Origin of the sequence: Dyadobacter sp. BHUBP1, assembly GCF_050587785.1 — a bacterium.
GTDB lineage: Bacteria > Bacteroidota > Bacteroidia > Cytophagales > Spirosomataceae > Dyadobacter.
The window spans coordinates 863,883-979,225 of sequence record NZ_JBOBIH010000001.1 but is presented as its reverse complement, the minus strand read 5'-3'; the positions used below and the strand labels follow the sequence as shown (position 1 = coordinate 979,225).

The window sequence follows — 115,343 nt, the reverse complement described above, 5'->3', positions numbered from 1 at the left end:
GCTTTCCAGCCATCCTTATAAATAGAGCGTGAGCCGCGGATTTCGTAATACTGAACCGTGTGATGGCTTTTCGCACCGGCGTCGTTGAGACTGTATGCCAGGCTCGTACCTTCTATCGGATCTTGCTTGATGCCGTTCAGCACCGCAGGTGCTTTGATGTTCAGCAGTTCTAATGTGGTCGGTAAAATATCCGAAACATGGCCGTACTGGTTACGAATGCCGCCTTTCTCCTTAATGCCTTTGGGATAAAAAACGATGAGCGGGTTATGCGTGCCGCCTTCCGAATTGGCATCCTGCTTCCAGTGCCGGAACGGCACATTGGTCGCGGCGGCCCAGCCGAGCGGGTAGTTCACTTTTGAAAACTCGGTACCAATCAGGTCGATCTGCTCGATATTCTTTCTCAAACGTTCCTCCTCCGAGATACCGGTTCCAAAGTTGTTTACCGTTCCCACGAACGTCCCCTCCTTGCTGGCGCCATTGTCGCCTACCGATACGATTACGACGGTGTTTTCCAGCTCGCCGGTTTCGCGAATGTGGTTGATCACCCGGCCAATTTCATAGTCCGTGTATTCTAGAAAGCCCGCATAGGTTTCCATAAACCGTGCATAGAGCTTTTTCTCCTCAGCAGCCAGCGAGTTCCATTCTCTCACACCCGGGTTACGCGGCGGAAGTTTGGCTGTCTTTGGAACTACCCCTAGTTTGATCTGATTCGCCAGCACTTGCTCGCGGTACGCATCCCAGCCCGCATCGAACTTGCCTTTGTATTTATCCGACCACTTTTTAGCCACTTGATGCGGCGCATGCCCCGCGCCGGTCGCTACGTAGAGAAAAAACGGTTTATCAGGGTTCCCGGATTTCTGGCTGGCAAGGTAACTAATGGCGCGGTCGGCAATCAACTCGTTGAAATGCTTGCCATCCTGCCGGTCCGCTTCGCGGTGCGTGCCTTCCCACAGCTCGGGATGCCACTGGTCGATGCTGCCGCGCGATGGAAACCCATAAAATTGCTCAAAGCCGCGCCCGGTCGGCCAGCGGTTGAATGGCCCCGCCGGTGTTAGGTCCGCCAGCGGGGTAATGTGCCATTTGCCCAGTGCAAAAGTGTTGTACCCATTGTCTTTCAGGATTTCGGCAATGGTACCTTTCTCAAACGGAATGAGCGCATCGTAACCCGGTGTGCCGATGGCGGTTTCAGGGAAAAGCCCCATGTGCGCAGAATGCGGGTTGCGGCCTGTGAGCAGCGATGCACGCGTGGGTGCGCAAATGGCCGTTGTGTGGAAATTGGTAAACCGCAAACCATTGTTAGCCAGGCTGTCCAGCGTAGGTGTGTTGATCAGCCCGCCAAAAGTGCTGATGGCACCGTAACCAATGTCGTCCAGCAAAATCCAGACAACATTGGGCGAACCTTTTGCCGCCTTCTTTTGCGCCGGCCACGACTGCTGCGTTTCAGCTACTGTCTTGCCAATTTTGCCCTGGTAAGCAGGCGTCGGCGCATATTGTGCCTGTACACCACTCGCCGCCAGCACAGCCAGCGCACCGAGCGATAGCTTATTCCATGGACGATATATTTTCCCCATAACAAACTGTTTTTGAATACATTTAAAATCAATATCCAATTCCTATTTGATCGTATTCCAATCCACTATGCCTACTTTCCCGGCCCATTCGAGGTATTCTTTTTCCAACTCCTTCACTTTTTGCGGATAGCGGCTGGCGAGATCGTTCGTTTCGCTCCGGTCGGTTTTCAAATCATATAATTCCCATGGCTGGTTTATTTCCGCCACAAGTTTCCAGTCGCCCTTGCGCACCGCGCGGCTACCTTCGTGCTCCCAGAAAATGGTTTTCGGCTGCGTGGCCTGCGGCTTTTGAAATAGTGGGGTTAAAGAGCTCCCTGCGAGTGGGGTAAGCTTTTCCTTCCCCAATGTTTCAGGATACCGGACGCCCGCCAGTTCCAGCAGTGTGGGCATAATGTCGGTAATGTGGCTTACCTGCGTGCTCAATGCATTGCGCTTTATTTTACCCGGAAACCAGGCGATAAACGGCGACGCGATGCCGCCTTCGTGGGTATTCTTTTTGAATAGTTTGAACGGCGTGTTGCTCGCATTGCCCCATGGTGGGTCATAGCTGTCGATCGAATGCACCGAACCAGGCTCCCCATTTTTTGGGGTTACATAACTCCATTCCCGGACGGTATCACCGCTCCCACCATTGTCGGACAGGAAAATCACAAGCGTGTTCCGTTCCCGGCCAATGGCTTTTATTTTGTCAAGCACTTGCCCGATGCATTGGTCCATCCGGTCGATCATGGCGGCGTAAATGGCCATGCGGGTATCCCATTGATCTTTTTCGGCAGCGGATAATGCATTCCACTCTTGCGCTTTTTCATAGCGCGGCGATAGTTTCCATTCTTTTTGAATAATACCCAAAGAAACCAGCTTGTGGTAACGGGCTTCACGCAATGCATCCCAGCCCTGCAAGTACTTCCCCTTGTAGCGGGCAATGTCCTCCGGCAAAGCCTGGATGGGCCAGTGTGGTGCATTGTAGGCCAGGTATAAAAAGAATGGACTGCGCTGGTCCTTTACGCGGTCGATCGACTGGACCGCGAAATCGGTGATAGCTTGTGTGAGATAGCGTGAAGTATCATACCGCTGTATTTCGCGGCCGTTTAATTGAAAGGTAACCGTCCGCCCGTCATTATAAAGTGGCTCCGAGTTAAAATAACTGCTGCCATTGTTCTGGAGAGTAAACGACTGATCGAACCCGCGGTTCACCGCCCAGGCCGAGGGTACTAGCCCCACGTGCCATTTTCCGGAAACAATCGTGTTATAACCTGCTGTTTTGAGCAGTTGGGCAATGGTAGCGCTGTTTTTATTCAAATATCCCTGGTACGCAGGCGTGCCTTTGTCCTGCACCATGTCACCCACGCCCGCCTGATGCGGGTACAAACCCGTGAGCAGGGCCGCGCGCGAGGGGCAGCATCGACCACTATTGTAAAATTGTGTAATGCGCAGGCCTTCCTGTGCGAGCTTATCCAGGTTGGGGGTATTAATTTCGGAGCCAAAGCTTCCCAGGTCCGAAAACCCCATATCATCGGCCAATATCAGCACCATGTTGGGTTTTTCGGGCTGCTTCTGGGCCAACCCAGGCACCGGCACAATGGCCGCCAATGCCCAGGTCAGACGAATCCAAAGGGAAGTATTATGATTCATTCAATTCCAACAGATTACAAAATCGGTGTTACTCCCAAAGCGGGTTTTGCTTCAACAGGGCGTTGTTGTCGATCTCCGATTGCGGGATCGGATAGTAGACGTGCTTAGGTGCCGCATTGGTTTTGCCCACTTTCACCTGATTTGCCACAAATGTGCTGTTATAGTTCGCATCGCGCTGACGGATCAGGTCAAACCAGCGCTGGTATTCATAGGTCAATTCCAAACGGCGGTCGAGGTACACCGAGTCGCGGAACTGGTCTTTGGTGAGGCCCGGCGTCAGATCGGGTAGCCCTGCGCGTTTGCGGACTCTGTTCAGCGATTTATACGCTTTAACTGTCGGCCCGTTCGCCTCGTTTTCGGCCTCGGCGTGGATCAGCAGCAGTTCAGCATAGCGGATAATGGGTACGTTGGCGGCCGACTGGTTGGTAACCGCCGTCGAAGCAGGGTCCGCCCATTTGTTCCAGAATGGCGTCGAATCGTTCGGCACCGCTGCGTTCGCGATCGGCAGCGCATATTTACGGCCATTGGACGGACTGGTAAAACTTCTCACGAACGTCACGTCACGGCGCTTGTCGCCCGGTTTGAATAGTTTGTAAATACTGAAAAACTTGTCGTTCCCCTGCGTGTAGTACCGCACCATATGCGCGTAGTTGCCATTCAGGCCCGGCACACCCGAGAGGATCGAACGCGGCCATTCGTTATTACCCTGCGCCAATGAGTTGGATTTGAACTGCGCCGAGAAAATATGCTCTTTGTTGTTTTTGAATGCGGGCAGGAATACTTCGGCATAGTTGGCGACCAGATCATAACCGTAGTTTCCCGTTCCTCCGTCAGCAGCCGAGAGGGCTTCCTCAGCCTTGTTCACCGCACTCTGGTATTTCGCGCTTACTTTTAAAGGAAGTGATGCTTGGGTCAGGTACACTTTCGCCAAAAGGGCCTTGGCAGCCCCCGCCGTCGCGCGCCCTACGTTAGGCGACGCGTAAGTGGCCGGGAGCACCGCCGCGGCTTCGGTAAGATCTTTCTCGATCTGCGCGTAAATATCGGCCGAAGGTGATTTGGCAATGGCATAATCAGCCGCATTCACGTATTTCTGGTATTCGAGGATCAGCGGCACGTCGCCGTACAAGCGCACGAGGTTGAAATAATACAATGCGCGCAGGAACTTGGTCTCACCCAGCAGGCGCGTTTTCAATGCTTCATCAAACTGAATGGCCGGTACTTTTTCCAACACCACATTGGCCTTTTTGATCGCGGCATAATGCTGTTGCCACAACTCATAAATGCGCAGGTTGGTCGATGAATGCGCCAATACCGACAATGAACGTACATCGGGGTTGGTAGCGCCGGGCCCCGGATCTTCATCATCGCCGGCCATGTTCATACCCGTATTAAAGAGCGTATTATAAGGCGTCTGAATCGACGAACCGCCCGAATTCAGGAAGAAGTACACCGCATTCACGGCATTCACCGCATCAGCCTGCGTTTTGTAATATTGGTCTTCCGACAAAAATGCTTCGGGCTCTTCTTTCAGAAATTCCTCGCACGACAACGACGCGAATGCCGTAAAACCCCACAGAATATATTTAAATGCTTTCATTTCAATCAATTTTGGAATGGTGGTTATCAAAAAGTGAGGGACAGACCCACCTGGTAGGATTTGTTGTTAGGATACACGCCCTGGTCTACACCCTTGTTGATCAGCGACTGGCCGTTCAAGCTCACTTCGGGATCGAAACCGGTATATTTCGTCCAGGTTTTCGGATTCTGCGCGGACACATACACGCGCAGGTTTTCGATGCTCAGTTTCGAAAGCAGCTCTTTCGGGAACGTGTAGCCGAACGATAGGTTCTTCAAACGGTAGTAGGTCGCATCTTCGATAAAGCGGTCCGAAATGGTAATAGCTGGATCCTGGTAAGCCGCTTTTACGTCGGTATTGGTGTTGGTAGGTGTCCAGCGGTCGAGCAGTACGGTCGAGCCGTTAACATAACCCGTTCCCAGTTCGAGGTTCGCGCGGTTGGCATTGTACAGTTTGCCGCCGAGTGAGGCCTGGAAGAAGATCGTTAGGTCGAAGCCTTTGTAATTGAATGTGTTGGTGATACCCCCTGTCAATGCGGGTTGGTTCTTAATCACCACGCGGTCGCCCGCCTGCGTGATTACGCCGTCACCATTAATATCCTTATATTTCTGGCCGCCCGGGCTTTTGTTTTGCTGCGGAGTCAGTGGAGCGTCACCTTCCTGTATAATGCCATCGGTTTTGTACACAATGAACGAACCCAGCGGATAACCCACTTTCGCGATCGAAGGCGCTGAAATGACCGGAATAATCTGGTCTACACCGTCGCCGAGGCTCAGGATTTTGTTGGTATTTTTAGAAACAATGAAGATCGTGTTCCATTTGAAAGCGCCTTCCGTATTTCTGGAATTAATATACAACTCAACACCCTGGTTAGAAACCGCACCGATATTCTGGTATACCACCGAAGCCTGACCATTGTAGAAGTCCGACAGACCGGAAGTACCTGGCACTGTGCGGGTCAGGAGCAAATCCGTGGTCTTCTTGTAATAGTAATCCGCGATAATGTTGATGCGGTTTTTGAACAAACCAAGGTCGATACCAAAGTCTGTCTGGAACGTTTTCTCCCAGCCGAGGTTCGGGTTAGGCACGGTATTCGGGGCAAAACCGGAAACGGTTGTGTTCGAGAAGTTGTAGCGGAAGTAGGCCAGCTGCGAAAGCGACTGGTAAGAAGGGATGTTCTGGTTACCGGTTTGTCCGGCACTCAGACGCAGTTTCAGCAGGCTGATTTTTTTGAAACGCTGGAAGAATTTCTCTTCGTTCACATTCCAGCCGATCGCCGCCGAGGGGAAGTAGCCCCACTTGTTGCCGCTACCGAATTTGGAAGAACCATCCGCACGCAATGTCAGTGTAAACAGGTACCGTTCGTCGAAAATGTAATTGACACGACCGAGGTACGAGGCCAGCGACCACTTGTTCGCCAAAGAACGCGGTGCGACGCTGGTGATACCGGTTGCCAGGTTATTGTATTCAAATGCGTCTGTTGCAAAACCCGCAGCTTCGGCGATAGCGCCTTTACTTTCCGATACTTGCGCCGTGAAACCCGCTACCGCATTGATTTTGTTCTTTTCGTTGATCTCTTTGTCATAGCTGATCGTATTCTCATTCAGCCAGTTGCTGGTAAAAATCGACCCCACGACCGCGTCGCCGCTCAGTGCCTGGCCTTCTGCGGTTGTGCTCGGCAGATAACGGTTTTGCTTGTTCCCCACGATATCGGCTCCGACGAGCACTTTAGCCTTCAAACCATCTGCAATCGTATATTCAGCCGAAACGTTACCAAGGAAGCGGTTGGTAATGGTCTCGTTCAGCTGGTTATACAATGAGTTGATGGGGTTCTGCAACGCAGATTCGAATGGGCTGTTCACAACAAAAGTGCCGTTGTCCTGGTAAATGGGCAGCGAAGGAGGCGTTTGCAGCAGGTTACCGACGATGGCACTGGGTGCTACATTAGCCTTGATATTGCTTGCATTCAGGCTGGTGAAAATGCGGAGACGGTCGCTGTACTGGTGGTCCAGGTTAATGCGCGCCGAGAAACGGCGGAAATCAGTATTTTGCAGGATACCATTCTGTTTGAAATAGTTACCTGAAATCGCAAGCTTCGTTTTATCCGATCCTGAAAGAATGGAAAGGTTATGGCTCTGGATGGAAGCACTACGAAATGCGGCGTCCTGCCAGTCGGTGCCTGCGCCGGTTGTATCGAGAGAGTAACCTGTGATGGTTGGAATGGCAACGGTTTTACCGGAGTTTGAAGCTGCGTCCTTTCTGAGCTGCCACCATTGCGCAGCATTTAGCAAAGGAATCGTGCGAAGTACTTTCAGTGAGCCGTAGTATGCGTCGTAGTTCACGGAGGACTTATTCTTCGCACCGCTTTTGGTAGTAATAATAACTACCCCGTTCGCACCGCGCGAACCGTAAATAGCTGTCGCAGAAGCGTCCTTCAAAACATCTATATTCTCGATATCAGCGGTATTAATGGAAGAAAGCGGGTTGATTTTCGATCCGTCTGTAACACCGGCATCGGTAAGGCCGTAGTCGTTGTTGACAGGGAAACCATCGATTACGTACAATGGATCGCTACCGGCGGTAATGGAGTTGTTCCCGCGTATCTGCACGCTCACGCCCCCACCCGGCTGCCCGGATGTCTGCGTCACCACCGCTCCCGCGACCGAGCCTTGCAAAAGGCGCTCCACGGAGGCTACCGGCTGACTTTTAATTTCAATAGGAACCGACGCCACCGAGCCGGTGATATCCTTCCGTTTCTGCTCGCCATAACCCACTACAACGACCTCGTCGAGCAGGTTGGCGGTTTTCAGAACGACTTCTACGGCCTCGGTAGGCTGTTCATAAATTTCGATTTCCTGCTGCTGGAAGCCGGTAATGCTGATTTGCAATGTAAACGGAAACTCTTTAGCCGGCGGGATACTGAACTTCCCGTCAATGTCCGTCAAGGCATACTTGGCGGAACCTTTCTCGACCACCGTCGCACCGGGCAATCCCTGCCCCGACTCGTCTTTTACCACGCCCGTAATGGCGTCCTGCGCCGCGGCACGGTAAAAAGCTGTGAATACCAGGCCCGTCAGCAAGAACAGGCGGAATAGATGTTTGATCATTATTTGTGGTGAATAAAATGGATACTTGAGGCACAAGAGGGCTCACCTTCATGCATATACGCATGCACAAGCACGTCATGCCTGAGTGGCGCGGATATACGGGAAGTTCATGATCTGCATACGCCTCATATGCCGATCAGCGGGTTACCGAATATTCAGAAAATCTTCAGGGGGTCAACAACAGGAACAGCCCAGGGCTGTGAAACGGGGACAATTAGAAACCACCATCTTCCCCGGAGCCAGCCTTCCAGGCATATATAGCTCCGAAGACCGGACAAAAAGTACATCTTTCGCTTTCATAGGTACGATACGAATTTTGGACAAATGTTTTGCCGGATTGGTGGTTAATCGGGCAAAGTCATTTTATATAGTCTATAAATATGATAGACAAAGTAAACTTATTGAAAATTAAAACGCAAGGGTTTTGCAAGAGAAACTTTGAGGGAGCCCGTATTTAGCGTCAGATTATCCGATTCTTACAATTCAAACACCGCCCTGTGCAACTTTCACGCATAAGATCATGGTTGCACTACGTTTGTCGGAATGTAAACGTGGAAAACGGAGCCCACGCCTGGGGTCCCTTCGGCGGTGATGTAACCGTGGTGGTTCTGGGCTATTTTTTTGCAGATCGCGAGGCCGATGCCTGTTCCTTCGTACTCGTTTCTGCCATGCAGTCGCTGGAAAAGGTCGAATATCCGGTTTTCATAACGCTGATCGAACCCAATGCCATTATCGGTAACGCTGATCCGGCAGAAAGTCCCCTGCCCGTCCTCCACTATGTCGTGTCCTATCCTTACGACAGGCCTGCGGTCCGGGCTGCTGTATTTGATGCCATTGCCAATGAGGTTCTGCAAAAGCTGGTGAAACTGGACCGGAATTACAGGCAAAACCGGCATCCGCTGGACTTCTACTACCGCGTCTTTTTCTGTGATCAGTTCTTCCAGGTCACTCTTAACCTCTTCTACGATACTGTTCAGGTCGGTCTCGACGAATTTGAAATTAACCCCGCTGGTTCCGGAATAGCTCAGCAAGGCCTCGATCAGCTTTTGCATCCGCACCGATGCGGCAATAATGCGTGCAAAGTAATCTTTCGTGCTTTCCGAAAAATGCTGGGATTCTTTTTCCATGATCCTGCTGCTGAATGCGCGGATCTTTCGCAATGGCTCCTGCAAGTCGTGCGACGCCACGTAGCTGAACGACGCCAGTTCTTCGTTGTTCCGGCGGAGCTCCATATTCTTCTTATGCAGCGCATCGCTAAGTTCGCTATCCTTGGTCACGTCCTGCAATGCGCCGATCATTAAATGGTTCTCTCCCTCCCGGATGAAATTTCCGCTCAGCCGGAAATGCCTGATATCGCCGTTTTTGGCAATAATCCGGTAGGTATTTTGCACGACTACCTTCGTTTCATAAGCCCTGATACCGTCACGGATTGCCTGGTGACGGTCTTCGGGATGGAGAAATGACAGAAATTGTTCGAAAGACGGAATAAACTCCTGCGGCTGGTAACCTATGAGCCTGTATAAATTATCGGAACATTCGAGTTCGTTCGTAGTCACATTCCAGGCGTAGCTCCCAATGTTGGCATTCTCTTCCGAATGTTTGAAAATGGAGTTCTGTATCGCCAACTGGCGGTTCAGGTCTTTGAGTTTCAGGTCGGATTTCAGCTCTTCGGATATATTCCTCGTGGTTACGGTCACGCTGTCATTAAGTTTTTCAACTGAAGCTTCGTACCAGATAATATCGCCGTCCTTCCTCAAATCGATCTGATAATGATCCGGCTGCCCTGTTTCAAGACATTTCACCAGCTTTTCAAACACACCATTTCTGAAAATACCGGGATACACCTCCCGGCACGTTTTTCCCGCAATACGCCAATCCTCCGCGGTGCCTTGGGCAAATCTGCCCTCATTGGAATACACAATGCGAAAATCCATGATCCGGCCTTCCGGGTTGCGAACTGGCTCATAGGAGGCAATACTGTTGCCCGCTGTGTTCAGGATCGATTGCAAAAACTGCTCTGAGTGCTTCAGCTGACGGGTCCGTTCCTCGACCTGCGTTTCCATCAGCTCCGAAAACATGATCTGGTCATGAATATCCATACAGCCGCCGACATACCCGATAAAAGTACCGGTGGGAGTGTAACGCGGCACGCCTTTGTCCGAAATCCAACGATATTGGCCGTCATGCCTTCGCAGACGGTAATCCATACTGAACTCCTTGCGCGCATCGAAATGGGAAATGTAAATGGCGAGGCATCTTTCCAGGTCTTCAGGATGGACGCCCTCGGCCCACCCGTTTCCGAGCTCCTGCTCCATAGTCCGGCCTGTGAAATCGAGCCAGCCTTTGTTAAAGAAGTAGCAAAGCTTGTCCGGGCCGGAGAGCCAGATCAGTACCGGGGCCGTATCCGCAATCGCGCGAAAACGCCCTTCCATTTCCTGTATATATGCGAGTGTATCGCCCCCGCCGGTGTGACCCAGCCGGGCCTTCTCCAATTCCGCCTCGAGTTCTTCAATGCGTTTTCTCAACGCATCCGTTTCTGCGTTCATATACAGGTTTTCGCCATTTCAATGCCCACCAATTTACGCGGGCAACGGCAGAATATCAACATATCCGATCTTACCGCTTAAAAAGTTTTTGGCATAGACGGCTTTGAAAAAGAGTAGGCAAAATTCTTTTAAGAGTTTTGAGATTCGGAAATTGTTTTAATTTTATACGAATTAATTCTATACATCCAGTATGCAATCCAAGTTCTCCCCTGAATCGCTCGACATGGTCATTGCCGGTATCAATGCAGGGATATGGGATTGGGTTTTTGCGACGGACAAACAGGTTTGGTCTGATCGTTTTTTTGAATTACTCGGCTATCAGCCGGGCGAAGTACCAACTGGTTATAAGGAATTTACCGAAATACTTGTCCATCCAGACGACAAGCAGATCGTCGCCGACGCTATCCGCGAACAGTTTGAAAACAACGTTCCCTACCTGGTCCACGTAAGGCTTAAAACGAAACATAACGGCTACCGCTATTTCGAATGCCGCGGCACGGTACGGTTTGAAGACGGCAAGCCTGAAAGAATGGTCGGCTCGGTGAGTGATATTCATGACGACATTATGCAGCAGGAACAGCCGGGCAAACTGGACGGTGTTTTGCAGGACCTCACACAGCGAAAGATTGTGGAAGAAAAGCTGAGCGTGATATTTCAGTATTCTACCGACGCACATTTGCTGTTGGACGAAAACGGGATCATGGACTGTAACGAGGCGGCAGTAAAAATGCTGAGATGCAAGAACAAAAGCGAGTTGCTCTCTATCCACCCCGCCAGGTTTTCCCCAGAATTCCAGCCTGATGGCCGGCGTTCCTCGGAGAAATCCGTGGAAATGGACCGGCTGGCGTATGAAAACGGATATAATCGCTTCGAATGGATACACCGGCGAATGGACGGCGAAGAATTCCCGGTGGAAGTTACGCTTAATCCGGTGCTGATCAGCAACAAAAAGGTATTGCTGGTGGTGTGGCACGACATTACCCACCGCAAACAGGCCGAAGAGCTGATCCGCCGCAACGAGGCCATGCTCGCCGAATCGCAGCAACTCACGCACAGCGGCAGCTGGGAAGCCGATCTTATCACTGGTCAGAATTACTGGTCTGATGAAGCATTCCGCATTTTTGGCCTCGAACCAGGCAGTACCGGTCCGGAAACCGAGTTGTTTTCCAGTATGATCCACCCCGACGATATGCCATTGTACAAGTCGCATATCCGCGATGCGATCAACCATCTGGCGCCGGCGAGCTTCGACCTTCGCATTGTCCTGCCCGATGGCCGGGTGAAATTCATCCACGCCATCGGAAAACCGTTTACAGATGCAACCGGCAGGGTAACGAAGCTCTACGGCGCAATCATGGACATCGACGAACAGAAGAAGGCAGAACAGGAATTGATCAAAGCCAAGGAACAGGCGGAAATGGCCGCGATCGCCAAATCGCAGTTCCTTTCGACCATGAGCCACGAGATACGGACACCTATGAACGCAGTGATCGGATTCACGCATTTGCTGCTGCAACAGAACCCGAAACCGGAGCAGATGGAATATCTCAACATCCTCAAATTCTCGGCCGAAAACCTGCTGGTGCTGATCAACGACATTCTGGATTTCAGCAAGATAGAAGCCGGAAAGATCGAATTCGAGGAGGTGGATTTTAACGTCCTTTTATTGCTGGAAAATATCCGGTCGGGGATTCTTCAAAAGGCCAACGAAAAGGGCATCTTACTGAAACTGAAAGTGAGCAACGATGTCAATATTACGGTGGTAGGCGATCCTACGCGGCTGGGCCAGATCCTCACCAACCTCGTCAGCAATGCCGTAAAATTCACCGAAAGCGGCAAAGTAACCATTTCAGCGGCCATTGCGGAGCAACGGGACGACCGGGTAACCATCGACTTCCGGGTAGAAGATACCGGCATCGGCATACCGCCCGAAAAACTCGACAATATCTTCGACAGCTTCACCCAGGCCACTTCCGACACGACCCGCAAATACGGCGGCTCGGGCCTGGGCCTGACGATCACCAAACGGCTTCTGGAACTGCAAAACAGCCAGATCCACGTCGAAAGCGAGCCGGGCAGCGGGTCGGCATTCTATTTCAGCCTGTCGTTCCCGATCAGCGAGAAGCATGTTACCGGGCAATCCAATGGAGCGCCGGTCAACCATTTCAACCTAAACGGCATGAGGTTACTTATTGTCGAGGACAACAATATCAACGTCCTGCTGATGAAGAACTTTATGAGACAATGGGATGTGAAATATGATCTCGCCGAAAACGGTTTGATAGCCCTAGAAAAAGTACAGAACAACGACTACGACCTTGTGCTGATGGATCTCCAGATGCCTGAAATGGACGGCTATGAAGCCACACGCCATATCCGTCAGCTACCCGACGAAAAATACCAGCGCTTGCCTATCATCGCATTGACCGCCTCGGCTATGATGGATATTAAGGATATTGCTTTTACAGTGGGGATGAATGACTACATCAGCAAGCCATTCTCGCCGGCGGAACTATATGCGAAGATTGCCGCCTATCGGAAAAAATAGGAGGCCCTTCTCAGTGAATCCGGCCCCTCGAGGACCTTGTTCAAATGGTTGCCACTCATATTGATCTCCGTCCTTCGGTATTGAGAGGGTCGGAAGCGCTGGTATTGAGGGAAATTTTTCTTCTTATTTTCTTCTCCGAACAGCCAGGAATCACAGAATCGTAAAATCAGGCAAATCAGCAGGAGCACAACAGCCCAAACGGGTGATTTCACGCGCTGTGTCATAAACTGGGGTTTAAGTTTTGGCCGGACGTATATATCCTTTCGCCAAATTTTCGACATCCCCGCCGACACCCGGCAATTTATTTACCACCCGGCGGAAAGCGATGAGTAATCGATCTTTTTACGCATTCCCTACTTTACACCTATTCCTTTATCGAAACCGGTTTTTTGCCGCAGGCTATTTAATCGGACGCCGATCAATCATCGCGCGCAACGTTTTGCGGAAAACCCAGCGATATTCCCACCGGAATTAAGGAAATCACACAAAACATTTACACACATGAAACAATTAATCACTCATTTATCGGGCTATTTCAAAACCGCCGCTGCCCCGATGTCGCTGAGTTCGAAAGCATTTACCCGTAGCCCCAAAGTCACATTCGTCATACTGCTGTCGGTTAGCCTGCTGCTGTTGCTACAGTCCCAGTCCTCCCAAGCACAGGCGCCGCAGCAGTTCAGTTTTCAAGGAGTGGCGAGGGATGCGGCTGGGAAGATTGTAGCAAATAAGAGTATTCTCGTGGGATTCAATATCCACCAGGGAAGTGCTAATGGACAAAGTGTATTCAGTGAAACTCACAATACAAATACAAATGCCAACGGTATTTTCACACTGCAAATTGGTTCAATAACAAGCCTGAGTAACATCAATTGGGGTGCAAACTCCTACTTTTTGCAGACGACAATGTATTACGATGGGTTACCTGCTCAAGTCGATTTAGGCACTACCCAACTATTGAGCGTTCCTTATGCAATCAACGCATTGAACGCGAATAAATCGATAACGTCAGATACCGCAGTCGTTGCAAAAAAATGGATTGATAATGAGCCTATAGTACAAACCGGCTACAATGGTGCTGGGGCCACTTTACCGACTCTTCCAGTGGGCAATTTGTTAATCTGGTATCCCCAAAATGCGGCATTTAGGGTGGGAAAAAATGCTGGGAATAAATGGAATCAGGCCTCAATGGGAATTAATTCGTTTGCTACTGGTGAGGGGACCCTTGCATCAGGTGAAAATTCGGCAAGCTTTGGCCAAAATACGGAAGCGACCGGGGACAATGCTTTCGCCTTGGGAGCTGGTTCTAAGGCATCAGGAGCTTATTCATTCTCCTCAGGATTCAATGCTAATGCATCTGGCTCCAAGTCAGCTGCCATTGGCGAGAACGCGGTCGCATCTTCCACTAACGCATTTGCCGTCGGGCTAAACAGTCAAGCTATCAATGCTGGTGCCATAGCTATTGGATACAACTCAAAAGCAGCCGGCGCAAATGCGCTTGCATTTGGAGAGGGTTCTGAGGCTACCGGCCAGAACTCAATTTCATTTGGGAACTCAACCGCATCCGGTCTTCGCTCCTTTGCCGTTGGTGAAGGGGCATTGGCCAAAGCAGTTGGCGGAATTGCTATCGGTACTTACAATAATTCGGGAGATTTCCCAGGGGCTCAACCAGCTGCAACAGACCGAATATTTCAATTGGGACATGGCACTAGCGCCAACAGATCCAACGCAATCACCGTGCTAAGGAATGGTTACATCGGGATCGGAGACAATGCAACAAATCCATCATTCACTATGGATTTCGGAGGGCGACCGAGAATTAGAAATAGTGGCGGCTCGATGACCGCCGGATTGCATTTAGATGATTCACAAGGCAATGCAGACAATTTTGTCGGAATGCTTTCAGATACCCAAATCGGCTTTTACCTGAATAACGCTTGGAGATTTTGGGTGGATGATGTCCACGCTTATGTAAATGGATTCACGGTTAACACCTCCGATCGACGCTTGAAAAAAGATCTTGTACCACTTGAGACCAGTATTTCTAAATTGAAAACTCTGCAAGGCTATTTTTATAAATGGCTGGATCCTAAAAGAGATCAATCAATTCAAACCGGTTTAATGGCACAAGATGTTGAAATACAGTTCCCGGAACTCGTAGCAACAGAAAAGGACGGCTACAAAGCCGTCAACTACACCGGCTTCATCCCTCACCTGATCGAAGCCGTCAAAGAACTGGACAAAAAGACCGAGGAAATCGCCGCCCTGAAAAAAGAGCTGGCCTCTGTTCAGGAAATGAATAAAAAACTCAGCGCATTGGAAGCCAGCATCAAAGAGCTGTTGGCAGGCCAAACATCCATCTCAACCCAGACAAGCAAATGAAAGCATTATACACCATCACAGCCATCACCTTATGCGTATATCATACACAAGCACAGCAAATTTCACCCGGGGCACTTTACGCCGCCAGTGGCTCCGGATCGGCCAATGGCGTGAGCGTCAATTGGGTACTGGGCAGCCTCAACACATTTTCAGATTTATCCGTGCTTCCCGTGAGGCTGATCAGCTTCACAGGGCAAGTGAACGCTGCCGGCCTTGCCGAATTACATTGGAAAACTGCGGAAGAAACCAACAATCTCGGGTTCGAGATACAGAAATCGCTGGATGGTAAAAGCTGGGAGTTGCTGGGTTGGGTAGACGGAGCTATTAATTCCCGCACAGAGAAAAGTTATCAGTATGTCGATCAGGAGTTTGTGACAACCAGCTATTACCGGCTCAGGCAAGTGGATACCGACGATTCCTACACGTACAGCAGGATTATTCGCGTCATTCCGGAAAAAGAAAGCCTCGACAGGTTCTACGTTTATCCAAATCCGTCACGCGAGAGCAAAGTGCGGGTACAGGTGCCTGAGCGCACGCAAAGGCTGTTACTGTACGATCAACTAGGGAACAAACTAGGGCAATTCGAGGCCCCTGGCACAGAACATACTATCACATTACCGCATCCCGGATCATTCATGCTTCAAATCGATACCCCGGTGGGAAGCAAGACAACAAAGCTGATTTTTCACTGAGGGTTAACTGGGGTTTACACAGAGGCCGCCATATTGGTGGTCTCTGTTTCGTTTGACCATTTAAAATCCCACGGACACCTGCCACTAAATGCTTTTGTATTTAGCGCACACACTCGGCGATTTTCGGGACAGTTTACGATAATCGCTAATCTGACTTCATGTATGAAACGAAGAGTTCTCCCCCATTTTCTTTTTTGCCTGGCATTAACCTTCCAGACTGTGCTCGCCCAGGCACCCTATAAATTCACTTTCCAGGGAATAGCCATCAATAATATGGCTCAACCAGTTCAGAATGCTTCCATAACCGTCAAAATAAGTATCATAAAAAGTCAGGTTCTTGGCCCTGTTGTTGTCGAAGAAACGCAACCTGCTCAAACGGACTCAAACGGTATGTTCACCATAGTTGTCGGAGCAGGCGGTGGCGATCTCTCCCAGGTAGAATGGCCGTACGATATTTTCTTTCTCAAAGCGGAAGTTGATGATGAAAACAACGGCAAATTCCATTTCATTGGGATGACCCAGCTTCTAAGCGTTCCATATTCTCTTTACGCAAATGAATCCGGAAAGTGGCGGAATACGGAACCGGTTGTTCAAAGGAGAGATCTGAAAAATGGACAAAGTCTTCCTCCAATTGGTGCAGGAGCGAGAATGATATGGTATCCAGGCAAGGCCGCTTTCCGTGCGGGAGCAAATTTCGATAAATGGGAGGATCAGGGAATAGGCCGGTTTACCTTTGCCTCGGGATTCAACACAGAAGCTTCCGGAGATTTTTCCACGGCTTTGGGTGACCGCTCTTCCTCCACCGGCGAGTTTTCCATATCGGGGGGCTTCGTCAGCAACGCCAAAGGAAAATCAGCGATCGCATTGGGGTATTCAAACGAGGCCCACCAAGATCATTCAATCGCACTCGGACATACTTCGCAGGCGTTCAATCCATTTTCCATAGCCTTTGGCTCCAGCGCCACGGCCATGGGCGATTACGCCATTGCATTCGGACATCACACAATAGCCAAAGCAAATTTTGGCGTCGCCCTGGGGCTTTTTAATAATTCATTCGACCAACCTAACGGAAGTTTAACAGACAGGCTGTTTCAGATCGGTAATGGTCTGGACATCAATAATCGCTCCAATGCACTGACAATCCTGCGGAACGGAAACATAGGCGTTGGCGGAAAAGCTGTCAGTCCCCAGTTTATCCTTGATGTAGGATCACGCATGAGAATCCGGCACGACAACGCAACTTCGGGGCTTTACCTAGATAATTCTCAAAATAATCCGGAGGGCTTCATGGGAATGAAAACCGACAAACAGATCGGCTTCTACCTCAACGGTGCGTGGCGGTTTTGGATTGATGAAAACGGAAACGCTTCCACACCCTTTGGGGTGCTTCAAGTTTTCAGTTCCGATGAACGATTGAAACGGGATATTACTCCATTGAAAGGCAGCATCGATGCCGTCACCCGTTTACACGGTTATCATTATCATTGGATCGATCCCAAGCGAGGAACAGAACTGCAAACGGGTGTGATAGCCCAGGAAGTTGAAAAGTACTTCCCCGAACTCGTCCAACAAAACGAGAAAGGGTTTAAAACGGTGAATTACATCGGCCTGATTCCACATCTGATAGAATCAGTCCGGGAATTGAAAAATCAAACGGCGGAGATTGCCGAGCTAAGAAAGGAAATTAGTGAGCTCAAAGCACTGGCAGGTGGAAATACCAACAAAAACGCTGCGCTGCAAAATACAACCAAAACTAAGTAGAACTAGACTTCATTTTTTTGAGGGTTAAGGGTGATTCAAACAGAGACCGCCGGTTCGGCTGTCTCTGTTTTGTTTCCAGGCAAATTAACTTTTGGATGTTTCGCTTAACTGCCGCTCTAACGCCCGCCTGGTCAATGAACCGTAGGTGATTGCTGCCGTAATGCTGATCAACGACCACATCCCGTAGTCCTTTACAAACCCACCCGCATCCTTTAATCCTGCAAAATATGCCGCAATACCGCAAGCGGCACCGACAATCCCGGCTAGCAGAAAAGATAATATGCATTGCCACACCCAGCGCCCCGGCTTCGGTAGTAACGAGCCCACCAAACCGGCATTGATCATGCCGATCGTTGCGTACATAAAAATGATATCGAACGGAATGTACAAAGTATAGTAACCAAGCCAGAAAGCGGCAGGTACAAGCAATAGAAAATAGCCTAAACCCTTGAATGTACCGATAGAAAAACGGATTTGAAGCGCCCGGTTTTGCCCTATAACGAGTAGCACGATAAAAGTTACGAGCGAGACATTGTGCATAACAAGCTGTGGGCCAGTCAGGACCTTATCATGCGGTCCGGTAAAATAATGCGCCAGAAAGGGGTGTAGAACGGCCAAGCCTAATGCATTGGCAAAAATGTGGTTGCGGACCCAAATTTTCAAAAGCAGGGCAGTTTCCCGGAAAGGAAGTGCAGGAGCCTCCGCCGGAAGAATCATTTCATTTTTCATTGATATGGCTGAATAGTTTATGTGCAAACATCGCAGGAACTCCCTTGCGACAATACAAAGGTATTCCCCACGTAGCGGGCAAATACTTGACGATCGTCAAGAAAGCACGGAGCTCGCCAGCCGTTTTCGTATACGGCTCAAACTTTCGGCACTAACGCCCAGCATATTGGCCAGGTGTTTCAACGGTACACGTCTTGCAAAGTCAGGCTGATGTTCGAGCAAATGCAGGTAACGGTCTTCCGGGCGGTCCCAGGTGAGTCGCGAGGCGCGTTCAGCGGCCTCCTGTGCTGCCCGCTCGCTGATCACCCTCGAAAAGCGCTCGAAAGCGGGACATTCTGTCAACAGTAGCTCGCGATCCGTTTTGGAAAGCGTCAGAACGATAGAGTCTTCCATCGCTACTGAATTATTGATGGTAGGCGTACCACGGTAGAAACTGTCAAAATCGGTGAAGAATTGATTTTCAAAGTTGACATTGCAAGTTTTTTCCACGCCCTCGCGCCACGTGAAATGGCGAATAGCGCCCTTGCTTACAAAACCGATAAAGTCGTATTGCCTGCCTTCCCGGATAAGGAATTGCTTCCGTTTCAGTCTGATCGTTTTTAAATAGCGCGCCACGATAGTCAGCTCCTCAGCCGACATTCCCGCCACTTCCCGACAAAGATTTAGCAGAGACTCGGTCATAATAAATTTAAAATAAGATACTTATCACAAAAATACCTTAAACCGATTGCCCGAAAATGCCGTTCACGAACTCCGGCCTGTCACGAATGCAGCACTTCGGGCATATCCTTCCTGAAATCCTCCCCGTAAATCCGGTTATATTCACGGGCGAAGTTCTCAAAAGTGGTTTTTGCGAGCGAATGCTTGCCCAAATGGGCCAACGCCTTGCATTTGAGAATCATTGCTTCCTCATTCACAGGATCAAAATAGAACACGTAGTTGGCCAACTTCACGAGAAACTCGGGATCGTCGGCAATTTTGATCGACGACGCATAACGCAGGTAGGCATCGACGATCTCGTTCGAAATCTCGGATTTGAAGCTGTCCAGCCATTCATATTCCACATTCGAAAGGAAATTGCCCCGCTTGGTAATGCTGGCAAGCTCAATGATGCTTTGCTTCGTAAGCAGTTTACGGTTTCCGAGCAATGTGAGGTAATGCATATAATCAACCTCGATCTTCTCAAAGTCTATTTTGATCTTCCAGTAACCCGTCTCTTTCGATACCTGGCAATACTTCATCTTGTCGAGGATCGCTTTCAGTTTCGCGATATTCACGGAACGGTTGTTCCGCGCACTTTCCGATGGCTTATCGAACCAAAGCAGTTCCTTTAATTTCTCCGAACTGATTCCGTCCCAACGGATAGAGTAAAGTAGTATTACCAGAAATAGCTCCTTCACCAACGGGCTGAACTGCTTGGTGATCTCATTTCCGTCGTCATCATATAACTGTAAATTACCGAACAGTAGAATGCAGCTTTTGTAAGGCAGCGCCTTTTCGACAACCTCTTCTTCCGTCACCGGCTGCTCAGCCCCGGGTAATAGCTCCGGCACGGCCCCTACTACCGGCGCCTTTGTCGCTTTTTGCTTGCCCAGTTGCCCCGGCATATAACGATAGAGCCAATACGCCAGCAACGCAGCCAGGAAAATCGCGCCGATGATCCACACGCTGCGTCCTGATGAGTCTCCCGTCGAGGTTATTTGCGGGGCCACGGTTTCGAGTGGTGGGGCGTAAAGCGAGTAAATCGCTACCCTGGTATGCAAATTCGTGTCCCTGTAAAGCGTCACGGCAACGAAGCGGCCATTGGCCTTGTCGTAAAAAAGATCGGCAAAAGACTCGATATCAATAAACTTGTAAGGCACTTTCGAGCCTACCGGCGTGAACTCCGGACGAGTGAGTGACCCCTTGATCAGTTGCAGCTCGGAGCTGAATTGATGCTTCGGAAATATCAATGCATAGTAAGAGCTATCCTGCTCATTGATAATCATTGAGTTAACAAAGACAAAATCCTCCTTCGGTACTGTTAATTCATAGATCTTCCTGAATTTCCGTTGCGCACGGTCGAAATAGAGCAGGTCGTACCAATTCCGCGGGTTGAGCATTTGCTGCCCGGTGGAGCTGCCATATCCGCCTATCACATACGCGCCTCCTTGCGTGGCGCCCAGCGCGGCCAGGTACCGGGGCGTGAAAACAGAATCTTCCAGTGCAACTTGCTGCCAAGTTCCGGACGGCAGATGGTAACGCTGCACTTCCTTTTTATAGGCAAGATGCCCGTAACCTCCCAGCACATAGATCGAAGAATCGGCAGGCGAAAGGAATTTATTGGCGTGGAGGTAGTAAGTCTTGGCCTGGGCGGGAATATCATTCTTATCCCAGCTGCGTGTTGCCGTGTCAAAGGCTGTAACCTGCTTTTCGTTCAGAAAAATGTTATACAAACGGTTTCTCCCCGTATCAAGCAGTACCTGGTTATCCACATAAACAGGTTGCTTTCCACTCCGGTAAGGCATCGTTACCAACCGGTTGCCCGCCAGGCTGAACCGCACGAGCGAATCTTGCGCCACGACAAAGACGTTACTGCTTTTTTCATCGAATCCGACGCGCACGTAGCCTTTCAATGTAACGGTTTGCAGGAGCTTCCATTCGTAATGCAGCTTTTTGATCCAGATCGGGTGGGTGGCAGCTGCGGCTTTTTGCCGGATTTCCTCCGTGGCTTTCAGGCCATCCGTTTCGTTCAAAGGCCAGTGATAGACTGTCCGTCCGCCCTGGCGCAGTTCCACGTTCCGGACCTTCATCGGCGGTACGTCGGTGGTGCGGAATTCCTTGTACTGGTTAGCACCAAAAAGGATCTTATAACAACCCTTCGTTACATATTTTACGGGTTGAGAAAAGCTGTGGTTTCCGTACACGACGGTAATCTGTTGCTTCTGCTTTTGAAAACGCAGGATGATCCGATTCCATTTGGCGAAAAGATCATCTCCGCGGAAGTCGAACGAGGTGGGTGAAAATTGCTCCCCGATCACGAGTTTAAAATGGTTCTGATTGACGGAGCTATTGTCGTAAATCAGGTCGATATTTTGCTGATCATCCCCGATGACGCGGACAATGTAGCCGAAATAGGTCTTTTTATTCCTCAAAAAGGACAGCTCAAAAGCGAGCTCGAAGTCGTCGTCCAGGCAAATCGGTCCCTCCGGACTCAGGTCGAGTCCTGTGCGTTTGTCCTGCACTGCTTCAAAGCTCTCGAAACCAAGCCCGTACGACTGGCCCCTCACCTGAAAAGCGACGCCCAGCAATACAATTGACCAAAAATAAAAGAGAATAGACCTGAATTTCATAAGAGCGGGTTGGCGGGAAAACCGTGGGAAGTTTTCTCCTGGCAATGCATTTAAGGGTTCTGTTAATCGATTGTTAAGCTTTTCTTAAGTAACGCGCGTTTAATTCGTGTTCGCTTCCCAAAACTATACTTGCACGATATCAATTTAAAGTTAAACAATAACCAGGGTTTTTAATAACCCGCTAAATAGTGGTCTGTTTTTTCAGGAAAGCCCGGCACAACCAGCTATCTATACTTTTTAAAACCATAACCAACCAAAATATAAGCGCCGAAACCGTCATTAAATTTGATTAAGCATGATTCAACCCTTTAAAAAACTGACTAATTCCTCATTCATACTTGCTTTTTGTTTGCATTCTTTAACCAGTCCTGCACAAAAAAGTCCTGAAAAAGACAATCTGCAATATGTCGACCTGCGCATTGGAAACGTAGGCCAGCTTCTGGAACCGACCCGGCCCACCGTGCAGCTGCCCAACCAGATGATACGCATGTTCCCCATTCGCCAGGATTACCTCGACGACCAGATTTCGAGTTTTCCGGCCATCATCGTATCGCACCGGCTCGGTCAGGCATTTGCATTGCGGCCCGGCACTCGGCCTGTCTCCGCCGATTCATGGAAACACAAAATGGCCTACGATCACGACCTGGAAGTGCTCCGGCCTTATTATTACTCCACTTATCTGATTGACGACGAAGTAAAAGTAGAATTTGTCCCCGGCAAAAAGGCCGGCATTTACCGCTTTCAATTTCCTAAGAATAGTCAGAAAAACATCCTTTTCGACCAGTATAACAATGGGGAAAGTAGCTGGAAATTCACGGGCGGAAAAGAAATAATCGCCCGCGAAATTTACCATGACGACATCCCCATTTACCTCTACGGAACATTCAGCGAGGCGGGTAAAACAGGGTCGCTTGATGGTGAAAATGTTGTATCCGGGGACGAAGCAGAAGGAAAGAGCGTCAAAGCCTACATTACATTCCCCGAGCATGCTTCCACGATCGAATTTCGTTACGCGATTTCGTTCGTAAGCGCCGAACAGGCGAAGAAAAACTTTGAAACCGAGGTAAAAAACACCGGGTTTGAAAACCTAAAAAAAGCGGGTGAACAGATTTGGGCTAAAACAATCGGACAAATCCGTGTAGAAGGCGGTACCGAGGCGCAGAAACGGAGCTTCTATTCATCGCTTTACCGTACCTATGAGCGCATGGTGGACATTTCAGAAGACAATCAATATTACAGTGGTTATGATAAAAAGGTCCACACCAGCGAGCGGCCGTTTTATGTAGACGACTGGACCTGGGACACTTATCTCGCGCATCACCCGCTGCGTGTGATCCTGAACCCCGCACAGGAGGAGGATATGTTGCAATCATTTGTGCATATGTATGAGCAAAGCGGCTGGATGCCTACATTTCCGGTGCTTTTCGGCGATCATGCATGTATGAACGGCTTCCATTCCTCGGTAACCTTGCTGGACGGCTACCGCAAAGGCCTTAAAAACTTCGATATTGCCAAAGCGTACGAGGGCATGAAAAAGAATGCCGAGCTGGCGACCATGCTTCCCTGGCGAAACGGTCCCAAATGTGAGCTCGACGATATCTATCATTCCAAAGGCTTCTTCCCGGCACTTCCTCCGGGCGCAAAGGAGACCGTAAAATTGGTCGACGGCTTTGAAAAGCGCCAGGCCGTAGCGGTTACCCTGGGCGGCAGCTACGACGACTGGGCAGTGGGCCAACTGGCGAAAGACCTCGGTAAAAATGCCGATTCTCAGAAATTTAACGCCCGGGCAACCAACTACAAAAATCTTTGGAATGAAGAAAAACAAATGTTCATTCCCAAAGACAGCCAGGGCAAATGGATTGCCATCGACCCGAAATTCGACGGCGGAATGGGTGGCCGTGATTTTTATGACGAAAACAATGGCTGGACTTACAAATGGCAGGTGCAACACGATGTGAATGGTCTCATTTATTTAATGGGAGGCAAAAAGAAATTCGAAAGCAGTCTCGATCAACTGTACCGGGAAGGGCTCGGTCGTAGCAAATACGAGTTCTGGGGCAAATTTCCAGACGCAACGGGCCTGGTAGGACAATATTCGATGGGTAATGAGCCGAGCTTCCATATTCCCTACCTCTATAACTTTACCGACTCTCCCTGGAAAACGCAGAAACGCATTCGCTTCCTCCTCGACGTGTGGTTCAAAGACAACGTCTTCGGGATTCCGGGTGACGAAGACGGGGGCGGTATGACCGCATTTGTTGTATTCTCTTCGATGGGTTTCTACCCTATCACCCCTGGTTTACCGGTTTACACGATCGGCAGCCCTGTTTTCGAGAAAGTTTCAATCGATCTGCCGAACGGGAAGGAATTTAAAGTGATTGCCAAAAATTGCTCGGTGGTTAACAAATACATTCAAAGTGCTAAGATGAACGGTAAAGCGCTGAATGTGCCCACATTCACGCACGAGGAACTGGTGAACGGCGGAACGCTGGAACTGGAAATGGGGCCATTGCCGAATAAGGGGTGGGGAGTTGGGGAATGAGTGAATGAGTGAATGACTGAATGATTGAATGATTGAATGATTGAATGAGCGAATTTTGAATGACTAAATTTTGGGGATTAGGGACTATCGCGTTAACTGTGTAAACTTTCAATCTAAGTCCTGTCTTAATATTTGGAGTAGGTGTTTATCAGTTAATTGATCGCTCATTCAATCATTCAATCATTCAAAATTCTTCTGATACCCCGCCGGCGTCACGCCTGTCCACCGCTTGAACGCCCGGGAGAAGGCACTTAACTCGTTGTATCCTAACATGTAGGATATTTCTTTTACGTAGTACTCTCCACTTTCCAGGTAATGCAGTGCCAGCGATTTACGTACATCATCGGCCAGCTCCTGATAGGTAACTTGCTCGTCTTTCAGTTTTCGTTGCAGGCTGCGCGGGCTCACATTGAAATTGGCAGCCATTTCTTCCAGCGAAACAATGCCCAGATAGGCGTTTTTCAACAAATATTGCTGCACTTTCTCCTGCCACGAATCTTTGCCAGCCTTTCCGGATGCTGCTGTACCGACTTTCTGCAAAAGACTTTCCTGCAAAGCGTAATTGGCGGTAAGGATCGGCATATCCCAATATTTACGATCAAAAGAAATGGCATAGTCATCCTCTGAATGGGTCGGGACACAGCGCAGAACGCGTTCCAGCTCGGGGGCTGCGGCGTCGGTAAAAGGCATCGTGATATGTTCCGGGCGTATGCGCGCCAGGATGAGCCCGTCGAGTTCGTGCACGGCAAAAACGAGAAAAAAGCTGATCATTTGTTCGAATGCGAAGGGGGAAGCCGCGCGGCGGTTCTCATCCGGATGCAGGCGAAGCGTAAAGGTCTGCGTGTCAAGCTCAACAGTCATGCCAAACAAATTAGTGATCAGCGGCGTAAGGGCAACGACGTGCTTCACTCCTTGTCCAACCGTAGTACTGCTTTTGATAATCTCGCCTACGATCCCCAAAGCAGCCAGTTGCAGCGATTCGCCCAAATGAAGCCCAAACAGCGCGTCGTTGCTCAGGTGACACGCATTCAGCCACAGATCGTTGAACTGTTTCGGACCTATTTCCAAATCTCCGCCGTTCGTGAGCGCTTGGAGATCGATACCCGAAAGACGGCAGAGTTTTTCCAACGGGAGATCACGCTGGGCGGCATATGCCATGAAAGCGAGGACAAATTGTTTTTGCTGATCGTTCATAGGGTAAATTTAAACGCTCCACCCTGAACGTAAAAGCACTTGTCGTATAATGGTAAGCGATTGTCGCTCCCGGTCCCCTTAAAATAAAATAGCCCTCCGGCAGCACCGGAAGGATATTTATGATACTCAACGTTAATTAATGCACAAATTTACTGTGTATACAACAGTACCTTTATAGAGTTAAAACGTTGCAAATGTAGATACATTTCTACAACTCAAACCTTCAATAAATTTTTAGATTTGTGTGCTATCCACTAATGTCCGTATCCTTTGATCAACTGTTATGAAGATATTGATCGTCGAAGACCATCCTCTAATCCGGATGGGACTGAAACTTCTCATTTCCGAATCGGATCCAAAAGCCTCTGTCACTCAGTGCGATACATTCCCAGAAGGCCTTGCATTGCTGGATCAGGACCGGTTTGACCTACTGATCCTGGATATTGACATTCCAGGCGGAGAGAACATCAAAATGATGAACATGATCCGCGGCAAACAGCCGGACATCATCATTTTGATACACTCGGGATACGACGAGCAGGTGTACGCATTGCCCTACATTAAGGCGGGCGCCAACGGGTTTCTTTCTAAACAGGCCTCGCACGATGAATTCAAGGCGGCACTGAAAGCCGTGATGAGCAAAGGCAAATATGTGAGTTACCAAGTGCAACAAATCCTGCTCAATACGATCAAAGACAACAATTTCGGTAAAGTAATGAATCCTATTACCAGCCTTTCCCCTAACGAAATGCGCGTGATGCAGCTACTGACCGAAGGCAAATGGACCAAGGAGATAGCGGCGATCATGAATGTGAAAGAGAATACGGTAAGCACTTATAAACGTCGTATTTTCAATAAGTTGGACGTGGTAGATTCGATTGAGCTATCCAAAAAGGTTTCGCTGCTCAAACAGTTCTAGCCGTATGAAATTGCAGGGTAAAGCGCGTTTGCCCGCTTCGCTGCTGGGGTAAGGAAACTTATCTGCATAGCCGACAGGGTGCGGACTGTGCCTTCCGAACTACTTCGTAAAAAATATATTGAACAAATATAAATGCAGAAATTTTGTAAATAAGCGTAGTATAAAAACTACTACATAAGTAACCCAAATTAAATTAAACAATTATCTTATGCATTAAAGTTATTTCTATTACTTCATACAAGTAATTGATTTACAAACGATTGTGCGTAGATTTTCTTAAATAACCACAGAAAAAATTCTATCCTCCATTTGTTTCAACGCTACAAAGGCAAACGGATAAGCCACTTAAATTTACCGCATGGGAACGGTATTCGGATCCCGCTGGGAAACCTTTATGACCCGTTTCGTAAATGAAACACATACTGCTTATTGAAAACCATTCCATTGTAAGGCTTGCAACCCTTTTCATTATACGTGACGTGCTCCCGGCTGTCACTTTCTGGGAAACCGACAACTTTCCGGACGCCTTGCACATCGTTTCCACACAAAGACTTGATCTGATCCTTCTCGATATTAACATTCCCGACGGCGAGGGATTTCAAATGATCGCGAAGATCCGCCGGCTCCAACCCGAAATCGCCATCATGGTATTCTCAGCTATCGACGAGGAGCTGTATGCCATGCATTATCTCAAAGCCGGGGCAAATGGTTTTCTTTCTAAAAACGCCTCCACGGAGGAGATCCGAACGGCTATTGTGGCTATGCTTACGAATGGCCGGTACGTAAGCGAAATGGTGCAGCAGCTCCTCCTTCGCGGTAACGTCACGCCGGAAGTGCGGCAAAGCAATCCGCTTGCCGCACTTTCTCAACGTGAAATCGAAGTAATGGACCTGCTGCTGCAAGGTAAGTGGACGAAGGAAATCGCCACATTCCTGAATATCACCGGTAGTTCGGTAAGTACCTACAAGCTGAGAATCTTCGAGAAGCTGGGCGTCGACACGGTCATCGAACTTTATCAAAAGGTCAGCAGGCTGAGGGAGTAATCCTTCGACGGTTAGCCCATCAACTCCTCCCGTAATCTGCGCGCTACCACCTTATCTTCGCCGGGCTGCAACATCCAGGCTGTGATACGGATAAGGTTGGCCCCTTTGAGTGTATCCTCAGTGGCGGGGTCAATGGAATCCGAGCCCGCCTGATAGTAGTATAACGGTAATCCGGAGAAGCCTGCTTCTATGGATGGCGAGCCGAACCGAAGCTTATCGCGCAGCTCGCGGCCTGTCAGTTTTACGATGCTATCGTCCCAGCTGACCGTCAGCGTCGGCGTGATATTTCCGAGTTCGGGGATCGTCACTTTGGTGGTAATGCCGGGGAGATCCTTCACTGCATTTTCGATGCGCGCAATTTGTGCTTCCCAATCCTTCCATTCGCGGTCGTGATCGCCGGAGATGAATTTCTCGAGTGCCACGTACATGCCCAGTATTTCTTCCTTATTAACCTTGTGTCCCCGTGCGACTGTGAACCCGCGCGGAGGCGCGTTCAGGCGGGCGGCTGCGACGATGTCTTTGCGCCCCATTAATATCCCTGCGCTTTGCGGGCCACGCATGGCTTTGCCTCCGGAAATAAACACCATATCGAAACCCATGTCGTTGAACTTCCAGAGATTGGAAACCGGCGGCACATCAGCAGCAATATCAATCGAGGTAGGAATATTATGCTTTTTGCCTAATGCGATCCATTCCTCGTGTTTGATATGCCCGGCATGCGCTGTAATATTCAGGAAATGCAGCAATGCTGTTTTCTCATTGATAGCCTTTTCCACGTCCTCGATCGTCTCCACCTCAACCACGGTACAACCCGTGTTCAGAAAAGCATGGTTATATCGCTCGTTGTGGGATTTCTGGCAAATCACTTCCGACTTCATCCCGGTCCCTTCCAGGTGCGGCAGCTGTTCCACCTTACGTACATCCAGGCCCGTGAGCACGCCCGCGAGGCCGAGTGTCATAGCCGAAAAAGCGCCGCACGTCACCATCGCCGCTTCCGAGTGTACCAGTTTAGCGATCTTCTCCCCCACCTTGTCCTGCACTTCATCGATCATACAAAAATGCCGGGAGGTGTTTTCGATCGTTTCCACAACTTCATCATGCATAATGCATCCCGACATATAGGTAAGCGTTCCGGCCGCATTGATGAACGAGCGGATGCCGAGCTCGGCAATAACATCCCGCTTTTTCTTGCGGGACACATAATCAGCCCGCTCCCCGGAAACCGGAAGCGAGCCGATTAATGGCAATGTGGTAAGGCTTTGAATAACTTTTCTGCGTTTCATGGGTTCAGGTTTTGCTTGAAACGCAAGATACGAATGAGTGAGTGAATGAGTGGATTTTGAATGACCGAATGACTGAATGACTGAATTTTGAGGGACTATCGCATTAACAGTGTAAACTTTCAATCTAAGTCTTGTCTTAATATTTGGAGTAGGCGTTTATCCGTTAATTGGTTGATCGCTCATTCAATCATTCAATCATTCAGTCATTCAGTCATTCAATCATTCAATCATTCAGTCATTATCTTTCCCCTTCGGCACGATCCGGAAATTGTCAAACGCCATATCGCAATCGAGATCACCGCCGCCGTGGAAGAGCAGGCGCGTGTAGTAGCCTTTGGCGCTGACGGTGAGTTTTGAGCCTGCACTTTCATAACTTGCTGCGATCTCGTCGAATGGTATCACCACCGTTTGCCATTGTCCTTTGGTATCGTAAGGCGGCAACCAGGTATATTGGCTATCGTTGAAGCCACTCGCCAGCCCTGCGGTAATTTTCAATACGTTATTATTGTAAGGCTTAATGGTATTGACTTCAAATTTCAGGACATAATTGGCGGGTTTCAGGATCGCCGAGTCAGGGATGTTCTTGCTGATGGCGCCCATGGCATCGGGCGGGCCACCGGCCACCTCGGTCCATTGCCAGCCACCTATCGCCTTTTTGACCCGGATATAATTACCATTGATCGACGGCGGATCTCCCGCGCCCGGCTTCGAAACGACAAATGCCGGGTTCCACCAACCGGTAAACGGATCGCTGCTCAGGAAAATGTTGCGATTGTCACGGAACCAGAGGTCGGACTTCGTTTCACCGAATTTGGTTTTAATCGTCAGAGGTCCAGGCTCCGCGCCCTCCGGCACAGTGACCTGTATTTCCTGATCCTTCACATTAACAAGCATACCCTGTTTTCCTCCTGCAAATGTTACGGTAAGCGGTTGGTAAAAGAAGTCGCCGCGAATCGTGGCTATGCCCCCTGCCGGAACATACTCGCTCAACATCGCCGATATGAGCGGCTCGCTGATCTTCACTTCAAAGCTATGTTCTAAGATCTTACCATTGGAGAAGATGATCCGCATTTTGTTACTGATCTCGTTCGGAATCTGCGTCGGTATCGAAACCAGGATCGTCGTACTCGTGATGTACGTGGGCGTCAGGCTCGCGCGCTGGTCGTTGAACCAGATTTCCTTCGCATCCTGCAAGTTTTCTCCCACAATGGCGATCAGATCCCCCTGCCCGGCCCCGGTAAGCAGCGAATCGGCATCTTCCGGGTCGGTCACGCGGATGAAGTTGACCACAGGCTCACCGTTGTTTGGAAGATCGTCCTTCTGGCAAGAAATACTGAATGCAGTAATCAGCGCCAATGCGGCCATCAGCGCAAGGTTTCCTAGATTAAATAGTCTATTCATAAAAATGCCTGACAAAATCATTTACGTTGATAATCAACCGCCGGTTTTTGAAGATTGGGCGCCTGGCTAAGTTCCGCCGACGGGATTGGCAGCAGGAAATTGCCGCTGTTCGCATCTATTTTCCGCTCGGCCGTGGCCCAGGCCGTCTTCGTGAAAGTCCAGGACGTTGGGTCGGGAAAGCGGTCGGGTTTAGTAAAGAAAAATCCGCGGTCCTGTGCATTCAGGATCGCGTATGCCTTAGTTGGGTTGTAATAATGCAGACTGACCAGATCATACCATGCCATTCCTTCCATGGCAAACTCGACGATCCGCTCTTTAAAGATCTGATCAAATGTAAGCGCACCGGTAACCGGCGAAAGTCCGGCTCGGGTATGCACGTGATTGAAATATTGCAGTGCCTTAGAATCAGTGGTAGAAGTATTATTGCCCAAAACTGCCTCCGCATAGGTCAGGTACATTTCAGCCAGACGCATCATATAGGTATCGTGCCCGTAATTTTGCTGCGCAGCCTGCCCGCCCACATCCGCGGCCTTGCCGGTAATGTATTTTTTGATGGCGATAAAATTGACATCCGTTCCGGTGAACGGGAACACCAGTTTCTGACTTCCGCCCGGTATCGTTTGGGTAATCTCCGGATAGCTTGCTCCCGGCAGCATGAACGTCGCTTTCAGCCGCTGGTCCACAGTCCGGCCTTGTAGTACCGTTTCGGAAACCGTTTTAATGCCTTCATACTGCTGCATAACCCACCAGGTGGCACCTTTATCACCTCCCCAGCCATCTCCATTGGCAATATCAGGGCCATATGCGAGATAGGCCGGAGTGGAATTCTGCGTACCCCATGCACCAGGCGAGTACGCCCATTGCAGCGAAAACAGTGACTCCGCATTATTGTCATAGGGATACCGGAAAAGGCTCTCGTACTTCGGCAGCAGCGACGCCCCGCTGAGGGTTATCACGCGATCCGCATAATACTTTGCACTGTCCAGAAATACCTGGTTGCGCTGGCCCGACGCGCCCGCTTCCACACCCGCACGCGTGAGGTAAAAACGGGCCAGCATCCCTTCGGCCGACCATCTGGTAAGCCTTCCGACCCGCACGGGCTTTTCCGGCAAATCCTCGGCTACCTGCCGCATTTCGCTTGTAATGAATTTCCACACACTCTTGGGCGTATTGCGCTGCACAGTCGTGTCGGAAAGCAGCGTGAGGTTGTTCTCGATTACCGGTACGGCGCCCCAGTTCATTACCAGGAAACGATAGGCCAATGCCCGCATGAACCGCGCTTCGGCAATAGCGTGCTTTTTAACAACCGCGGATACCGACGCCCCCGCATATTTCTGAATGTTCTGAATAGCCAGATTCGATTGTCCTACAACGATGAAAAACGACCGCCACGCCGAGCCATTTTCCGGCGTATTTCCGGTGGTGTTGAAAAGCACATTTCCCCTATCGTTCCATGCCGAAAACGCCGTACCCGCCCGAAAGTCCCCGAGGTTATACGACGCCTTGTCATTGTAATCGAACCATACCTTGCTGTATAGCAATGCAGTACTCGCCAGCACCTGGTCGTCGGTTTGATAAAAGCCGGCATCCACAATGGCGTCCTTAGGCGGGCGTTCAAGGAAGTCTTCCGAACACGCCCCGAGCAATGCGAATGGAAATAGGACAATCAGCTTCTTGTAAATGCTTTTCATATATTTCATTTTTCGGCTGTTTTAGAAATCCAATCCTAAACTGAATGTGTAAACGGGCGTCAGCGGATAGCGACCGTAATCGAGACCGACCGCCTGGTTCGTTGCACTGGCATCCCTCGAAACATATGCGCCCACTTCGGGGTCAAAACCCGAATAGCGGGTGAGCGTGGCCACGTTCTGGGCGCCCACCGATATCCTCGCGCCCCGGATGATTTTCTGGCGTGACACCAGCGATACCGGCAGGTTATAGGTCAGGGAAATATTTTTCAGCCGGATAAACGACCCGTCTTCTACCCATTTATCGGTATGCCGGGCGAAGTTGCCGTTCGGGCCATTCGAGATCCGGGCCACGTCGGTGCCAGGGTTCGAGAGGGTAACTGTGCCGTCGTCGTTTTTCACCGGCTTGGCATAATCCATCGCATGCACAAGCAGGTTGCGACTCAGATCGATATTACTCGCGTTGGTATTCAGTTTGCCCAGAAAGTTGTACACGTCATTGCCGTAGGTGCTGGTCAGCAAAATGCTCAGGTCGAAACCTTTATAGGAAAATGAATTGGTAAAACCCGCAAACAGCTTGGGCCACGGGTTACCGATGACCGTTTGATCGTTCTCGTTGATAATACCGTCGCCATTCACATCCCTGAACTTCACATCCCCTACCCAGATATTGTTTTCATTGATAGGCAGCTTCACGCCGTTATTATCGACAGGTAACGGGCTCTTTTCGATTTCCTCCACAGATTGGAACAACCCTTCCTCGATATAGCCTCGGAACAGCCACGGCGCCTTGCCTACTTCAGAGCGCTGCGTCCAGTCAGCCAGCCACCACGACGTCCGATCCACAAACGCCGCATCCGAATAGAATGACTTGATCTTTGTCTTAAAGCCCGATATATTCAGATTGGATTCCCATTTAAACCCGCCGCGGTTGACATTGACCGTGTTGACCGTAAAACCCCAACCCTTATTCTGCAATGCACCGATATTGACGGTGGGCGATCCGACAGCGCCTACCCCATTGGTTCCCATGTACCACGGCAGCGGCTTTTCCATCAGCAGGTTGTCCGTATTTTTGATATAATAATCGAATTCAAACTGGATGCGGTTTTGAAACAGCCCGAGGTTGATCCCGAAGTTGTTTGTCTTGGTTTCTTCCCATTTCAGTCCGTCGTTGGCGTATTTAGTGGGTAGAAACCCGGTGGTAGTGGGCGTAGTCCCCGTGCCCATAGGCGAATAAATGCCGCCGCTGCCCTGGTTGCCGGTAATGCCTGTTTCGAAGCGCAATTTCAGCTCGCTGATGGCCGGCACATGAAAGAAAGGTTCCTGCGAAACGCGCCACGCTGCCGAAACCGACGGAAAGAAGCCCCATTTGTTATCGGCGCCAAAATTGGCCGAACCATCGCGCCGGATAGTACCCATAATAATGTACCGGTCTGCGAAATTGTAATTCAACCTGCCTAGATACGATTCCATCGCCCATTCACCCGATCCACCCGAATTGCTGGCCGTAAGCGCGTCGCCCGCCGCCAGGTCGAGAATATCGTTGGTAAGGAAGCCTGTACGCCCTCCCGCCAGGTTCTTCCAGGTCGATTCCTGCGCTTCGTGACTGAGCATCACATTTACGCTGTGCCTGCCAAACTGCCTGTTATATTCCAAAAGCTGGTTCCAGTTCCAGTAGGTATTCACACCCGAGCCGTTGGTGTAGGAAGCCGTCACATTCTGTGCCCAGCCGATTTTGTAAGTCGGGATGTAGTAGGATGAATTTGAAAAACCCAGGTTGGTATTGAACGAGGTCTTGAATTGCAGGCCTTTGGCGATCCGCACGCCGATGTTAAGCCCGCCCAGCAATTGCCTTCTGACCAGCTTGTTGGTCGTCAGGTTCGCAATAGCAATGGGATTCACTGGTGCGAAAATATTCGCTCCGTTGTTGTCGTCGCCCCCGCCCCAACTACCGTCGATATTCCTCACAGGCACCTGCGGCGTGAGCTGCAATGCATTCGAGATGATATTTTCCTGGCTTGTGGTGAGGTTGTCGTTGGTTTGGTTAAAACTGAGATTTGCGCCGATGCTCGCCCATTCGCGCGGTTTATTATCCAGGTTGAGCCGGAACGCGTAACGGTTAAACCCGGAGCCCAACGCGACGCCATCCTGTTTCAGGTATTCGCCGGATAAATAATAGGTAGTGCGGTCGTTACCACCGCTGAGACTCAGCTGGTGCTTGTGCATGGGTGCGTTTTTAAAAAGCTCCTTTTGCCAGTCGGTACCTTTTCCGAGCAGAGAAGGATCGAGGAACTCTTCCGGTGTTTCGCCACCTGCCAACTGGTGGTATTCGCCCACCATTTGGGCGTACTGCTGCAAGTCCATCACTTTCAAAGGCTTTGGGGGAGTTTGGAGGCTGAATTGATAGCCATATGCAATTTTTGTATCGCCCGCCTTGCCTCTTTTCGTTGTGATTAACAGGACCCCGTTTGTGGCGCGGGAGCCGTAAATCGCCGTGGCGGACGGCCCTTGCAGTACCTCCACCGATTCGATATCGGCCGGGTTCAGGCCGGCCAGGGGATTGGAGGAACTTTGCGCCCCGAACGACACCGATTGTCCCTGGATTTGCACGCCATCCACCACGTACAAAGGCTCATTACTTCCGCTGATGGAATTAATCCCGCGGATATTCACCGAAATACCGCCGCCCGGCTGCCCGGAGTTCTGCGTAATATACACCCCCGCTGCGCGTCCCTGGATCGCCTGCTCCAAGGTGGTGTTGGTGGTACGCGCAATGTCTTTGGAAGAAACGGATGTCTGGGCAGTCGTAAGATCGGCCCGCTTCATCTCCCCGTAGCCGACCACTACCACTTCATCCAATGCTTTGGTATCCACTTTCATCGCCACGTTCAGTTCCGACCGCGCGCCTACCGGGATTTCCTGCGACAGATATCCCACGAAAGAGAAAATGAGTGTGTTCTCCCCTTGCCCCAGTTCCAGCTCATATTGCCCTGCCGAATTGGTGGTGGTGCCTCGCGAAGTCCCTTTCACCACCACACTTACACCCGGCAGGCCCTCGCCCTTTTCGTCAGTCACTTTTCCTTTGATCGAAGCCAGTACTTCGCTTTTATTCTCTTTCGGTTCCGCTTCAGGCAACGTCATCGACGAGCTCTTTTCGGCCTTGAAAAGCATCACTTGCTTTCCCGCCACCTCGTAGCGAATGGAAAGCGGCCTGAACAACCTCACCAGCGCTTCCGCCAGCGGCTCATTCGACGCCTGGAACGTAACCCGCGTCGACGACCGAATCTCGGCCGGGTTGTAAATAAATTTCACCTCGGAGTTCCGTTCGATAGACAGGAGTACACTTTTGAGGCTCTTATCCTCCATCTTGAGCGTGATTCTTCTTTCCAGCAGATCCTGGCCAACTAAACGGTAATGACTAAACGTCGAATGAGAGAAAACGACAATTATGCATAACTGTAATAAGGATAGTTTCATGATATCCCACACAATAGTTTTGAAATGTAGATTTTCAGGCATATTCAGTTTCCATTTGATTCAGCATTGAAAACAAGGCAATATTTTCCTATCCCTTTCACACGAGCGGAAGGCATTTAATGGGTCCAGAAGTATTTCAATCGGCTTTGCAGCCCCCGCCATGTATGATTACCTGTCCATCCACCACCTCATACTTTGCGTGGATAATCCGGCATATCAGATCCAGCTGTTCATACATCGGTAATCCCGAAATGTTCGCCGTCAGCTGGCAGTCCGACAGCAATTCTTCATTGAAAAACAGCTCGATCCCGTACTCTTTTTCGAGGGTTTTGAAAACATTTTTAACCGGCGCCTCGTCAAATACCAGCGACGCTGCCGGTATTTCACGCACTCTTAGCGGCACGTCCACAATTACCTTCATCAACCGGGATTCCTGCTTGTCGAACAGTACCCGCTGATTAGGTTTCAGTACCACGCCTATAACCTTTTCCGGCGCGTCGGCAATGGGTTCATCCTGCTTCGAGTAGACCGACACCCTGCCTGTTATAACTGAAACCGAAGCATTCCGGTCCTTTTCAAACGACCTTACCGTGAAACTCGTCCCGAGTACGCGGGTTACCAGTTCATTTGTTTTCACCAGAAAAGGCCGTTCAGGATTATGACTGATCTGGAAAAATGCCTCTCCTTTTAAATATACTTCCCGTTTTTCCGGAGCGAATTTCTCCGGGAACGTCAACTCACTTTGCGGTTCCAGCGTTACCACGCTGCTATCTTCCAGCAGGATTGTAACGGGCTTCATGGTCCTGTTGAAACGTACAACATGCCCATCCGTATTTTCATGCACACTCGCCGCCGCGCGCAGGCTGGCCGGCTTGGTTTCCATAGAACGGTAACCGAGCCAGCTAAGCCCTGTCACGATGCATATTGAGGCTGCAATTCCCCAATACCGGTACAAAGCAGGCCTCATACGCGTTTCCGTGCGCTGTGTGTGCCCCCCTATGTGTGCGAGCAGGTCCGTCACGCGGCCGTCCAGCTCCTCCGCTCCCACGTACAACTCCTTTTCAGCCAAAACATACAACAATGCACGCGCCTCGTCCAGCTCTTCCCGGCGGTCCGGATTTTCTTTCATCCAGTTTTCCCAAAAAGCCGCCGCCGATGAATCCTGTTCCAGTATCCACGACCTGAAAGACGGATCCGTAACGAAGTCGGTAGCCGTGTAATATCGATAATTCATGATTGGGGAACGCTTCTGATAAAGAGATACAAATGGCTCCTCCCGGATACCATGAATTATAGATTTTTTTGAAATATTTTTATTCAAATATTTACAAACAACTCAAAATCAAGAAAATAATAAAACAAGAAGCGCACTGATCGCTGAGGGGCTGAACCGTTTGCGAAGCTGGCCATAGGCCATTTGGAGCAGATTGGAAACCGTTTGCGGAGTTATATTGAGCATTGCGGAAATCTCTTCGCGGCTGAGCTCCTGGTAATATTTGAGGTAGATCACCTCCCGCTGCCGCACAGGCAAGGCAGCGAGCATTTCCGAAACTACCTGCGCTTTCCGTGCCAGTGTTTCATCGCGGATCATCCACCATTCGGGAGAGAATTCAATGGAAAAGGCATACTCGTCGTGGAGCGGATCGTCGGCCAGGCGCATTGTCCGCCGGTTACGGGCTATTTTGCGACGAATTGATACAAGCAGATAAGCTTTGACGTATGTTGGTTCGGCCACCCTTTCTCGGCTATGCCAGAGGTCAATAAAGACTTCCTGAATACAGTCTTTTACGAAGGCTTCGTCCTTCACAAATTTGAAGCCATAATTAAGCAGGGCTTTAAAATGGAAATGCATCAACAGCCCCAAAGCCCGGTCATTGCCTTCCACCAGCTCTTGCCAGAGCCGGATATCCCTGGATTGAGAGGAATTTCCACTGCTAGTCATGCATTTATCGGACGTTTTCTTTGCCGGGGCTATACAGGCAGGCGCAAAGGACGGGCTGCGCAAGTGTGCTGCATAGCTGGGGCCCAAAGATATATTTATATCACTATAAACCTAATAAATATTATTTTACAGCGATCCCCAGAAAAGGAAAGATATAGTCGTAGAAATCCTGAGGAATAAAAGGCTTGATAAAATATCCTGAGAAGCCACTCGCCATTGCCCGCTCTTTCTCGTTTTCGAAAGCCGAAGCGGTCAGGGCGATTATAGGCACGACGGGATCGAGCTGACGAATGAGCGCGGTGCTTTCGAAGCCGTCCATGACGGGCATCCGGAGGTCCATCAGTACAAGATCGTAGTGAGTCTTGCTAAACATTTCATATGCTTCCTGCCCGTTCGACGCCGTATCATGGAGGATGTTCCTGCGTTTCAATAGCTGCGTAGCCAGTACCAGGTTGGTTTTATTGTCGTCAGCCACAAGTACCCGCACTTCCGGCATAGCTTCGGCAACCACTACCGGTAGCGGCTGGCTCACTACCACCGGTTGCTCTGAATAAGGCATTGACAATCGGAACGTAAACCTGGATCCCTTCCCCTCCTCACTTTCCAGATGTATTTCGCTGCCGAACAGGCGCATCAGCTCCCTGGAAATGGCCAAGCCCAGCCCCGTGCCACTCACGCTATCGGAATGCGTCCTGGTCCGCACCTGGGTGAAAATTTCAAAAATACCGGGCTGCTCCGACTTCGGGATACCGATGCCCGTGTCGGTCACGGCAAAATCGAGGGTCACAGCGTCTGGGGTACGGTCCACTTCTTTTACATCCAGTGTGACCGAGCCCTTTACGGTAAATTTGATCGCGTTATGCACCAGATTGGTAATCACCTGACTTAAACGAACGCGGTCCGCGACAAGCTGCACAGGTAATCCGGGGTCGACCGAGAACACCAGGGAAATTCCTTTCTCATTGGCTTTGGGATCGAAGGTCTTTTTGAGTATATCAAAAAAATCGAAAGGATTGAATGGCTGCGGGTCGAGCACCACGTGATTGGAGTTGATCTTGTTGAAATCCAGCACGTCGTTCACCACTGCCATCAGGTGGTCGGCCGAAAATTTCAGGGTTTTGAGCAGATCATTGGGCTTTTCGCCGCTCTCTTCCTGCATCATCAAATGCACCATGCCTACGATCCCGTTTAGCGGCGTACGGATTTCGTGGCTCATCATTGACAGGAAGTCCGTTTTAGCGCGGGTAGCCTGCTCGGCAATGGTTTTTTGCCGTTCCAGGGCATCGTTCTGCTGTTGCAAGGTATAGCGGAAATAGAACTCGCGCTTATCTCTATTGTAATTCAGCATGACTACAAAAGGAAATACGACGTGCGCCGCCATTACAAAAATGGCTCCCTGTTCTACAAAATCCGCCAAGGAGGTATTGCTCAGAAAATGGATCGACGCCGGATACAGTACCAGAGCCATTACGGAAATGACCACGCCATAACGCGGCGGCCAACGCAGCACCAACCCCGCAAATATGACCGAGAGCGTAAGGTTGATACAAGACTGAACGTATGAAAAATGCGGCCTCGACAGCAGGAATGCGTAAAAACAGACCAGTGTTGCAAACGTATAGAAGCTCATCTGCTTTCCTGAGATCACTTTTTTGTAATTCAGGAACATATATCCGAGAATAATCGAGTCGGACAGCAGGTGAGTCGGCAATATTGTGTAAAAAAACGGGTCGCCGGAAAAGTAGAAGGCCATTGCCGACAACGGGTTGCAAACCAGAAAGGTAATGCAAAACAGCCGGTTTGGAACCCGTGTCTTAATTTCCGACTCTTCCTGCCAAAGCTGCTCAAAAGATCCGGAGTGGTAGATATCTTTCAAATAGGAGCTTTTTTGAACGTTGAAATCCAAAATTACCCTTAAAAATGTAAATGACAGCACATTTCGGGACGCAAATCCCGGGTTTTATCAAGCCGCCCGGCAAATGCGGCTATTCCAGTATCACGTTATCAAAAAATCCCCTCAGTTTTTCAGAACCGATGATCCTGCGGCAGGTTTCGACGGTGAGCGGCTTTTGCTGATAATCGATCACCTGCCCGAACGTCAATGCCCGGGACTTCTCACTCTCTTCGGTTGCCGAGCTTACCATGACGACCAATACTTTGGACAAATACGGCTTATCATTGATCGCTCCCAAAAACTCCCAGCCATTCATCACCGGCATATTGATATCGAGCAACACCAGAAATGTCGTTTCCATCTCCTGGTTACCATCCAGATAATCCAGCGCCTCCCGTCCGTTGTAACAAAGCACGGTATCGCACAAAACCCCGCTTCTTTTGAGAAAGGTATCATGAAGAAACAACATGATCTTGTCGTCGTCTACCAAAAGGATTTTGAGCCCGTCATTCGTCATCGTACTGAACTTTATCTGCCTTGCTTACAATTCTGCGGACCACCTCGTCCAACTCATCCGCCGAGGATCTGATGAGCCCGAGCGCCATTTCAATCGGCATACCCGCTGTATCACCGGACTGAACAAGGTCCACCAGGCCCATCAGGCGCGTGAGCGGGGCACGCACCACATGCGACTGCGTCCAGGCGATCTCCCTCAGTTGCTCGTTCTGTTGACGGTACCGCTCGTTGCTGACCTCGAGGTCCCTCGCTTTCTTTACCGCATCGGTAATGTCCCGGGAGTTTGCAACCACGCCACCAACCGCCGGATCGTCGGTCATATTGGTTGCGATTGTCACGATCCACCGGTATTCCCCAAAAGCGTCCATAAAGCGGAAAGGCTCTGTTCGGATCTGCTTGTGTTCCCTGATTTTTAAAAACAGTGCCAGTACGGCCTCCCGGTCGTCGGGATGTATCCAGTCGAATGCATTTTTCCCTATAAAATCCTCCGGTGCAATACCCAGGATCGGATAACTGCTTTCGCTCACAAATTGGTAGTTGCCCTGCTCGTCCAGGATTGCAATGAGGTCTGCACCCTCCTGCACCAATGCTTTAAACCGGCGCTCGCTGGCCATCAGCTCCCGTTTTTTTTCCATGCGCTCGGTCACATCCGTGATCACGCACATGTGCAGGCCAGGTAAAATATTGGATTTGGAATTGAAACTGCCGGTTATCAGCGTGCCGTCCTTCCGTCGAATTGTCATCAAACCGTTGAGAATTTCACCATTGAGGAAGTTCTTCCATACCACATCGAAGCCTATTTCGTCGGGCAAATGCATAAAGTCCTTAATACAAACCCCTCGCAGCTCATCCGCTCCATATCCGAGCATGCGGCGGGTCGCATCATTAAGGTCTGTGCAGCAGCCATTGTCGTCGCAAAGTACGATCGCGTCAGTGGTATGGTCGAAAATCGCTTTAAACTTTTCCTCCGATATCCTGCGCTCCTGCTCCGAGGCGATCCAGGACGTAATGTCCGTTGCCAGGACCAGTTCGGCCTTTCTGCCTTTGATATAGACGATATTGCTTTGGATCAGAACGTCGATAAGCTCGCCATTCTTTTTGCGGTGCCTATAAACACCCGATGAAAACAACCGCTCGTGTTCCCGTACGATATTTACAGCGTCGAGCATCACAGGAATCTCCGTTTCCGGTCTCAGGGCAAGGATGGTCATGTCCAAAAACTCCTCCCTGCTAAACCCGTAATGCCGTACAGCCGCCTGATTGGCATCCAGTATCCCGTATGTCTCCACGTCATATACCCACATGGGTTGCGGGTTGAGCTCAAACAAATCGTGGTACATGATCTCAGAAGCCAGTGGCTCCCTGTTTTCAAACTCTTCCTGCTTCTCTATACTCATTCATTCCAACCCGCAAGGGAATCGCATTTCGTAGATTTAATATTACAAATTTATATTTCGCTGGCATAATAATTATCCTCCGGTTGCAAAACAACGAGGAAGTTTATGCGCGGATACATTTTTTTAATACTTACGACCCTTTTCGTCACCCTCACAGGCTGCGAAAACGACGACAAAACCGACCCTTCGGTAGTCGGCGAGCTCGATAAGCAGTTTATCCTGGAAGCAGCCGACGACGCCTTGTTCCAGGTCAATGCCGGACAGGTAGTTGCTTCACGTACGACGCAGGACAGCATTCAGAAATATGGCGAGGAAATGACGACCGACCACACCCAGGCTGGAAAGGAGTTGCAAACACTCGCCGCAGCCCGGAAAGTACAGCTTCCTACGACGCTTTCGGACGAACGCCAACAGCAGCTCGACAGTCTCTCCATGCAAACCGGCCTGGGCCTTGACACCCTGTATCTCAACCAGATGGTAGCAGTGCAGGGGCGCGTCATTCGTATGATGGAAATTGAAGGCACCTCCGGCAAAGATACCGAATTGAAGCAATGGGCCTCCAATCGCCTGCCTATTGTGAGGCAATTCGAAGAACGCGCCAAAGCCCTGAGGGATTCGCTGCGATGGCGGCCCGGCGGCCCGGCGACCCGGCGATCCGGCGATCCGGCGGTCTGAAGACTGTGACCGCTGACAACCGACGGCCGACCATAGACAATGGTCCGCTCCTGACTATCCATGACAATCAATGACCACTACTGACCACCATTGCTACAATCCGGCCGCCGCCGAGAGGCCCATTTTAAAACCAGAACCCAAGCTGCACAGCGATCCTCGGCTTCTCCTCATTCTTCTCTTTCGGAATGAATGCGCCCGCGGCGATGGTCAATGCGTCGACCGGCGAGAGCCAGATGCCACCTCCGTAATTGTAATGCCATTTATCGGACGATTCGCCTTCCAGCCATACACGGCCATAATCGAAGCCCCCGAAAATGCCGTACGTAAGCGGTAATGTCGGGTTATAGCTGCTACCAAGGCGAAGACGCAGGTCGGTGTCATGCCAGAAAGAGCTTTTTCCATAGAACCGTTCGGTGCGGTAGCCACGAAGTCCTAGTTTACCCCCGACATTCGGCATTTGGAAAAACTGAAATCCGCTGCCAAAGTTCACACCCGTACCTGCCTGTGTGGCAAGGATGAGGTTTTCTTTCTGGTCGAGCGCGGTATACCAGGCGAACTGGGCGCGCAGGCCTGTGAAATTCTTGTCGCTTTTCAGATCGGCCGTCCAGTTCAATGCGGCATTGAAACGGATACCCGTATGCGGCGAGAACAAGTTATCGACACTGCTGAAATTGAAGGTAAACTTGGCGCCGCTGTAATATTTGGTTTTGAAAATATCCTCCGGCAAGCCGTTCTCGCTGCTGGTAATATATCGCCCGCCGGTCGCCTGGATATCATTCACTTCGAATGACGGGCCTAAGGTAACAAAGCCATTATGTCCGCCGAAACGCTTTTTGAGAGCCGGATAAACGTAAAATGCGCTTTGGCGCACCCGGTAAAAATTGGCGTCGTCCACAGGCCGTTCAGTTTCGTTTCCTAACCCCGCGTAGTTGAATGCATAGCGGGGGCCGCGGTAGTAACTATCCAGGTAGAAATCAAATTTTTTGAATGCATTGATAAAATCGCCGGTGTAATTGACTTTGAAGCCCTGCGTTCTCACTGCAAAGCTTCCACCAATGCTCTGCACCGAAGCGTAGGGTTCTTTCTTGAACCCGTACTTGGTGATATTCACTGCGCCGCCGAGGAAGAACCCGTCGTCGGGGTTGGCACCGAGCAAGGGTAGCGGCAATGTGATATCATAGTTACTGTCGGCGCTCCGGCGGTCGTACACGTTGAAGCGGTACAAGCTGGTGCGTTTGTCCCTGGTATCAGGACCGGGAATAATGATATTGTTTTTCAAATCGTCGTAGACGAGGGTTTTCTTCCCGCCTCCGCTCACGCGTGCGCTATCCGCGAAAACGTCCTTACCCAACCCACCGATAAGCCGCAGCTTTATACCTCTGCGAACATCACCTTTTACGATAAATTCGTCGTCGTCGCCATTGCCATAGATATTGATAGCGTGCGTGACGGCATTTTCGAAAACGCGCTGATAATTCTCATGTTTGATGCGGCCTTCCTTACCCGTCTCATACACAGTTACACGCGTATGCGCATCATCCACCCGCTCGATCACGAAGCGCTCCTGCTCTTCCGTACCGATCACATTCACTTCCTTACTTACAAATTCGTAATGCGTCCGTGCAATCTCCATCAAATGCGCCCGGCGCGCTTTCAGGCCTTCGATCATCTTGGCCGATACCATCTCACGTGCTTTCGGCGGCCAGTCGTTGAAAGACGCCTCGATGGCCTCGTCGGTAAGGTTCTTCTGAATATATTTCACCTGTTCTTCCCATTGCTCCCAGCTCAGCTCGTTCAGAAACGTACGGTCGAAAAGGCGCGCGCTCCAGGTCGTCCACTTCATGCTCTGGATTTCCGGGCCGTAAGTCTGCAATTGCCTGAGGAATGGCAGCGTTTGACGGGCAATGTTGGTAAGAAAGCCATCGTAGCGCGAGAATGCCTGGTCGCGGTCGCGGGGAATGGGGCGGTAAACGATAGTACCGTCTTTCTGCTTGGTAGAAGCCCAGGCCCACTGGTCGTCGTGACGGTCCCAGTCGCCGACGACGAAATCAAGCAAGCGCGTGCGGATCGCCCATGACTCGTCGACTTTATTCTTGCTGTTTTCCAGCAATGCTTCCACGAGTTCGGGCGTGCTCACGATTTTGTCGGGGTTGCCGAAGAAGTCGGCGTTCTTCCATTTCTTTCCATCGGCACGTTCCTCCACGAGGTTCATGGTACCTCCGAAAACGCTGTTAAATGTCCCCAACCCGGGCTGGGCAGGCACATAATACATTCTCGGATTGGTATGATAAACATTGATCGCGCCCGCCAATGCCGGCATATTCAACGGCGCAAACGGGTTCGTGGACAAAAAGTTATCTTCCACAAGATATTGCGCTGCGATCATTTGGTTGAACGGAAATGGCAGAAACCGGCTCACATCCTTGGTAAGCCCGCGCATGGCATATTCCCGGCCGTCGCCGTCGCGCAGGCGCAGTGAGTTCGTCTGATTCCCCCCGCCCTGCTTAGTGGGAATCACGCCGCCTTTGTAGGTTGCCAGGTCGAGCACGGGAAAACGATATTGTTGCAGGTACAAGGGCCGGTAATGCTCTCCCAGCATTACCCTATGGATCTTGCCGATCGGTTTTACTTCGTTGCTGACTATGAATTTCGTCGTCGAGTCGGCATGCTGATTGTATTCGGTAAATGCGATGGTCGAATCCGGTATTTCAATCTGCTGTTTGTCCTTCACTTTGTGCTGGAAAACCAATTTTACCTCTTTGCCATCCGGCGTTACTTCCCAGAATTTTGCCCAGGTTTCGCCGCCTGCGTAGAAGCTCAGTGTTGAAAAACCGAGTTTAGAGGATGAAAACATAGAGCCTTTCCCGAGACTCACCGGACTTACCTTCGAGCCGCTTCCACTCACGACAAACTCTTGTCCATCATTTTCGATAAATTCCAATGCATGCTCATGCCCGCTCGCGAAAATGAATTTCCCATTCTTTTTCGCACCTGCCAGCACTGCCGTGCGAAGTTCCTTGTAATGCTTGTTGGCGACATCCTGCCGTGAGCCGATCGTCGCACGGAACAATGCACTAAGGCTGCCCAGTACCGGCAGCGGAATGTACAATTTCGGGTTCAATTCGGTCAGCGGGAAAATGTGCTGCTTGATGGTGAACCTTCCTCCATGCGGACCGTACGTGTAAGGCGGGTGGTGCATTGCGATCACGACGTGCTTGTTCCGGTATTTCCGCACCACGTTCTCCCACACAAAACGGAACTGTTCTCGGTTTCGGATCTCGCAGCCGTCGTTGATCTTCTGGTCGCGGTCCCAGTCCGTAAGCCACCATTGCGAATCGGCGACGATGATCACGACATTGTCGTTCAGCTCCACCACTTCGGGGCCCGAGCAGCCGTTCAAGGGCAGGAAATAGTCTTCATACTCCTCTTTGTCCTTCTTTCCGCGGGCCTCGTTAATATGTTTCTGAACATATTTCTCCTGCCGTTTCAAACCTTTTACCCCCCAGCCGCGCCAGTCGTGGTTACCGGGCAGAAAAATGGGGCGGCCTTTGAAGTTTTCGAGCGTTTCTAGCTGGGAATTGATGCGGAATTCAGCCACTTTACGCGTTGCCGAATCTTCCGAAGGCGGCATACCTGATTCGTAGATATTATCCCCGAGGAACAATATGGAGCTATTTTTCGATTCGGTGCCGAGTTTCGTTCTGAGGTATTCCAAAACCGGTGCACGGTTTTCGGGCGAATCGTTACCGGCGTCGCCTACCAGGTACATGGTATGTTTCAGCTCCAATGCAGGATCGGGCGAAGCCGACTGCCATTGCGCCCCTTCCTTCGAAAAACGGGTTTTGTAGCTCGCGCAGGACGATACGCCCGCCAGAACTGTCCCTAATGCAAGTAAACGGAGTAAATATCTATTCATAGGATATCAGCAAAGGCCCTACCGGCCCGATTTTCTGAATTTGAGCACATTTCCGCTGAAAAGGTCGTCGCCCTCATTGGAAATATAAAGATTGCCCGCATTATCGAATGCAATGCCTTCCGGCTGGATGAACATGTTGCTGTTCAGGTGATGGGCGTCCTTCACCCGCCATTGCCGGTCGGCCACCACCATCAGTTTATTCACCGCCGAAATAATGTACCATTCCTTGGTAATGGGGTTCCGGGCAATGCCCGACGGCCTGAAACCACGCGATACCTTGCCGGTAATCGCCTTAATTTCATCGACATTAATGGCAAACTTGCCCGACTCCGCTATTACCGAATCCGGACCGGTTTTCAGGATATACCCCGAAACGCTGTTCTTGGAGTCGTCGCCTGCGCAGTTTTTACAGATCACAAACAATTCGCCGGTACCTTCGTCGCCGTACATTCCTTCATATTCACCTTTGGGTAAAATACCTTTCACCTCCGACACCCCTTCCGGCTCCTCATAGACTGCCTCGGCCATCGGGAATGTGTAAATGGCACCATTGCTTTTCAGGATATAGGCGCGGTCGTTGATGATCGATACATCTTCATAATCACCCTTTTTACCAAATTTCGCATGTAATTGCTTCGGCACATCCCATGCAAGCCTGAACAGCTTGCCGTCCTCGTCCTGGATCGCGTAAATCGTATCACTTTGCCCCTTATCGAACGCAATACCCGACACCTCGAAAAGGCTTTCGGGCAAGTTGAACTTCTCGGGTTTGTTCAAATCATATTCCCGGAAAATTTCCGTCTCCTTTTGCGTTGAGTTGCAGCCGACTGTCAGCAAGCCCAGCAATGCAATAGTCGCCAACGCCGGTCCGTAGTTTTTCATCAGAATGTCTTTTTAAGATTCTCGACAGCACGTGTCAGGTACTGGTAAATTGCCTCCTGCGAGCGCACGCCGCCAGGAAGCGTCGTAACGGGCGCATTATGCAGTTTTTCATCGATCCACACGGCTTGTACAGTGTCGTCCCATTGCAGGGCGAGGATATCGATGAGCTGCTTTTTCAAATCTTCGTGGTAAATGGGGAAACAGACCTCTATCCTGCGGTAAATGTTACGGTTCATCCAGTCCGCGGAGCCCATGAATACCTCGGGTTGCCCATTGTTATGGAAAATGAAAACACGGCCATGTTCGAGGTAACGGTCAACAATGCGCTTGATGCGGATGTTTTCGCTCTGTCCCGGAACGCCCGGCACGAGCCTGCAAATGCTCCGCACGATCAGGTCCACAGTAATGCCCGCATTCGAAGCTTCGTAAAGTTTATTGATCAGGACTTCCTCTTCCAGGTTGTTCAGCTTGATGGTAATGCCCGCTGGCAGGCCGTTTTTAGCATTATCAATTTCTCTGTCTATCAGTTCGATGAACCGGTTTTGCAGATTGAACTGCGCCACGAGTAAATGCTCGAACCGCATGGCATCAATCTTCTCCGGTTTCTTCTTTTTACTTAAAAAACCAAACAGCAGCTCTGTTTCTTCCAGCATAGCAGGATGCGCCGTGAGCAGGATATGATCGGTGTAAAAACGAGCTGTACCTTCGTTAAGGTTACCCGTCGCGAGCAAGCCGAGGTGGGAATGCGTCTCGTGTTTCCGCTTCACCAATGCCAGTTTCGCATGCACTTTCAATGCATTGACGCTGTGGATGATCTTCACGCCCGCCGATTTCATCTTCTTCGCCCAGCGGATATTGTTCGCTTCATCGAACCGCGCTTTCAGCTCGACAAGTACCGTTACTTTCTTGCCGTTATGGGCTGCGGTAATGAGCGCGTGCGCAATTTTGGAATCATATGCAACACGGTACATGGTCGTGTAAATCTCCTGCACCGAGCGGTCGATAGCGGCTTCGTTAAAAAACCGGAGAATGGTGTCGTAGGTCTGGTAAGGCGCATGAACCATCAAATCACGGCGGGTCAATGCCTCGAACAAGGTTTCGGGTTCTTCAAACCCTTCCAGGTGCTGCGCTGCCGGCCAGGCCGGGTACGAAATCGCCGGAGAAGCAACAGGCAGCGCCGACAGGTCTTTCAGGTTATGATAGCGCCCGCCTTCCACAAGCGATGCTTTTTTCAGATCAAACACATTCACAATGTATTGCAAATGCCGCAACGACATACCTGGCTCGTACAGCAACCGCGTGGCCAGGCCAAAATCGCGTTTGCTCAATTGCTTCTCCACCTGCTCTGCCGTATCGTCGCCGTCTTCATCAAGCAAATCCAGCTCCGCATCGCGGGTGACTTTGATATTGAATGCTTTGATATCCAGCGCCTCCGGGAACAGGATCGGCAGATTGCACCGGATCAGGTCTTCGAGGAAGATAATGTATTCGCCGTCGGGCTGTTTAATTTTCACAAACCGGTCGAGCTGCGGCACCGGGATATTCACCAGCGCTATTTTTTCCTTATTGCCAGGCAGTTCCAGCACTACAACGATGTAAATCTGGTTGTTTTCTGGAAAAAAAGAAGTCTTATCGTTCAAATAAACGGGCTGCAAAAAACCCGCTATTTGTGTATAAAAATAGTGGCGTGCGAATGCGGCAATCTGTTCGGAAACGGGTTCTTTATATAAAAAATGAAACCCCAGCCGTGCCAGTGCCGGAATGACCGATTTCCCGAGAATGCGGCCGAATTCATCCTGCTGCCGGTTTACTGTCGCCTCGGCTTCCAGGAAGGCATTGTTAGCAGCATCCTGCATCGAATTCTTTTGCAGGTATGGCATCCGTACCCGGTAAAATTCATCGAGGTTGGACGAATAGATCGATAAAAACCGGATCCGTTCCATGAGCGGGACGGTTTCGTTCGCGGCCTCCATCAATACCCTTTCGTTGAAGGAAAGCCAGCTGATATCCCGATTGAAATAGCGGAACGCTTCCATAAGGCGACGGATCAGTGTTCGAAGAAAATGGAGGCGATCACAAATGCGACCACGGAAATGACTATACCAAACATGAATACGTTATAAGCCACCCGCAGCAAGCGATACTTTCGACCGAGTACAACTCCCTGGGAATAAACGTCCTTGGTTAAGCTTCCGTAAAGAAAATCCCGGTCGTTCATCATCGTCTGCATGCCTTTGGAATACTCATTGAACGACATCCGGTAGAAGTTTCCGAAAAACAGCAAGTTCACACTTTTCGCATCAATGTCCTCTTGCGTGAACGTGCCGCGCGGGATAGTCGGGCGTGTGGACAGGATCGAGAACACCATCGTAACCATACACACCGTGAGCAGCATCATCGTCGGGAGAATGAGGTATGCATTGTCTTCGAGCTTACGGACGAGCACGCTCAGAAGCACCGAAATGATGATCGACGTGGTGGTGATCATAATATGCGCCTTGTTATCAGCCATATCGCTCAGGCGCTGGTGGTTGTTGGAACTGATCCTGAACATGGTTTCGATGCCTTTGTCCGGCCGGTCATCCTTTTTCTTTTTGCCTTCGGCTATTTCAGGGATGAATGTCTCCTTATGATGCTTGATCACCGGAAGGTCCGCAACGGGCGATGTAGCCGGACTGGTTGCCGGTGGCTCGGTCGCTGGTGTCGCCGACGCGGCCCGCTGCTGCGATTCCTGTACAGCCGCCTCTTCCAATGCGTCTTCCAGCAGCTTTTGCTTCAACTTTTCGAGGTTCTTTTTCTTTTGTTTATCCAAAAGATCGCGACAGTAATCGGTCTGATATTCGTGGTTTTCGAGCAGTTTAATGGTGCTTTTGCGCCATTCGGCTTTGTCGATTTTCCTTCCGAGGCGCTGCTCGGCTTCTTTTCGCACAAGCTTATTCCAATCCCCGAACTCCGGTGTACCCAAATGGTAGAGATCGGCGTCGCAAACTATCTGTTGCAGAAAATTGGTCGGCTTTTGCGGCCATACCGTCGCCAGGATGCATCCCTCCACTTCGGCGATCACATCCTCCTCCACCTCTTCAGAGCGGAGAAACTCCGCCGCCATTGCAGCTCCTCGTTTCTCATGCCCGGCGGCCTCGCCGGTACTGTACCCCGTATCATGAAACCAGGCGGCCGTTACGACGATGAAAGTCTCCTTATCCTCCAACCGGTAATGGTTGGCGATCTTGACGGCATTGCCTACCACCGACTCCGTGTGAACGAGATTATGGTAGCTAAGCTGTGCCAGCGCCTTGGTACCGAAAAAGTGGTGGACGTGATGCTTAACCTTGTCGAGCCGATGGTTATAGTTCATAGAACGTTCAGTTATGATGCTTCGTTAATTCCAGTCCGATTCCAGGTTCACGCCCACGCGGAGCGCTTTAAGACCCGTAACACCCTGCAAGTCTTCGAGATCGAAGAATTCCAGGTCATCCAATAAAGTATTTTTTTCCTGCAAATACCGGATATAGCCTACATATTCTTCAGCCGATTTGCTGTTGAAATATACCAACGCGATCTTGCCCGGCTGGGTAAGCCGCTCGCCGGTTCCTTTCACATGCACCTTGTCGATCCGCTTCTTGATTACCTGGTACCGGATATTGTAGGCGCCTTCGACATCGAACCGCCGCTCGTCGTCCCGGAAGCTGATATCGATACTGCCCGAGTTGATGAAGATCAGCTGGGTAGTTTCGAGCGGCTTTTCCAATTGCGGGATCAGCGAATGCGTAATGCGGGCAATGGCAGCCATGGTCGTCAGTTGCCACAGACGGATATTTTTCAGGTAAAGTTCACTGAAACGCTTTTCCGGTTCAATGGACTGACCAATGTAAATGTCGTACTCGATTCCGTCCGTCCGGAATTTCTCGAAATAGCACGGGTAGGATTCCTGGATTTCGTTGCGGAACAGATCGAGATAGAGGTTGACGGACGAGTTGATTGCCTGCATCGACGCCTCCAGTTCACGGCGGTTGGCAAACGCGGCGCCGTGGTCCTCGTCGATCATCTCAAAATACTGGTCGATGCGGTTGCGCAGCACCAGCTCGCCGGGGTCCATGGCGCCGGAGCCGAACATTTTCAGACTTTCCTCTTTGAAATGCTGCAAGAACGGGTGCGCCTCGTTTTCGAGAAAATCCCGGATCTTCATTTCATCGTTGTCAGTGCTTTCGTCGGTGATTTCCGCAATCCATTTGCGGCATTTGAAAATCATCTCGTCGGCCAGCCCGAACCCGAGTTTTTGTTTAAGAACAGTAAAGGTTTCTATCAATACATTGAATTGAAGGCGGAGGTCTTCCCTGAGTGCTGCATTTCTTTCAAGCGTGGAGTTTCGGATGTCGATCGCGCCGTAGAGCGGGTACACGTTCCGGAACTGGATGCTTTCTATTTCTGCATTCTGCGGATTCAGGGCCTTGTCGCGGATGTAATGCCAGGCGGTTTCGCGGAAGCGCCATTGTACCGCGGGTTGCAGGGAGGTAAACTTGTCGCGGATCACGTTGTCGATCTGCACATTGAACTCGTCAATGTAGTTGGTCATCATCTGCGCGATCCACGGCAATGCAATATCCAGCTTCGCGAGCAGGCGTTCATCGATCGACTTCTGCTCTTTGGAATACACTTCCAGCACACCTACGACCTTGTTATCGTGGTAAACGGGCAGCAATGCGTAAGCTTCCACGCCATCGTTTTGCAGAATGCGGATAAAGTCCTGCTTTTTAGGGTCTTCGGCACCCAGGTTACGCAGCAGCAGCGTTTTCGGCGCCTCGAAATACTGGGTAGCCATGTCGAGGTACGTCTGCTCGGCCATGTCGTTCTCGGTAGCGGCGCTCATTAGTTTACTGAACAGGATCGAGCCCCTGTCAAAAACAAGCTTGTTGTTCACGCGCAGCACGGCCATAAGTCCGAAATCGACACCAGCATTTTCAACCAACATTTTCAAAGCGCCCGCCACGTAGTTGAAATAGGTTTTCGGGTCGTACGAAGCGCGGTCGAGGATGGTATTCTTTATATTTTCGACGGCGTGCTCAGCGGTAACGTCATTAAGCGTAATCACCGAGAAACCCTCGAAATGGAAGAGGCTGTGCGGCAATAGGGTGGAAAATACATTCAAATCGAAATTCTCCTGCAAATCCGAGCGCAGCGTATCGAGGTCGAGCTCGGGGAGGCTGCCTTTGGCATATACTTCACAAAAACTGTTGTCGATATGCACCCGGTAAAACTTCTGCAGGCCCGAATCGTCGTCCTTCAAAGTGATGATCATATCCGGGTGGTGCAGCGGCGGAAAATGGTAGAGCTTTTCCAGAATGAAGGAATAGAGCATCTGCATTTTCTGCTTGTAGTTGACCCCGCGATCTTCGATGAGGTCGCACCGTATGTTGCCATCCTGCTGAAAAAGCAGGCTGTAAAAACCCGACGTGCCATAAAAAACAATAGGGCTGACGGGAGCACTCAACGCCCAGAAAACTTCCTTTTCGTTGGCGATAGGTGGCATGAGCATGCCATAGATCAAACTCAGTTCTTCTTTATAGTTGGTGACTTCCGAGAGCGGAATATCCTGGCTGAACGCCGGGTTGGCTTTCAGTTTGTCAAGAACCAGCGAGAAAAATGTCTTTTTGACCGTTTCTTCCTGATCGATTTTACTTTCCAGAAAGCTGATAAAGCTCCGAAAAGAAATGGATGAGTCAAGTTTCTGGAGACCGTATGGTGTGTTTTGAGTTACATCAATCGTGATCGGTTCCATTATTTGGTTTTTTGCACACTGAATGAATGCTCTGATGGCTTTCGGTTACTAAAATTCAGTGTTTTTTGTCAAACTGCCAACGATAAACGTTGAATTACGGTTCCATTAAACCGATTCGACCTTTTCCTGCGTTACCGAAGGCTTGATGATCATTCGCAGGGACTGATCTTTGGTAAAATAGGCGATCATCCAGTTGTAAAGCGTTTTCATACGATTACGGTGGTTGATCAGCGATATGAGGTGTATGAAAAGCCAGGCCAGCCACGCGATCATGCCTTTGAAATGTACTTTCGGCGAAGGCAGGTCCACCACAGCTTTGGCACGGCCGATAATGGCCATCGAACCTTTGTCATTATACTTGAATGCGTACAGCGGCTGGTGTTCGGCGATCCGTTCGAAGTTGCGCGCCAGGTTCTTGCCCTGCTGGATCGCCACCTGCGCTACCTGCGGGTGCCCGTTCGGGAAGCCCTCGTCGGTGGTTTGCAGACAGCAGTCGCCGATCGCGTAGATATTATAGGTACCGTTCACTTTGTTGTACGCATCCACGAGCAGCCTGCGCCCGCGTCCGTAAGCTTCTGCTGGAATGCCTTCGAAGATTCTGCCCGTAACCCCGGCCGCCCAGATGAGCGTCTTGGCTTCGATACTGTCGCCTTCGGAGAAGTACACCTTGTCGTCGACAAAGTCGGATACGTGGGTATTGAGGCGGATTTTCACGCCGAGTTTGCTCAGGTCCCGGTAGGTATCTTCCTGCGACGCCTTGCTCATTGGTGAAAGCAAGGCCTCACTGCCGTCGACCAGGTATATTTCGCTGCCTTTCCCGGCCAGCTCGGGATACTCCTTGCGGAGAATACCATTACGCATTTCGGCAAACATCCCGGAAATTTCCACGCCGGTAGGCCCGCCTCCTGCGATCACGACCGTCAGCAGCTTTTTGATCTCGGCCGGGTCGGTACTGAGCGTCGCCTGCTCCATTTGCATCAGCAGCTTGTTCCGCATACTGATCGCATCTTCGAGCGTTTTCATCGGCGTCGCATTGCGCTTGACATTCTCCATCCCGAAGAAATTCGTTTCCGCGCCCGTCGCGAACACCAGGATATCGTAGGCCAGTTCGCCATTATGCAGGATGATCTTGTTCTCCCCCGGCACCACTCTCTGCAACTCTCCCAACCGGAAGTGAAGGTTTTCTTTTCCTGAAAAGAGTTTTCGGAACGGGTAACTGATGCTCGATGGTTCCAGGAAGGCCGTAGCGACCTGGTATATCAGCGGCGGAAAGAAGTTGTAGTTGTTCTTATCTACCAGGGTTACCTCAAATTTTTCGCTCTTTGCAAGGTCCAGCGCCAGGTTGACACCGGCAAATCCTCCTCCTACGATTACAATATTCATGGTGCTTAATTTATTAGGGGGTTAATGAAATGTATGCTTCAGGGTAGGGTCAGGAGGCTTAACCAATAGTGTGCCAATGTGGTACTTTCGAACGGCGTTCCATATAAAACGCCATTTCCCTTTTTTCAGGCCATGCTGTCGGTCATCTTTCCGGATTTCTTCAAATACCTTACATAACCATACAAAGCCCCGAGTATCAGCACGATCGCAACAAAAATGACAACCCTGCTATCCGGTTCCGGTACGATTTCCGGGTATTTGAAAATCAATATGGCCACTATGCCTATCAGCCACACCAGCAATGTATTGTACTCTTTTAAAAGCCAGCGTTTGTAATTGAAACGCATGCCTTTGAAGGTCTCCGAAATACCGGCCGGATTAATCAGCCAGCGGTTCACCCGGCTGCAATAAACATCAAACTGCGCGCCGAATTTATTCCTCAGAAAGTGCTCTTCCGCCAGCACAATCGCCTGATAAATAAACAAAAACAGCGGCATTACGATTCCGACATATATCAGCGAATTGGCTAGAATACCCACACCTAGCAGCATCAGTATATTACCCACATACAACGGGTTGCGACAATGCCGGAAAATGCCTTCGGTTACCAGCGTTTCGGCATACACCTTTTTATCGCGCCCCCCGCGGATAATGTACGCGAGGCCGATGGTAATGCCCCGGATCAGCTCTCCCGAAAATGTCACCAGCAATCCGAGGATCACCGGGTACAGGTAATAGCCCGGGCCGAATTGCTCACGTGAAAAGATCGGCGGCGAGGGCAAAAACAGCAGCAGGTACAGGATGATAAACAGGTTATTTCTGTACTTGAAAAAGAAATTACCGATCGCGATCATGATTTTTTATAAGCTATCATTCCTGAAAAATTGTACCACTTGAAGAAAATTTCGCAGTCCGCGAAACCGGCCTCTTTCAGCAGAAGCATGTTTTCAGACAACTTGTAAGGGATCAGCACATTTTCGAGCGCCTCCCGTTTCTGGGATATTTCGAGCTCGCTGTAATGGTTGCGCCGCTTATAGTTGTAATAGTATTTAATAAAATCACGATTGAACACGCTGCTCTCCGCGAGCACTTTCTCCACCAGCAGCAACACGCCACCGGGGTTCAATCCTTCGTAAATATTTCTCAGAAGTCTTTCGCGGTACAATGGCCTTACAAATTGCAGCGTAAGGCAAAGTATCACCACAGAACCATTGGAAATGGGAAGTGGCTGGTGCAAATCCCCCGCGACGAGGTCGTAAGGTCTTACAAAACCCGCTTCTTTCAGCTTAACATCGCATTTGTCAAGCATTTCCTGCGACTCGTCGATCCCAATAAACCGGATGTCGGAGGGAATGAGTTGGTCCAAACCAATCAGCGTCGTGCCGGTAGAACACCCCAGGTCGTACACCAATGTTCCTTCTTTCACATGGTCGGCAGCGATCTCGGCGAGCATCCGCTGCATCTCGTTGTAATAGGGTACCGACCTGCTCACCATGTCGTCAAAGACATTCACCACCGTGGTCCCGAATTTAAAATCGGAGACCCTGGTAATTTCATCTCTGAAGACCTGGTCTAAATTCTCATTTCCAAGGTTCTTCATAAGTTAAAGTTACGGTTAGATCGAGTTAGATTTTGGGGTGCGCTTTTCGTTGGAGTCGAAAACCCTGTCCCAAATATCTGAACTTACACCGTAACCTTTACTTGCATCTGAATAATGATGTTGCATGTGATGCTTTTTTAATTTCTTCCAGAACCCGGATTTGAAATTAGCATGATGCAACGCATAATGGCTCATATCATAAAAAAGATACCCGGCCATGAACCCCGCATAGAAAGCCGCTACGTAATATTCACTCAAAAAAAGTGTGAACAGGAAGTAGAAGCCCGTCGCCAGCGGAATGCTCACCGAAGGCGGCATTACCAATCTTTTGGCGTCATTGGGATAATCATGATGCACACCATGGAAAATGAAATGGATGCGCTCCATGAACTTGCCGCGGGGTGTAAAATGAAACACGAACCGGTGCATAAAGTATTCGGTGAAAGTCCAGAAGAACAGTCCGCCGAATACGGTCCCTACAAAATTGTACCAAAGCATCTCCCCTGGCCCCAATGCTTTCCAGGAAAAGTAGCTGATCACCGGCACAAAAATGAAAAGGGGTACTGAGTAATGTACCTTTGAGAAAGCTTCCAGGAAGTCGCTTTTAAACATCCTGGTGGATTCCGTTGAGTTGGAGACATAGTTTTTAGGCATGTCAGGATGGTTTTATTCGCTGAATAATGGTTTTACCGGTGGCAATTTCGGTGCCTTTGAGCTCGATATAGAGCACATTCGGCGACCAGAAAGTACCGCCGTCGATCCGGATGAATACCCTGCTCAGGATGCATTCCTTCTTATCGATGCTGGTATAAACATGGTATTCGTTCCGGGCGTCCTTCCGCAGGTAGAGCGGCAGTTTCGAATACGCTACCGAACGGAGTTCGAAGCTCGCATTGCCGATCGCCTTTGAATTGATGCCGTATGCAAATTTCCGCTGCAAATAATTGAGCTCCTTGCGCATCCCGCCTTCCGGATAACGTATCCAAAACGTATTAACGGGGTTCTTTTCGCTGATTTTCCCTTGTTTGTCGACGTTAAGCTGGTAACAGATTGTATTCGTATTCGGATCGCGCTGAATGTAAAAAAGTAACCCGGGAACGTTGTTCGGCACCGGAAATTCGTCCGGATCCGTGGCCGTTGTACCGGCTTTTTTGTCTGGTAATCCTCCTGCATACGAAACAAGCGTCAGGCTGAGCGCCATCAGAATGTTGAGTACGTATTTCATGACTTCAATCGAAAACTACATTCAAAAAATGGCTTGTGCGATGATTTCACGGTCGCATTCGCCGTATTGCAACACTTCCTGCACATCTTCCGCATTTCCGGAAAAAGGTCCCGACGACTGGATTTTCAATGTCGCCATCGCCGCCCCGAATTCGCCGGCTTCCTGTACGCCCGCCCCTTTCACACGCTGGCTCAGGTAGCCGGCCATGTAGGTGTCGCCGCAGCCAGTCGCGTCTACCACGTCGGTCGGTTTGTAGGCAGGGATCTGGTAAAAATGGTTGTCTTTGTAAATCAAAGACCCTTTGCTGCCCAGGGTAATGATGACTTCTTTTACCCCCAGATTGGCGAGATATTTCGCACCTTCGATCACATCGCTCGTGCCTGCGACCACTTCCATTTCAAACTCATTGGATTTGAGAATATGGATATAGGGCAACGCTTCCTTTTTAGCTTCCCAATCGGTATAAAAAACCTTCTGGTCTTTCACATAACGCAGGTAGCCCTGGATATCGAGCGAAACCTTGCCTTTCGCAGCCAGCATTTTGATCAGATCCACGGTAATGTCGTCCGAAAGCAACGGTCCCAAGTGGAAATACTTTGCTTCGATCGCCGGCATTTGCGACACGGTGAATGGTGCGGCCTTGTGCAGTACATTCTGCTCGCGGTGGTCCTGGTTGGCGCTGTAAATGTTTTCGAAATAAACGGTGTAGGGACTGTTCTGGGAAAATACTTCGATGTTCTCCTCTCGCAGGCCTGCGACGATATGGCTTTCCTTTTCAGCCAAAGCCGTTACGAGCATATAGCGGACATCGAACTGCCGGAGTGCCTTCGAAAAATAGAACGAAGTGCCCCCGGGCATATACTTGACAGACTGGGCAGTAACTACTTTATCCAAAGTGATATGCCCGATGGTACATATATCGTACATGGTACTGGTGTCTCAACCCAAGCCTTCAGGCTTGGGTTATGGGTGATAACTAGCCCAGGCTCTCTATGGTGTCGGCCACCTGGGCAAAATCTGTAATTTCGGCATCGGCTACCGATACCTGTGCCTCGGCATCTTCTTCGAATCCCGCCACATTCAGCCAGATCGCCTTCGCGCCGGTCGCCTTTGCAGGCAGAATGTCTTTGGAATACGAATCGCCTACCGCTACGCATTCCTGCGGAGGAAAGCCCTGCGCCTCTACGCCCAGCTGCCATATCGCAGGATCGGGCTTCCGGACGCCGACCACTGCCGACTCCACGACAGACTGGAAATAATGCGCAATACCAAATTCCTTTAAAACGCTATTCAGGTTGCCGTAAAAATTGGAAACCATCACGAGGGGGTATTCGGCGGCCAGTTTTTCAAGAACAGGCGCTGCCTTTTCAACACTAGTGCGTGCGACGCGGTCACAATCGCGGGCGATGGCTTCGATGGCCTGGCAGTCCAGCTCGTATCCGTTTTCTTTCAGATAGCCAAACTGCTGCTCTACTTTAAGAAACAGCACATCATAAAACACATGATGCGGCTGGATGACCGGATGGATAGCCAATGCCCTCTCACCAAACTTGTATGCACTCGCAAATGCTTCTTTGTCAACCTTTACATGACTACTTTGGTAAGCATCCCACAAAACATTGGCCCAATGCAAGCCGTTCGTATCGATCGTACCGCCGTAGTCAAATAAAATTCCTTTAATCATACTTTAGTTTCCAGTCTCCTGGGATTTGAAATCCCCGGTTATTAGATTTTATATCAATTCTTATTCAAAATCTATCTGCAAGCTTTGCTGATGACACCAGCTTTTTTGCTTATAGCTTGCTTCTGGGCAGTTGTCTAAAGACAACTGCAATAGATTCATCTGTGCATTACAATCCCAAAAGCCAGTCCCATTGCCCCGGTCTTTAGCCCGGGGATCCAGAGATTAATTAGAGCTAATGGGCACTGGTTCAAGTTCTGGGCTGTCCAGCCTGCCCTTTTTAGTTTTTCTATTAATGAGGGCTAATCCGATGATAATCCAGACTATCTCCCTAATCCTCAAAACAACCCCTATAAAAATCCCCTGCGCGGCAGGCAATCCCACACTTCCTAATGCCAATGCCAATCCACCTTCACGGGTGCCGAGCTGCATCGGAAAAAAGAAAATCAAATTCGCGAACAACGATGAGCCGGAGCTCACGATCAGCGACTGTGCCAGGCTCATTTCCATTCCGATGGCGTGGGCCGTGAAATAGATTTCCAGACAGCCGACTACCCTTCCTGCAAATTCATAAAACAATGAGGCGTAAAATGCGTTCCGGCGGTCGGAGTACAGGACGCGGATCTGCTCGTCTACTTCATAAAGCGTTTCCGCATTTTTGGCAGCGAACTCGCGTGCTTTGTTTTTGATAAAAGGCACTTTTTCCAGCAAACGGAACGTGCTTACCGTGAAACCTTTTTTATATACATTAATAAACCAATATCCCAGCACCAGCCCTACTACCAGCAATATCCCGCAACCGGCCAGCATAGCATCGCTCAATGGAACTACAGCCACGATCAGCACAATGGACGCCAGCCAAAACAGCACGTGCGAAAACATGTGCATCAGGCTGTATAGCAGCACCGATGAAGTTGCTTTCTGGATACCGAGCGTCGGTTTCAGCTCCATTATGCGGTAAGGCTCGCCGCCTAATGCGACGAACGGGGTAATGTAGTTAATCGCATAGCCTGAAATCGTCAGCCGCAGCACCGACCAGAACGACATATTCGTTTCCGGCAGTTGCGGCTCACGGATGATCGCGCGGAATGCGAGGGCATTCAGGATGTAGATCACCAGCCAACTGCCGATCACCGGCAGGAACCAGATGCCCGTCCTGTTGATGTTTTCCCAAATCACGAGCAACCCGGTGCCATAGATCATATAGCCCAGCGAGAAAATACCGATTGCCATGAAAAGGGCTTTATACACCTTGCTACCCATTGTATTTGCCTGTGGTTATCTCCTTGTAAAAATGATTGCTCACCTGCTCCTGCTTCACGATCATGTAAATCAGGATCGGGTTCAGTACGAAAATGTCGAAAAAGAAATAGATCCATGACTGATCGAGAAACAGCCAGAGGAACAAGAATATCACCCGCGTATTGAACTGGACGATATTGGTATATTTCATCAATGGCTTGTTCTGCGCACGGAAATCGGTAATGAGTTTCGCAGGCAGGCCATTCTGGTATTTCTGCTTCACCACCGCCAGCAGTTTTTGCAGCTTCGGCGAAAAGAATTCCTGTTCTTTAGTATAATTCAAATACAGCCTCGCCACGATTTTCATACCGAATTGTCGCGTCCAGCTCATTTCATCATATTCCTTCTGCAAATCGCGGCTGTTGTCGAGCTCGCTGCCGTTGGTGCCTTTGATGAAAAACAAATGCACGTTACGGTAGTAATCCGCCATGGCCGACTGGATCATATGCGACACGCCGGCCACCACGCCCGGTACCCAAATCCACGCGCTCCAGCCCTCTTCCATGCTCCGCAAACAGATCGCGATGTGAATGGCGATAAACCAGAAATCACCGGCCACGCCATCGAGAATGCGGCCGAAGCGGCTCTTGTCGTTCGTCATGCGCGCGAGCTGACCGTCGGCACTGTCGAGCGAGTTGGCGAACATGAGCGACAGCATCCCGATCACGTTGATCCACAATTGCTGCGGATAGAACAATATCCCCGCAGCCACACCGAAGAAAATGCTGATGATCGTCACCGGGTTGGGTCGCAGGCCTACCTTCGCGCAAAACAATGCGATTTGATAGCCGATAGGCCGGTAAAACCAGATATCGATCTTTTCCTCGGTATCATTCGATTTCAACGAGTTTTCGAATGCCGAGGTTTTTTCGGGTTCTTCTGCAATTGGGCGGGGTGTAGTCGTTGTCTCCATTAATTGTTATTCAAAAATCTTTGGTAAAGCCGGCCGGCAATGTGCCCGGCAGCCTGGTCACGGCAGGGTGCGAAACTCGGCCAGTCGTTCAGATCGATGATACGGTAGTCGCCGTCCTTTCCTATAATGGCATCGCCCCCGTAAATATCAATCCCCACTACCCCTGCCGCTTCATTGGCCGTGTTCTGCAACCCTTCGGCACTGAACGGGTAATACACCGAATTACCGTTGATCTGCTGATATTCCGCGTATTTGTGGTGGTTGGCGTCGTACGGGTAGAACCAGAAAAAGAAATCCGTGCCCCTGACCCCGTAAAACTTCACCAGATCGCCCACCAAATGCTGGGAAATCACCGCGTCGGGAATTTCGCGCAATGCGTATTCCCTCAAAATTTCCTTGGCTTCCTCGCGCGATGCGGCAAACGACACATCTTCCTTATGGATGGCGTGGAAATCGCCCCTTTTGATCCAGTAACCTTTTCCTTTGATCTGATCAAAAACCTCGTCTCCCTGGTAGTCGGTCGGTACGATGTAGCTATCCGCAACCGGGATATTGGCGTTGTTCAATGCATTGGTCAGGTTGGTACGGAAGCAGTTTTCAATGCCAAATGCGGAGTTCAAAACCTGCGTACCGTTTCTTTCCAGCTCCTGTAACTTGGCCACGACCTGCTTTTGGCGTGCCATAGTGAAAATCTTACTATAATTCACTGTTTCCATCGCCAGGAACTCATCTTCACAACAGATGGTAATGCGGCATCCCAATTTTTCCAACTCCTTGGCCGTTTGGGAGAAAATCGCATCGTCGTTCCCGATATGGTTGGGCGAAAACTTCTTGTTACGGTGCACGCCCAGAATTTCTAATTCGTTCATCTAATGGTGTCGACCGGCAAAACGCCCCGGTCTGTTAGTAATAAATTGGTGTCAATAAAGTGTGTGTCAATATTTTAGATTAAAAGACCACCTCACCGCTCAAAAACAGCTCGGCCGTCTGAATGTCGCTCACGTGGTCAACGTCCACGATTTTGGTGAACGGGTATGCCTTCAAATGCAAGCCATCCGCCACAAGCTGCCGCTGGTAATTCCGCATTCGGCTCACCCCATTTTCCACGGCCACATTCACGGTGTCGATCGCTTTCCTTCTGAGACAATAAATCCCGCCTGAGACAAACGAGGTATCGGTACTATTATCATCGGTAAATGCGGTAATGCGGTCGTCGTCGTCAACGGCCACGTAGAGAGGACTTTCGTCGTCAATGAATGCCGTTACCGCCATTTGGCCTTCCAAATCCTTACTGTCGGCAAACTCGGTAATGAATGCACTGAACTCTTCTTCGCGAAAAACGGTGTCAGTGGTAGTCAAGCAAACTTCGCTCAGCTCCGGCTCGCTTTTGAACAACTCGTACACACTATGCAGCGAACTCGGTGTGGTCTTCTTGACAATTTGAATAGGCAGATTATCGCTCAGCCCCATCAAATGCATTTCGAGCAGCGGCGACTCCTCGTTGATGATCACGAGAATTTTCTCTGCATTATTCCGCATAAAAATCCCGATTAATCGGTCGATTAGCATTTCGCCGTGCAGGCTCACCATTGGTTTCGGAAGCGTAAAACCTTCCTTCGCTAACCGTGATCCTTCTCCTGCCGCTATGATTGCGTAATTCATGTTAATATCCCTTTTAAAATCAATGCCCTAAAAATCAAGCCTGAACCGCGCCCGGATACCCCATTCCGACACATTCGGATTGTCGAGGTAAGTGAACCGTTTTACCAGGTCTACGCGCAGCAGCTTGAAAATGTTGGCAATACCCACACTACCCTCGATATAAGGCTCGCGTGCCAATGTATAAGTGATAGGCCGGCCCTGATCATCAGTCGCAAAGCGGAACAGCGACGGATTTAATGCCGGGTTGTTCTCGTCCCGCAATCCGCCCACTAAGCCTTTAAAGCTCACCACCTCGCGGAGTTTCAGCCTTTTCAGCAATGGTATTTTGTTAAACAGAAAGCCGTTCAGGTAATATTGCACATCCAGGCTCGCATAATGGTCACTCGCGAATTCCAGGAAGTTCATCAGGTTGTATGAATTCAACTGGTAAGCGTAAGTCTGGTTGGCTCGGTGAATCGTCAGCAGCGGGAACTGGATTTGTTTACCAAAAATATAACCGCCTTCCGCCGTAATATCCGCGAAACCGAACTGTGACAGATAGAACCGCTTCTGAATGTTCAATGCCACATTGTGATAGTTGTTTTCTCCTTCAAAAACCCCTTTCAAACCCGCATTGTAGCGCAATGTGAAGATCGGGTATTTGTTGATGATCGGCGTGCGGTACAACTTGCCTTGATAATATTGCTCGTGCGGCGCGTAACGGAATTCCACATTCGCTTCCGTGTTGTTCAGCGACATGGCGTTTTCAAGTTCCCCGCCCTCGTTCAGGTGCTCGTAGCGCAGCACGCCCGCCGGAGTCTGCTTCCATTGGGTAAAACCAATTTTATAGGAAAAGCGGCTCTCGAACTCGCGTACGTATTCCAGTTTGTAAATATCGTTGTACAACCACCGGTTATTATCCCCGCGTTTGAACGACAACAGAAAGTTATCCTCCTGCACAAACTGCAACTCCTGCCCCGGGATCTTGGTATCGCGCTGGAAACTCGCCCGGAGGTAATGCAGCGGGAAGTGGTATACCGATTTGTTATTGAATGAATAGGTACCACTCAAAAAGTACTTCCATTTACGGTCCTTAAAACCATAAGCCGCGTAAGTCTCGAAATACACCCGCTTGCTCATGTCCGTCGTCGTACGGCCACCGAAGCGGAGGCGAAAACCTTCCACGGGGTTGAAGCTGTAAAAGGTATTCACCGGGCCCACTTCTACTGCACCAAACGACTTGTAACCCGAGAGGAACAGCGTCGCAATGTCCATAGTCCGTTTGAATGAAGGGATGGTTTGCAGGGTATCGATATTTTTATAAATATCCAGCTCCGTACGCTCCAGCGGAATATGCCGTTTGCTGGCCCAGAACGACTCGGTGGTTTTGACCTCTGGATCGTACACGATTTCCTCGCCCGGCCCGCGGTAAATGCTGTCAGGACGAGCCTGGTTAATTGTGTAGTCCTTGAAATTGACCGTGCGTTGGCCATACAATCCACCGTTCTTCTCACCTAATGCAAATTCCATGGCGAGCGTCGATTTGTTCATAAAGTATCGCCCGTCGGTTCCTTTCTCGAATTCCAGGCGCGCTTCGAGGTCGCGCATGAAGTTGAGGTTAATATCCTTGTTAACGGTCAAATAGGCATTCTGCACACCATATTTGCCATCGAGGGTAATGTACAGCTTCCCTTCGAAAAGCATATCCGTCTTGTTCCGCGGCACAAAGCCCAGCTCGATCAGCTGCGGATCGGCGGTTTTAATGGTATCGCGGATAAAGAATTTATAGAATGTCGGTGCGGAGTTCGCGATCGGGCTCAGCAGCAGGTTGGTGGCGATAGAGATATCGTTGTCGTAAATGTTGATATCTTCATACAAACGATTGAAATAGGCGCTCAAACCGTCGTTATCCACAAACTTCGCGTCGAATTCGGCCCGGCGGTTCGCCAGCACGTATTGTTTCTTGTTGTAGGGGCTCTTGCGGAAATAAATTTTCGAAAGCTTTTCCTGAATGTAGGCCGGGAGCATATTCTTGCCTCCCATAGCCGTGGAATCCTGGCTTTTAAACAAAAACTGATAATTCCGGAAGATGCGTTTGTCCTTGAAATCGTCGGACAAGTTGCTCAATGCAAGCGAAATCTTTTCATACTGTTCGTATTCCAGAAAATTGTTGCTCGTCGGTTTGTTCTCATCCTTGTGCGCGATTACCTCGCGGATGAGCTGCACCGCCGGATTGTCCTTGTTCCGGTAACGGGCTTTGGTTTTAACGGTCACCTCTTTCAGCATCGAGGCGTCCACAGCCATTTTCACATCGATCACCTGGCTCACACCCGGTTTGATCGGCTTTTCAACGGCCATATAACCTACATAAGTGAATTTGATCGTCGAATGGTCTTCACGCAATGTCATCGCGTAACGGCCATCAGCGTCGGAGGCGGTCCCCATGGTTGTTCCCGGGATCAGGATCGACACGTATGGCAGGGTCTCGCCTGTCTTTGCGTCGGTAACGGTACCTTTTATCGTGGTGGTATTCTGCGCTATGGCTACTCCCGCGCCGATCAGCAAAATGTTGATCGCCACGAGTACTTGTATCCATATCGACTTGCTGATTGCTTTCATGTTGGAACGTTCGTCACGTGTTTTGGCTGCCCTCTGCTTGTTTCAGAATCATGTACGCTGCATGCACACCGGCAGATTTGCCGGCCGCAGCTGATGATCAAGCGGGTACGATAGTTAGAGCCACTTATTCTCCTTATACCAGGTCAATGTCTCTGCGAGGCCTCGGTGCAGATTGTATTGCGGTTGGTAATGCAGGCGACGTCGGGCCGCATCTATGCTACAGATCCAGTTAGGGGCTGTGAGTTCTTTTAGTTTTTCTTGGTTTAAAACCGGTGTTGTTGATGAATTTGCATAAACAAAATCCAGGAACCGGGCGATCATTTCGACGAGCAGCAGCGGCAGATGCGCGCGGAAAATCTGCTTCCCGCTGATAGCCCTGAACTGATCTGCCAATGCGTAACGGTCGTATGCCTGTCCGTCCGAGATATTGTAAACCGTAATTTCCTTTTCCGTTTCCCTCAATGCGGCCATGGTAGCCGTCACGAGGTCTGTTACATATACGAAACTCAACCTTTGCGGCCCTCTGCCGATGTAGGCATCCAGGCCTTTGCTGAGTGTTTTAAAAAGGACGAACAAGTCCTTTTCGCCGGGGCCATACACTGCTGTCGGGCGGATAATGCTCAGCGGCAGGCCATTCACTTCTTTCAGGTATTGCTCAGCCAAAAGCTTGCTTCTTCCGTAATCCGTCACCGGAACAGGCAAGGTTTCTTCTGTGATCGGCTGGGCCGCATTGTACGCCGCGGGGCCTAATGCCGCGAGGCTGCTCAAAAACACGAACCGCTTCAACGGAATTTCCGCAGACACGGCAGCCTGCGCCAGATTCAGCGAATATTGCGCATTGACCAGGTTGTAGGCGGCAGCGGTTTTGGCTTTGGTCACTCCCGCTGCGTGGATGATGTAGGAATACCCTCCATCTTCCAGCAGCTTCGTCAATTTATCTTTGGAACTGAAATCAGCATTCACATATACAAGGTCCTTCGGATCCGCATTCAGCTTTTTGAGGAAACTCAGGTCGCTGCTTGGCCTTACTGCCGCATGTACTTCCATGCCTGCTTCGAGTGCCGCCGCTACCAGGTGGTAACCTATAAATCCGCTGGCCCCTGTTATGAATAGCTTTTCTTTCATATCGGTTTCTCAAACAATCTGTACCGTTTGTACAGCTTCCCGTTGATCTGCTCAATGGCGTGGTTCATGAGATAATTCTCTTCCAGCATCCATGAGCATTCGCCGCCCGTTACTTTCGTCCCGTAGGTGTTCTTGATAATGCGGCCGTATAAACAGGCTTCGATACCCATTTTGCGGTAGCCATCAATCACCCCGAGCGTGAGTACGCGGATGCGCGTGATGTTTTTCTTGCCGAACAGTAATTTGAAAATCCCGGTCGGCAACAAACGTCCACGCTTGATTTTGATCAGAATCTGGTTGATATCCGGAATACCGAGTATAAATCCTACCAGTTCATCTCCTTTTTCAGCCACCAGGCAAAACTTCGGATCAAGGATCATTTTCAGGTCCTTGGCCAGGTAATCAAACTCTGCCTCGGTGGTCGGTACAAAACCCAGGTTCTTGTCCCAGGCCTTGTTGTACACTTCCCGGATCTTCACGACTTCGTTTTTGAAATCTTTCAGATTCACCTGCCGGATCGTGATACCGCTTCTTTTGAGCCTTTCCTCCAACGCGTCGATCATCCGCACCGACTTGTCGTTAGAATCCGCCACGTTGATTTCGTAAGCCAGCAAATCGGTTTTCTTCGTCAAACCGGCCTTTTCCAGCAATGGCAGATAATAAGGCGCATTGTAAGGCATCATCGCCATTGGCGGCCGGTCATAACCTTCGATCAGCAGACCGCAGGTTTCATTGGTTGATAAATTAACCGGCCCTACGAGCGTGTCAGCCCCTTTCTGCTTTACCCAGGCGGTGGCCTCCTTCAAGAGGCCGTCCACCACCTTCTGATCATTTATCGTATCGAAAAAACCGAAAAAACCGTCCTTCCGATTCGTAAATGCATTGTGATTGTTATTGTAAATCGCCGCTATCCTTCCGTTCACTTTGTCTCCGTCGTAGGAGAGAAATAGTTTCACCTCCGAATGCTCATGGAACGGGTGCTTTCCCGGTGTGAGCATGTCCCTTTGTGCAATGAACAGTTCCGGTACATAATTCGGATCGTGCTGATACAGATCATGCGGAAAATCAATGAACTTGCCTAATTCCTTCGGAGTGTTTACGGGGGCTATGCGGGTCATAGTCTTTGTCTTTCAATAATTGCGTCAGGGCAAACCTCACGGTAAATGCGGGACATTTTATCCACTGCCTCCTCGATCTGGCCGAATGTATGCGTAGCCATCAGCGAGAAACGGATCAGCGATTGTTCCGGGCGTACCCCTGGCGAAACCACCGGGTTCACGAAAATCCCCTCGTCCTGCAATCTGCGTGTCATGATGAAAGTCTTCTCGTTGTCGCGGATGTACAGCGGCAAGATCGGGCTTTCGGTTGCGCCCAGGTCGAAACCATTTACGAGCAGCAACTCTTTCGCGTATCTTGTATTGGCCCAAAGGCGCTCCATGTGGTGAGGCTCGGTTTCGATAATATCCAGAGCAGCCAACGTGCTTCCCACGGACGCGGGCGTCATGCTCGCGCTGAACATCAGCGAGCGTGCGCGGTGTTTCAGATAATCGATCGTAGCGGCATCACCGGCGATGAACCCCCCCAGGGAAGCCAGCGATTTGCTGAATGTTCCCATAATGAGGTCGGTTGTTTCGGTCAGGCCGAAGTAAGAAGCGGTTCCTGCTCCTTTTTCACCGATTACCCCAAGGCTATGTGCGTCGTCGACGAGCACGGTGGCATCGAATTCCTGTGCGATCGCATTCAGTTCAGGGAGTTTGACAATATCCCCCTCCATACTGAAAATACCGTCCGTCGCAATCAGTTTTACAGCTTCTTCGGGCAGGAGAGCCAGCTTTTTACGCAGGTCCTCCATGTCGTTGTGCTTATATTTGATCACTTTCGAGAACGACAGGCGGCTTCCGTCAATAATGGACGCGTGGTCGCTTTCGTCGAGGATCAGGTAATCGTTACGGCCGGTGAGGCATGACAATGCACCCAAATTGGCCTGGTAACCGGTGCTGAACAACACGGCACCTTCTTTTCCTACATATTTGGCCAGGCGGCGTTCCAGTTCCTCGTGGATATCGAGGGTACCGTTGAGAAAGCGCGAACCCGCGCAACCTGTCCCGTACTTCTGAGCCGCTTTCTGCGAGGCTTCGATGATGTAGGGATGGGAGGTCAGACCCAGATAGGAGTTGGACCCGAACATCAGGACCGGCTTCCCGTTAATAATAACCTCTGTGTCCTGTCCGGACTCAATCGGTCTGAAAAAAGGATATACACCTTTGGCTCTTGCAATCGCCGGGTCTTTGAATTCGGCGATGCGATTATTTAAGATTTTACCCATAGATAAATTGTGTCAGAATCAACAGCTTGTTTTAGTGGGGTGCCTACCGGCATCAGGCTGCGGCCTGATAGAGACATCAGGCAAGTCAGTTGGTATTGTAGCTTTTATTTCCCATGTTACGTACAGTTAGATCGTGAGTCTGGTTATTGATTTTTTCGCTTGTTGACCCGTCATCTATTGCCTTTGAATAACTAATTTCTACCGTTGAGAAACTCGTATTTTGATTCGGCAATAATTCGGGTTAAGAGGTAAACCCCATACCGGGCCGACTAGTTCATTAAAATACCCGTTCATTTTGTATTTTTCGGGTAAAAAGAAAAAAAATGTTTTGTCCCGTTTCCGTGCCCGGACCTGTAACCACCAAGCTCTGACCGACTTTGCGTTTGCAGGAAGGATTTAAAGTTACCGGACAAAACATTAATTTTTTCATGTTACCAGACTCAGTTTCCTTAAATTTCTTCCACTACAACGCTTTCCTGCACCCTGCCCGACTTCGCACGCCACGTATTCCACTTTTCCCCGAGCCTGTCCACCAGGTAATACGCCATCGGCACGAGATAGATGGTGAGCAGCATCGAACTCGTCAGACCACCGATCAATACCCAGGCCAGCGAGTTCTTCCATTCGGCCCCGGCGCCCGTCGCCGTGGCTATCGGCACCATCCCGATCACCATCGCGATGGTCGTCATCAGGATCGGACGGAGACGTTCTTCCCCGGCAATCAAAATGGCTTTCCGGAACGGTATGCCTTCTGCCTTTTGCTGATTGGCGAAGTCGACGATCAGGATCGCATTCTTCACCACGAGGCCGATCAGCATCAGCATTCCGAGCATGGCGAAAATCCCGATGTTCGAAGACGACAATGCAAGCGCCAGCAATGCACCGATCACCGCAACCGGGATCGAGAACAGCACCACGAACGGGTACACAAAGCTGTCGTAGAGCAACACCATGATGAAATACACCAGCATTAACCCCGCCAGCATGGCCAGCCCCAATGAGCCGAACCCTTCGCTCTGGTTCTTCGCATCGCCGCCCCAGGTAAGTATAATGTCGTCCGGAAGCGGATTTTCCTTTAAACCGGCCTGAATATTACTCACCAAAGTTCCCGATCCAATCCCTAATGTATTGGCGGTGACTGTAACGGATGAGCGACGGTTTTTGCGCTCTACAATACTCGGGCCGGTACTCAGGGTTACATCCGCAAACTGTGCAAGTTGTACGGATTGCTTAGCCACCGGACTGTAAAATGTAATCGCCTTCACATCTTCCGGATTTTTACGGTCAAATGCGTCCAGCATAATGCGAATGTCGTAGTCCTCGCCCCCATCGCGGAACTTGGAATCGTCATTCCCGGCAAATGCATTTTGCATGGTAGCACCGACGGTTTGAATGTCCAATCCCAGTTTGGCCATTTTTTCACGGTCGATATCCACGCGCACCTCTGGGTTACCCGCTTCTACGGAGACGTTCACGTCGTTCGCACCCGGTGTTTTCCGGAGGCGGTTCGCCAGGTCATTAGCTGCGGCCAGAATTTTATCGAGGTCGTCGCCGCTTAGGAATACCTCAATAGGCGCGGTACCCGAGTTCACCATCCCGATGGCCGCCGAATTGAATTCCACTCCTGCGAATTTTTGCTCCAATTCCTTCCGCACGGCCAGCATATAGTCCTCCGTCGGCTGTGCATTCCTGCGCTCGGCCACGGGAACCAGTTCTACGGTTAACTCCGTGCGGTTGGTTTCGCCTCGCCCCGAGCTGTTCAGGCCCGTGCTTGCACCACCTACGTTCGCGAAAATCGTTTTCACTTCCGGCTTCTTGCGCAGGTAATCTTCAATGCTTCGTGCGGTGAGGTTATTCTGTTGCAAAGAAGCGCTTTTGTCGAGTTTCATCGTAAGCAGGAACTTACCCTGGTCTCCTTCGGCCACGAACTCCGAGCCGATAATGCCCAGGCTCATCACCCAGCCTGTCATGACCACGATCGCCACCAATATCCCCGAAAAAGCCAGTTTGTGGCTCAGCACCCATTCCAGGGAGCCGTGATACCATTTTGTCAATGCTGTCAAACCTTTTTCAAACCAGATCAGGAATGCCTGCGCTGGGTTTTTAGGGTTAAGACGTTCGACTTTCGCCATTTTGGACGTCATCCACGGAGTTAATGTAAAACTCACCAGCAAACTGACCATCGTGGCAAATGCTACCGTCAACGAAAACTGCCTCAAAAGGTCCGCAATCACCGAATTCACCATCGTAATCGGCACGAACACAACCACGATCACGAGCGTAATGGCCAATGCCGCAAAACCGATTTCCGTCACCCCTTCCACGGTTGCGTCCCAACGGTTTTTACCCATTTCCAAATGCCGCTGGATGTTTTCGAGGATCACAATCGAGTCGTCCACCAGGATACCGATCACAAGCGAGAGGGCAAGGAGCGTCATCAGGTTGAGCGAATAACCCATTACATACATAAAAAGGAATGCAGCGATAAGCGACGCCGGTACCGAAACCATGACAATGAATGCATTCCGAAAACTGTGCAGGAAGAGCAGCATCACCACCGCCACGAGAATCACCGCAATCACCAAATCGTGCGTTACCGCTTCCACGGATTCCAGTGTAAATATCGAACTGTCGTACGCGATCGCGAATTTGATGTGATCCTTTGCATTAGCCTTCTCAATGGAAGCCAGCTTCGCCTGCACCGACTTGCTGATCTCGACCGCATTCGCATCGGATTGCTTTTTGATAAACAAACCAATACCATTCACGCCATTATACCGGCTGATGCTCTCCGCATCGGTAAGGCCGTCGGTAATATCAGCCACATCGCCCACGCGGATCGGGCTATTGTTTACAGGCGACGTAATGACGAGGTTGCGAATATCGTCGAGTGAGGCAAACTTCCCGGCCAGGCGGAGTGTCATATTCTCCGAGGTACTTTTTACTTTCCCGGTCGGGAAGTCGAGATTAGCCTGGTTAATGGCCTGCGTCACCTGCAAAAGAGACAGCCCGTAAAAGCGCAGCTTATCATTATTCACATTAATGCGGATCTCACGCTGGTCGCCACCGGTCATGGTAATCTCGGCTACGCCTTCAATCTGCTGCAACATCGGCAGGTATTTGTCTTCTACCTGTTGGAAAAAAACTTCGTTGGGCAGGCTTGAAGTTGCCAGGAGCTGCATAATGGGCTGGTCGCTCGGCGAGATTTTGGACAATGAGGGCGTTTCCGCGTCGTCGGGCAGATCGCTGAGCATGTTGTTTACATCGCGCTGGGCATCTTCTAATGCCTTGTCGATGTCGGTACCAGCCTTAAACTGCACGATTACCAGCGACGCGCTTTCCATGGATTTGGAAGTCACGTCTTCAATATTATCCAGGCCGGACACCGCATCCTCAATCTTCTTGCTGACCTCGGCCTCTACCTCCGTCGGCGCCGCGCCTGGATATAATGTAGTAATGGTAATAGTAGGAACAGAAAATTCGGGCAGCAGCACATAGCTGAGCTGGGTATAGGAAGCCAGCCCGCCGATGAACAGGATCGCAAACAACACGATGATCATCGAAGGGCGCTTCAATATGGTTTCAATGAATTTCATGGGCTTGTTGATGAAGTGTTGTTATTGTGCTATCACCGATGTTCCGTTTTGCAGGTTGATCTGCCCGCTGGTCACGACGCGGTCACCGGCTTTCAGACCTTTGGTGATCTCATAATATTCGTTTGTCGTCGCGCCTACGCTCACGTCGCGTAATGTGGCCTTTCCATTTTCCACCACATACAATTGTGGCTGCTTTGCCGAGCCCATAATAGCCTGCCTCGGCACCGCCAACGCTTCGCCTTTCACTTTCGAACTGCTCGCAATGGACCCGTACATGCCGGCTTTCAATGGGTTAGTGGCCGAATTCTGCACGGTAATTTCCACCGGATAATTATGCGCCTCGTCCCCCTGGGCTGCTACCATCGTTACGCGCCCATTGAAGTTTACGTGCGGGTATACATCCGTACGTACAGGAATACCTTTACCGGTTCTGAACTCATTTACCGATTTTTCGGGGATATTCACCACCAGTTTCAGCGAAGAAATATCGGTAATCTCCGCAATCGGTGTTCCCTGGCTTACAACTGAGCCTTTTTCAACCATTTTAGCGGTAATAATCCCGCCAAATGGTGCAATAATGCTGGTATTTTTAATCTGCTTGTTCAATTGCTTGATCTGCGCCTGCGTGCTGCGGATGCTCAGCTGCGTGCGCTCGACATTTACCGCCGGCGTCGCGTCCCCCTTTACCAATGCTTCATAGCGTTTCAAATCGTTCTGATAACCTTCCAGTGTCACCTGCAATGCCTCCACCTGGTAATGCAGCTGCTCGTCGTCGATCTTCGCGATCAACTGCCCGGCTGCCACATGCTGACCTACCTCTACATTCAGTTTTACAATTTCTCCGCTGGTCTGCGGACGGATTTCCGCCTTCCGGTTCGGGTTAAACGACCCCAGGAACCCCGATTCCTGCGACAAATCGCGCAGTTCCGCAACTGCCACCTTCACCCCCACCTTCGGATCAGGATCTGGGACATATACTTTCTGCTCCGTTTTTTCCTTGTTGCTCAGCAACTTCGCCGCCGTAAGCCCCAGCACGGCAATAATTCCCAGGAAGATGAATAGACGTTTCATAATGGTTATGGTGTTGAAAAGTGTTGTCAGATGTGGTCAAGTGTTGTCACGTATTGTCAGGTGTTGTCAAGTATTGTCAGTATTGTCACATTAGAAAGAAAACTACAATTGACTATACCTGACTATAAATGACCACACCTGACTTCCTGACCTACTTAGTTCCAGTTTGTCGATGAAGAATTTTTAGCTGTTGATGAAGTGCTAGTCTGTTGATGAATACGGCAAGATTGATGAAGTATAATGTTATTTCTGAACCAGTTGCCCGGTTGCTTTTTTCCATTCCAATTCGGCTTTCAGAAGCTGCACCAACGAAGTCAGGTAATTACTCTGGGCATCGAGGAGGCTGTTTTCGGCCTGAATCACGTCTGTGAGCGATACCGTACCTTCCTTAAATTGCAGCTGGATCTGTTTGTACACCTTCTCCGCCAGCGCTACCTGCTCCTTTTTGGCATTGATATTCTTCTGCTCGACGCCAAACTTGTTCCGGGCGTTGTTCTCTTCCATTTGAATGGCTTCACGTACCTGTTTCAGTTGCACGTCCAGCTTCTCGCGGTCTATCTGGTTTTGGCTACGTTTGGCCTTCCGAGCCATCCCGTCGAACACATTCCAGTTGAGCTGTAAACCCGCCCAGTAACCAGGCACGTCCTGGAAAGTTGAGTTTTCTCCGCCTTGCGCATAGAATGCCATATTGGCTACACCATAAGCATTCACAGTGGGGATCAGGCCGGAACGTATATTCTTGTCCTGCAATTCGTTAATATCCTTTTGCTTTTGCAATAAAGCGACATCCGTGCGCCTTGTTTTGTCCCAATCGGCATAAGCCGGCAATGCGACATCACGAACGCTCACAAGTATACGTATTGAATCGTTCTGCGGGATTCCGGTGTAGTATTTCAAAAGGTTAACCAGCTGATTATAATTATCTTTCAACGTCGCCTGCTGCGTTTCTGTCGAAGTTTTGTTGATCAGGATCCTGTCCACGTCCACCCGTTGCCCAAGTTTATTCTGGTATAACAAATCCGAGACCTTGTAAAGCCGGTCGAGCGAAATGAGGTTGCTGTCGAGAAAAGCCATCTGCTGAACAACCGTAACCAGGTTGTAATAGGCGTCCGTCACATTGTAGGCCACATCTTCCTTTGTTTTTGTCGTACTGAGCGATGTCAGCTCGCGGTTCAGATTGGCCGCTTTCAATGCATATTTCACCGATGGATTATACAGTGCCTGAGTCACTTGTGCCGTAGTCGAGAGGTTATACGGCAATCCGAAAGCCAACGTACTGAACTCTCCCTCCGGCCCTCCGAACGCGCTCGCCGGTACCACTTGCCCAGGGATTTTGAAATACCGCTTGTAATCCCCCGACACATTCAGACTCGGCAGCAATGCCGATCGCACCTCGGCGATCTTCGCATTTGTCTTTGCCTCATCGAGGCGCGCAGCCTGCACGCTGAAATCGTTTTTCATGGCCAGATCCAGCAATTGGTTAAGATCGTACTCTTGCGCCTGCGTTCGCTGGAAAAGCATCAGGCATAGCATTCCCGTGACATGGAACAGGTGTTTCATGACTAGTACAAATGTTTATTTTAAATGTTTGTTTAATGAAGTGGCAAAAAAAATGGCTACCCAATCACGAGATAGTTGCACACCATTGCCTTAATGTGCTCCTTTTGTTCTTCTGCGTATTGTTCGAACTCCTCATCGGTCATCACAAAAAGCTCCTTATGGATTTCCTTGCCCATGAAAATGAACTCTACACCGCACTTGATCAGCGGAAGAATATTTTCGAGCTGCATAGGGCGCAATGTCCCGTTGGCCGCCCCTTCCTCCAACTGCTTTTTGAAATAAGTTTCCCGCACTTGCCTGAAAATCGACATGTCCGGAAAGAGCCTCTGCGGTGATTTGTGGATTTCATTCATGATGAAAATCACCAGGTCGGGCTCCTTTTTCATCATGGCAAAATCGTTGTCGATGATCTCCGAGATTTTAGCTTTTATATCAATGTCCTTGTTCAGGATCGTGAGCATGTTCTGAAAATAGTCTTCCAGCACATCTTTGAATATTTCCAGAAACAGCTTCTCCTTGCTTCTGAAATAGTAATTGGTCAACGCAATATTCATATCGGCCTCCTTCGCGATGTCCCGCGATGTAGTACCATCAAAACCTTTCTTCAGAAAAACACGTTTTGCCGCCTCTCTTATCTTGTCCTCACTTTTTTCTGTAACGCACTTCACGATGCTGATGTATTAGGTTGTTGTTATGATTGCAGCCGCTTATTGAATCAACAGATCAAAGTTGTGCAATTGAAATCACAATGTCAAACGTTTCAAATATAAATTTTAAACAAGCATTTAAAATATTCGTTTGAAACCAATATTTATTGTTTTTATCCTATTCTTCTACCTTTCTCACAAAACTGATCTGACCATTATTCTCCATGTATGCGCTTTCGATCTTTTCAAAGCTCTCCACATGCATATCGTTGCGCAAACTCGCATAAAGATCTGATTCACTGATCAGTGCACGGCGCATATTGTCATGTCTCAGCTTCCCTTTCTCAAAAAGCACGATCTTCTGCCCCTTGATCAGTGCCCCAAAACGGAGGTTCAAGGCACCCAGCCACGCTCCGAGGCGATGCAATACGGCAATAACGGTCGCAGAAGCAATGGTAGGCACAAACTCCGAAGCGCCTACTACCGCCCGGCTCAGGATTGCACCGAGCAGGATCACAATGATATTATCAAAGGGAGATTTCATACCGAAAGAGCGCCTTCCGGCAATGCGAAGGAGAATGAGCGTGATAATAAATATTACCACCGCCCGGGCCGACATCTGGAGGGCGGTCTGGTTTTCGCCCTCGCCGAAAAGTTGGGTAAGGATTTCCATAGAGAGTCAGTTCGTTTCCTGCCTATCTGCAAAAAACAAACCAGGGGCCGCCCAGGCCGCCCCCTAATCAAGCATGTTCCATTCGGCAACGCGGTTGCCTTGTTTCTCAACGAGCCACACCTTGCTGCCCTTGAAACGTTTAAGGTACTTTTTGCTCTTTTCGATGCCTGCCACACTGAATGCCGTCGCCAGCGCATCCGCCACAGTTCCGTCGGGCGAAATGACTGTCGTACGCACATGGAAAAGCAGGCCTATCCCCGTTTTCGGGTCTACAATATGCGAATACCGCACGCCTTTATATTCCATAAAGCGGTAAGTAGGGCCGGAAGTTGCGAGCGCGACATTCGACAGCTGCATGGCTTTCAATGAATCACTGCCGTTGGAGACATTGATATTCCACCCCTGGGTACCAGGAGGCGGGTTGGTGAGTACGATTTTCCCTCCCGCATCCATCATAGCCGAAGTGATGCCCAATTTTTTGAGTTCCTTAATGGCTTCTTCTGCCGCATAGCCTTTGCCCAGGCCGCCTATATCGAGCCGCATGCCCTTTTGCGTCAGCATAATGCTTCGCGTTTTCTTATCCATCTTCAATTTGATATAGCCGGTACGCGCCAGGGCATCGCGGATCTCCTCCTCGGGCGGGAATATGCCTTTACGCGTTGCATGTCGCCACATTTGCACGACAGGCCCGAGCGTTGCGTCGAAAACGCCGGCGGTCTTGGCGCTGATATCCTGCGAAACGGCGAGAATGTCAAAAAGATCCTTGCTTACCGGCACCCATTGTCCGCTTCCCGAAGTCGCAGAGAGCCTGTTGATCTCACTGCCATCGCGGTAATCGCTCATAATTTCATTCAATTCCTCCACCCTTTTGAAGGCGCGATCCGCCGCCACTTGGGCTATCGAGTCACTGGATGTATAGAAAACGAGCTTGAAAGGCGACCCCATCAATCCCTTTTCGAAAGTGTAGCGCTGCACCTGCGCATGCAAAGGCGATATGGAAATAATCAGGCAGGCAAAAAACAGATGCAGGAAAAGCTTTGAAAATAAGGCCATTGGAATAAATAAGGAATAATCGTGCAGTAAAACTACTTCATTTCGCACAATTCGCAGGCAGTGACCCTGCTATTATCCTGACATACCTTCAACGACAAAAGGGGTACGGACATCCCGTCCATACCCCTTCTGCTTCCGGTAAGTATATATCAGTATTCGCTATACTCGTCTATCAGATTGCTTTCCTCAGCCTGGTGATGATGTGCATTAATGGCATCTTTGATCATTCCTGCACCTATAAACGGCAGGGAAACAACAGTCGAAATAATCATTGCGAAAAACATAATAGTTGCAAAAAATAACTTCCCGGAATATCCAACCACGCTCGATAAGAAGTTCATGCTATTGCAATTATTTAACCATAATTTTCATTAATAAAGTTACAAAAAATAACTGTGCCAGTGTAATAAAATATATTTATTTTAGCAGTTAATTTAGTGATTTATAGATATTTAACTACATAAAAAAAGTAATTAGTAGCATCCGTTCTACAAAACATAGAAACATTTTCCACGGCGCGTAATCAATTGTAAAAATCATTTCATATCGACACACCTCCTCCCATTCATGAATAATTTTTTCGCTTCTTTTTTCAGGATTATTTTTGCCGGAATCCTCGGGGTAGCTACGGTGCTTACAACAATGATCATGTCGCCATTCCTGCTGATCCTATGGATCTGGAAACAACTCGGCAGCAAGCCTCCCCGCCAGTAAAGACAGAAGTTTCTATATTGCGGGTAAACAGAACCTGACGACGCACTCCATGAAAAGAAGAAACTTCCTGAGGCTTGGCTCCGCAGCCGGATTGTTTACCATAATGCCCGCTTTCTCCCGACCGGCGCGTACGATTGTCCCCGGCGAGTATGATGAAATGACCATCGCCGAGATGCAGAGACGAATGCAGTCCGGCAAATTGACTTCATTGATCCTGACACGCCATTACCTCGCTGAAATAGCCCGCGTAGATAAAGCAGGCCCTAAACTTGCATCAGTCATCGAAGTGAACCCCGACGCGCCTCAGATAGCGGCTGCTCTGGATAAGGAACGTAAATCAGGAAAGATCCGCGGGCCATTGCATGGTATTCCGGTTCTGCTGAAAGACAACATTGACACCGCCGACCGCATGAAAACTACCGCCGGATCACTGGCATTGCTAGACAACGTAGCTTCGAAGGACGCATTTCTTGTCGCCCGGCTCCGGGAAGCCGGCGCGGTGATCCTCGGCAAAACCAATCTGAGTGAATGGGCTAATTTCCGGTCGACGCGGTCGTCCAGCGGTTGGAGCAGCCGTGGAGGACAAACGCGAAATCCGTATGTACTCGACCGTTCTCCCTGCGGATCGAGCTCTGGCTCGGCGGTAGCGGTAGCCGCCAACCTTTGCGCGGTGGCTGTCGGTACCGAAACGAATGGCTCGATCGCCTGCCCGGCGTCGATGAACGGCGTAGTGGGCATCAAACCGACAGTTGGCCTGGTGAGCAGAAGCGGTGTGATTCCCATCTCCCAAACACAGGACACAGCCGGCCCATTCGGACGAACTGTCGCCGATGCAGCCGCATTGCTCGGTGCTATGGCAGGCCAGGACCCTGCGGATATCACTCAGCACAAACCCCAGCAACCGCTCCCCTCCGATTACAGCGCGTATCTGGATTCCAACGGGTTAAAGGGAAAGCGTATTGGTGTGGAGAAATCGATGCTGAAAATGCACGAGGGGATCGATGAGCTGCTTAGCAGAGCATTAGAACAGCTCAAAGCGGCCGGTGCCGAAATTGTGGAAGTGGAATATATGAAGTTGCAGAAGCTGCCGGGTGCGGAATCGCTCGTGCTGCAATATGAATTTAAAGACGGCATCAACCGGTATTTGTCCACCTCCAACGCGAAAATCAAGTCACTCGAAGGCCTTATCGAATTCAATCAGGCCAATAAAATGAAAACTATGCCGCATTTCGCCCAGGAACTTTTCGAATTATCGCAAGCCAGGGGCGATTTGCATACTAAAGAATACAAAGAAGCGCTGGAAAAGATCAACGGTGTGGCCGGCGCATTGGCAGACCTAATGGATAAGCACAAGCTGGACGCACTATGCGGCCCGTCCACCGGAGCCGCCTGGTGCACCGACCTCGTCAACGGCGACTTCTGGACCGGGTACGGTTCCTATGGCCCCGCCGCATTGTCGGGCTTCCCCTCCATCACCTTGCCGATGGGCATGCTCAGCGGCCTGCCCGTCGGGATTTCGTTTCTTGCAAAAGCTTACCAGGAACCTGAGTTGATCCGCATCGCTTATGCATACGAGCAGGTATCGCGTCACCGCGTTGCGCCCGGGTATGTGCGGAGTGTGGGGTGGTAACGGCTGACTGGAAATAGTCATTAGTTGTCAGACATAGTCAGGTGTAGTCAGCAATTGTTCTTGATGTTGCTGGCGCAGTCGGTGGCAGGCGGTCATTGGTCGGGCCACTCGCCCTCTACCTCGCCAGGTACATCTCATAGAACGACCCTTTCTGACCGAGGAACTGGTTCGCCTCCTGCTGTGAGTAGATCGCCTTCCCCAATTGGTAGAAATCCTCGTATTGATTATAAGGATAGGGGGTGAATTTCACTTTGTCGGGAAACAGCGATTGTGTGACTACATTCTCGGTCAATGCGCGCTTGATGTGTGATAGTGGTACAACCAACCCCAGCACGAGAAAAACGATGATCGGGTAAGCGATGCGCATCTTGTACCAGCCGGGGTATTCTTTCACCCATTCGGCAAACCGGTGAAGGATAAAAAGCGACAGCAGTGTGAGCACGGGCGTGCTTCCGCGCAGGAACCAGTCGTTCCATTTGCCCATCCGGAAGAGTGATATCGCTATCAGAAGCAGGAACAGGCCATGGATGATGTTGGCATACTGGCTTTTATGCAATTTCAATATCAGCACAATTCCATACAGTACTGCAAGGTCGATCACGACGCCGAAAAAATAATGAAATGCGATCTCATTCCGCGGGTTGAACTGCCAGATAAAACCGGATATGACCGAGTTTTTCCCCTGCAGGAAGAAAAAGAATGTAGGGATAAATAGCAGGCCCGGGAGAAAAAGGTCGAGCATCGGCCTGGGTTTGAGAAAATATTGCGGCTCTCTGTAATAACGCAGGATGATCAGCATTCCGAAGATGATCACGAAGACGATCGAAGGAAAAATTCCCCATATGAAAATAGAAATAACCGCCAGGAAGCTCTTTTCTGGCTTTTTGTCATACACATAATCATGGAAGAGAATGCAGGAGACAATGATGATCGGAATAAGCTGATTGGGTGCCCATTGCGTTTGGTACAACACCGGCCATATCTCCGTAAAAAATGGCGGCACGTGGTAATTAAGGCCGATCGCGTGCAGAAAAAGCACTTTGGTAACATGCCCCACCCCGCCTAGCGAAAGAAAGAATACCAGGGACAGGTAGCTTCTTTGGGTAAAAATGAATATCCAGCAAATACCGATGAAAAGCCCTATCGACGCCCACAAGTACAATGCAATACCGGATGGTTCCCCTAACCCTTTCGAAATCAACGCAGGGACGAGGAAGAAGCCGAAGTAATGGCAGGCATAGCGGCCGTTTTCCTTGAAAGTAACCGGCCAGGATTGGTTGTAGAGCGTGTAGTACTTCGAATTATGCGCCCAGAAATCGAACGCCTGAAAGCAAAAGCCCCCTACTCCTGAAAAAGCGATGATTGCGAGTGAAATGAATGCGATCTCGACCATATGGCGGGTCGCGAGATCGGTTTTCAGCGTCTTCTCACGGCGGTAACTTAGGACGTACATCGCCATAAGCCCTACGACCAGACACACCGAAATGGGCATTCTGAACCAGCTGATGGAAAAAATCAGGTTTGGTAACAGCAAATAACCCAGACTCAAATTACGAAGTACAGTTGTTTTCATTCAGTAACCGGCATTCAATTGATTGGTTCCAACGCGTTTCTCAAAAAATCCGACAAAAATACTAGAAATACCTTGTCATCAAAGAGTGACAACCACCCGTTTGTAACCGTTGCAATATTCTTATCATTTTAATATTAAATATACCAAAAATAGGAAGTTGCAGCGCTATTTACTTCGCAACCGGAACGCTATCTACCCTCCCTGTATTGCCCTAAACCGCGAGTAACCCGAGGCATTTTGCTTCTTTCCTTCGGAAATACCTAACCCGACTTTCATGGACAGAAGACAATTCGTAAAAAACAGCACGCTGGCATTCTGCGCGTTACCCATATTACAAACAATAGGCAGCAATCGGGGCGATGCGATGCCCGACTGGCTCCAGACGCTAGTGAAGCAGGCCGATAAAAGCATAGGATCTTTACTGACCTACCAGGTGAAAGACACCCAAAGCCCCGACTTTGGTGGCCTGCGCGATGGTTTCGACCTGCTCAATCCGCATAGCACCTCCGCATTGATTCAATATGGCGCCAGCGGCCTGTTCGCTCCAACTTCCAAATACTATCGGTCAAAAGAATTGCTCGCAGCTATGGACCACGCTGCATTGTACCTGATTAAAACCCAGCATAGCGATGGTACCATCGATCTGCTCTCGACCAACTTCCATTCGACTCCCGACACGGGCTTTCTGGTGAAGCGGCTTGCAATGGCTTATACACTGATCGAGCAATCGGGTACAGAGGGGACCGGTAAGATGCTCGCCAACCTGAAAACCTTCCTCCTGCGCGGGGGTGACGCGCTGAGCGTGGGAGGTATACACACGCCCAACCACCGCTGGGTAGTATCCGCCGCATTGACCAAACTAAATGAACTCTGGCCTAACCCCAAATATGTAGCGCGGGCCGAGCAATGGCTGGCCGAGCACATTGACATCGACCGCGACGGCCAGTTTAATGAGAAGAGTACGTTCATTTACTCATCCCTGACCGACCGGCTGCTCATTACCATCGGCAAGGGCCTAAAAAAACCGGAGCTTTTCGACGCCGTGCGCAAAAATCTCGACATGACCATGTACTACGTCCATCCCAACGGAGAGATCGTAACCGACGCTTCCGGCAGGCAGGACAAGGCCATTGTGGGCACATTGGAAAACTACTATTATCCATATCGGTACTTCGCGATCAAGGATGGAAATGCGCAGTATGCCGCCATGTGCAGGCTAATAGAGCAGACCGCCAGCCTGAAAACCACCGGGTTTGTGGACTACTTCCTTACCGACCCTTCGCTTTGGGTTGAGCTTCCGGCAGAAAAACCGGTACCGGTCAACTATGTCAAAACCTTCCCGAATTCCGGCCTCGTACGCATTCGCAGGGACCGCCGGGATTGCACACTCATCGCCAACAATCCGGTTTGGTTTACTTTCATGAAAGGGAATGCAGTGCTCCAGGGGTTGCGCTTTGCGTCTTCTTTTTTTGGCAAAGGCCAATTTCAATCCGAAAAAATCAGCGAAAATGGTAATGAATGGGTGCTTACACAGAAACTCGACGGGCCTTATTTTCAGCCTTATCCCAAAGAATCCATTGCTCCGGACGGCGATTGGGAGAAAATGCCCCGGAATTTCAGACAGCAAAGCGAAGTACAGATACTGGAAACGAAAATCATTATCCGGGAAACTTCCGATGGGATGGAAATAGAAGTGATAACCAATGGTACCGAGCGCGTACCGGCTGCATTGGAATTGATTTTCCGACCGGGCGGAACGCTCAAAGGTGTTTCCAAAATTGAAAACACCAAAGATTCGTGGTTACTGAAAGAGGCAACCGGCTCTTACGAATTGGGAGGTGATACGATTCATTTCGGTCCGGGACTGGCGCTGCACAAGAACGTTGCATTACGAGGAGCCTTACCGGCCATGGAAGCACCTACTGTTTTTCTCACTGGCTTTACACCTTTCAAGCATATTATCCGCTTTTCGTGATGTACATTTTAAAACCGCTTTCCTACCGGAGCGGCGGCCGCTACGCCCTGCTTGGAAAGCCGTTTTTAATGTTGACTGATCCAGTCGAGGATGTAATCGGCATCCTCTTTCCAGGTGGGCTGGCCTAAAACGAAGTGGTTGCGGCCGGTGAACTCTTTATAATCGGTCACAGAGCCGTTTTGCTTGTAGGCTTTGAAGTTGCGAAAGTTCAAAGAAGCCGGAATGATGTTGTCGAATTCGCCCGAGGTGATCAGCAGCGGAGCGTGCGCTTTTTTGAAGTCTACTCTGGCGGCGGAAGTGATACCGCCGCGAGCTACAGTTTTGGACTCGGGAATCACGTTTTCTTCCCAGGTTTTTATTTGCTCTTCGAGCGTCATGCCATTGGTGAAGGCGTATTGCCAGTCGGCGAGCGACATCAGGTAAGTTTTTTTCAACGAAGTAAACAATCCGAATACCTTATAACCTGCTTTCAGGAAAGAGAATTCATAGGGTATCACACCTTGTGGAGGCACGGGGTGAATGGCGGCGCCAGCGACGCCCAGGTCGCGGTTGATCAGAATCTGGGTAATCAATCCGCCCAGCGAGTGACCGATGATGATCGGTTTTTCGGGTAATGCTTTAATGAAGTTAGCGTAATGATCAACGAGCTCTTTGAATGTCAGGCCGGCCAGGGCGGTATCGTTGGGCTGCCTGTCTCTCAGTTCGGCTGCCGGTGCGTCTTTGTACGGCCAGGCTGGTGCATAAGTGGTGTAGCCTTTGCTTTCAAAATAGGTTCTCCATTGGTCCCAGCCATTGTGGCTTACAAATGCACCTGTTACAAATACGACGGTTTTGGTGTTATTGGCTTTCATGATTTCTATCGGTTAAAAGTTGAATTTTGTTTTTTGTTCCGCTTTGGACATGACAAAATTCAGCACCTTAGCCGACTATATTCTTAACCCAAGTTAAGATCGTCATTTACCCACCATTCTTTTTCTGATTCGGCTCAGCGAAGGGGCCTGAATGCCCAGATACGAGGCAATATGATACAATGGGACGTTGTTAAAAATATCCGGATGGTTCTGGATCAGTTCGAGATAGCGCTGCTCTGGCGTACGGAACATAAATTCCTCGGCGCGGTTCATCGCCAGGTTAAATGCGGTTTCCGCCACCAGCCGTCCGAACCTTTCCCAATGGTGTGATTTGCCGTACAATTCAGTGAGGTGGTTGATATGGATGTATAAAATCGTCGAATCGGTCATCGACTCGGTGTAATAGCTGCATGGCGTTTGGGTCACAAAACTCTTGTAGGCCACTACCACCTGATTTTTGGAGAAGAAAAAGACATTCTTTTCCTCCGCCGATTCGTCATCGATGTAGTAGGTCCGGAACACGCCGTCGAGGATGAAGCCCAGGTATTTGCAAACATTTTTGTATTCATTATAAAACTCCCCTTTTCCATAGGTTTTTCGTTGCCAGTAGGGTGCCGACAGCTCAAATGCAGCGGCATCGATCCCCGCGAACTGGTTGAGTGCGTAGTTCAGAATTTGTGTTTCCGTCATGAGTGAAGCAGGTGAGCAGAGGTATATTCCAAAAATAGGCATCGGCAACGCAAAAACCTCATAACCAGCTACCTAAAATCTCGATATTTCGTTAAATTTGATACACCTCCCCTGACGATGCAGCTTCGGACTTCAAACGTTTCTTACCATGCTGAGAAAGATTCTACCGCTCGTGTTGGTTTCCCTGTCGCATATCTGCCTCGCAAACCAGATCCTGATCCCGATGGACAATACCCAGACTAACCATTTAAAGGCGTATGGTCTGGCCTATATTCTGCTGAAAGGGGATATTGAAGTGGATTGGCTACTCAACTACCGTGGGGGTAGTTTTAAGGTTCAGTATTCCAAATCCATTGAAAATGAATGCAAGCTTCGGGCGGTCTCCTATGAGGTGCTTTCGGAGGCTGCCAGTGCGCAGATCGTGAACGAGATCAGTAATCCGAATGTGAACATGGATGTGGTGAAGTTATTCAAGGCGGCCAAAATTGCGGTGTATTCTCCTATCAAAATCAGCCCCGCCGAGTTTGAAAACACAGATGCCGTATTACTCGTGCTCAAATATGCCGAAATCCCGTTTGAAGTTATCTACGACGAAGAAATCCTCCGTGGCGACCTTCCCAAATACGACTGGCTGCATTTGCACCATGAGGATTTTACAGGGCAGTTCGGCAAAAACCTGCGCCGCACCAGTGAAGCGGATATTAAAGCCCAGGAGGCTATCGCGAGTCGCTATGGTTTTTCAAAAGTGCCGAAAATGAAGCTGGCGGTCGCTAAGGCCATTAAGGAGTTCTGTGCTGGCGGGGGCTTTCTGTTTGCCATGTGCTCCGGTGCCGAAACTTTCGATATTGCCCTGGCAGCCGAGGGCGTCGACATTGTAGATAACCTCGACGGAGACGGCGTCGACCCCGACGCCCAGTCTAAGCTCGACTTTGACAAAACGTTCGCATTCTACAACTTCAAACTGCAACTCGACGAGTACGACGGGATGAATTTCTCGGACATTAATTCAGCGGCCGGTCGTTACCGCGGCTGGGGCGAAAATGATGCTTATTTCTCCCTATTCGATTTTTCGGCCAAATGGGACGTCATCCCTGCCATGCTTGTGCAAAACCATGAGCACCTGATCCGCGAATTTTTCGGTCAAACCACCGCATTCTCCAAGTACACCATCAAACCCAGCACACTCGTTATGGGCACCAGCAGCAACTCCGACCGCTACATTTACGGCGAACTCGGTCGCGGTCAATGGACCTTCTACGGCGGCCACGACCCCGAAGGCCGCGGCGGGGGCGGCAGGCGCATGCCCACCGACCTTAACCTTTATCCCAACTCGCCCGGCTATCGGCTGATATTGAACAATGTGCTGTTTCCCTCCGCGCGGAAGAAGAAGCGGAAGACCTGACGAATCAGGCGCTTCATTGACTTCCGGCAGTATTTTGGGTAGATTTACTCAAAAGAACATGCTATGCCTTCAATCGTAACCGATTTCGACGAACTTGACCTGAACGGCACTTACACATATGCCGATTATTTGCTCTGGCAATTCAAGGAGCGTGTGGAATTGATTAAAGGCAGGATCTTTAAGATGTCGCCAGCGCCAAATACATCGCATCAGCTGATATCATCAAAACTCCAGGGCAACCTTTTCGTGCATTTAAAGGACAAGTCTTGCTATTTGTTCAGCGCACCATTCGATGTGAGATTGTTCGACACGAAAAAGTCTGCATTCGTCAACAGAGATATTTACACGGTTGTGCAGCCCGACTTATGTGTTGTTTGCGACAAAAATAAACTGGATGAAAAGGGCTGCCTCGGCGCTCCCGACTTAGTCATCGAAATTCTGTCTCCGGGCAATTCGAAGAAAGAAGTGGATAACAAATTCGATTTATACCAGGAAAGCGGCGTCAAGGAATATTGGATCGTTCAGCCTGTCGATCAAAATGTATTCATTTTTACACTGAGCGATTCCGGCGTCTTTGTTGGCCTCAAACCCGCCACGGAACAACTGCGATCGGCCATATTCCCCGAGCTCTCAATCGATTTGAAAGAGATATTCAACTAGTTCAGCTCCATTTCCATCTTAATATCGGCCCGTTTGAAGTTATGCCCCGTCAATGGCACTTCCTCAAACCCGAGTTTTTTGTACAGGTTTATACCTGCGGCTGATCCTTTCCGATTCGAGTAAAGGATCACTTTCGAAGCGCCAAGCTCCCGGGCTTTTTCAATCACCGCATTACCCAGCAAATCACCGATCTTCTTGCCACGCATGCTTTTTGAAACGGTCATTTTACTCATTTCAACTACATCACCATTGCGTTTCAATGCGCATGTGCCCACGGGCTCATCGCCGTACAACGCGATCAGGATCGCTCCTCCGTCTTTGAGATAATAGGTTTCCGGGTCTGATAGCGTCTTTTCATCTTCCGGTTCCACTTCGTAGGTTTCGGAAATCCATGCGTAGTTCAGGTCGTAAAAAGCCTGCGCATGTTCCGGTTTGTAATCCACAATGCGGATGGCCGCATTGGTTTCCTCGTTTTCCATTCTTTTATAACGTTCAAAAAAGCCTTCTTTTTTCAATTGATACTCTGTCTCGTCCATGGCTTGTAGCAGGTTATTGGCATTATCGATAATCTGCTCCGCTGTTTTCCGGATTTTCTCCCAAACCGGCAGCATTTGTTCCACCAACGCCTTCGCCTTCTTCGAAAGCCGTACCATTCGCTTCCGCTCGTCCCGCTGGTCTTTGAATGACTCCACCAATCCTTCCTTTTCCAACTCTTTCAAAAGACTGATCGTTGAAGGATGCGCATACCCGATCTCCTCGGATAACTCCATAATCCCCAACGCCTCCTTCGCATGAAGCGCATAAATGACCGGAAACCACTTCGGCTCGAAATTGATGCCATTGTGCTGGTAAATAAGCACGCCATCCTTCCTGAACTGGTCGCTCAGGCGCTGCAAACGGGTTGATATCGCAAGGGCTCCTACTTCGTTGAAGATGTTCATGGTCGGGAATACAAATTTAAGTTTAAATATACGTAGATGACTACGTAATTAACAAACAACAGAGGTATTTTTGTGGCTTTTTTGTTTTGGGTAAATTGGATAAAGTGTAACAAGCTATGGATATTCAGGCAATTATCTCCGACATTGAGTAGCCTGTGATAGGCCTATTGAAGATATTTAACGATCAATTCACCGGTCCGCTCGGACGCCCCCGCTCCGCCAACGAGTTCTCCAAGACGCTCATAATCTCGCATTTGCCGAACATTTTTATCCCCACCAGGTAAAATTCGTTTCAGCTCAGCCACAAGATTCCTCTCATTCAACTCATCCTGGATCAGCTCCCGCACGGCCTCTTTCTCTAAAATCAGATTCACCAAAGAAATAAACGGAATACGAATCAATCGTTTGGCTAATGCGTACGAAATAGCGCTCGTTCGGTAGCATACTACCTCCGGGACTTTCAGCAATGCAGTTTCCAAAGTAGCAGTACCGGAGGTAACCAGCGCGGCGTCGGCTACCGAAAGCAAATCATAGGTACTTTCATAAACGATCACCGCCTTGCCGCTGGATAAGTACTGATCGTATAATGTAGAAGGCAGATTTTTCACCCCGGCAATCACGTATTGATAGCCTGGAAAATGCTTTTGAGTGGTCAGCATAGTGTCGAGCATGCCGATGACCTCCTGTTTGCGACTGCCGGGAAGCAATGCGATGACAGGCCGGCCGTCGAGGTTGTGTTTCCTGCGAAAATCAGGGTCGGGACGGAATGCGGCAATAGCATCCATCAGCGGATTGCCCACGTAATCGACACTGTAATCGTACTTTTTGTAGAAGTCGACTTCGAACGGGAAGATCACGAACATGTGATCCACATTGGCCTTGATCTTCCAGGCTCGTTTCTGGTTCCATGCCCAGACCTTGGGGGAAATGTAGTAAAAAACTTTCAGCCCCTTCGACTTCGCGAAGGAAGCAATGCGGAGATTAAATCCGGGATAATCGATTAGGATCAATGCATCCGGTTGGTATTCGAGAATATCAGTCTTGCATTTCTTGAGAAAACCGGTGATTGTCCGTAAGTTCATGACCACTTCCAGGAAGCCCATGAATGCGGTGTCCTTGTAATGGGTAACGAGTTCCATACCTTCGGCTTCCATCATATCCCCCCCCCAACCACGGAACTCCGCATCCGGATCATTCGCTCGAATGCCCTTAATCAGATTGGAGCCATGTAAATCCCCCGAGCGTTCCCCGGCGATTAGGTAGTATTTCATAGGCTATCGGCGGTCGGCGGTCGGCTATCGGCGGTCGCATTATTCCCCATAATACTCCACGAAGTTCTTGGGCGTTTCTATCAGCTTGATATAGTGCAGTTTCGCGTTCGGCGCCGCCTGCGCGATGGCTGGTTCGAGAATGTTCCAGATTTCCATTACAAAAATCTCACAGGATGCCATTTTGCCCTGCATGAAATCCACATCGAGGTTGAGGTTCTTGTGATCCACCTTGTCGACGATTTCATTTTTCATAATATCTCCGAGCACTTTCAGATCGATCACAAAACCCGTATCAGGGTCGGGCTTTCCTTTAACCGTAACAATCAGCTCAAAATTATGCCCGTGCCAGTTGTTGTTGGCGCAAGGGCCAAATACTTCCTGGTTTTTCTCATCACTCCACGCCGGGTTGTAAAGCCGGTGGGCCGCATTGAAATGCTCTTTCCTTGTTACGTAAATCATAAAACTTCCTGCCACTTGATAATTCTGGCGCAAAATTACACCATGTATCCGTAGTTTTGTTTGTTAACAAGAGGATAACTAAAAAAAATCCTATTTCACCCTTAAAATTTAAGAGTAGATCGGCGCGGTTCGGTACTCTTATCTGGCATTCTTTTTACCGTTAAACATATAATCTCGATGATTATCGTAACAGGAGCAGCCGGCTTTATTGGCAGCGGGCTTATCAGCCGCCTCAATCAAGACGGCTTTAAAAACATTATTGCAGTAGATGATTTTTCCAAAATCGAAAAGGCAGAAAACCTCGAAGGAAAGACGATCAAGGAAAAAGTAGAAAGAAATGCGCTTTTCGAATGGCTGGATGCAAACAACCGCGATGTGGAATTCATTTTCCACATCGGCGCGCGTACCGACACCACGGAGTTCGACAAGGAGATCTTTGATGAACTGAATGTAAATTATTCTAAAGCCATCTGGGAAAAATGCGTGGCTTACCAAATTCCCCTCGTATACGCATCGTCCGCGGCTACGTACGGGTTGGGCGAGCACGGATACGACGATAACGAATCTACGATCAGCCAGTTGAAACCGCTGAACCCTTACGGCGATTCTAAAAACGAGTTCGACAAATGGGCATTGGCGCAGGAGAAAAAGCCGTTTTTCTGGGCGGGCCTTAAATTCTTTAACGTTTACGGACCTAACGAATACCACAAAGGCCGTATGGCGTCGGTGATTTTCCATGCATACAACCAGATCAAGGCCACCGAGAAAATGAAGCTTTTCCGCTCGCACAATCCCGATTTCAAGGATGGAGAGCAAATGCGTGACTTCATTTATGTAAAAGACCTGATCGACGTTTGCATTTTCTTCATGCACCACCGCAAGAACTCGGGCATATACAACCTTGGAAGCGGCAAAGCACGTACATTTAAAGACCTGGTAACGAACACATTCCACGCCATGGGCAAGACGCCCGACATTTCGTTTATTGATACCCCGGCCGATATTCGCGATAAATACCAGTATTTCACGCAGGCCAATATGAGCAAATTGCGCTCGATCGGATATACCCGTCCGTTCAGCACGCTGGAAGAGGGTATTGATGATTATGTAAAGAATTATCTTTCATCGAGAGCGTATTTGTAGGCCTTCCGGCTGATCTGAACTTTGAAAAGACCTGCCCCGGCGGGTCTTTCCTGTTTCACCGGCCTGAAACCTATTTCCACGGGCCACTGCCGGAATCTCCACAATTTTCCGTATTTTTGAACCTCTGAATAAACTCAATCCCACTTCTCTGTGTTAGCATGATACCAACCAGAGTGTGACATTATTACGACTATGAGCAAAGAAGAAGAATTGTTGGAGGAAATCACCAGTTCGGAATACAAATACGGCTTTGTGACTGATATTGAAGCAGATGAGGCTCCTGCGGGCTTAAATGACGACATTATCAGATTCATCTCGGCCAAAAAGAACGAACCCGAATGGATGCTGCAATGGCGCCTGAAAGCGTACCATTTGTGGCTTACCATGGAGGAACCCAAATGGCCGAATGTGCACTATCCGCCCATCGAATTCCAGGCTATCAAATATTATTCGGCGCCGAAGAAAAAGAAGGCTGTCGAGAGCATCGACGATATCGATCCCGAGTTGCGCAATACTTTCGAAAGGCTGGGGATTTCTTTGAATGAACAAAAAAGGATTTCCGGCATCGCGGTCGACGCGGTAATGGACTCGGAGTCGGTTTTCACGACTTTCAAGGAAACCCTCAAAGAAAAAGGCATCATTTTCTGCTCGATCAGCGAGGCGATCCGTGAACATCCGGAGCTTGTGAAAAAATACCTGGGCTCGGTGGTACCACCGAAGGATAACTACTACGCAGCCTTGAACTCGGCGGTATTCTCAGATGGGTCATTTGTATACATTCCGAAAGGTGTTCGCTGCCCAATGGAGCTTTCGACCTATTTCCGTATCAATGCGGCAGGAACCGGCCAGTTCGAAAGAACACTAATCATCGGCGACGAAGACAGCCACGTGAGCTACCTCGAAGGTTGTACAGCGCCTATGCGTGATGAAAACCAGTTGCACGCCGCGGTAGTTGAAATCTTTGCGCACGACAATGCAAATGTAAAATACTCGACCGTACAGAACTGGTATCCAGGTGATAAGGACGGAAAAGGAGGTATTTACAATTTTGTAACGAAACGCGGCCTTTGTGACGGGCCTAACTCGAAAATCTCCTGGACGCAGGTTGAAACGGGCTCAGCGATTACCTGGAAATATCCTTCGGTAATCCTGAAAGGCGACAATTCGATCGGTGAATTTTACTCGGTCGCTGTGACCAACAACATGCAGCAAGCCGATACCGGTACGAAAATGATCCATATCGGCAAAAACACCAAAAGCCGGATCGTTTCGAAAGGTATTTCGGCAGGAAAGAGCCAGAACTCTTACCGCGGGTTAGTGCAGGTCTTCAAAAAGGCTGAAAAAGCGCGTAACTTCTCGCAATGCGATTCCCTGTTGCTCGGCGACAAATGCGGCGCACATACTTTCCCTTACATTGAAGTGAGTAACCCGTCGGCGACAGTAGAGCACGAAGCAACTACTTCGAAGATCGGCGAGGACATTCTTTTCTACTGCAACCAACGCGGTATTCCAACGGAACAAGCGGTTGCATTGATTGTGAATGGTTATGCTAAAGAAGTATTAAACCAGCTTCCGATGGAATTCGCCGTTGAAGCGCAAAAGCTACTGGAAATCAGCCTGGAAGGAAGCGTAGGTTAAAATTCCCAATAAGATTAAACACAGAAAGCCTTTGATTCGTCGAAGGCTTTTTGTATTTTATTGATCTTAGTAAATTTTTCCATCAACGATCCACCCTTCATGACGCACGTTCCGCAACTAATCATAGACCTGTCGCTCATTCTCACGATGGCCGGTATCATTACCGTAATCTTCAAGAAATTGAAGCAGCCAATCGTGTTGGGCTACATTCTGGCCGGGTTACTTGTTGGACCTAACTTCCACTTGTTTCCGACCATCACCGACATTAAAACGATCGAGATCTGGGCCGAAATCGGGGTAATCTTCCTGCTCTTCAACCTGGGTCTGGAGTTCAGTTTCAAAAAGCTCGTCAAAGTCGGTAACACGGCTGCTATCACCGGGCTTTTTGAAGTATTCATGATGCTCGTAACGGGTTTCATTACCGGCCAGCTGCTCGGATGGAGCAAAACCGACAGCCTATTTCTCGGAGGTATCATTGCTATTTCCTCCACCACCATCATTTTCCGTGCATTCGATGAACTGGGCCTCAAAACCCAGAAATTCACCCGCGTCGTAATGGGTATCCTCGTCATCGAAGACCTTACCGCCGTATTGCTGATGGTGTTACTTTCGACATTATCGCTGAGCCAGCAATTTGCGGGATATGAATTGATCCAATCGAGCTTAAAACTCTTCTTTTTCCTCACAATCTGGTTTTTGGGGGGCATTTTCGTGTTCCCTACACTGCTGCGGCGCTACCGGCATCTGATGAACGACGAAAGCGTGCTCATTACATCGGTCGCATTATGCTTTGGAATGGTGTTCCTGGTCACGAAAGCGGGTTTTTCGGCCGCATTAGGGGCATTCATCATGGGCTCTATCCTGGCGGAAACCACCCACGCGGAAAAGATCGAGCATTTGCTAAAACCGGTTAAAGACTTGTTCGGAGCGGTATTTTTCATATCCGTTGGAATGTTGATCAATCCGGGCCTGCTGTTTGAATACGCAGTGCCGACTGCTATTCTGGTACTCGTGGTAATGCTCGGAAAAACGACATTCGTCACACTGGGTGCGGTAATTTCTGGACAGCCTCTGAAAAAATCGCTGCAATCGGGCATGAGCTTGTCCCAGATCGGTGAATTTTCGTTTATCATTGCAAATCTTGGCCTCTCTCTGAAAGTGACCAGCGGATTTCTCTACCCCATTGCCGTCGGAGTTTCGGTGATTACGACATTTGCGACACCTTACATGATGAAGGCCTCCGAACCTCTGTATGAATGGCTGGATAAACGCTTGCCCGAAAAGTGGCGGCTCTACCTCAACCGGTATAGTACCAGTACGGAGACCATTGCGCAAACGACCCAATGGAACGAAATCCTAAAATCCTACGCGCAGACAGTGATCCTGAACTCGGTGGTCGTGGTCGGCATTATCCTCGCATCCTCGCGCCAGCTCGCACAACAACTGCACACGCGCGTACCCGAGACATTCCTGACCAACTCTGTGCTCTTTGCCATCACATTCCTCCTGATCTCGCCGTTTCTCTGGGCATTGGTCTTCAAAAGAGGCAATCGGAAGGCCTATTCGGCGATCTGGCTAAGTCGGAAATACAGCCGAGGGCCGTTGTTAGTACTTGAACTTTCAAGAGTTGTCATAGCGATTTTGCTGATGGCCTTCCTGCTCAATTCGTTTTTCTCAACCCAAACGGCGTTCATTGTAGCGGGGGCTATTATGGTGCTTGGCTTCGCCATCTTTTACCAGAGGCTTCAACAGTTTTATCACAAAATCGAAGACCGTTTCCTGCAAAACCTCAATGCACGACAATTGGAAGGAAGTGGTAAGTCGAAAAGAATTCTCCTTCCCTGGGACGCACACTTCGCATTCCTTGAAGTGAGCCCCGACTCGAATCTGATCGGGAAAAGCTTGCAGGAGTTGAAAATCCGGGAAAACTTCGGGATTAACGTCGTGCTGATCGAGCGGGGGAGCAAGACCATTCATTTACCAAGACCAACGGAAGTGCTCTATCCCTGCGACCGCATCGAGGTCATCGGTACAGACGACCAACTGGACGTGTTCAGAAGCCACATCGAGGTAAGCACGAATGGCGACGTGTACATGGCGCACGAGGACAATGTCGTGCTCGAACGCGTTGAAGTGAAAACACAGCATAATATCCGCGGTAAAACTATCCGGGAGAGCCAGATCCGCGAAATGACCCACGGCATGATCGTCGGCCTCGAAAGAAACGGGGAACGTATTCTCAATCCGGATTCGTCGATGGTCATCGAAAACCAGGACGTGCTCTGGATCGCCGGTGACCGGGACCTGATCAAGGAGTTTATGGCCAATAAACCGGCTAATAATGAAGAGGAAGTAGAAGTTGCTACTCCTTGATAAGGCCTTGAAGACCGCCGGTATGCACTGCTACGATCGTCGTTCCTGCTTTGAAATAGCCCTTTTTCAGAAGATCAAATAGGCCGTAGAACATTTTCGCGGTATAAACCTGCTCCAACTGAACGTCAAATTCAGCCCGGAAATCTTGCATAAAAGCAAGCAGTTCACTGTTCCATTTCGCATATCCGCCGAAATGATAGTCTGTCAGCAATGTAAGATTTCCGGGCTCCTTATATTCTTTCAGGAGTTGATGAATATCTTCTTTGAGAAAATCACCTCCCCTTAATACTGAAAATGCAAGTACGCTGGCTCCCGCCGAAAGGATTCCTGCTGCTGTGCCGCCTGTTCCAGCCGCCGTGGCGATGTAATCCGGCATTGCTGCTAACTCATCCTTCACTTCGTCGACCATTTCGGCCGCTCCCTTTAATGCGAGTTCGGTAGTGCCGCCCTCAGGAATCAGATAGGGATTCCCAAAACGGGCGGAAACATTCAGGAGATAGGCTTCTGAATGCCTTTGCCTGTATTCCTCCCGCGATACAAAATGCAATTGCATTCCTTGCTTCCGGCAAAACTGAAGGGTTTCATTCTCCTTACCTTCCAGTTCCAGGCCACGGACAATGCCGATAGTTTTCAAACCCAACCCATTCCCTGCAGCGGCCGTCGCGTACAAATGGTTGGAATACGCACCGCCAAAGGTGAGCACCGCCCCAGCGCCCCTTGACCGTGCATCGAGTAAATTATATTTCAGCTTTCGCCATTTGTTGCCCGAAACAGTCGGATGAATGAGGTCATCGCGCTTTATATACAGCCGTACTTCTGCCTTCTCAGTGGTCGCATTAACGAGTCGTTGAAGGGGCGTAGGTACCGATGAACTTAGTAAATCCACTTATTTTGATAATTTTGTTAATAGTAACTCCCAAAAGAATGTCCGTAGAACTTGTTGATATTGCCTCCGAAGAGGACGATTTATTTGAACATTACCGCATTGTCGCTGACAAAGGCCAAAGCCTCATGCGGCTCGATAAATTCCTGAATCTTCACGTAGCCAACGCTTCCAGGACAAAAATACAAAACGGGATCGAAGCGGAGGCCGTAAAGGTAAATGGCCAACCCACGAAGGCTAGTTACAAGGTCAAGCCATTGGACGTGATCACGCTTTCACTCCCCGAACCACCGCGGGATACCGAGATCGTCCCGGAAAATATTCCGCTGAATATCGTGTACGAGGACGACGTGCTGATGATCATTAATAAGCCCGCAGGAATGGTCGTTCACCCAGCTTATGGCAACTGGACCGGCACCCTGATCAACGGACTGGTGTATCACTTCCAACAACTTCCAACCGGCAGAAACGGCGAAGGCCGACCAGGACTGGTGCACCGCATCGATAAAGATACCTCCGGATTGCTCGTCATCGCCAAAACCGAATTCGCGATGACTTTCCTCGCCAGCCAGTTTGCCGATCATTCGATAGAACGTACCTATCACGCATTAATATGGGGCGAACCCAAAGCCGAAAAAGGTACGGTTACGGGCCACATCGGGCGCAGCGCGCGCGACAGGCGCGTAATGGACGTATACGTGGATGGCAGCCAGGGCAAACACGCGGTGACGCATTACGAAGTAATCAAACCGCTTCGCTATGTTTCGATGATCAAATGCAATCTTGAAACCGGCCGCACGCACCAGATCCGTGCACACATGAAGCATATCGGGCATCCTATCTTTAACGACCCGATGTACGGGGGAGACAAAATCCTGAGGGGCGTGTCGGGCGGCAGTTATAAAGCGATGGTGGAGAACGGTTTCAGCCTCATTCCCGGACAGGCGCTGCACGCGAAATCGCTCGGGTTCATCCATCCTACTACCCGCCAATGGATCCAATTCGATACGGAATTGCCTGAAAACTTCCGGGCAGTCCTCGAAAAGTGGGAAAACTATGTAAACTCTCAGTAGGAAATAGTATATTCTGGATTCTTAACCTTTCTAATCAATAAACCACTAACATGAATATTTCGACCAGGCAGGGAACAGCAGAGGATATACCCGCAATTTTTGAATTGGTGAAGGAGCTTGCGATATACGAACGGGCACTAAACCAGGTAACCAATAATGTCGACAAAATGACCCGTGATTACAACGAAAAGCTCTTCGATTTCTTCGTTGCCGAAGTGGATTCAAAGATCATCGGGCTTTGTCTTTACTATTTTCGTTACTCCACTTGGAAGGGAAAACGACTTTACATGGAGGATATTATCGTAACCGAATCCATGCGCGGCAATGGGATTGGCAAAATCCTTTTCGACGCTACGGTTGTAGCTGCAAAGAATGTAGGCTGTACGGGAATGATGTGGCAGGTGCTCGATTGGAACACGTCCGCGGTTAATTTTTATCGCAAATACGGCACCAATTTCGACAATGAATGGATCAACTGTAACCTGGATTTTTAAGGATCGAAGCTGTTTATAAAGGTTGGCCGGCCCGTTATTGCAACAGGTCCGGCCTTCTCTCTTTCGTTCTTTTAAGCGACTGCTCATAGCGCCACTCCTCAATCTTCGCTTCATGCCCCGACATCAGAATTTCCGGCACTTTATGGCCTTCGAAATCCGCGGGACGCGAATATACCGGCGGCGCGAGCAGATTATCCTGAAATGAGTCCGTTAATGCGGAAGTTTCGTCGTTCAAAACGCCAGGGATAAGGCGGATAATGGCGTCGGCAAGTACGGCTGCGGCGAGTTCTCCGCCTGATAACACATAATCTCCAATGCTGATTTCCTTCGTTACAAACATGTCCCGCACGCGCTGGTCTACCCCCTTGTAATGTCCGCAGAGCATCATCAAGTTGCCTTTCAGCGAAAGCTGGTTCACCATCCGCTGCTGCATTTGCTCACCGTCAGGGGTAAGGTAAATGATCTCGTCGTATGCCCGCTCGCTCTGTAATGCACGTATACAACGCGCAATCGGCTCGATCTGCAACACCATTCCCGCACCACCGCCGAACGCGTAATCATCAATTGTACGGTGCTTATTGGTCGAATAATCGCGGATGTCGTGGATTACGACTTCCACGTGATTGCCCTGCTGTGCCCGCTTCAATATCGAATGTGCAAAAAAGCTGTCGAGCAGGCTGGGAACACAGCTCAATATGTCAATCCGCATCATCGGGAGTGCTTTCTGATGAGTTATCGAGATAAACTTCCAATAAGCCTTCGGGCAAATTCACCAGCAGTGATTTAGTTCCCTTATCCGCTTTGATCACAATATCATTCGCCGTCGGGATGAGCACTTCCGAGCCCTGGTAATCCATCGCGATCAGGTCCTGCCCATTCAAGGAATACACCTCGCGCACAATGCCCAACTCACCTTTTGTTTCATCCACTACTTTAAAGCCTTTGATTTCGTGGTAATAGAACTCGTCGTCGCCAAGTTCCTGCAAATTTTCCAGCGGCAGATAAAGCGAGCTTCCTACGAGCGCTTGGGCTTTTACAATGGTATCAACATCCTCGAATGTCACAATTGCATTGCTCTGTTTTTGGAGGTTGATATCTTCAATAAAATAAGGCACCAATTCCCCCTTGATCTCAATATAAACCGTTTCCAGGTCTTCATAATCATCCGGATAATCCACATCCAGATAAATTACCACATTGCCGGAGGTGCCGTGGGTCCGTACGATATAGCCCAATAAATAACAGTTATCCTGTGTCATTTGCGGGATTTCAAATTTTGGTTCTGTATAAAACAATATGAGTCTGTGCGGAACACCGACAGACCCATAGAGCATGTATGTAACATGAAATTATTCTGCTGACTCTTCCGCCGGCGCATCGGCTACCGGAGCTTCTGCTGCATCTGTCGCATCAGCAGCTTCATCAGCCGCCTCCTCAGTTGCAACTTCTTCCGCAGGAGGAGTGTTTTTCTTAGCGATAGCCTCAGCACGAGCTTCGTTAACTTTGCGCTCTGCGTCAAGTTTCGCTTTCTTGTCAGCCTCTTTCTGCTGTGCCAAAGTGTCGGCAGCAGTAGCTTTACGGTCTGTTTTAGAGCCTTTCCACTCTTCGAAACGTGAATCTGCAACTTCTTGCGTGATAGCACCTTTCAAAACACCTACTTGCAAGTGCTTGCGGAGCAATACACCTTCGTGTTGCAAAATCGAACGAGCTGTGTCAGTTGGCTGAGCACCTTTCAAAAGCCAGTCAACTGCTTTGTCTGATTCCAAAACGATGGAAGCAGGGTTAGTACCCGGGTTGTAAATACCCAGTTTTTCGATGAAGCGACCATCACGTGGTGCTCTGGCATCTGCGACTACGATATCATAGATCGCTTTCTTTTTGCGTCCCCGACGCGCTAATCTGATTTTAACTGCCATTTGTGAATTTGAATTTTGGGAACTCGTCCCGTAATTAAACAGGGTGCAAAGGTACGAAAATAACTTATAAATAATAAGTCATTTTCGTAATTAACAGGGTGCAAAGATACGAATAAAAAAAGGGAGACAATTTCTCGTCCCCCTTTCGGTGTGTTAGTGCAACTACTAGCGACGGAAACCAGCCGGATAAGTAGAGCGGATTGTATTGTTAGGCAGGATCTTGATCTCTACCCGACGGTTAGATTGAAGACCTTCCACTGTTGTGTTTTCTGCGATCGGACGATATTCACCGTAGTACTCAGTGATGATACGGCTAGGATCTGTCAAACCAGCGCGAACCAGGAAGCGTTTCGCTGCATCCACACGGCGACGCGACAGGGATACGTTGTAGCTATCCGAAGCCCGGGCATCGGTGTGCCCCACGAGTACGATGCGGCAATTGGTACGCATGTTCAGCAGTTCAACCACTTTGCTGAGTGTTTCTTTCGAAGCATTGCGGATAATCGCTTTATCGGTATCGAATTCGATGTTGCTGAACAACGCCTCGCATTCGTCTTTCGGCAGGTTATTTTTGATAGCATCGCGGATGATTTTATCGATATCCAATGCTACACCACCACCGGAAACAATGCTACCCGCAGGAGTATTCGCTTCTTTATCGAACAGGTCGGCTACGCCGTCACCGTCAGAGTCAGTATAAAGACGTGGATCAACCGGCTTAGGCATGTTAGCTTTTGCGATGGAGTCCGCATCGTTCATAGTTGGGTTGTAAGGTACCGGAATCAGCTGCTGAGGATTAGCCCAACGCAGGTGGTAACGACCTGCGGCAGCATCGTATTTTCCGTCTTTCGCTCTTACAGCGTTTTTACCTAACTTATAAGTTAATGCGAGGGAAACAAATCCGTAAGCATCGTTTCTTGAATCACCTTTGGCGAATGTCCAGATCCCTTGCTGCGAAACGTAGTCACTCAAATCGCCTACGGTTGCATCCAGTTTCTCGGTATTTACAAAGTTGTGAGTGTAATCGATACCAAGGTCAAACCGTGATGACAATTCGTAATGCAAGGCGAAACCTACCGGCACTACCCATTCGCGTGTGTAAGTGGATCCGTTGCGTTCCCATTTACCGGCTGTTTTTGAACTGGCATCTGTATTGGTTGAAAAATTACCATCGATTCCCTTCGTAACATTAGTATAATCGACGTCGGTATGGTAATAGATGATTCCCCCTCCCAAATGCGCATCCAATTTCCAGCGACGGAACTTATTGTAGCCAAGTAGCAAACGATTCACGTTCAATGTACCATCCAAAGTCAGTTGAACAAACGACGGGCTATTGAAAGTGGCGCTGTAAGTATCACCGCTCAATGAGCTGTAATGGTTATCTTTAGCGCCTTGCAAACGACCGTTAACGCCCGTCAGCTGGATACCGAACAGAGGAGTGAGCTGCTTGTTCAATGAAAGCCCCCACGCGCCTGTTAGCTCTTCCCGGTCTCCACGCTTGAAGCCATTATACTGGGTCAAATCTCCGAAGAATTTTGTAATACCTCCGTAACCTGTGATTGACCAAGTATTCATTTTATTTGGTCCTTCATAGGTGCGGTTTTGAGCCTTCGTATTGTAGCTCAGGAGGGTAGAACAAAGCAAAGCAACGTAAAGATTCTTTTTCTTCATGGGAAACACGCGTTATGTGATTCAATTCAATATAGCATTATACATAAATTCAAAAATCAGAAAAAAGGCCAAAGCCTGTAAGCCGGGTTCTGTGACTTCGACCGGTTACCCGATCTCTGCTCCTGCCATTTATCCAGGATTCCGGTCACCCGAAATCTCTAACGATCTACCCGTGTCGGCGCCCCGAGGGGACAGGGACGAGTAGCCCCGTGAACCAACACCTATTTGATCTTTCAGCCCGTAAGGTTTACCATGCATTCCCTGTCACCAGGAAACCGGTGGGCTCTTACTCCACCTTTTCACCCTTACCGAGGCATACAAAAAATATGCCAGGGCGGTATCTTTTCTGCGGCACTTGCTGTCAACGAACCGTCACCAGTTCGCTGCCTTCCTGTTAGGAAGTACGGCACTCTGCGCTGCCCGGACTTTCCTCCCCGGTTAAAAAACCGCAGCGGCAGGACAGCTTAGACCTTTCCTCTGACCACAAAGCTAAGAAATACTTTCTTTCGATCAGCAGTCAATATACCATAAAAAGTAAAAAAATATGGCACTTATGCTGAATATTGTACAAATTTTTGATCAGATTCCCTTCAATCCGTCGACTTTCAAATTTACTCTCCCGGTCGCAAATACAACAGAATAAAGATGTTTCGGAGTAAGGTAAACCTTATCGGGTACAATATCGGAAAGTATTCCTTTTACAACTACCCCTTCGGTGACTTTATAGTTGGCGAGCGTTTTCTGAATCGTGTTTTTTGCGTCGGCAATCTGGCCTCCGACCGGAAACACCATCCGCTTTTCCATCATCCTGCTGAACTGCCCCTGTAGAAGCCAACCCGCCGTCCGGACGATCGAATTTTTGGTATCCAGGTCGTAATCAAGGCTTTTGAGTGACAGCTGCTGCGTTGCGGAGTCATAGTAAGGGACTCCCTTTAGATAAATATCGCCGCTAATACTGCCTTTCAACCCGGCCTTGATCACCAGCCGGTCATTCTGTCCGTACATTTCAATGGAAGTAACCTCTACATGATATTTCCCTCCTAAAAACGAGAATTTCTCCCCGGCAAACTGTTTGGTAGCCAGCCTGGCAGCGTCTTCGTAAGACACGAGGCTAATCAATCCGATCTTGAAATCATCCTGAACCTTATCGACGATCTTCAGGTCCGGCAACTTCTGCATAGGAGCCACGGCCGGTTTTACAGCCGACGTAATAGTTTGGGTATACCCTTTAATACCAATGATCGAATGGAGAACATTGTTTTTCGCAAGCAGCGGCGTCATTTCCACACCAGTGGGCCTGACTACCAGCCAGGTATCATATTCCTTCGCTAGCATCACAGGCTGACGCGCAATATTCCAGGCCAGCTCCGCATTCTTTTTCAGTTCTAGGTTCGAAGCCACCTGTTCGTCGATCGCGTCGGTGATCTTCTCAAAATTCTTATTGAGCATCCGGCTCACCATGCCTTTAATAGGAACATTGATGCCCGCCACGCGGATGTTCGGTTCGCTGATCCAGTCATAACTATCGACATAAGTCTCCGATTTGATCTGCCACGACGGCATAATACCTATTTTAGAGATCAGCCGGATGCGGATCGAGAACTCGGTATCCTTGTAACCCGACATCGTCACACCCAACGGACTAATCTTGTACCCGGCGCTTACCCAGATCTTCAGTGGAACTTCAAATAGGAACGACGAATCAATCGCCACAACCTTGATCGGGCTGATCTTCCAGACCTTCGCTTTCAGATTGTCGTTACCTTCATCCTCGTAACTGGTATCATCGTAGATCAACCCTTTGATCTGGTTGTTGATCTGCTTTTCGATTTCCGCTACCGGAATCTCGACCGGCACATTCAGTACCGACAAATGTTTCTCGTTCTGGATCTCCTTATCCGAATATTTGTATTCTTCCATAGGGGCCTTAGGGGAGGTTTTCTTAGAACCGCAGCTCCAAAAAACGACGGCTGCCAACACGATTACCAGAAAATAACCGCGCCTGACGTATACTTTACTTGATTTTGACGAGGGTTGCACCGTATCCGAATTTCTCTTTTAATGCATCTTTAAAAAATTGCACATGCTGGTTCCTGCCCAGCCTGCGGTGCAGCTCGTTTTTCAGAGCTCCGCTGCCTGCGCCATGTATAAACGTAATTTCCTCCATTCCATTGGCAATGGCCGATTCCAGGCTACTCTCGAAAACATCCAGCTGCTTTTTCAGGATTGCATCGCTGGACAGGCTTTTATGATTGTTGACCAATTTTTCGATATGCAAATCAATCACCTGCTCCGGTTTAGGAAGGCTGTTCTGCTCGGGGGCGGCCTGTCCCAGCATTCTCGCCTTGATTTCGCCCGCAACATCCTCCGAAATGCCGGGAGTTTCACGTTTCAGGTTCTCCTCATCAAGTTGATATACAAACCCTTCTTTTCCCAACACAGGCACCTTGCCTTTGTTTTTATAAAACGACTGCGCGCGGCAACGGATGCGCTTGTTCAATGCAACAGGCAACTGGTAATTGCCCTCGCGGAAATACAATGCATGGATATCGAACACCGGCCAGGATTCGAAATCCTTCATTTCCACTTCGGTCAGCTTTTGCGAGGTCCGTGGTTGCAGCACCCCGGCAGCCAATCCCTTGTTCACCGATTCAGAAGCGGCTACGGCTGTGAATGGCAATATCCAGTCAGTATTATTAATGACATGTACAGTTAACGTGCGGTCGTTCACGGAAATGAATGCCAGGTAAATACCTTTTTCCGCAAAGGGTGCATTGCGTGGAACGATCACATCCGCGCGGGCGGCCACCGCTTTCACTTCTTCGGGTTTCACCATCCGCTGTAATTCCACGGGCGAAATAGTAACAATTTCATTTCTCAGGACAGGAATACGAAATCCGTCCTCAATTTCGATTTCAACCACGTTACCAGGCAAAAAAGCGTAAATAACGCCCTCTTCCCTGCCGTGAACCAGTCGTACTTTATCTCCGATATTCATAGTAAATGTTGCTTTTTCGTCGTCTGAACAGTTTGGGGGTTCAAACAATATTTTTAAAAATAAAACGGCTTAAAACCGACACCCTTGCTGCTAAACTGCAACGCTGGCGCCGGGATTTTCAGGGAATTGGCCAGAAAACCCAGCGTCTTAACAAACTTGTTCCGGGTTTTGATCTTCGTGAGATCGATATCCAGTGACAAATAATATTGCCGGTAAGGACTGTAACCCATTTCGATACTTACGTCTTTCTGGGCCGAAACCATATTCTGGATACCATAACCTACTGAGAAACAAAGCCAGGCTGGCCAATTGGAGCCTTTGAAAAATGATTTCGGACTGGCAGAGAACCAGTAGGTTTGACCATTGTAATCTTTCAGCCAGCGCTCCGACCAGCTACTCCCGAGCAGTTCCGGCCGCACGTGCGCCAGCGAAGTATAATGAAATGAGAACTTAGGCTGAATACGTACCTCGTCCCACAATGCCACCTGCCCGAGATACAGCACCGAACCCGTCATGTTCGCGATCATGTCGCCGGGAGAAAAACCATAGTCCGGCGAGAAGCCGTCCAGGATTTCAATCGGTGTCTGAAAAATCACTCCGGAAATGGCGCCGTAAACAAGCATCTGCCTTTTCGAAATACCCGTCTTTTTGTACAACGCCGCCGTGTGCCGGGCAATCTGGTACGATGTGTAAAGGTGCCCCATTTTGTCCATTTGCAGCCACTCGTGACTATCGTCCTGGATGGTGAACTTCGTCAGCGGGTTCTTGTACCATGACTTGCTAAGCCCATAAAGCGTTCCCAGATAAATACCCGATTGGGCCGCAAAAATACCGCGGAGCAGTTTATAATTGGGCCGCACGACAGGCCCATTTTCCCGGACAGTCGTGTCCCGGGCGATCGTATCGGCGGGCGGCACGGGTACCTGTGCGTACGCCGGAGACGGCACTCCGGCCAACAGGCCAGTTAGTAAGCAATAAAGAGTAAAGCGCATTCGATCATATCGGGAGCAGAGATCAATAACCGCCATGGTATTTTCTCAACCCCCATTCTGCGCCCAGCAACACTACAAGCAGGAAGAACAGCCATTTCAGATAGATCAGCTCAACCATATCTTCGGTACTGTCCAGCCTGTCGGCCGGGCGGTCAGTTTTAAGTTTTTGAATAAATTGTTGCAGTAATGCAGGCGTCATAAATGTGCCGCCCGACCGTCGCGCGAGATCGCGGAGCATTCCGAAATCCGCCGTCGTATTGCTCAGCTCAAGATCCGCGTTACGGATCACAAACTGCCCTGATACATTTTCCTGCTTTCCTTTCAAAGTGGTGGAAGCCGCATACCGGTAAACGCCGTCCGCCAGCCCGCTCACATTAAACCGGGGTGTTTCCTTCGTATGTGTGTACGTGAATTGCTTGCTTTTGCCCTTTTCATCCACCACGTCCAGTTTTACCACCTGACCGAAAATCGGCTCGTAAATGTCGTTGTAAACCTCTGTCTGAAATGCCACCTGCTCGCCTGCTTCAAACTCGTTGCTGATCGGATATACACGGAATTTCCGGCGGTCTTCCTTCACCGAAAGCACCTGGATCAGTTTCTGGAACAGGTTATCCACTACTTCCTGTTTGCCGGTTTGGGCAAATTCCTCCTGCCGCCATTGCCAGATCCCCTCTCCCGCCAATACGGCCGTTTTTTGGTCTCCATTGGTATTTAAAACCAGAAGTGGTTTGTTGGTATTGAGCGTTCCTACTTTCTGGTATAATATGGTTTCAGTACCCGACGACACATTGTATTCGCCGAAAGGCACCGAAAGCGGAGGAAGGCGTTCCAATAATTTCAGGCTCTCTGCATCCAGGTTCAGCTGAGTAAACGAAGGATTAAACCGTGCCGTGACCTTATCAATCTGGTTATTTGCGGAAGCATTGATAAACAGCGACCGGTTCAGCGAGCTGACCAGCGGCACCGCCGATTGATTTCCCAAAATGAAAAACAAAGGCATTTTAGCATCCAGAAACTTGCGGACCTGCGCATTACCCAATCCGAGTACATTAGGAATCTGATGCAGGATCACCAGGTCGTAAGGCTTTGTACTGGCCGGTGGATTATTAGCAATGGACAGAATATTGATATCCAGCTCATAGTTATCATTCGCCTCGATCACACTCCGGATACTTTTAATATCGGGGTGCGGCGCAAGCGCCATGAGCAAGATCTTTTGCCGGCCATCGATAATATCAATATAAACGTCCTTCCGGTTGTTCCTGCCGGAAGTTTCTCCCGAAACTGCACCCAATTCAATGGTATAGTGCTGAACGCCCTTTTGTGCAGAAGATGTCTTAAAATCAAATGCTTTGAAATAATCCGCACGGTCGATGACAACCGGCTGGCTTTGAATCACGCGGCCATTTTGTTTCAGAGTCACCGTGGTACTTTTGCCCTGCAACCCGTTTGCTGCGATCTCGGCCCGCAAAGGGAACTCATTACCCAAATATGCGATGCGGTTACTAACGACGTCTTTCACCCGGATATCCAGCTTCGGCACCGAGTCTCCCACCGCCAGCGTATTGACTCTGAACGGATAACGGTTATAGGTCGGCGATACGCCCTGGTTCACGATACCATCCGAAAGCAATACCACGTCCGTCAGGTTGCGGCCTTCGAAATTCGTGCGGACCGTTTGTAGCAGTCCCGCCAGGTTGGTTTTGTTTTGATTAAATGCAAGGGAATCTGCATTGTTCTCGGTGCCGCCAAGCGATTCAATGCTTACCTCGAAGCCGGAATCGTTCAGCTCGCGAACAGCGGCCCTCACCTGCTTCATCGCGGCCGGCCCGTACTTACCAACAGATTCGGAGTTGTCAATCGCGAAAACGATCTTGGCCTTGTCGACCGAAGTTTGCGTGCGCCGCACCAGCGGACTCAGCAGCAGGAAGCAGATCAATGCCACCGCAATTCCACGCACAGCTGCCAGCGCATAGTTCAGTTTCTTACCCCAGGCCGCTTGCGGCTGATACAGCAGCCAGGCATAGGCCAGGCCCGCGAGCACGCAGAAAATGATGAACCAGTAAGGGGTTTGGAATATGAGCTCTGACCGCATGGATTGGAATTCAATAGCTGGCGACGTTACAATATACAATGAAACCGCCAGCTATTTACTAACGAAGAAAGACTCTATGTTAACATACCACCGTCGACCTGGATTACCTGGCCGGTGATATAGCGCGACATGTCGGAAGCAAGGAACACGCAGGCGTCAGCCACTTCTTCGGGCTGGCCTCCGCGCTTCATCGGGATCGACTGTTTCCAGTCTTCCACCGCCTTCGCATCTACTGCATCGGTCATTTCGGTTTCGATAAAGCCTGGCGCTACGGCATTCGAGCGGATATTTCTGGAACCCAATTCCAATGCAATGGATTTGGTAAAACCGATGATACCCGCCTTCGAAGCAGCGTAGTTCGACTGCCCTGCATTACCGCGTATACCTACTACCGATGTGATATTGATGATCGACCCGCTTTTCGCACGGATCATGGATTTCGTAGCGGCTTTGGTAAGGTTAAAAACCGATTTCAGGTTGATGTTCACCACCGTGTCCCATTGCTCTTCGCTCATACGCATGAGGAGCCCGTCACGGGTAACGCCTGCGTTGTTGATGAGCACATCGAGCTTGCCGAAATCGGCGATAACGTCGGTAACGAGCTGGTCCGCAGCCTGAAAATCGGATGCATCCGAGCGGTAGCCTTTCGCTTTCACGCCGAACGCTTCCAGCTCTTTGGCCAAAGCCTCGCCTTTTTCGACGCTGGACAGATATGTAAACGCGACATCAGCACCTTCCTGAGCCAGGCGCAGCGCGATCGAACGTCCGATACCCCGCGAAGCTCCTGTTACCAATGCAACTTTATTTGCTACTAACTTCATAAATAGGATTAGAATCTGTCAAAATGTATACTGCCGGCAAAAATAGGATATTGGGCAGAGACCGGCAAATAAACGACCTATGGTACTTTATTACAAAATGATGTAATATTCAGGCAAAAAACCTTCTCCAACCATTTAACTTACACTAACATGAACACTACAAATGTCCAGAAAACATCAGGAGCCTTCATTGCCGCATCGTGGATCGCATTGGGCGTGGGAATGGCAGGCTTCATCATCGGCCTCTGGCGCTCGGAAATGCTGCTGAGCGAAAAGGGATATTATTTTACGGTATTGATGTACGGGCTTTTTGCCGCAGTATCGGTCCAGAAGAGCGTTCGCGACCGTTTGGAGGGTGTCCCGGTGACCGGCATTTATTACGGTATCGCCTGGTTTTCGACGATTCTCGCCATTGTGCTGCTTGTCGTCGGCCTCTGGAATGCGACACTGCTTCCCAGCGAAAAGGGCTTCTACGCATTCGCCTTCCTGCTAGGCATTTTCGGCGCCATTGCGGTTCAGAAAAACACCCGTGATTCACAGATTTTCGAAACCGGTAGCTCATTTTCCAAACCTTCTGATCATTGATACTGTTAAGCCGTTACATTTAATTTTTGAAACTAAATTCAGGTAATGGCAGAAATAATAAAAACAGCCCTGATCACAGGTGGTTCAAAGGGAATAGGATACGGCATTGCCGAAGCGCTCATCCGCGACGGCATCCGTGTCGCAATTACAAGCCGGTCGCAGCAGAATGCCGACGAAGCGGCAAAGGCGTTGAACAAAATCCGCGAGGGTTACGCATTAGCCATCGAATCCGACGTCAGAAATCTGGCTTCGCAGGAAAAGGCAGTACAAACCGTACTCAGCCAATGGGGCCGGCTCGATTACTTTATCGCCAACGCCGGCGTCGGCCATTTCGCACCAATCCAGGAGCTTAGCGCTGAATTGTGGCAGGAAACCATCGATATTAACCTCACCGGCGTGTTTTTCAGTGCAAAAGCATCCATCGCAGCACTGACGGAGTCCAAAGGGTATTTTATCAATATTGCCAGCCTAGCGGGCACCAACTTCTTTGCGAATGGTACTGCCTACAATGCCAGCAAGTTCGGTTTGGTAGGCTTCTCACAAGCCATGATGCTCGACGTACGCAATGCGGGCGTGAAAGTAACGACCATCATGCCGGGTTCCGTCGCGACGGAGTTCAACAACCACGAGCCATCCGATAAAGACGCCTGGAAAATCCAGCCCGAAGACATCGGCCAGATCGTATCCGACCTCGTCAAAATGCCGGCGCGAACGCTGCCTAGCAAAATCGAGGTGCGGCCTACGACACCGAAATAAACCCGTCGTCGGAATTTTTGGTCAGGTGTAGTCAAGTGTTGTCAGGTGTGGTCATTGATAGTCAGGAATTGTCATTGGTAGTAGAATATTGTAAAATATAGAGAGGAGAACTTGACCATGCTGACGATAAATGACTACACCTGACAACACTTGACTACTGACTACACTTGACTACATCTGACTACACCTGACTACACCTGACAACACCTGGCAATGCCTGATCACATCTGACTACTTCCGACTACTCCTGGACCAGGATGCATAAAGTGAGAACATCAACCCACAAGCCGCCAGCAGCAGCAGTGGAACTTTGTACAAAATCAGCAAGGTAAGGCCTACAAAACCAAACAGGAAGACTTGTATGGCATTCTCCGGCAGCCCTGCTCTTTTATAAAAATATAGGTGGGAAACTATGAGGATCGTTAAGCCCAGCAGGTACAACTGTGCCACCTCCGCAAAGCCGAGGGCGCCACTACGAAGCATCACCACCGTTTCGGGGACGATCAGCACCAAATGCGCTGCCACTACCCTACCCCAACGCCTCCAGACCGGCACAGGTAACGACCGGCCCCAAAGCCAGATTTCAGCTTCCCATTGATACAACTCCAATGAAAGCCCCAGATTGAGTAAATAAGCCAGTGACATTCCCACGGCCGGCATGCGAATGTCGTATTCACCAGTGCTGTAATAGAGCATTGTTCCCGCCGCCACCAGCATTGCACCCATTTTACCTACTAATAAGGTAATCCCACGTTCCCGTACGAGCCATTCCATCGACCAATAAAGCCATGACGATGGACGTGGGAATGGCCATTTGATAATGCTTTTACCTTTAACCGGCACATACAAAACCGGTTTCCGAACGCGCCATTCGGCAGTTAGGGTAAGAACGAGTATTAATACAAAATAAAAAGGAATAACCGGCCAGAGGCGTGCCAGTAGCTTGTCCTGAATAGCGATGACGAGCAGGTAAGCCCCGTAATAAAGAATGGGTTGAAGAAGACCCAATGCCTGGCCTGCAAACCTTCGCGTACGTACGATCGCAGGCCAGGTACGCGCGTGATAGATGAAGGTATATTCCGGCAGCCTCCAGGTATTAACCAGGAACTGAACACACAACAGACTATAACCCAGCCAGATCACAAAAAGACTGAGCATTCCATAAGTACCTGTCAGAAAAAATACCGCGAATGCATGATGCTCATTGGCGCTCAGAAACCCGAAAAGTACACCGAGCAACACCAGAAACATTCCGGCCCGCTGTCTGAAAAACGCCGAAACCGTGGAGAGCAGCAGCATTTTCATAGCGCATCCGTAGCTACCAGTGTTTTGTTCTTCAACCGAAAACTCCGGGAAACATGTAGCCCCTCCTGTTCAAAAAGCTGGTGCGACGATAGCAGAAACGTTACACCGTTATGATGGTATTCTTTGATCAGTTCGAAAAGCACTTCGCGGGCTTCGCGATCGATCGTAATGAGCGGTTCGTCGAGGATAATGAGCGATGGATCGCCCAGGAATGCCAGCAACAGGGATACCTTTTTCACCATCCCACTCGAACAACTGCCGAACGGGTTTTGGAGATAATTAATGCCGAATGCTTTAATGAGTTTGTCGCTTTGCCCGCGGGACGCGCGCTGTGCTTCGGCCACAAAGGCGATCAAATCCGCGGGCGTTAGAAACGAAGGATAAAGCGGCTCTGCCTCTCCGAGATTCAGACGAAGGCGGTACTCGACCGGGTGCTTTTTGAGGTCGTACTTATTATCAAGCCTGATATTCCCTTCAAATGGCAACATGCCCGCCAGCGTCCGAAAAAGCGTCGACTTCCCCGCGCCGTTTTCTCCCTGTATCCAGTAAATGCCTTTCTCAATTGCAAAAGCGGGGATTGAAAGGATTTCCCGCTCGCCATACCGCTGCGTGAGCTGACTGATTTCCAATACCATATCGCGGAATGGCCGTTATATTAAGGAACGATATTAAACTCGTCTTTCAACACCTGCAGTGCTACTGACTCTTCGTGACGGTAAAGATCCTTGTCGAAAAGCGCATTATGGCCGGCATTCTGCAAGCTGATCCAGCTGTGGGTCGCATACGGGTCGTAATTAAAATGTTTGAAACGATGTCCTGCATTGTTCATATCCGCAAACCATTTCACCCCCACATCCAGGCGGTCGTAGGCCCCGAATGCGGCTCCTTTGCCAACAGGCATAGTGTCCTTACGTGTTTTTTCCAGATCGATCATCGCCACATACTCATTCAGCCTACATTCGGGCAACGGCCATGGCGCGGTACGGTCGACCACGAGCTTGTACTCGCCTGTGCGGGCTTGCGGATACCTGGCAGCCAACTGCATCAGTTCCTGGTAATCCGGCTTATATTCGGTATATCTTTCTGAATCACAAAGCCCGGCTTCTCTCGCAGGGCATACCCAGCACTGCCCGATACTGCCGATGCCCGACGCGTCGCCGATGCCATTCAAATACTCCCCTACCAGGTCGCTTTTAAAATACACATCATTATGAATCACGAGCAGGTATTTCTGGTCCGATTTCTCCCAGGCATATTGGTAACGTACTGCGTGGCGGTACCGCTTGAAATTCAGCAGAAAGTCAAATTTTACGTTTTTTGTCCAAAGCCAGACATTGGGTTTATAGTAGACGATCTTATCCCCGAAATGATCAAAAATGAATTTGAAATTCGGTGGCTCCGGCTGCTTGGCTTCTTCTACAAAATAGATTTTATTGATCCATTGATGCGAATGCTTCATGAGCGTCAGCAGTGTAACGGCCGTCTGATACGGCTTCCCGTAGGCGTTGATTGCCACATCCACACATGCTTTTGGAGAGTTCATCATCGTGTATGTCTTTCTTTTTCTTAATAAATAGCCAAAGGTTGCTATTAAATCAGAAACGATCTGTTTTTCGTTTGAAAAAATTAGTAAGTGAATTGAGGCCACTTAACCAGCCGCTTTTCAGACGCCTGTCTACAAATATTTCAAAATAAGACACTTCAACCAACAGATCATACGAAATTTCATATTTTCATTGATCACAAATTCCGCGGGACGTATATTTGAAAAAATTTTAATTAATCCGCGGATTCATTTTTAAAATTTTACAAAACTACACTTACCATTCATAAACCCGGACACCATGAACACTAACCGCCGCTCCTTCCTCCGCCTGTCGGCCTTCGCTCTGCCTTTTACACGCGTCAATCAGCTTTTTGCCAAAACACCTGCGCCCGGCGCTCCGGTGGCCGGCACTCCGGCGCCCGGCACTCCCGTGGTTATCTCCACCTGGGATAGCGGTCAAATTTCAAATGCAGCGGCATGGCCGGTTCTGGAAAAAGGAGGCCGGGCCCTCGACGCCGTGGAGCAAGCCGCTATCGCCATTGAAGACGATATCAACTGCTGCGTAGGTCTGGGCGGAAACCCCGACCGCGACGGCCATGTGACACTGGATGCATGTATTATGGATGAAAAGTCGAACTGTGGTGCCGTGGCATTCCTGGAAAGGATCAAACACCCGGTGTCTGTCGCCCGCAAGCTCATGGAAACAACCCCGCACGTGTTTTTAGTGGGTGCCGGTGCTCAGCAATTTGCATTGGCGAATGGTTTTAAACTAGAATCCGGCAAACTTTCACCGGACGCTGAAAAAGAGTACAAAAAATGGCTCAAAAAAGCAGAATACAAACCGGTCATCAACATAGAACATAAACAATCGAAAGGCCACGGTCCTTTCGCCCCCGCGCGACTCGACAACGGCGATTTCAACCACGATACCATGGGCACCCTCGCATTGGATGCACAAGGCAACCTCTCCGGCATGTGCACCACCAGCGGTATGGGCTTCAAAATGCGTGGCCGCGTGGGCGACTCCCCTATTATCGGCGCCGGGCTCTTTGTCGACAATGAGATTGGCGCAGCCACTTCGTCGGGACAAGGCGAGGAAGTGATCCGCGTGGCCGGCACCCATTTGGTGGTCGAGTTCATGCGTAATGGCTCCTCACCGGAAGAAGCCTGTAAAAAAGCAGTTGAAAGGATCGTAAAACGTGACCCCGAAAGGGCCAAGACTTTTCAGGTAGGCTTTCTGGCCATTAACAAGCAGGGGGAGGTCGGTGCCTATTCCGTCCAGCCCGGATTTGCCTATACCATCACTACCGGCGATGGCAAGGGTAAAGTAGTGGCTTCCAAAAGCTATCTATCGTAGTCCCTCAGATAGAAATATTTACCTAACACTTAACCATTACAATGAACCTTAAATCGACAGCAGCTCTTCTGGCAGGGCTGCTAATGGCGTCCGGATCGTATGCGCAGCAGCATTCGGAGCAAAATCACTCCAAATACGTTGCACCTGCCGATCCGCTCGTGCAGCAGAAGCTTTCCAAATGGCAGGATATCAAATTCGGACTGCTGATGCACTGGGGAACATACAGCCAGTGGGGCATTGTAGAATCATGGTCACTGTGCCCGGAAGACGAAGGCTGGTGCGAACGCCGCGGGCCGCATGCACACGATTGGTTCGAATATAAGAAGGCTTACGAGGACATCGCCAAAACTTTCAACCCGGTCAAATTCAACCCTGAACGCTGGGCGAAGGCGGCCAAAGGTGCCGGTATGAAATACGTGGTGTTCACCACCAAGCACCACGACGGCTTTTCGATGTTCGATTCGAAATATACCGACTACAAAATCACCAACACGCCATTCAAAACCAATCCGAAGGCCAACGTCACCAAGGAAGTACTCGCAGCATTCCGCAACGAGGGCTTCATGACGGGCACCTATTTCTCAAAACCCGACTGGCATACCGACTCCTACTGGTGGCCTTACTTCCCGCCAAAAGACCGAAACGTTTCTTACGATCCGAAGAAGCGCCCCGAAATCTGGAACAAGTTCAAAGACTTCACTTACAACCAGATCGAAGAGCTGATGTCGGATTACGGCTCCGTAGACATTCTGTGGCTTGACGGCGGCTGGGTACGCCCGTTCAACAGCATCGATACGACCATCAGCTGGCAGAAAACGATTCCTTACGACCAGGACATCGACATGGCGCGCATTGCTAAAATGGCCCGCTCGCATCAGCCCGGCCTGCTCGTGGTAGACCGCACCGTTACCGGTGAGTTCGAAAACTACGTAACACCCGAGCAATCGATCCCTGATCATTATATGTCCATCCCGTGGGAATCCTGCATGACAATGGGTGATTCATGGTCCTATATTCCGAAGGAAAATTTCAAATCGACCCAGAAACTGATTCACACCCTTGTTGACATTGTTGCAAAAGGTGGTAACCTCCTTTTGAACGTAGCGCCCGGCCCCGACGGCGAATGGCACGAAGAAGCCTACACGCGCCTGGAAGAGATGGGTAAATGGATGAATGTAAATGGAGTCGGTATCTACGAAACGAAACCGCTGGCTCCCTACCGCGCAGGCAAATGGGCTTATACCAAAAAAGGTAACACTACTTACGCATTCTACCTCGCCGAACCAGGCGAAAAGCTGCCAGCAAGCCTGAAACCGGAAGGCCTGGAAATCACGGCGAAAGCAAAAATCACATTTGCAGGGAATAAAAAAGCATTGAAAGTGAAGAACGGAGCGATTGAGCTGCCTGCTAAAACTGTGACAGAAGTAGGCACGCAGCCTGCTTACTTATTTGTGATTAACTAGGATTTCGGAGGAAACGACTTGTAGATTTCACCCCGGCTCAATACCCGTAAAAGTGTAACGTCGGGGTGAATGTATTCGATACCAATCCGCCAGTCACCGATGCTGATCCTGTAATAATGTCCGTGGCTCATTTGCCCTTCCATTTTGCGGTAGTCGAGCCCTGACTTTTCTAGATTCTGAGCGGCTTCAAGTTTTTCTATTACCTCGAAAACCTTGTTCTGGACGACTTTCGGCGCGTTTTTTAGATCTTTTTTAAACTTGTTGACGAAAAGTATTACCATCCCATTTCCTTTTTCAGGTCAGAAACCGGGAACCGGGGTTCATCCTTTTCGGCACGCATCAGCTCAAGCATGAAATAGTCATTCAGCTTTTCGTTTTCGATGATGGATAGGATTTGCAGCATTTCGGTTTCGCTCCAATTGCCACGTTGTTTCTTGACACTGAACGTCGGCGCCGGAATACCAATCTGTTCGGCCAGGTAAGCATTTTTATAACCCGATTTATTGATCAAAGTCGCCATATTCTTTTTCAATGCGATATAATTCTCAACGATATTTACCATAACGATCGATGATTTAAAGGAACTTGATGTTTCAATTTTCTAAATTAAAATTAAGATTTTTGTTGTGCACTATCAACTTTTCAACCAATACCTATTAATGAGCCTGCGGTGAGCAGAGAGGAACATGAGCAAAAAATTTGTGAACTCTCTTAAAAAAACGATCTTCACTCTCGATTTGCATCACCCCTATCTGTATCATCAGAAACACCTTTTCAAATGATCAAAAAAATATCCGGTCTCCTCTGCCTGACGGCGTCGATCGCTTTTGCCCAAACTCCCCCAAAACCTTACGGCGCATTGCCGGCGGCGCGTCAGATCGCATGGCACGAAACCGAAGTTTACGGTATCATGCACTTCACGCCTACCACCTTCGAAAATAAGGAGTGGGGCTACGGCGATGCAGATCCCAAGACTTTCAATCCAAGTGATTTCAATGCCGACCAGATCGTACAAGCAGCCAAAGCAGGCGGGCTTCGCGGTATTGTCCTTGTGGCGAAACACCACGACGGCTTCTGCCTCTGGCCGACCAAAACGACCGACTATAATATCACCAAAAGCCCGTTCCGGGACGGCAAGGGCGACCTCGTGCGCGAGATGGCAGACGCAGCACGCAAGCACGGGCTGAAATTCGGGGTATATTGCTCCCCCTGGGATCGCAATAATGCCA

Annotated in this window: 89 protein-coding genes and 1 other RNA gene (2 of these 90 cut by a window edge); 23 read left to right on the top strand and 67 right to left on the bottom strand. The window is 49.7% G+C overall.

Going from position 1 to position 115,343, the window contains the following annotated elements; all coding sequences use genetic code 11:
- The 5 genes from ACQ4MZ_RS04085 to ACQ4MZ_RS04065 form a co-directional block, all read right to left on the bottom strand.
- Positions 1–1,571, bottom strand: the 5' portion of a protein-coding gene (locus tag ACQ4MZ_RS04085) for an arylsulfatase (protein WP_430843216.1). 739 nt of this gene lie to the left of the window's left edge; 1,571 of the gene's 2,310 nt are visible here — the first part of the coding sequence; the start codon lies at positions 1,569–1,571; its stop codon lies beyond the left edge, outside the window.
- A gap of 42 nt (positions 1,572–1,613) precedes the next feature.
- On the bottom strand, positions 1,614–3,203 hold the full coding sequence (locus ACQ4MZ_RS04080; protein ID WP_430843214.1) for an arylsulfatase: 1,590 nt from the start codon (positions 3,201–3,203) through the stop codon (positions 1,614–1,616).
- 28 nt (positions 3,204–3,231) lie between these two features.
- Positions 3,232–4,800, bottom strand: coding sequence for a RagB/SusD family nutrient uptake outer membrane protein (locus ACQ4MZ_RS04075; RefSeq protein WP_430843212.1), 1,569 nt, complete (start codon positions 4,798–4,800; stop codon positions 3,232–3,234).
- Between the two features lie 26 nt (positions 4,801–4,826).
- The gene (locus ACQ4MZ_RS04070; protein ID WP_430843210.1) at positions 4,827–7,886 is read right to left on the bottom strand and encodes a SusC/RagA family TonB-linked outer membrane protein; all 3,060 of its coding nucleotides are present in this window, start codon (positions 7,884–7,886) and stop codon (positions 4,827–4,829) included.
- 518 nt (positions 7,887–8,404) lie between these two features.
- Positions 8,405–10,432, bottom strand: coding sequence for a PAS domain-containing sensor histidine kinase (locus ACQ4MZ_RS04065; protein WP_430843208.1), 2,028 nt, complete (start codon positions 10,430–10,432; stop codon positions 8,405–8,407).
- 190 nt (positions 10,433–10,622) lie between these two features.
- On the opposite strand from ACQ4MZ_RS04065, the gene ACQ4MZ_RS04060 reads away from it, so the two are divergent.
- The 4 genes from ACQ4MZ_RS04060 to ACQ4MZ_RS04045 all read left to right on the top strand — a co-directional run bounded on the left by ACQ4MZ_RS04060 (position 10,623) and on the right by ACQ4MZ_RS04045 (position 17,812).
- Complete coding sequence (locus tag ACQ4MZ_RS04060) at positions 10,623–12,980, top strand: PAS domain-containing protein (protein ID WP_430843206.1); 2,358 nt, start codon at positions 10,623–10,625, stop codon at positions 12,978–12,980.
- A gap of 501 nt (positions 12,981–13,481) precedes the next feature.
- A complete protein-coding gene (locus ACQ4MZ_RS04055) occupies positions 13,482–15,359 on the top strand; it encodes a tail fiber domain-containing protein (RefSeq protein ID WP_430843204.1) in 1,878 nt (625 codons plus the stop codon).
- The gene (locus tag ACQ4MZ_RS04050) at positions 15,356–16,051 is read left to right on the top strand and encodes a T9SS type A sorting domain-containing protein (protein ID WP_430843202.1); all 696 of its coding nucleotides are present in this window, start codon (positions 15,356–15,358) and stop codon (positions 16,049–16,051) included. The genes ACQ4MZ_RS04055 and ACQ4MZ_RS04050 overlap by 4 nt, the downstream gene beginning before the upstream one ends.
- A 162-nt stretch (positions 16,052–16,213) precedes the next feature.
- Positions 16,214–17,812 (top strand): tail fiber domain-containing protein, encoded by a 1,599-nt coding sequence (locus ACQ4MZ_RS04045; protein ID WP_430843200.1) that lies wholly within the window; start codon positions 16,214–16,216, stop codon positions 17,810–17,812.
- Between the two features lie 84 nt (positions 17,813–17,896).
- On the opposite strand, the gene ACQ4MZ_RS04040 is transcribed toward ACQ4MZ_RS04045, so the two are convergent.
- The 3 genes from ACQ4MZ_RS04040 to ACQ4MZ_RS04030 all read right to left on the bottom strand — a co-directional run bounded on the left by ACQ4MZ_RS04040 (position 17,897) and on the right by ACQ4MZ_RS04030 (position 21,873).
- A complete protein-coding gene (locus ACQ4MZ_RS04040; RefSeq protein ID WP_430843198.1) occupies positions 17,897–18,541 on the bottom strand; it encodes a hypothetical protein in 645 nt (214 codons plus the stop codon).
- A 96-nt stretch (positions 18,542–18,637) separates the two neighbouring features.
- A complete protein-coding gene (locus tag ACQ4MZ_RS04035; protein ID WP_430843196.1) occupies positions 18,638–19,222 on the bottom strand; it encodes a Crp/Fnr family transcriptional regulator in 585 nt (194 codons plus the stop codon).
- A gap of 80 nt (positions 19,223–19,302) precedes the next feature.
- Positions 19,303–21,873: a galactose oxidase gene (locus ACQ4MZ_RS04030; RefSeq protein WP_430843194.1), complete on the bottom strand. Its 2,571-nt coding sequence runs from the start codon at positions 21,871–21,873 to the stop codon at positions 19,303–19,305.
- Positions 21,874–22,168: 295 nt separating this feature from the next.
- Here ACQ4MZ_RS04030 and ACQ4MZ_RS04025 point away from each other — a divergent pair, with 295 nt between their 5' ends.
- Positions 22,169–24,415 (top strand): GH92 family glycosyl hydrolase, encoded by a 2,247-nt coding sequence (locus ACQ4MZ_RS04025; RefSeq protein ID WP_430843192.1) that lies wholly within the window; start codon positions 22,169–22,171, stop codon positions 24,413–24,415.
- A 180-nt stretch (positions 24,416–24,595) separates the two neighbouring features.
- Here ACQ4MZ_RS04025 and ACQ4MZ_RS04020 read toward each other — a convergent pair whose 3' ends face one another.
- Positions 24,596–25,609: an AraC family transcriptional regulator ligand-binding domain-containing protein gene (locus tag ACQ4MZ_RS04020; RefSeq protein WP_430843190.1), complete on the bottom strand. Its 1,014-nt coding sequence runs from the start codon at positions 25,607–25,609 to the stop codon at positions 24,596–24,598.
- Positions 25,610–25,892: 283 nt separating this feature from the next.
- Here ACQ4MZ_RS04020 and ACQ4MZ_RS04015 point away from each other — a divergent pair, with 283 nt between their 5' ends.
- Both ACQ4MZ_RS04015 and ACQ4MZ_RS04010 read left to right on the top strand, forming a co-directional pair.
- Entirely contained in the window at positions 25,893–26,528 is a 636-nt protein-coding gene (locus ACQ4MZ_RS04015) for a response regulator transcription factor (protein ID WP_430843188.1), read from the top strand.
- A 410-nt stretch (positions 26,529–26,938) separates the two neighbouring features.
- On the top strand, positions 26,939–27,571 hold the full coding sequence (locus ACQ4MZ_RS04010) for a response regulator (protein WP_430843186.1): 633 nt from the start codon (positions 26,939–26,941) through the stop codon (positions 27,569–27,571).
- 11 nt (positions 27,572–27,582) lie between these two features.
- On the opposite strand, the gene ACQ4MZ_RS04005 is transcribed toward ACQ4MZ_RS04010, so the two are convergent.
- The 9 genes from ACQ4MZ_RS04005 to ACQ4MZ_RS03965 all read right to left on the bottom strand — a co-directional run bounded on the left by ACQ4MZ_RS04005 (position 27,583) and on the right by ACQ4MZ_RS03965 (position 41,172).
- Positions 27,583–28,854, bottom strand: a complete 1,272-nt coding sequence (locus ACQ4MZ_RS04005; protein ID WP_430843184.1) for an aminotransferase class V-fold PLP-dependent enzyme — start codon at positions 28,852–28,854, stop codon at positions 27,583–27,585.
- A gap of 231 nt (positions 28,855–29,085) precedes the next feature.
- A complete protein-coding gene (locus ACQ4MZ_RS04000) occupies positions 29,086–30,255 on the bottom strand; it encodes a glycan-binding surface protein (protein WP_430843182.1) in 1,170 nt (389 codons plus the stop codon).
- A gap of 17 nt (positions 30,256–30,272) precedes the next feature.
- A complete protein-coding gene (locus tag ACQ4MZ_RS03995) occupies positions 30,273–31,955 on the bottom strand; it encodes a RagB/SusD family nutrient uptake outer membrane protein (protein ID WP_430843180.1) in 1,683 nt (560 codons plus the stop codon).
- 12 nt (positions 31,956–31,967) lie between these two features.
- Positions 31,968–35,312 carry a TonB-dependent receptor gene (locus ACQ4MZ_RS03990; RefSeq protein WP_430843178.1) on the bottom strand — a complete coding sequence of 1,115 codons (3,345 nt, stop codon included), beginning with the start codon at positions 35,310–35,312 and terminating at the stop codon, positions 31,968–31,970.
- Between the two features lie 247 nt (positions 35,313–35,559).
- Complete coding sequence (locus ACQ4MZ_RS03985; RefSeq protein ID WP_430843176.1) at positions 35,560–36,657, bottom strand: FecR family protein; 1,098 nt, start codon at positions 36,655–36,657, stop codon at positions 35,560–35,562.
- A gap of 108 nt (positions 36,658–36,765) precedes the next feature.
- Positions 36,766–37,365 (bottom strand): RNA polymerase sigma factor, encoded by a 600-nt coding sequence (locus ACQ4MZ_RS03980; protein ID WP_430843174.1) that lies wholly within the window; start codon positions 37,363–37,365, stop codon positions 36,766–36,768.
- 121 nt (positions 37,366–37,486) lie between these two features.
- Positions 37,487–39,241, bottom strand: a complete 1,755-nt coding sequence (locus ACQ4MZ_RS03975) for an ATP-binding protein (protein ID WP_430843172.1) — start codon at positions 39,239–39,241, stop codon at positions 37,487–37,489.
- Positions 39,242–39,350: 109 nt separating this feature from the next.
- The gene (locus ACQ4MZ_RS03970; RefSeq protein WP_430843170.1) at positions 39,351–39,776 is read right to left on the bottom strand and encodes a response regulator; all 426 of its coding nucleotides are present in this window, start codon (positions 39,774–39,776) and stop codon (positions 39,351–39,353) included.
- Positions 39,766–41,172 carry a PAS domain-containing protein gene (locus ACQ4MZ_RS03965; protein WP_430843168.1) on the bottom strand — a complete coding sequence of 469 codons (1,407 nt, stop codon included), beginning with the start codon at positions 41,170–41,172 and terminating at the stop codon, positions 39,766–39,768. The genes ACQ4MZ_RS03970 and ACQ4MZ_RS03965 overlap by 11 nt, the downstream gene beginning before the upstream one ends.
- A 105-nt stretch (positions 41,173–41,277) precedes the next feature.
- On the opposite strand from ACQ4MZ_RS03965, the gene ACQ4MZ_RS03960 reads away from it, so the two are divergent.
- A complete protein-coding gene (locus ACQ4MZ_RS03960) occupies positions 41,278–41,847 on the top strand; it encodes a DUF4142 domain-containing protein (protein WP_430843166.1) in 570 nt (189 codons plus the stop codon).
- Between the two features lie 124 nt (positions 41,848–41,971).
- Here the strand turns inward: ACQ4MZ_RS03960 and ACQ4MZ_RS03955 are convergent, their stop codons facing one another.
- From ACQ4MZ_RS03955 to ACQ4MZ_RS03825, 27 genes are all read right to left on the bottom strand, one after another.
- Positions 41,972–45,763, bottom strand: coding sequence for a metallophosphoesterase (locus tag ACQ4MZ_RS03955; protein WP_430843164.1), 3,792 nt, complete (start codon positions 45,761–45,763; stop codon positions 41,972–41,974).
- An 18-nt stretch (positions 45,764–45,781) separates the two neighbouring features.
- Positions 45,782–46,645 carry an SdiA-regulated domain-containing protein gene (locus ACQ4MZ_RS03950; protein WP_430843162.1) on the bottom strand — a complete coding sequence of 288 codons (864 nt, stop codon included), beginning with the start codon at positions 46,643–46,645 and terminating at the stop codon, positions 45,782–45,784.
- Entirely contained in the window at positions 46,645–48,681 is a 2,037-nt protein-coding gene (ppk1, locus tag ACQ4MZ_RS03945; protein ID WP_430843160.1) for a polyphosphate kinase 1, read from the bottom strand. The genes ACQ4MZ_RS03950 and ppk1 overlap by 1 nt, the downstream gene beginning before the upstream one ends.
- Positions 48,682–48,692: 11 nt before the next feature.
- Positions 48,693–50,000, bottom strand: coding sequence for a Pycsar system effector family protein (locus tag ACQ4MZ_RS03940; RefSeq protein WP_430843158.1), 1,308 nt, complete (start codon positions 49,998–50,000; stop codon positions 48,693–48,695).
- Positions 50,001–50,024: 24 nt separating this feature from the next.
- Positions 50,025–52,421, bottom strand: a complete 2,397-nt coding sequence (locus ACQ4MZ_RS03935) for a GAF domain-containing protein (protein ID WP_430843156.1) — start codon at positions 52,419–52,421, stop codon at positions 50,025–50,027.
- 105 nt (positions 52,422–52,526) lie between these two features.
- Positions 52,527–53,804, bottom strand: a complete 1,278-nt coding sequence (locus ACQ4MZ_RS03930; protein ID WP_430843154.1) for an NAD(P)/FAD-dependent oxidoreductase — start codon at positions 53,802–53,804, stop codon at positions 52,527–52,529.
- A 125-nt stretch (positions 53,805–53,929) separates the two neighbouring features.
- Positions 53,930–54,658 carry a methyltransferase family protein gene (locus ACQ4MZ_RS03925; protein WP_430843152.1) on the bottom strand — a complete coding sequence of 243 codons (729 nt, stop codon included), beginning with the start codon at positions 54,656–54,658 and terminating at the stop codon, positions 53,930–53,932.
- Positions 54,655–55,404, bottom strand: a complete 750-nt coding sequence (gene cmoA / locus ACQ4MZ_RS03920) for a carboxy-S-adenosyl-L-methionine synthase CmoA (protein WP_430843150.1) — start codon at positions 55,402–55,404, stop codon at positions 54,655–54,657. Before cmoA ends, ACQ4MZ_RS03925 begins: the two co-directional genes overlap by 4 nt.
- A gap of 15 nt (positions 55,405–55,419) precedes the next feature.
- Complete coding sequence (locus ACQ4MZ_RS03915; protein ID WP_430843148.1) at positions 55,420–56,058, bottom strand: sterol desaturase family protein; 639 nt, start codon at positions 56,056–56,058, stop codon at positions 55,420–55,422.
- Position 56,059: 1 nt separating this feature from the next.
- Positions 56,060–56,629 (bottom strand): DUF4833 domain-containing protein, encoded by a 570-nt coding sequence (locus ACQ4MZ_RS03910; protein WP_430843146.1) that lies wholly within the window; start codon positions 56,627–56,629, stop codon positions 56,060–56,062.
- Positions 56,630–56,650: 21 nt separating this feature from the next.
- Positions 56,651–57,556 carry a PfkB family carbohydrate kinase gene (locus ACQ4MZ_RS03905; RefSeq protein ID WP_430843144.1) on the bottom strand — a complete coding sequence of 302 codons (906 nt, stop codon included), beginning with the start codon at positions 57,554–57,556 and terminating at the stop codon, positions 56,651–56,653.
- A 49-nt stretch (positions 57,557–57,605) separates the two neighbouring features.
- The gene (locus ACQ4MZ_RS03900) at positions 57,606–58,313 is read right to left on the bottom strand and encodes an HAD family hydrolase (protein WP_430843142.1); all 708 of its coding nucleotides are present in this window, start codon (positions 58,311–58,313) and stop codon (positions 57,606–57,608) included.
- Between the two features lie 222 nt (positions 58,314–58,535).
- The gene (locus ACQ4MZ_RS03895) at positions 58,536–59,543 is read right to left on the bottom strand and encodes a lysylphosphatidylglycerol synthase transmembrane domain-containing protein (RefSeq protein WP_430843140.1); all 1,008 of its coding nucleotides are present in this window, start codon (positions 59,541–59,543) and stop codon (positions 58,536–58,538) included.
- Positions 59,544–59,565: 22 nt separating this feature from the next.
- Positions 59,566–60,525, bottom strand: coding sequence for a CDP-alcohol phosphatidyltransferase family protein (locus ACQ4MZ_RS03890; protein ID WP_430843138.1), 960 nt, complete (start codon positions 60,523–60,525; stop codon positions 59,566–59,568).
- Complete coding sequence (locus tag ACQ4MZ_RS03885; protein ID WP_430843136.1) at positions 60,525–61,394, bottom strand: hypothetical protein; 870 nt, start codon at positions 61,392–61,394, stop codon at positions 60,525–60,527. Before ACQ4MZ_RS03885 ends, ACQ4MZ_RS03890 begins: the two co-directional genes overlap by 1 nt.
- A 79-nt stretch (positions 61,395–61,473) precedes the next feature.
- Positions 61,474–62,187, bottom strand: coding sequence for a nucleotidyltransferase family protein (locus tag ACQ4MZ_RS03880; protein WP_430843134.1), 714 nt, complete (start codon positions 62,185–62,187; stop codon positions 61,474–61,476).
- 27 nt (positions 62,188–62,214) lie between these two features.
- Positions 62,215–64,785 carry a DUF5686 family protein gene (locus ACQ4MZ_RS03875; RefSeq protein ID WP_430843132.1) on the bottom strand — a complete coding sequence of 857 codons (2,571 nt, stop codon included), beginning with the start codon at positions 64,783–64,785 and terminating at the stop codon, positions 62,215–62,217.
- A gap of 114 nt (positions 64,786–64,899) precedes the next feature.
- Entirely contained in the window at positions 64,900–65,910 is a 1,011-nt protein-coding gene (locus ACQ4MZ_RS03870; protein WP_430843131.1) for an NAD-dependent epimerase/dehydratase family protein, read from the bottom strand.
- Positions 65,907–67,028: a hypothetical protein gene (locus ACQ4MZ_RS03865; RefSeq protein WP_430843129.1), complete on the bottom strand. Its 1,122-nt coding sequence runs from the start codon at positions 67,026–67,028 to the stop codon at positions 65,907–65,909. The genes ACQ4MZ_RS03870 and ACQ4MZ_RS03865 overlap by 4 nt, the downstream gene beginning before the upstream one ends.
- Positions 67,025–68,236, bottom strand: a complete 1,212-nt coding sequence (gene spt, locus ACQ4MZ_RS03860) for a serine palmitoyltransferase (protein WP_430843127.1) — start codon at positions 68,234–68,236, stop codon at positions 67,025–67,027. The genes ACQ4MZ_RS03865 and spt overlap by 4 nt, the downstream gene beginning before the upstream one ends.
- Positions 68,237–68,685: 449 nt before the next feature.
- Positions 68,686–71,832 carry an efflux RND transporter permease subunit gene (locus ACQ4MZ_RS03855; protein WP_430843126.1) on the bottom strand — a complete coding sequence of 1,049 codons (3,147 nt, stop codon included), beginning with the start codon at positions 71,830–71,832 and terminating at the stop codon, positions 68,686–68,688.
- Positions 71,833–71,853: 21 nt separating this feature from the next.
- Positions 71,854–72,903 (bottom strand): efflux RND transporter periplasmic adaptor subunit, encoded by a 1,050-nt coding sequence (locus tag ACQ4MZ_RS03850; protein WP_430843124.1) that lies wholly within the window; start codon positions 72,901–72,903, stop codon positions 71,854–71,856.
- A gap of 243 nt (positions 72,904–73,146) precedes the next feature.
- Positions 73,147–74,463, bottom strand: a complete 1,317-nt coding sequence (locus tag ACQ4MZ_RS03845) for a TolC family protein (RefSeq protein WP_430843122.1) — start codon at positions 74,461–74,463, stop codon at positions 73,147–73,149.
- 56 nt (positions 74,464–74,519) lie between these two features.
- The gene (locus tag ACQ4MZ_RS03840; RefSeq protein ID WP_430843120.1) at positions 74,520–75,131 is read right to left on the bottom strand and encodes a TetR/AcrR family transcriptional regulator; all 612 of its coding nucleotides are present in this window, start codon (positions 75,129–75,131) and stop codon (positions 74,520–74,522) included.
- Between the two features lie 157 nt (positions 75,132–75,288).
- Positions 75,289–75,783 carry a DUF421 domain-containing protein gene (locus ACQ4MZ_RS03835; RefSeq protein ID WP_430843118.1) on the bottom strand — a complete coding sequence of 165 codons (495 nt, stop codon included), beginning with the start codon at positions 75,781–75,783 and terminating at the stop codon, positions 75,289–75,291.
- 63 nt (positions 75,784–75,846) lie between these two features.
- Positions 75,847–76,836, bottom strand: a complete 990-nt coding sequence (locus ACQ4MZ_RS03830; protein ID WP_430843116.1) for an FAD:protein FMN transferase — start codon at positions 76,834–76,836, stop codon at positions 75,847–75,849.
- 149 nt (positions 76,837–76,985) lie between these two features.
- Positions 76,986–77,177: a hypothetical protein gene (locus ACQ4MZ_RS03825; RefSeq protein WP_430843114.1), complete on the bottom strand. Its 192-nt coding sequence runs from the start codon at positions 77,175–77,177 to the stop codon at positions 76,986–76,988.
- A 226-nt stretch (positions 77,178–77,403) separates the two neighbouring features.
- Here ACQ4MZ_RS03825 and ACQ4MZ_RS03820 point away from each other — a divergent pair, with 226 nt between their 5' ends.
- The gene (locus ACQ4MZ_RS03820) at positions 77,404–77,550 is read left to right on the top strand and encodes a hypothetical protein (RefSeq protein ID WP_430843112.1); all 147 of its coding nucleotides are present in this window, start codon (positions 77,404–77,406) and stop codon (positions 77,548–77,550) included.
- Between the two features lie 49 nt (positions 77,551–77,599).
- Complete coding sequence (locus ACQ4MZ_RS03815; protein WP_430843110.1) at positions 77,600–79,180, top strand: amidase; 1,581 nt, start codon at positions 77,600–77,602, stop codon at positions 79,178–79,180.
- Positions 79,181–79,295: 115 nt separating this feature from the next.
- Here the strand turns inward: ACQ4MZ_RS03815 and ACQ4MZ_RS03810 are convergent, their stop codons facing one another.
- The gene (locus ACQ4MZ_RS03810) at positions 79,296–80,753 is read right to left on the bottom strand and encodes a hypothetical protein (RefSeq protein WP_430843108.1); all 1,458 of its coding nucleotides are present in this window, start codon (positions 80,751–80,753) and stop codon (positions 79,296–79,298) included.
- 274 nt (positions 80,754–81,027) lie between these two features.
- On the opposite strand from ACQ4MZ_RS03810, the gene ACQ4MZ_RS03805 reads away from it, so the two are divergent.
- Positions 81,028–82,728 carry a hypothetical protein gene (locus ACQ4MZ_RS03805; RefSeq protein ID WP_430843106.1) on the top strand — a complete coding sequence of 567 codons (1,701 nt, stop codon included), beginning with the start codon at positions 81,028–81,030 and terminating at the stop codon, positions 82,726–82,728.
- Between the two features lie 65 nt (positions 82,729–82,793).
- Here the strand turns inward: ACQ4MZ_RS03805 and ACQ4MZ_RS03800 are convergent, their stop codons facing one another.
- Positions 82,794–83,579: an alpha/beta hydrolase gene (locus ACQ4MZ_RS03800; RefSeq protein ID WP_430843104.1), complete on the bottom strand. Its 786-nt coding sequence runs from the start codon at positions 83,577–83,579 to the stop codon at positions 82,794–82,796.
- Between the two features lie 102 nt (positions 83,580–83,681).
- Positions 83,682–84,269 carry a Crp/Fnr family transcriptional regulator gene (locus ACQ4MZ_RS03795; protein WP_430843102.1) on the bottom strand — a complete coding sequence of 196 codons (588 nt, stop codon included), beginning with the start codon at positions 84,267–84,269 and terminating at the stop codon, positions 83,682–83,684.
- A gap of 148 nt (positions 84,270–84,417) precedes the next feature.
- Between ACQ4MZ_RS03795 and ACQ4MZ_RS03790 the strand changes: the two genes are divergently transcribed.
- Positions 84,418–85,671, top strand: coding sequence for an asparagine synthetase B (locus ACQ4MZ_RS03790; protein ID WP_430843100.1), 1,254 nt, complete (start codon positions 84,418–84,420; stop codon positions 85,669–85,671).
- A 63-nt stretch (positions 85,672–85,734) separates the two neighbouring features.
- Complete coding sequence (locus tag ACQ4MZ_RS03785; RefSeq protein WP_430843098.1) at positions 85,735–86,331, top strand: Uma2 family endonuclease; 597 nt, start codon at positions 85,735–85,737, stop codon at positions 86,329–86,331.
- Here the strand turns inward: ACQ4MZ_RS03785 and ACQ4MZ_RS03780 are convergent.
- The 3 genes from ACQ4MZ_RS03780 to ACQ4MZ_RS03770 all read right to left on the bottom strand — a co-directional run bounded on the left by ACQ4MZ_RS03780 (position 86,328) and on the right by ACQ4MZ_RS03770 (position 89,002).
- The gene (locus ACQ4MZ_RS03780) at positions 86,328–87,272 is read right to left on the bottom strand and encodes a bifunctional helix-turn-helix transcriptional regulator/GNAT family N-acetyltransferase (protein ID WP_430843096.1); all 945 of its coding nucleotides are present in this window, start codon (positions 87,270–87,272) and stop codon (positions 86,328–86,330) included. The two genes, ACQ4MZ_RS03785 and ACQ4MZ_RS03780, sit on opposite strands and share 4 nt — an antisense overlap.
- A 164-nt stretch (positions 87,273–87,436) precedes the next feature.
- Positions 87,437–88,543, bottom strand: a complete 1,107-nt coding sequence (gene lpxB, locus ACQ4MZ_RS03775) for a lipid-A-disaccharide synthase (RefSeq protein WP_430843094.1) — start codon at positions 88,541–88,543, stop codon at positions 87,437–87,439.
- 39 nt (positions 88,544–88,582) lie between these two features.
- The gene (locus ACQ4MZ_RS03770) at positions 88,583–89,002 is read right to left on the bottom strand and encodes a 6-pyruvoyl trahydropterin synthase family protein (protein ID WP_430843092.1); all 420 of its coding nucleotides are present in this window, start codon (positions 89,000–89,002) and stop codon (positions 88,583–88,585) included.
- Between the two features lie 177 nt (positions 89,003–89,179).
- On the opposite strand from ACQ4MZ_RS03770, the gene rfaD reads away from it, so the two are divergent.
- From rfaD to ACQ4MZ_RS03755, 3 genes are all read left to right on the top strand, one after another.
- Positions 89,180–90,145, top strand: coding sequence for an ADP-glyceromanno-heptose 6-epimerase (rfaD, locus tag ACQ4MZ_RS03765; protein ID WP_430843090.1), 966 nt, complete (start codon positions 89,180–89,182; stop codon positions 90,143–90,145).
- Positions 90,146–90,337: 192 nt separating this feature from the next.
- Positions 90,338–91,783 (top strand): Fe-S cluster assembly protein SufB, encoded by a 1,446-nt coding sequence (sufB, locus tag ACQ4MZ_RS03760; protein ID WP_430843088.1) that lies wholly within the window; start codon positions 90,338–90,340, stop codon positions 91,781–91,783.
- Positions 91,784–91,882: 99 nt separating this feature from the next.
- Positions 91,883–94,156 carry a cation:proton antiporter gene (locus ACQ4MZ_RS03755; protein ID WP_430843086.1) on the top strand — a complete coding sequence of 758 codons (2,274 nt, stop codon included), beginning with the start codon at positions 91,883–91,885 and terminating at the stop codon, positions 94,154–94,156.
- Here the strand turns inward: ACQ4MZ_RS03755 and ACQ4MZ_RS03750 are convergent.
- Positions 94,146–95,042 carry a 1-aminocyclopropane-1-carboxylate deaminase/D-cysteine desulfhydrase gene (locus ACQ4MZ_RS03750; protein ID WP_430843084.1) on the bottom strand — a complete coding sequence of 299 codons (897 nt, stop codon included), beginning with the start codon at positions 95,040–95,042 and terminating at the stop codon, positions 94,146–94,148. The genes ACQ4MZ_RS03755 and ACQ4MZ_RS03750 overlap by 11 nt on opposite strands.
- Positions 95,043–95,080: 38 nt before the next feature.
- On the opposite strand from ACQ4MZ_RS03750, the gene ACQ4MZ_RS03745 reads away from it, so the two are divergent.
- Together ACQ4MZ_RS03745 and ACQ4MZ_RS03740 are read left to right on the top strand one after the other, a co-directional pair.
- Complete coding sequence (locus ACQ4MZ_RS03745; RefSeq protein WP_430843082.1) at positions 95,081–96,112, top strand: RluA family pseudouridine synthase; 1,032 nt, start codon at positions 95,081–95,083, stop codon at positions 96,110–96,112.
- A 50-nt stretch (positions 96,113–96,162) separates the two neighbouring features.
- Positions 96,163–96,606, top strand: coding sequence for a GNAT family N-acetyltransferase (locus ACQ4MZ_RS03740; protein WP_430843080.1), 444 nt, complete (start codon positions 96,163–96,165; stop codon positions 96,604–96,606).
- Positions 96,607–96,640: 34 nt separating this feature from the next.
- Here ACQ4MZ_RS03740 and trmD read toward each other — a convergent pair whose 3' ends face one another.
- The 10 genes from trmD to fabG all read right to left on the bottom strand — a co-directional run bounded on the left by trmD (position 96,641) and on the right by fabG (position 107,102).
- A complete protein-coding gene (gene trmD, locus ACQ4MZ_RS03735) occupies positions 96,641–97,315 on the bottom strand; it encodes a tRNA (guanosine(37)-N1)-methyltransferase TrmD (RefSeq protein WP_430843801.1) in 675 nt (224 codons plus the stop codon).
- Positions 97,305–97,865: a ribosome maturation factor RimM gene (gene rimM / locus ACQ4MZ_RS03730; RefSeq protein ID WP_430843078.1), complete on the bottom strand. Its 561-nt coding sequence runs from the start codon at positions 97,863–97,865 to the stop codon at positions 97,305–97,307. The genes trmD and rimM overlap by 11 nt, the downstream gene beginning before the upstream one ends.
- A gap of 90 nt (positions 97,866–97,955) precedes the next feature.
- Positions 97,956–98,522, bottom strand: coding sequence for a 30S ribosomal protein S16 (locus ACQ4MZ_RS03725; protein WP_430843076.1), 567 nt, complete (start codon positions 98,520–98,522; stop codon positions 97,956–97,958).
- Positions 98,523–98,687: 165 nt separating this feature from the next.
- Positions 98,688–100,196, bottom strand: a complete 1,509-nt coding sequence (locus tag ACQ4MZ_RS03720; protein ID WP_430843074.1) for an OmpA family protein — start codon at positions 100,194–100,196, stop codon at positions 98,688–98,690.
- A gap of 62 nt (positions 100,197–100,258) precedes the next feature.
- Positions 100,259–100,667, bottom strand: an RNA gene (gene rnpB / locus ACQ4MZ_RS03715) — RNase P RNA component class A.
- A gap of 108 nt (positions 100,668–100,775) precedes the next feature.
- Positions 100,776–102,116 (bottom strand): DUF4403 family protein, encoded by a 1,341-nt coding sequence (locus ACQ4MZ_RS03710; RefSeq protein WP_430843072.1) that lies wholly within the window; start codon positions 102,114–102,116, stop codon positions 100,776–100,778.
- A gap of 94 nt (positions 102,117–102,210) precedes the next feature.
- Positions 102,211–103,194 (bottom strand): DUF2027 domain-containing protein, encoded by a 984-nt coding sequence (locus tag ACQ4MZ_RS03705; RefSeq protein WP_430843070.1) that lies wholly within the window; start codon positions 103,192–103,194, stop codon positions 102,211–102,213.
- Positions 103,195–103,247: 53 nt separating this feature from the next.
- Positions 103,248–104,186 carry a DUF2279 domain-containing protein gene (locus ACQ4MZ_RS03700; RefSeq protein ID WP_430843068.1) on the bottom strand — a complete coding sequence of 313 codons (939 nt, stop codon included), beginning with the start codon at positions 104,184–104,186 and terminating at the stop codon, positions 103,248–103,250.
- Positions 104,187–104,208: 22 nt separating this feature from the next.
- Complete coding sequence (locus ACQ4MZ_RS03695) at positions 104,209–106,281, bottom strand: VWA domain-containing protein (RefSeq protein WP_430843067.1); 2,073 nt, start codon at positions 106,279–106,281, stop codon at positions 104,209–104,211.
- 74 nt (positions 106,282–106,355) lie between these two features.
- A complete protein-coding gene (gene fabG, locus ACQ4MZ_RS03690; RefSeq protein ID WP_223403474.1) occupies positions 106,356–107,102 on the bottom strand; it encodes a 3-oxoacyl-[acyl-carrier-protein] reductase in 747 nt (248 codons plus the stop codon).
- A gap of 150 nt (positions 107,103–107,252) precedes the next feature.
- Here fabG and yiaA point away from each other — a divergent pair, with 150 nt between their 5' ends.
- Together yiaA and ACQ4MZ_RS03680 are read left to right on the top strand one after the other, a co-directional pair.
- Positions 107,253–107,687, top strand: coding sequence for an inner membrane protein YiaA (gene yiaA / locus ACQ4MZ_RS03685; protein ID WP_223403476.1), 435 nt, complete (start codon positions 107,253–107,255; stop codon positions 107,685–107,687).
- A gap of 45 nt (positions 107,688–107,732) precedes the next feature.
- Positions 107,733–108,443 carry an SDR family oxidoreductase gene (locus ACQ4MZ_RS03680; protein ID WP_430843064.1) on the top strand — a complete coding sequence of 237 codons (711 nt, stop codon included), beginning with the start codon at positions 107,733–107,735 and terminating at the stop codon, positions 108,441–108,443.
- Positions 108,444–108,674: 231 nt separating this feature from the next.
- Here the strand turns inward: ACQ4MZ_RS03680 and ACQ4MZ_RS03675 are convergent, their stop codons facing one another.
- From ACQ4MZ_RS03675 to ACQ4MZ_RS03665, 3 genes are read right to left on the bottom strand one after another with little or no spacing between them, the layout of a single operon-like run.
- The gene (locus tag ACQ4MZ_RS03675; protein WP_430843062.1) at positions 108,675–109,748 is read right to left on the bottom strand and encodes a hypothetical protein; all 1,074 of its coding nucleotides are present in this window, start codon (positions 109,746–109,748) and stop codon (positions 108,675–108,677) included.
- On the bottom strand, positions 109,745–110,383 hold the full coding sequence (locus tag ACQ4MZ_RS03670) for an ABC transporter ATP-binding protein (protein ID WP_430843060.1): 639 nt from the start codon (positions 110,381–110,383) through the stop codon (positions 109,745–109,747). The genes ACQ4MZ_RS03675 and ACQ4MZ_RS03670 overlap by 4 nt, the downstream gene beginning before the upstream one ends.
- A gap of 20 nt (positions 110,384–110,403) precedes the next feature.
- Positions 110,404–111,294, bottom strand: coding sequence for a hypothetical protein (locus ACQ4MZ_RS03665; RefSeq protein WP_430843058.1), 891 nt, complete (start codon positions 111,292–111,294; stop codon positions 110,404–110,406).
- 298 nt (positions 111,295–111,592) lie between these two features.
- Between ACQ4MZ_RS03665 and ACQ4MZ_RS03660 the strand changes: the two genes are divergently transcribed.
- Positions 111,593–112,651 carry an isoaspartyl peptidase/L-asparaginase family protein gene (locus tag ACQ4MZ_RS03660; protein ID WP_430843056.1) on the top strand — a complete coding sequence of 353 codons (1,059 nt, stop codon included), beginning with the start codon at positions 111,593–111,595 and terminating at the stop codon, positions 112,649–112,651.
- Between the two features lie 41 nt (positions 112,652–112,692).
- Positions 112,693–114,114: an alpha-L-fucosidase gene (locus ACQ4MZ_RS03655; RefSeq protein ID WP_430843054.1), complete on the top strand. Its 1,422-nt coding sequence runs from the start codon at positions 112,693–112,695 to the stop codon at positions 114,112–114,114.
- Here the strand turns inward: ACQ4MZ_RS03655 and ACQ4MZ_RS03650 are convergent.
- Positions 114,111–114,395 (bottom strand): type II toxin-antitoxin system RelE family toxin, encoded by a 285-nt coding sequence (locus tag ACQ4MZ_RS03650; protein WP_430843052.1) that lies wholly within the window; start codon positions 114,393–114,395, stop codon positions 114,111–114,113. The two genes, ACQ4MZ_RS03655 and ACQ4MZ_RS03650, sit on opposite strands and share 4 nt — an antisense overlap.
- Positions 114,389–114,676, bottom strand: a complete 288-nt coding sequence (locus ACQ4MZ_RS03645) for a hypothetical protein (protein WP_430843050.1) — start codon at positions 114,674–114,676, stop codon at positions 114,389–114,391. The genes ACQ4MZ_RS03650 and ACQ4MZ_RS03645 overlap by 7 nt, the downstream gene beginning before the upstream one ends.
- Positions 114,677–114,892: 216 nt before the next feature.
- Between ACQ4MZ_RS03645 and ACQ4MZ_RS03640 the strand changes: the two genes are divergently transcribed.
- On the top strand, positions 114,893–115,343 hold the start of the coding sequence (locus ACQ4MZ_RS03640) for an alpha-L-fucosidase (RefSeq protein WP_430843048.1). Its footprint extends 1,013 nt past the window's final position; the window shows 451 of its 1,464 coding nt (coding positions 1–451); the start codon lies at positions 114,893–114,895; its stop codon lies off the right edge, out of view.

Coding starts and splice junctions, on each gene's coding strand:
- ACQ4MZ_RS04080 (WP_430843214.1), bottom strand. CDS start 3,203: ATGAATCATAATACTTCCCTTTGGATTCGTCTGACCTGGGCATTGGCG.
- trmD (WP_430843801.1), bottom strand. CDS start 97,315: ATGCGGATTGACATATTGAGCTGTGTTCCCAGCCTGCTCGACAGCTTT.
- ACQ4MZ_RS03785 (WP_430843098.1), top strand. CDS start 85,735: ATGCCTTCAATCGTAACCGATTTCGACGAACTTGACCTGAACGGCACT.
- ACQ4MZ_RS03645 (WP_430843050.1), bottom strand. CDS start 114,676: ATGGTAAATATCGTTGAGAATTATATCGCATTGAAAAAGAATATGGCG.
- ACQ4MZ_RS04075 (WP_430843212.1), bottom strand. CDS start 4,800: ATGAAAGCATTTAAATATATTCTGTGGGGTTTTACGGCATTCGCGTCG.
- ACQ4MZ_RS03710 (WP_430843072.1), bottom strand. CDS start 102,116: ATGGAAGAATACAAATATTCGGATAAGGAGATCCAGAACGAGAAACAT.
- ACQ4MZ_RS03755 (WP_430843086.1), top strand. CDS start 91,883: ATGACGCACGTTCCGCAACTAATCATAGACCTGTCGCTCATTCTCACG.
- ACQ4MZ_RS03890 (WP_430843138.1), bottom strand. CDS start 60,525: ATGGAGACAACGACTACACCCCGCCCAATTGCAGAAGAACCCGAAAAA.
- ACQ4MZ_RS03850 (WP_430843124.1), bottom strand. CDS start 72,903: ATGAAACGTCTATTCATCTTCCTGGGAATTATTGCCGTGCTGGGGCTT.
- ACQ4MZ_RS03770 (WP_430843092.1), bottom strand. CDS start 89,002: ATGATTTACGTAACAAGGAAAGAGCATTTCAATGCGGCCCACCGGCTT.
- ACQ4MZ_RS04030 (WP_430843194.1), bottom strand. CDS start 21,873: ATGAAATTCAGGTCTATTCTCTTTTATTTTTGGTCAATTGTATTGCTG.
- spt (WP_430843127.1), bottom strand. CDS start 68,236: ATGGGTAAAATCTTAAATAATCGCATCGCCGAATTCAAAGACCCGGCG.
- ACQ4MZ_RS03800 (WP_430843104.1), bottom strand. CDS start 83,579: ATGAAAGCCAATAACACCAAAACCGTCGTATTTGTAACAGGTGCATTT.
- ACQ4MZ_RS03790 (WP_430843100.1), top strand. CDS start 84,418: ATGCTGAGAAAGATTCTACCGCTCGTGTTGGTTTCCCTGTCGCATATC.
- ACQ4MZ_RS03870 (WP_430843131.1), bottom strand. CDS start 65,910: ATGAAAGAAAAGCTATTCATAACAGGGGCCAGCGGATTTATAGGTTAC.
- ACQ4MZ_RS03745 (WP_430843082.1), top strand. CDS start 95,081: ATGTCCGTAGAACTTGTTGATATTGCCTCCGAAGAGGACGATTTATTT.
- ACQ4MZ_RS03985 (WP_430843176.1), bottom strand. CDS start 36,657: ATGAATTATCGATATTACACGGCTACCGACTTCGTTACGGATCCGTCT.
- ACQ4MZ_RS03835 (WP_430843118.1), bottom strand. CDS start 75,783: ATGGAAATCCTTACCCAACTTTTCGGCGAGGGCGAAAACCAGACCGCC.
- ACQ4MZ_RS03980 (WP_430843174.1), bottom strand. CDS start 37,365: ATGACTAGCAGTGGAAATTCCTCTCAATCCAGGGATATCCGGCTCTGG.
- ACQ4MZ_RS04050 (WP_430843202.1), top strand. CDS start 15,356: ATGAAAGCATTATACACCATCACAGCCATCACCTTATGCGTATATCAT.
- ACQ4MZ_RS03695 (WP_430843067.1), bottom strand. CDS start 106,281: ATGCGGTCAGAGCTCATATTCCAAACCCCTTACTGGTTCATCATTTTC.
- ACQ4MZ_RS03650 (WP_430843052.1), bottom strand. CDS start 114,395: ATGGTAATACTTTTCGTCAACAAGTTTAAAAAAGATCTAAAAAACGCG.
- sufB (WP_430843088.1), top strand. CDS start 90,338: ATGAGCAAAGAAGAAGAATTGTTGGAGGAAATCACCAGTTCGGAATAC.
- ACQ4MZ_RS04035 (WP_430843196.1), bottom strand. CDS start 19,222: ATGACCGAGTCTCTGCTAAATCTTTGTCGGGAAGTGGCGGGAATGTCG.
- ACQ4MZ_RS03935 (WP_430843156.1), bottom strand. CDS start 52,421: ATGGAACCGATCACGATTGATGTAACTCAAAACACACCATACGGTCTC.
- ACQ4MZ_RS03805 (WP_430843106.1), top strand. CDS start 81,028: ATGGACAGAAGACAATTCGTAAAAAACAGCACGCTGGCATTCTGCGCG.
- ACQ4MZ_RS03915 (WP_430843148.1), bottom strand. CDS start 56,058: ATGCCTAAAAACTATGTCTCCAACTCAACGGAATCCACCAGGATGTTT.
- ACQ4MZ_RS04065 (WP_430843208.1), bottom strand. CDS start 10,432: ATGAACGCAGAAACGGATGCGTTGAGAAAACGCATTGAAGAACTCGAG.
- ppk1 (WP_430843160.1), bottom strand. CDS start 48,681: ATGGAAGCGTTCCGCTATTTCAATCGGGATATCAGCTGGCTTTCCTTC.
- ACQ4MZ_RS04060 (WP_430843206.1), top strand. CDS start 10,623: ATGCAATCCAAGTTCTCCCCTGAATCGCTCGACATGGTCATTGCCGGT.
- ACQ4MZ_RS03740 (WP_430843080.1), top strand. CDS start 96,163: ATGAATATTTCGACCAGGCAGGGAACAGCAGAGGATATACCCGCAATT.
- ACQ4MZ_RS03780 (WP_430843096.1), bottom strand. CDS start 87,272: ATGAACATCTTCAACGAAGTAGGAGCCCTTGCGATATCAACCCGTTTG.
- ACQ4MZ_RS03720 (WP_430843074.1), bottom strand. CDS start 100,196: ATGAAGAAAAAGAATCTTTACGTTGCTTTGCTTTGTTCTACCCTCCTG.
- rfaD (WP_430843090.1), top strand. CDS start 89,180: ATGATTATCGTAACAGGAGCAGCCGGCTTTATTGGCAGCGGGCTTATC.
- ACQ4MZ_RS03865 (WP_430843129.1), bottom strand. CDS start 67,028: ATGACCCGCATAGCCCCCGTAAACACTCCGAAGGAATTAGGCAAGTTC.
- ACQ4MZ_RS03700 (WP_430843068.1), bottom strand. CDS start 104,186: ATGCGCTTTACTCTTTATTGCTTACTAACTGGCCTGTTGGCCGGAGTG.
- ACQ4MZ_RS03680 (WP_430843064.1), top strand. CDS start 107,733: ATGGCAGAAATAATAAAAACAGCCCTGATCACAGGTGGTTCAAAGGGA.
- ACQ4MZ_RS03795 (WP_430843102.1), bottom strand. CDS start 84,269: ATGACGGAAACACAAATTCTGAACTACGCACTCAACCAGTTCGCGGGG.
- ACQ4MZ_RS03905 (WP_430843144.1), bottom strand. CDS start 57,556: ATGTACGATATATGTACCATCGGGCATATCACTTTGGATAAAGTAGTT.
- ACQ4MZ_RS03825 (WP_430843114.1), bottom strand. CDS start 77,177: ATGAACTTCTTATCGAGCGTGGTTGGATATTCCGGGAAGTTATTTTTT.
- yiaA (WP_223403476.1), top strand. CDS start 107,253: ATGAACACTACAAATGTCCAGAAAACATCAGGAGCCTTCATTGCCGCA.
- ACQ4MZ_RS03875 (WP_430843132.1), bottom strand. CDS start 64,785: ATGAAAGCAATCAGCAAGTCGATATGGATACAAGTACTCGTGGCGATC.
- ACQ4MZ_RS03960 (WP_430843166.1), top strand. CDS start 41,278: ATGCGCGGATACATTTTTTTAATACTTACGACCCTTTTCGTCACCCTC.
- ACQ4MZ_RS03965 (WP_430843168.1), bottom strand. CDS start 41,172: ATGAGTATAGAGAAGCAGGAAGAGTTTGAAAACAGGGAGCCACTGGCT.
- ACQ4MZ_RS04020 (WP_430843190.1), bottom strand. CDS start 25,609: ATGAACGATCAGCAAAAACAATTTGTCCTCGCTTTCATGGCATATGCC.
- ACQ4MZ_RS03995 (WP_430843180.1), bottom strand. CDS start 31,955: ATGAAATATATGAAAAGCATTTACAAGAAGCTGATTGTCCTATTTCCA.
- ACQ4MZ_RS03930 (WP_430843154.1), bottom strand. CDS start 53,804: ATGAATATTGTAATCGTAGGAGGAGGATTTGCCGGTGTCAACCTGGCG.
- ACQ4MZ_RS03955 (WP_430843164.1), bottom strand. CDS start 45,763: ATGAATAGATATTTACTCCGTTTACTTGCATTAGGGACAGTTCTGGCG.
- ACQ4MZ_RS03910 (WP_430843146.1), bottom strand. CDS start 56,629: ATGAAATACGTACTCAACATTCTGATGGCGCTCAGCCTGACGCTTGTT.
- ACQ4MZ_RS04015 (WP_430843188.1), top strand. CDS start 25,893: ATGAAGATATTGATCGTCGAAGACCATCCTCTAATCCGGATGGGACTG.
- ACQ4MZ_RS04045 (WP_430843200.1), top strand. CDS start 16,214: ATGAAACGAAGAGTTCTCCCCCATTTTCTTTTTTGCCTGGCATTAACC.
- fabG (WP_223403474.1), bottom strand. CDS start 107,102: ATGAAGTTAGTAGCAAATAAAGTTGCATTGGTAACAGGAGCTTCGCGG.
- ACQ4MZ_RS04005 (WP_430843184.1), bottom strand. CDS start 28,854: ATGAAACGCAGAAAAGTTATTCAAAGCCTTACCACATTGCCATTAATC.
- ACQ4MZ_RS03815 (WP_430843110.1), top strand. CDS start 77,600: ATGAAAAGAAGAAACTTCCTGAGGCTTGGCTCCGCAGCCGGATTGTTT.
- ACQ4MZ_RS03990 (WP_430843178.1), bottom strand. CDS start 35,312: ATGGAGGATAAGAGCCTCAAAAGTGTACTCCTGTCTATCGAACGGAAC.
- ACQ4MZ_RS03900 (WP_430843142.1), bottom strand. CDS start 58,313: ATGATTAAAGGAATTTTATTTGACTACGGCGGTACGATCGATACGAAC.
- ACQ4MZ_RS04010 (WP_430843186.1), top strand. CDS start 26,939: ATGAAACACATACTGCTTATTGAAAACCATTCCATTGTAAGGCTTGCA.
- rimM (WP_430843078.1), bottom strand. CDS start 97,865: ATGACACAGGATAACTGTTATTTATTGGGCTATATCGTACGGACCCAC.
- ACQ4MZ_RS04055 (WP_430843204.1), top strand. CDS start 13,482: ATGAAACAATTAATCACTCATTTATCGGGCTATTTCAAAACCGCCGCT.
- ACQ4MZ_RS03950 (WP_430843162.1), bottom strand. CDS start 46,645: ATGAAAAACTACGGACCGGCGTTGGCGACTATTGCATTGCTGGGCTTG.
- ACQ4MZ_RS04000 (WP_430843182.1), bottom strand. CDS start 30,255: ATGAATAGACTATTTAATCTAGGAAACCTTGCGCTGATGGCCGCATTG.
- ACQ4MZ_RS04070 (WP_430843210.1), bottom strand. CDS start 7,886: ATGATCAAACATCTATTCCGCCTGTTCTTGCTGACGGGCCTGGTATTC.
- ACQ4MZ_RS03660 (WP_430843056.1), top strand. CDS start 111,593: ATGAACACTAACCGCCGCTCCTTCCTCCGCCTGTCGGCCTTCGCTCTG.
- ACQ4MZ_RS03830 (WP_430843116.1), bottom strand. CDS start 76,836: ATGGCCTTATTTTCAAAGCTTTTCCTGCATCTGTTTTTTGCCTGCCTG.
- ACQ4MZ_RS03665 (WP_430843058.1), bottom strand. CDS start 111,294: ATGATGAACTCTCCAAAAGCATGTGTGGATGTGGCAATCAACGCCTAC.
- lpxB (WP_430843094.1), bottom strand. CDS start 88,543: ATGAAATACTACCTAATCGCCGGGGAACGCTCGGGGGATTTACATGGC.
- ACQ4MZ_RS03655 (WP_430843054.1), top strand. CDS start 112,693: ATGAACCTTAAATCGACAGCAGCTCTTCTGGCAGGGCTGCTAATGGCG.
- cmoA (WP_430843150.1), bottom strand. CDS start 55,404: ATGAAGAACCTTGGAAATGAGAATTTAGACCAGGTCTTCAGAGATGAA.
- ACQ4MZ_RS04025 (WP_430843192.1), top strand. CDS start 22,169: ATGATTCAACCCTTTAAAAAACTGACTAATTCCTCATTCATACTTGCT.
- ACQ4MZ_RS03820 (WP_430843112.1), top strand. CDS start 77,404: ATGAATAATTTTTTCGCTTCTTTTTTCAGGATTATTTTTGCCGGAATC.
- ACQ4MZ_RS03675 (WP_430843062.1), bottom strand. CDS start 109,748: ATGAAAATGCTGCTGCTCTCCACGGTTTCGGCGTTTTTCAGACAGCGG.
- ACQ4MZ_RS03885 (WP_430843136.1), bottom strand. CDS start 61,394: ATGAACGAATTAGAAATTCTGGGCGTGCACCGTAACAAGAAGTTTTCG.
- ACQ4MZ_RS03880 (WP_430843134.1), bottom strand. CDS start 62,187: ATGAATTACGCAATCATAGCGGCAGGAGAAGGATCACGGTTAGCGAAG.
- ACQ4MZ_RS03855 (WP_430843126.1), bottom strand. CDS start 71,832: ATGAAATTCATTGAAACCATATTGAAGCGCCCTTCGATGATCATCGTG.
- ACQ4MZ_RS03925 (WP_430843152.1), bottom strand. CDS start 54,658: ATGATCGCGATCGGTAATTTCTTTTTCAAGTACAGAAATAACCTGTTT.
- ACQ4MZ_RS03845 (WP_430843122.1), bottom strand. CDS start 74,463: ATGAAACACCTGTTCCATGTCACGGGAATGCTATGCCTGATGCTTTTC.
- ACQ4MZ_RS03705 (WP_430843070.1), bottom strand. CDS start 103,194: ATGAATATCGGAGATAAAGTACGACTGGTTCACGGCAGGGAAGAGGGC.
- ACQ4MZ_RS03670 (WP_430843060.1), bottom strand. CDS start 110,383: ATGGTATTGGAAATCAGTCAGCTCACGCAGCGGTATGGCGAGCGGGAA.
- ACQ4MZ_RS03895 (WP_430843140.1), bottom strand. CDS start 59,543: ATGGCAATCGGTATTTTCTCGCTGGGCTATATGATCTATGGCACCGGG.
- ACQ4MZ_RS03970 (WP_430843170.1), bottom strand. CDS start 39,776: ATGACGAATGACGGGCTCAAAATCCTTTTGGTAGACGACGACAAGATC.
- ACQ4MZ_RS03810 (WP_430843108.1), bottom strand. CDS start 80,753: ATGAAAACAACTGTACTTCGTAATTTGAGTCTGGGTTATTTGCTGTTA.
- ACQ4MZ_RS03940 (WP_430843158.1), bottom strand. CDS start 50,000: ATGAACTATAACCATCGGCTCGACAAGGTTAAGCATCACGTCCACCAC.
- ACQ4MZ_RS04040 (WP_430843198.1), bottom strand. CDS start 18,541: ATGAAAAATGAAATGATTCTTCCGGCGGAGGCTCCTGCACTTCCTTTC.
- ACQ4MZ_RS03725 (WP_430843076.1), bottom strand. CDS start 98,522: ATGGCAGTTAAAATCAGATTAGCGCGTCGGGGACGCAAAAAGAAAGCG.